Source organism: Ectopseudomonas guguanensis, assembly GCF_900104265.1.
In the GTDB taxonomy this organism is placed as follows: Bacteria; Pseudomonadota; Gammaproteobacteria; order Pseudomonadales; family Pseudomonadaceae; genus Aquipseudomonas; species Aquipseudomonas guguanensis.
Genome location: NZ_FNJJ01000008.1, coordinates 187,315 through 278,855 on the forward strand (window position 1 = coordinate 187,315; position 91,541 = coordinate 278,855).

Consider the following 91,541-nt stretch of genomic DNA (forward strand, 5'->3'; position numbering starts at 1 on the left):
GATGCCTACCTGCTCGACAAGGACACCCGCGACTTTATCCAGCAGCACAACCCCGGCGCGCTCAACGATATCCTCGAACGCCTGCTGGAAGCCCAGCAGCGCGGCCTGTGGGAGAATCCCGGCGAATATCGCGAAGCGCTGAAAAACCTGCTGCTCGATAGCGAGGAAAGCTGATGCGCGCGCTTTTTCTCCCCTCTCCCATTTATGGGAGAGGGGCCGGGGGAGAGGGTTCATCCGGCACCGCCGAGCCCCTAGGGTGGGTTAGCCGCCTGTCATGGTTGCTGGCCAATCCGCTGAAGCGGGTGCGGCGTAACCCACCATTGGCGCAACGCGTTCCATCGCCCGGTGGGTTACGCGGCGCGCCGAGTTTTTCTGCAGATACAAGGCCGGCGTTCTGCGCCGCTAACCCACCCTACGGGTGCACGCTGCCCGTAGCCCGGATGCAATCCGGGAAATGCGCGATCAAAGGCCCCGGATTGCATCCGGGCTACGTCCAACTCCACGGATCATGTCCATGACCGAACATCACTTCCCCCTCGCCGCCGTGGTCGGCGCCGATTCCCTGAAGCTGGCGCTGTGCCTGGCGGCCATCGATCCGGCTATCGGCGGCGTGCTGATCGAAGGCCCGCGCGGCATGGCCAAGTCGACCCTGGCCCGTGGCCTGGCCGATCTGCTGGAGGGCGGGCGCTTCGTCACCCTGCCGCTGGGGGCGAGCGAGGAGCGCATCGTCGGCACCCTGGATCTGGACGCGGCGCTGGGCGAAGGTCGGGCGCAGTTCTCTCCCGGGCTGCTGGCACGCGCCAACGGCGGCGTGCTCTATGTCGATGAGGTCAATCTGCTGCCAGATCATCTGGTCGACCTGCTGCTCGATGCCGCTGCCAGCGGGGTCAACCATGTCGAGCGTGACGGCATCTCCCATCGGCATGCTGCGCGCTTCGTGCTGATCGGCACCATGAACGCCGAGGAGGGTGAACTGCGCCCGCAACTGCTCGACCGCTTCGGCCTCAACCTGGCCCTCGATGGCCAGCCGCAACCGGCCGAGCGCGCCGAGATCGTCCGTCGCCGGCTGGCCTTCGATGCCGACCCTGCTGCCTTCCTGCAACGCTGGCAAACCGAGCAGGCTGCCCTGGCCGCCCGTTGCTTGAATGCACGTCGGCGCCTGGCCGATATCCCGTTGGATGACGCTGCGCTGGGTGAGATCAGCCAGCGTTGCTTCGCTGCCGGCGTCGATGGTCTGCGCGCCGACCTGGTCTGGCTGCGTGCCGCCCGTGCTCATGCGGCCTGGCGTGGCGCGGCGGCTATCGAGCCTGTGGATATCGATGCGGTGGAGGACTTCGTTCTGCGCCACCGTCGTCGTCAGCCACAACCGCCGGCTGCCATGCCGCCCGAGCAGAGCCAGGCGCCGCAACAGGCGCAGGAACAGAGCCAGGGCGAAGGTCAGTGGGGCGAGCTGCCGGCGCAGCCACAGGCCATGGGTGAGCGGCGGGTGCCGCCGCGCTGGCCAAAAAAGCCCTGAGCATCCGCCCGCGCACAGCCACTGGCGCGGATGCCCGCAACCGGCCCGGAAGACTCGGCGGCGGCCTGCATGGTGCCGCACGTAGCGGCGTGGCCGGTCGTATCGACTGGGCGGCGACTCTGCGCCAGGGCCGGCCGCAACGCCGCGAACAACTGGTTCTGCGCCCGCGAAGCCAGCAGGCCGAGGAGCTTTGGTTGGTGCTGGTCGATGCCTCCGCCTCGACCCGTCGACACGGCGCTCTGACTCGCGCCAAGGGCGTGCTCGCTGAAGTGTTCGACAGCGCCTATCGCCAGCGCGCTCGCCTGGCCGTGCTGCAGGCCGGTGGCCGCGAAGCACAGTGGCTGTGGCAGGGGCGCAAGGCCAGTGCCGAGCTGCACCACTGGTTGCAGGAGCTGGGCGCCGGTGGCGGCACGCCGCTGCTCGATGCGCTGCAACAGGCGGGTGATTGGCTGTTGCGTCGGCAGCGCGTGAAACCGCACGAACGCCAGCGCCTACTGATTCTCACCGACGGTCGCCTGCGCGACCTGCCAGCGCTGGCGCCGCTGCCATGCCCAACCCTGCTGCTCGACACCGAACGCGCGCCCATCCGCCTGGGCCTAGCCCGCCAGCTGGCGCAGGCGCTGCAGGCCGACTACCACCATATCGACGACCTGGCGCCCGGCGCGTCAGGCCGCACCTGGAGAACCCCATGAAAACCCTGCTGCTGGTCGGCATCGGCGCCGGCGACCCGGACTACATCACCTACCAGGCGATCAAGGCGCTGCGCCGCAGCGACGTGATCTTCCTGATGGACAAGGGTGCGGCCAAGCACAAGCTTAACGCCCTGCGTCGCGAGATCTGCGCGCGCTTTCTCGACGGCCACGCGCCGCGCTTCGCCGAAGGCCTGCAACCGGAGCGCGAGCGCGACGCCGCCGACTACCGCGCCAGCGTCGACGAACTCAATCGCGACAAACAGGCGGTGTTCGAGCAACTGATCGACGAGCAGATGGCCGATGGCGAGACGGCGGCATTCATGGTCTGGGGCGACCCCTCGCTGTACGACAGCAGCATCCGCATCATCGAGGCCATCGCCGCGCGCCGTAGCGATTTCGTCTATGACGTGATCCCCGGCATCACCAGCCTGCAGGCGCTGACCGCGCGCCATCGCATCCCGCTCAACAGCATCGGCCGCGCCGTGGAAATCACCACCGGCCGCCTGCTCGCCGAAGGCTGGCCGCAGGGCGTGGACAGCGTGGCGGTAATGCTCGACGCCAAGGACACCTACCGCCGCTTCGTCGGCCAGGGTCTGTATATCTACTGGGGCGCTTACGTCGGTACGGCCGATGAAATCCTGATCGCCGGGCCGCTGGATGAGGTGGCCGAAAATATCGCTATCACCCGCGCTGAGGCGCGTGAGCGTAATGGCTGGATCATGGATAGCTATCTATTGCGCAAGGAAGGGATCGAGCAGGGCTGAGAACAGACGCGGCGGACAAGAAGGGCGTTGTCCACGCTCCGCACTGAGCTGAGGGGCGGTGGACAAAAAGGGCGTCACACACCGTGCGCCGGGCATGGACACTTGCGCCTTGGTAGCAGCAGAACCTACAATTCTGCCTAAATGGACTGGGGGTTCCCGGTCGGCGTCATGGCCTCGGTGCGATCACCGGGGCCTTTCGCTTTCTAGGGGCGGGTGAATTTTTAGGCCCCATCCTTCGAAGCCAACACCTACCTGCATACGACCCCCGCTGCAGAAGAACTTCCGAGTTAGCAAATCGAAGGCTCGATTCGGTTGGCCAGGCTTGACTACTGATAACCCGATAGGCCGCGCAACGAGATCGGCCAATTGAAGGCCTGACGAGTTGGTTTTCTTGTCGGCGAATACGATCTCGAAGGGTAGCGCTCTGCCAAACCTGTTTTCGCCAGCACAAACGCGGCGAAATTCCAGCTCAAGCTCGTTATCTTCTCGCTTTCCTCGACACTCTACGACCACATGTGTGGTCGTGCCTTCCTGGCCTTTTTCTTCCACCAGTTCGTAGAGTGTTTCCAGACAAAATCCAAGTGCCAGATGGTATGGATTGCTGCTTCGCTCACGCAGCCTGTTCTTATCGATGATGCAACCAATCAGGATGAAATTGCTGGTTTCAATAATGCTGGTTAGCTCGTTGAGAAACTGCTCTTTGTGTTGCCGGCTGTCGAACCGGAATCGACCTTTCTCTTTGCGGATATCCGTTTCGTGCAGCACCACGAGATCATGGCCGAAATGCCTGAACTTGAATGACTCGATTGAGGGCACGACGCGTTGCGCATAGTGATTCTTGTGGAAGACGCAGAAGGCGAGGACGAAAACCGGGTAATTGGCATCGATACTCTCCAGGCCGTGATCGCCGCTTTCGTCTACATAAACGACATATTTGCTGAACTGCCTTTCAGGCAGTTCTCGTTCAGCCGGCACGCTTGGTGTATCCACTGAGCCAGGGAATAGCGGTAACTGTCCTGGCAATGGATAGGTTGATGCCTGATCGCTTTTTTCCGTCATCCTTGGCCTGCTCCTACGATGGTTAACTCGATAGTAGCAGTCGTCGGCTCAGCCCCTTACAACCAACTCCAGGAAACCCCGGTGTACACGCCGAAGCCTTCCCCCGGTGTGGAGCGCGCCGCGTCTGCGCCCTTGTCGTCATAGCCCGGTGTAACGGTGGCGGCGTAGCGTTTGTCGGTCAGGTTGCGCAGGTCGAGCCAGGCTTGCCAGTCGTCCTTCGGCGAGGCGTAGCCGAGGGTGGCGCCAAAGGTGGCGTAGGCGTCGGCATGGTAGGAGTTGGCGTAGTCCACTGCCACCTTCGAGGCGTACTGGGTATTCACGCCGGCATAGAAGCCGCTCGGGTGATCGTAGCGCAGCTCGGCCTGGTAATAGTGGCGCGGCAAGCCGGGCAGGCGATTGTCGCCGAAGGCGTCGTCGTCGCGGTAATGGAAGTCGCTGAAGGTGTAGGCCTGGCGCAGGCTCAGGGCGCCGGCCGCGCCGCCTTGCCACAGCGGGCTGGTCAGGCCGGCTTCGATGCCCTGGTGCACGGTGGGGCTGGCGTTGGATTCGGCGAAGACGTTGGGCTCGATCTCGACGGTGAGCAGTTCATGGCGCACCTGTGAGTAGTAGTAGGCGAGCTCCCACTGGCCCAGTGCGGAATCACCTCGGCCGCCAATCTCGAAGGTGGTGGCGCTCTGGTTGTCCAGGCTGACGGCAGCGCGCTGGCGCGCGGCATAGGGTTGGGTGGTGGTGCTGGAGAAGCGCAGCGGCGAGCCCCAGAGCATCGACCAGGCATGCGGCGGCTCCACCGAGCGGCTGATATTGCCGAATAGCTGCACATCCGGGTTGAGCTGGTAGCGCAGACCGATACGTGGGGCGTAGTCCCAGGTGCTTTCGTCGAGCTTGTCGTCGTTGGTCGGCCAGGTCACCTGCACTTCGCGGCGAGTATGGATCAGCGCCAGGCCGCTGGTCAGCCACAGGTCGGGCATCAGCTCCGTATCGTTGCTGAAGTGCAGCACATTGTCCGAACCCAGATGTTCATAGGCACGCATCAGGGTGCCGGCCGGATAGGGCGTGCCGTTGACGGTGATGGGCAGCGCCGCCGTCTCTTTCGCTTTGCTGCTCGGCAGGTTGCTGGTGCTGCGCCAGCCTATAGTGGTGCTGCTGTTGAGCCCGAACAGGGTGTGCCGACGGGTGTAGTTCAGAGTGCCGCTGATATCGCTGTAGTCCACACGGATGCGATAGGCGCCTCCGCGATAGGCGGTCTCGGTGATATCCATCGGATAGTGGTGATAGACCAGGCCGGCGACCAGGGTGGAGTCGTCGTCGATCTGCCAGGTGGTCTTGTTCGCCAGCCAGGTGCTGCCGGGTTGGTCGCGGTGGGCGTCGATGCTGCGATTGGACGCATTGGCCTGACGTGGATCGTCCTTGAGCTGGGCCTTGGTCAGGCGGCCAGGCGTTTCGTGTTCGGTTTCGCGATAGCGCAGGTAGAACCGCGTTTCCAGGTTCTCGTTGAGCCGGTAGCCGAAGTTTGCGGCGATGCCTTTGCCCTTGCCGGAGGCCTGATCCTGATAGCCGTCGGTGTGGCTGTCGGTCAGCGCCAGGTAGTAGTCGAAATCGCCCAGCACCTGCCCCGAGGCGATGTTGCGTTTCTGGTAGCCATGGCTGCCGGTTTCATAGCGCAGTTGCAGCTTGGGCGCGGTGTAGCCGGTGTGGCTGATGTAGTCGATGGCGCCGCCCAGAGCCAGGGAACCACGGTCGAAGCCATTGGCGCCGCGCAGCACTTCGGCGCGACTTATCCACAAGGGGTCCAGCAGTTCGTAGGGCGTGCCGCCGGAGCCGGTCAGTGGCAGGCCGTCGAGCAGGATATGGGTGCCGGAGGCGTGCGAGCCGGGGCCACGGTTGATACCCGAGCCACGCACGCTGATCTTCACGCCCTCGTTGCCGGGGGACTGCGCGTAAACGCCGGGCTGGTAGGCCAATACGTCGGCGACGCCGGCCACGCGGCCCTGCTCGACCTTGCCCATATCCACCAGATTGGTGGCGCCGGGCACCTGCTCGAGCGCCGCGCGCGCAGTCTCGGTTTCGCTGGTCGGCACACCGCTGACTTGCAGTGGGTCGAGCTGCACGGGCTCATCGGCGAAGGCGTTGTGAGCGCTCAGGCAGGCGAGGGCGAGCAGGGTGAGACGTGCAGGACGGCGGGAAAGCGGCAGGAGCAGCATGCAAGGGTTCCGTTGAGCGGGCGGCGAGTCTGTCTGATGAAGGCCGACGAGGATTCGTCACCGTAGGGGGCGCTGGTAAGGGAGCGCATCATGCCGGTTTTGCCGGTGCCGTGCAGTGGGGCGCTCAGGGAGAAGGGACCGTCAGGGCGGTCGTGCAAAGCCGACCGCATCCTGGGGATAAGCCTCAGGCCAGGTCGGCCTTATCCAGACCGAACTGCTTGTCGGCGGAACCCGGCACGGTGCGAAACGCCACGTTGAGGCGGTTCCAGCCGTTGATGGCGACCACCAGGAAGGTCAGGTCGGAAAGTTCCTGCTCGGAGAACTGCTCGCGCACACTGGCGTAGATGGCATCGGAGACGCCCTGCGGCGCCAGCTGAGTCAGCGCCTCGGTCCACTCCAGCGCGGCCCGTTCCCAATCGGAGAACAAGGCGGACTCGCGCCACACGGCGACATGATGCAGGCGCAGCTCGCGCTCGCCATGGATCTTCGCTTCCTTGACGTGCATGTCGACACAGAAGGCGCAGCCATTGATCTGCGAGGCGCGCAGCATCACCAGATGGGCCAGCGGCGCGAGAAAAGGGCTGCGGGTCAGCAGCATGGAGAACTCGGCGTACTTGCCGGAGGCTTTGGGGGAGAGGGTGAAGTAGTCGAGGTGCTGGCTCATGGTGATCATCCGTATCCGCTTTGGGGGAGCCGGGGCTTTCACGCCCTGGCCCGGTAGACGCGAATCTACGCAGCGGTGGCCCAGTCCCATAGAGCCAATTGTGCAGATTGTGACTGGTCCACTTCAGCACTGGCCGCGCGCGGGGCTGAGCCCTTCGCCAAGAGTTGTGGCGTTGCGATGAGCGACCCGGCTGGGCGAGTATCGCCTGCCCTTATCGATGCCCTGTTCGGAGCCGCTATGCCCCACATCTCGCCCCCGTCGACCTGGCCAAGGCCTACCGTCTGCTCAACCACGGACCCACCGTGCTGGTGTCGGCTCGTCATCAGGCTGTGGATAACGTCATGGCGGCAGCCTGGTGCTGCGCCCTGGATTTCGAGCCGCCGAAGCTGACCGTGGTGCTGGACAAGGCCACCCGCACCCGCGCGCTGATCGAGGGCAGCGGTCTGTTCGCCATCCAGGTGCCGACCGTGGCGCAACTGCAACTGACCCAGGCGGTGGGCAACGCCAGCCTGGCGGATGACCCGGCGAAGCTGTCCCATGCCGGCGTCGAGCTGTTCGCGATGGAAGGCCACGACCTGCCGCTGGTGGCGGGCTGCTCGGCCTGGCTGGTTTGCAGGCTGATCAGTGAGCCGCATAACCAGCAGGCCTACGACCTGTTCATCGGCGAGGTGATCGCGGCCTGGGCCGATCAGCGCGTGTTCCGCGATGGCCGCTGGCATTTCGAAACGGCCGACCCGAGCCTGCGCAGCCTGCATCACGTGGCCGGTGGGCACTACTACGCGATTGGCGAGGCGCTCAAGGCCTGATCACGGGCGTGCTCAGCGTGCCAGCGGCAACGCCACGCCGATCAGCACGAAGAGTACGCCGCAGCTGCGGTTGAAGGCGCGGCCGCCGCGCTGCAGCCAGGGCCGCACGCGGAAGGCCAGCAGCGCCAGCAGCAGCTCGACGAGGAACTCGACCACGGCGAAGGTGGCGGCCATCACCACGAACTGCACGGCCAGGCCGCGCTGCGGATCGACGAACTGCGGCAGGAAGGCGCCGTAGAACAGGATCACCTTGGGATTGGACAGCGCCGACAGCAGGCCCTGGCGAAACAGCCGGCTGGCGCTGGGGCGGGCGCCGCTATCGACCAACGTCAGGTTCATCGGCGGCGAGCGCCACAACTGCGCACCCAGCCAGATCAGGTAGGCACCGCCGATCCACTTGAGTGCCAGCAGTGCGTTGGGCGCGGTCTTGAGCAGGGCACTGAGGCCGAACATGGCCAGGGCGATCAGCGTGCTGAAGCCGACCACGCCGCCGAGGATGGTGGCCAGCGCCAGGCGCGCGCCGTACAGCCCGCCGTGGGTCAGCGCCAGCAGGCTGTTGGGGCCGGGCGTCAGCGCCAGGCCGAGGGTGGCCACGAAGTAGACGAGCCAGAGTTCGAGGGCCATGCGGGTCTCCTGTGAGGGCGGCCAGTCTAGTCAGCGGCAGTGTCGTGATTGAGGTAGATTCTGGTCATCTACCGGTTGATTATGGACTGTCATGGCCGAATGCCCCGATCTGCGTTTTCTTCTGCTGCCGCTGCCGGAGTTCGCCCTGCTGCCGTTCGGCGGTTTTATCGACAAGCTGCGCTTCAGCGCCGACGACGAGGACTACAGCCGCCAGCGCTACTGCGCCTGGACCATCCTCGGCCTGCAGCCGGGGCATGTGCTGTCCAGCAGTGGCGCGGCGCTGCGTATCGAGGCCACGCCGGACGAGCTGACGCTGGCCGACTACGACTACCTGGTGCTGTTCGGCGGGCGCAACGCGCAGGCCACCGCGGCGCTGGCGCCGGCCTACCAGCCGCTGCTGCGCCGCGCCGCGCGCGCCGGGGTCAAGCTGGTGGCGATCGACAATGCCAGCTTTCTGCTCGCTGCATGCGGCCTGCTCGATGGGCATCGGGTGGCGGTGCACTGGCGGCATGAGGCGGAATTTCGCGCCAGCTTTGCGCATGTGCGCCTCGCCCGCGAACGCCTGTATTGCCTCGATGGCGCGCGAATCTCCTGCGCCGGCGGCGCGGCGGCCATCGACCTGGCGGTGGAACTGCTGGCCCAGGGCAGTGGTCGGGCCCGCGCGCTCAAGGGCCTGGCCGATATGCTGGTGGACGAGACGCGCAGCGGCCAGCACGCGCTGCGTTCACTGCAGATGGCGTCCAGCGGCGAACGTCATGTCGATCGCGCCATCGCCCTGATGCGTCATGGTCTGGCCAGCGCCGACGGCATCGAGCAACTGGCGGCCAGCGTCGGCATCAGCCGGCGTCAGCTCGACCGGCTGTTCCACGCCAGCCAGGGCATGAGTGCCCGTGAGTACTGGAACGAGCTGCGTCTGCAGCACGTACGCTGGCGCCTGCTCAATTCCAGCCACAGCCTGGCGCAGCTTGCTGACGAGATCGGCGTCAGCGATGCCAGCCATCTGGGCAAGCTGTTTCGTCAGCGTTTCGGCGTGGCGCCCGGCACCTTTCGCCGTCAGGGCGGTGTGTTGTAGGAGCCGCGCCCCGCGGCGAATGCTGCGGATAAAGGCGGTATCGCGGCATCGCCGCTATCGCTTCGCGCCGGGGCGGCGCTCCTACAGGCTTGCCAGCAACGGCAGCCACACCGAGGCCAGCAGCAACAGGGCCATGCAGCGGTTGAACAGCAACAGCCGGGCCGGTTGCTGCAACAGCCGCGCGCCGCCGACGCCGAGCAGGCCCCAGGCCAGCAGGCAGGGCGTGGACACCAGCAGAAACAGCGTCGCGTAGCTCGCCACCGCGGCGAACGAGGCCTGTCCATCGAGGAAGATCGCAGTGACCGAGACGCTCATCAGCCAGGTCTTGGGGTTGATCAGTTGCAGGCCGGCGCCCTGGACGAAGCCCTGGCGCCGGTCGACGCTGCGTTGGTCCAGGCCGGCAGCTTCGGCACACATCAGCTTGCAGGCCATCCAGCTGATCCAGACCGCGCCGGCCCAGGCCATCGCCGTCTGCAACAGCGGTGCGCGGGCCAGCAGTTCGCCGAGGCCCAGGCCGACCATCAGCAGCATCAGGCTGGCGCTCAGGCTCGCCCCGACCGCGATGGCCAGGGCGATGGACAGGCCGAAGCGAGCGGCGCTGCCGAGGATCAGCAGGTTGGTCGGGCCGGGAGTGATCGAGGCCACCGAGGCGAACAGGATGAAGGGCAGCCACTGGTTCATGGCTGCGCTCGTTGAGCAGTGAAGGGCATCGGGCATCGCTCCATATCGGGGTATGGCGCGATTGTCCGGCTGGCTGATTCAGCGGTCTTGAAGCTTTGTGCAGAGGCTGCGGTAGGCGCCCGGGGTGAGGCCGTTGGCACGGCGGAACCAGCGGCCCAGGTGGCTCTGGTCGGCGAAGCCCAGGTCGCTGGCGACATCCGCCGGTGCCGTGCCGAGGGCCAGCAGGCGGCGTGCGCGCACCAGGCGCAGCTGGATCAGGTAGCCATGCGGGGCGATGCCGAAAGCCGCCTTGAACGCACGGCTGAGGCGGAAGCGATCGACGCCGCAGACGCGCGCCAGTTCGTCGAGACCGATGTTCTGGTGAAAGTGTGCATGCAGGTAGTCGCGGGCACGCAGGGCCACGCTGGGTATCTGCGGGTCGCCCGGCAGGCGCTGACGCCAGTGCAGGCTGCGCGAGATGCGCTCCAGCAGCGCATCCAGCGCGGCGTCGCGGACCATGCGCGGCTCGCCGTCGCGCAGCGCCTGCAGGGCGTTGACGATGCAGGGCAGCAGGCCCGGGTCGTCCGGCTGGGTGCGCGGCACGCCGGGCAGGCAGTCGACAGGCGCCTGTTCGAACAGTGCCGGCAGTGCCTTTTCCAGCCAGGCCGGTTCCAGGTAAAGGGTGGAATAGGTGAAGCCGCCCGGCGTCGGCGCGTGGCCGTCATGAATGTCGCCGGGTTCGAGGAAGAAGGTCTGCCCGGCGACGCTGCTGAGCAGTGCGCGCCGGCAGTGGAACTGCTGCACGCCCTGCTCGGTGAAGCCGATCAGGTAGCTGTCGTGCCAGTGCGGGTCGTAGGCGTGGCCCTCGAAATGCGCACGGATCACCTCGATGCCGGTGTCGGCATCCTGCTTGAGGTCGACCCACGATTGCGCATTCATCGCCTGCTGCCCGTCGTGCTGAGAACGCATGAGCTTACCGCGTTCACCGCACAAGCCTAGAAGGTTTGTGCAGATGCCTTTCGGTAGCGAGGGCCGCAAGGCGCGGATGCCGGATCGGCCTGAACCTGCGCTGGTGCGCACGGCCAGTAGGGTGCGCCGTGCGCACCAATGCCTATTCCTGTGGATAACTGCGCGGCGTATACACCCACTCGCCGCCATCGGCACGGGGGAAGCGGCGGGTCTGGCTGGAGCCGATGATCACCAGGGTACGCATGTCGACCATCTCCGGGGTCAGCTCGCCGAGGGTGAGGGTGCGCAGGGCTTCGGCCGGCCGGCCGATATCGCGGCCGAGCACCACCAGGGTCTGCGGTTCGCGATGCTGGCGCAGCAGCTCCAGGGCGCGGCCGAGCTGCCAGGGGCGGGCCTTGGATATCGGGTTGTAGAAGGCCATGGCCAGATCCGCTGCGGCGGCATGCTGCAGGCGCTTTTCGATCACCGACCAGGGCTTGAGGTTGTCGGACAGCGAGATCAGGCAGAAGTCATGGCCCAGCGGCGCGCCGGCCTTGGCGGCGGTGGCCAGGGCGGCGGAGACGCCCGGCAGCACCTCCAGCTCGACGCCGTGCCAGGCCTCGTTCTGTGGGCTTTCCAGCGCTTCCATCACGGCGGCAGCCATGGCGAACACGCCGGGGTCGCCCGAGGAGATCATCACCACGCGGCGGCCCGTGGCGGCCAGTTCGAAAGCGTGGGCGGCGCGCTGCAGCTCCTCGCGGTTGTCGCTGGGATGCAGGCATTGATCGGCGCGCAGCGGGCCGGCCATCTTCACGTAGGTGTCGTAGCCGAGCAGGTCTTCGGCTTCGTCCAGGGCGCGGCGCACGGCCGGGGTCATATGCTCGGCGGCGCCGGGGCCGAGGCCGACCACGCTGAGGCGGCCACGGCGCTGGCCGAGGCGTTCGATCTGCAGCGGCTGTTCGCCCAGCAGCAGGCGCAGGCCGTCGCCCCGGTGGCATTCGACAGGCAATTGGGAGTCGCTGTGGATAAAACGCAGCGGTAGTTTGAGCTGCCTTGCGGCCGTGTGTAGCTCGGCATTGGCCATCCAGCCTTTGTTCGCCAGCAGGCAGGCCAGTGCCTGCGGCGCCAGCCTGGCGGCGCTCAGCGCCTGCTGCAGGCGGGTGGCCAGGTCGGCGCCGGGGCGTTCGATCAGCGCGGCAGCGACGCGGGGGTGGATCAGCAGTTCGTCGGCCCTCGGTGGACGTTGCTCGGCGGTGATATGGATCACCCGCGACGCGGTCTGATCTACCGGCAGCTGCGCCGCCTCCAGCCAGGGCGCCTGGCCCTCGATGCGCACGCTCTCGCCGCCGAGCAGGTCGCTGACGAAGCGCTTGCCCTGCTGCAGGTCGGCCAGGGCATAGCCAGCCGGTGGCTCCAGCAGGCAGGTGCCGAAGCGCAGTTCGCCGCTGGTGGTGATGGCTGGCGTTACGCCCAGGTGCGCGGCGATCTCGCGGGCCAGGCGATTGACCCCGGCCAGGCCGCCGAGCAGCGGCACCACGGCGCTACCGTCTTCGGCCAGGGCCAGCACCGGCGGTTCGGCGCCCTTTTCCGCCAGTAGCGCGGCCAGGCTGCGGATGACGATACCGGCGGCGCATAGCACCACAAGCGGCTGGCCGGCGCGATACAGCGTGCGCAGGGTCTCGCCGAAGTCGTCGTAATGGCGCTCTGCGCCATCGGCGCGCCCGCGCAGGCCATGGATCACGGCCTGTGGATAAAGCGCCTTGAGGCGTTGTGCAGTGGTCAGCGCGCTGGCGCCGAGGATGACGATGTTCATGCGGTAAATCCTGTAGCCCGGATGCAAGCCGGGGAATGGGTTTCCCGGATTGCATCCGGGCTACGAGCTAAGTCCTGTGTGCTGAGGTAAATGAATTGCCTCGTTAGTGCACGGACTGCTCCCTCTCCCATTTATGGGAGAGGGTTGGGGAGAGGGTGGCTCAGGCGACTCGGAGTTGCCGGTTAGACCCTCTCCCCCGGCCCCTCTCCCGCAAGCGGGAGAGGGGAGACAAGCATATTGGGTGCCTCACCCCCGCCACTTCTGCCCGGGCACCAGAATCATCGAGAAGTACGGCGAATCCATCGGCTCCACCTCGTCCAGCGGCACGATCTTCTGGCTGGCCATGGTGGCGCGCTCGACGTAATGGGCGCGGCCATCCAGGCCCAGCTTGCGCAGCACGCGGCGTACCTTGTCGAAGTTGCGCCCGAGCTTCATCACCACGGCCGCTTCGGCGTCGCGCAGGCGCTGTTCCAGCTCGTCTTCCGCCAGCACGCCGGAGAGCACGCTCAAGCTCTGGTTGCGGTACACCAGCGGCGTGCCGAGCACCGAGGCGCAGCCGAGCATCGAGCACACGCCGGGCACCACTTCCACCTCGTAGCGGTCGGCCAGGCGGTCGTGCAGGTACATGTAGGAGCCGTAGAAGAACGGGTCGCCTTCGCAGATCACCGCCACGTCCTGGCCGGCGTCCAGTAGCCGGGCGATCTGCTCGGCGCAGGTGTCGTAGAAGTCGGCGATCACATCTTCGTAGGAGAGCGGCGGGGCGAGCTTCTCGGTGGTCACCGGGTAGACCAGCGGCAGGCGTTGCTGCGCCCCGGTGAGATGGGCCTCGATGATGCTGAAGGCATTCCCGCCATGACCGGCATTGTGCTTGGCCTTGGCCACGAAGTATGCCACCACCGGCGCCGACTGCAGCAGGCGCAGGGCCTTCAGGGTAAGCAGCTCGGGGTCGCCGGGGCCGACGCCCAGGCCAAGCAGACGACCAGCCATCATTCCACCTCCGAGGCCAGGGCGTTGACCGCGGCCACCGCCATGGCGCTGCCGCCACGGCGGCCACGGATGATCACGTAGGGCACGCCGCGGCTGTCTGCGGCCAGGGCATCCTTGGATTCTGCCGCACCGATGAAGCCCACCGGCATGCCGATGATCAGCGCCGGCTTGGGCGCGCCGGCATCGAGCATTTCCAGCAGGTAGAACAGTGCGGTGGGGGCATTGCCGATCACCACCACGCTGCCCTCCAGATGCTCGCGCCAGTGCTCCAGGGCCACCGCCGAGCGGGTGTTGCCGACTTCGCGGGCCAGCTCCGGCACGCCGGCATCGTGCAGGGTGCAGATCACCGGGTTATTGGCCGGCAGGCGCGGGCGGGTGATGCCCTCGGCAACCATGCGCGCATCGCAGAGGATCGGCGCGCCGGCCAGCAGCGCGGCGCGGCCAGCGGCGCCGGCACCGGCGGAGAAGCGCAGATCCTCCACCACGTCGACCATGCCGCAGGCGTGGATCACCCGTACGGCGAGTTTTTCCAGGTCGGCGGGGATGCCAGCCAGGTTGGCCTCGGCGCGGATGGTGGCGAAGGAGCGGCGGTAGATTTCCTGGCCGTCGCGGATGTAATCAAGCATCGGGTTTTCCTGCGGGATGTTGGCGGGCGAACCAGGCGCCTGCCTCGTCGATGGTCATGGCCGGCGCCAGCAGACGGCCGAAACCGGGCGCCGCGGGCTCGCGTTGGTAGAGCTGGTAGTGGTCGGGCGTGCTGGCCAGCAGGGTGTAGGGCTGCACCCGCGCGCTGGCGCAGCTGCGCGGGCAGGCGCTGAGGTGCACTTGCGGGCGGGTACCGCTTGCGCGCAGCAGCTCGGCCAGATGCAGGGCGTGGTGCTTGCTGTCGGCCAGGCCGCGCGCGCAGGCTGCCGAACCGGTGCAGGCGACCAGGCCGAGCAGCGGCTCGTCGGCCAGGGTCAGCAGGCCCAGCTGGTCCAGCTCGGCCAGCAGCTCGCGGGCGCGGGCTTCGGGGACGTTGCCCAGCAGCAGGCCCTGCCAGGGCGTCAGGCGCAGCTCGCCATCGCCATGGCGCTCGCTCAGCTCGGCCAGCGTGGTCAGTTGTTCGGCGTGCAACCGGCCCAGCTGGGCGCCAGCAGCGACCATGCACAGGCCGCTCTGCGCCTGTGGATAAATCCCCGCCGGCGCGCGCTCGACGGTGGCGGCGGGCTGCCACGTGGCCGGGGCCTGCTGCAGGGCAAAATCCAGGCGCGCCTGCAGGCGCTGCAGCAGTTCGTTGGCCGGGATCTGCGTCAGCAACTGGCGCATGCGCGACTGCTCGGGCGTGGCCAGTTCGAGGAACAGCAGCAGCAGTTGGCGAACCAGTTCGAGCGCCTGGCTCGCTTCGACGCGCGCGACGGGCGCATCGCCAGGGCAGCCGGCCAGGCCCAGCAGCAGATGCTGCTCGTCTTCAGCCGCCAGCCACAGGTCGTGGGGATGTTCGCGCATGGCCAGGGCTTCGCCGCCATCGAGTTGCAGGGCGAACTTGGGCGACAGGGCATGCAGCGCCGGGCTGTCCTGCAGCAGGTCGAGCAACTGGCCGGCCAGTGGGCGCACGTCCATCCGCATGTGCGGGTCCAGGCCGGCGGCGGGGCTGAGCAGCAGGTTGCGCACATCGTCGGCGGCGGCCACGCGCGGGCCTAGGCCGGCGCTCAGCAGCGCGTCGATCAGCGCGTTTTCCTGGCCGGGCAGCACGCCGCGAATCTGCAGGTTGCTGCGGTTGGTCAGCTCCAGCACTCCGCTGGCGCCATGCCGCGCCGCCTCGGCAATCGCCCGCGCCTGGGCGCTGCGCAGCACGCCGCCGGGCAGCTTGATACGGCAGATGCCACCGTCCAGCGCGGGGACGATGCGCAGCAGGCCGGGACAGGCGGAAGGGCGAATGGAGGTGTGCAAGCGGTCACCTGTGGCTAACGACGCGGCGACCGAACCAGCGAAATCCGCCCACAGGGGGATTCCATGGCATCGGTACACCCCGCCCGATGTTGGCACTCGCGACCAGCGTTCGTCGGCAGGTCTCCTGGCTGACAGGTCTTGATCCGCTGCGCCTTCCCGGTTACCCAGTGGCCGATTGCATTGGACTCGCTGTTTACAGTTGCGGGGGCAGCTCGGTCGCGATCAGAGATCGCTCCGGATTCCCTCTTAGGCCCGTTTTATAAGGGGCACCGACGAAGGCTGTATTATGCCCGCTTTGCCCGGCGTCGCGACACGCGCCCTGTCGGCTACTTGCGAGGAAGGTGGATGAAACCCTGGTTGACCCTGGTCGGCATCGGCGAAGACGGCTACCCCGGCCTGGGCAAGGCCGCGCGCCGCGCGCTGCTGGCGGCTACGCGCATCGTTGGCGCGCCGCGTCAGCTGGCCTTGCTGCCGCCGTGCATCGGTGGCGAACGGGAAACCTGGCCCAGCCCCTTCGACCTTGAGCCGCTGCTGGCGCGGCGTGGCGAGGCGGTATGCGTGCTGGCCAGCGGCGACCCGATGTTCTACGGCGTCGGTGCCAGCCTGGCGCGCCAGCTGCCGGCCGATGAGCTGCAGGTACTGCCGGCGCCGTCCTCGGTGTCGCTGGCGGCGGCGCGTCTGGGCTGGCCACTGCAGGAGATTGAGGTGGTTTCCTTGGTCGGCCGGCCGCTGGCCACGCTCAACGCCCGGCTGTTTCCCGGCATGCGCCTGCTGGTGCTGAGCGCCGATGGCGACACGCCCGCGCAGGTTGCCGCAACGCTGCACGCCCGTGGTTTCGGTGCCAGCCGCCTGACCCTGCTGGAGCATCTGGGCGGGCCGGAGGAGCGCCGACTCGATGGCCTGGCCGAAAGCTGGTGCCTGCCGCGCGGCGCCGACCTCAACCTGCTGGCCGTGGAATGCCTGGCCGACGCCGGTGCGCAACTGCTGCCGCCGACCTGTGGCCTGCCGGACGAGGCCTACCATCATGACGGCCAGCTGACCAAGCGTGACGTGCGTGCGGTGACCCTGGCGCGCCTGGCGCCGCTGCCCGGCGAGATGCTGTGGGACGTCGGCGCCGGCTGTGGCTCCATCGGCATTGAATGGATGCGCGCGCACCCGGCCTGCCGTGCCATCGCCATCGAAGCCAATGAGGGGCGTCAGGCCCATATCCGCCACAATCGAGATGCCCTCGGCGTCCCCGGCCTGCAACTGGTCGCCGGGCATGCGCCCGAGGCGCTGGCCGGGTTGCCGGCGCCGGATGCGGTCTTTATCGGCGGTGGCGTCACCGTGCCCGGCGTGCTGGATGATTGCTGGGCCGCGCTCAAGCCCGGCGGACGCCTGCTGGCCAATGCCGTGACCCTTCAGAGCGAGGCGGCGCTGGTGGCCTTCCGCGAACGGCAGGGTGGCGAGCTGCTGCGGCTCACGGTGGCCCAGGCGCAGCCGCTGGGCGGCTTCGACACCTGGCGCGCGGCGCTGCCGATCACCCTGCTGGCGGTGCGCAAGCCGTGAGCGCGCGCATCCTGTTGCTCGGTGGCACCACCGAGGCCCTGCGTCTGGCGCGTCGACTGGGGTCGGAAACCATCTACAGCCTGGCCGGCCTTGGTCGCGTGCCGGATGACCTGGCCTGCCGCGTGCGCGTCGGCGGCTTTGGCGGTGCCGAAGGCCTGGCAGCCTTTATCGACCGCGAAGGCATCGAGCTGCTGCTGGATCTGACCCACCCCTATGCGGCGCAGATCAGCCATAACGCCGCTCGCGCTGCCGAAATGGTAGGCGTGCCCTGCTGGGCCCTGCGTCGCCCCGGCTGGCAACCCGGCGCCGGTGATGACTGGCGCGAGGTGGACGGCTGGGATGAACTGACCCGTGCGCTGGCGCCGTTCAACAGACCCTTCTTCACCTCCGGGCGCGAGCCGCTGGCGCATCTGCACGAGATACCCGAGCACCAGCACTGGACGGTACGCTGCCTGCAGAGCGAACCGGCACCGCCGCGCGCCGAGATCATCGGCGCGCGCGGGCCGTTCTCCCTGGGCGAGGAGCGTGCGCTGTTTGCCCGTATCCGCTGCGATGTGCTGGTAAGCAAGAACAGCGGCAGCGCCTCCACCGAACCCAAGCTGCAGGTCGCCCGCGAGCTGGGCTTGCCGGTGCTGCTATTGCGCCGCCCGCGGCTGCCGGCGGTGACGCGCCAGTTCGAGGAGCTGGACGCTCTCTACGAGGCGCTGCCCTTGTAGGACGGGTGAAACCCGCCAATGCCGGCCTGGCGGGTTGCACCCGCCCTACGCTTGCTGCGCCTGCGCTGATTCCGTAGGGTGCGCCGTGCGCACCGGGCTTGCCTCCGTCCGTAAAACCTCCCCGGATTGCATCCGGGCTACGACTGACTGCTAGACTGCCGGCCCTTTCGGAGCCCGATGATGAGCCACGTCCCTTACGCCCGCATCCTGTTTATCGGCCCCGGCCTGGGTCGTGGGGCATCGGCCGAGCGTCTGCAGCAGCGCATCACCGCGTTGCTGGGCGAGGCGCACTTGCATGACACGGAGCAGGATGGCTTCTGGCAGGCCATCGCTGCGGCGCCGCGGCCGCTGCTGGTGGTGGACCTGGAGCCGCGCGCCGATGCTGCGCACCGCGACTGGCTGCGTGAACGCATCGCCGAGCGCGGCGATGGGGCGGGCGTGTTCGTGGTCTGCGCGGCGCTGGAGGACGCCTGGCTCGATGGCCTCGCTGCGCTGCTGGAGCGTTGTGAGGCGCACCTGCCCTGCAGCGATGTGCCGCCGGTGCCGGCGCACCATGCCTGGTCGCAGATCCCGCCGCATGCGCAGCGCCTGCTGCTGTGCAACGGCCCGCGCTGCACGCGCAAGGGCGCGCTGGGCCTGTGGAAAACCCTGCGTCAGCGGCTCAAGGCCGCGGGAAAGCTGGAGTGCGAAGGCGGCGTGCATATCACCCGCAGCCAGTGCCAGTTCCCCTGCGACCTGGGGCCGACCGCGAGCCTTTATCCACAGGGCGAGTGGTACGGCATCAGGGACGAGGCGGCGGTGATTCGCCTGGTCGATGAGCGCCTGGTGGCGGGCAGGGCGTTGCCGGAGTTGCGCATCGATGAGCCGGGCAACAATTAGCAACTCGGATTACGCCTACGGCCAATCCAGGCTACGAGCAATCGCCGCTAAAGCGCCTCCCACAATTACCCTCGCGCCTTGACTTGAGCGGGTGTGGGTGGTCATATCCGCCCCGCTTCAGGTGTCTCACGCCGCCGCGCGTGAGGTGAAACGGGAAGTCGGTTGAAGTCCGACGCTGCCCCCGCAACGGTAAGCGAGCGACCGCATCGATACGCCACTGTGCGCCACGCGCATGGGAAGGCGATGCGTTCATGACCCTCGCAAGCCCGGAGACCGGCCTGGAGTCATTTGTCTGGCAACCCGCGGTGGGCGGGCGTTGACTCCAGTAGGGCGCCGCCGTGCCCCTGTCTGCTGTTGCGCATTTCCATCGGATTGCCGTGCCTTCCCTCTACCGATGGAACCCCTATGGCGCGCCATTTCCGCTACAAGAACCTCTTTGCTTTGCGTCCGAACGAAGGGCTCGAGCCTACCAGCTGCTGCCTGCGTAAAGCGATAATGTTATGTTATAACAATAACATTATCGCCTCAGACCGTGCCGGCGAGGAGTCGAAGCTGAACGCTTGCAACTCGCCCGCACGTGGCCTGGAGCGACTCCACCAATCCCCTCGAAGCCCCGGAATCACTCACGTGCAGCACTTTCTTCGTCATTGCCCCCTGCCATTCGCGCTGCTGCTTGGCGGTGTGGCCATGGCCAGCGAATCTCCTGTCGATCTGCCCGATGTCACGGTCCAGGCGCAAGCCGTGGAGGAGGGCGAGAGCGATCTGCATACGCCCACCACGTCCGGCTCGCGCCTGGAGCTGTCGGCGCTGCAAACCCCGGCCAGCACCAGCAGCCTGAGCGGCGCCGAGGTACGCGGGCGCAACAACCTCACGGTGCAGGACGCCGTGACCCGCACACCGGGCATCAGCAGCATCGGCTCGCCCGGCAACGGCGGCACCGCGTTGTCGGCGCGCGGTTTTACCGGCCATGCGGCGACCATGCAGCTGTACGACGGTACCCGCCAGTACGTCGGTGCCGGCACCGTGACCTTCCCAGTGGACACCTGGTCGGTGGCGCGCATCGACGTGCTGCCCGGCCCGGCCTCGGTACTTTACGGCGAGGGTGCCACCGGCGCGGTGATCAATGTGGTGCCGAAGAAGCCCTTCGCCGGCGAGGTCCGCAACCAGCTGCGCCTCGGCTACGGCAGCGACGACCGCCGTCAGGCCGCGCTGGACAGCGGTGGTTCGCTGAGTGACGAACTGAGCTACCGCTTCAACGTCAACCAGCAGGCCAGCAATGGCTGGGTCGACCGGGGCGATTCGGACAGCGTCGCGCTCAGCGCCGCCCTGCGCTGGGACGCCCATGAGGACCTGAGCTTCACCCTGTCCCACGACCATGGCGACCAGAGCCCGATGCGTTACCTCGGCACGCCGCTGGTGGCCGGCAAGTACCGCGAAAGCATCCGCGAGCGCAATTACAACGTCGCCGACGCGGATATCCGCTACAACGACCAGATCACCCGCCTGGTGACGGACTGGCGCATCAACGACACGCTCAGCGCCAGCAACCAGCTCTACTACATCAAGACCCAGCGCTACTGGCGCAATGCCGAGGCCTATCGCTGGCAGCCGGGCGATACGGTCGAGCGCAGCGAGTTCTACCGGATCAAGCACACCCAGGAGCAGGTCGGCGACCGCCAGACCTTCACCCTCGATCACGCCCTGTTCGGCCTCGATAGCCGCACGGTGGTCGGGGTGGATTACAACCGCATCCACTTCGCCCGCCAGCACGATTTCTCCAGCAGTTTCAGCGACAGCGTACCGTTGGCCGGTTCCGGCGGCGGGCAGTACCAGAGCACCGATCCGCTCGGCTACGGCCCGCGCGAGCGCAACCTGGCGCGACAGTTCTCGCTGTTCGCCGAGAACCGCACCCAGCTCACCGAGCGCCTGTCGCTGGTCACCGGTGTGCGCCGCGATCAGGTGCATATCCAGCGCGACAACCTGGTGAATGGCAGCAGCACCGATCGCAGCCTGAGCGGCGACAACTGGCGCGCCGGCCTGGTCTTCGCGTTGACTCCCGAGCTGTCGCTGTACGGTCAGTACGCCACCAGCACCGAGGGGGTGAGCAACCTGCTGACGCTCAACCCGAGCCAGCAGCAGTTCGACCTGAGCGAAGCCAAACAGACCGAAATCGGCCTCAAGCAGATGTTCTGGGGCGGGCAGGGCGAGTGGACGCTGGCGGCTTATCACATCGTCAAGAAGAAGCTGCTCAGCCGTGAAACCCCGACCTCGCCCACCGAGCAGATCGGCCAGCAGTCGTCCGATGGCCTGGAAGCCACCCTGGAACTGGCGCTGGGTCAGGGCTGGCAGGTGTCGGCCAACGCCGCCCTGGTGCGCGCCGAGTACGACGATTTCATCGAAGGTGGCGGCGACCGCAGCGGCAATCGCCCGACCGACGTGCCCAGGCGCACCGCCAACCTGTGGCTGAACAAGGCGCTCGGTAGTGGCGTGGAGGCCGGCATCGGCGCGCGTTATGTCGATGCGCGCTACGCCGATAGCGCCAATACCGCCAAGGTGCCCGGCTACACCGTGGTCGACGCCAACATCGCCTGGCAGGCGTTGCCGGATGTGCGCCTGGGTCTGGAACTGAACAACCTGTTCGACCGCCAGTACGCCACCAGCGCCAGCAGCGACGGCGAGCAGTGGTACCTGGGCGCGCCGCGTTCGTTCTTCGTCACGGCGGCTTACAGCTTTTGAAGCGAGCGTGCCTGTGCAGGCGTGCCGCGCATGGAGACTTTGTGTGTCAGTGAATAGTGCCGCTGGCTGGCCTGCCAGTCTGTTCTCGCCGCCTGCGAGCCGCCGTACGGCGGCGCCTGAGCCGCGCCTGTGCATCCGTGACCTGGCCTGGTCGCCGGATGGCCAGCGCGTCTTGCTCGAGGCCATCGACCTGCAGATCGGCGATGGTGAGCTGCTCGGTCTGATCGGCCCCAACGGCAGTGGCAAGACCAGCCTGCTGCGCTGCGCCTATCGTTTTCAGCGGCCCAGCGGCGGCAGCGTCGAACTGGACGGTGAGGCGCTGTGGCAGCGCCCGCCGCGCTGGAGCGCACAGCGCGTGGCAGTGGTGCTGCAGGAGTTTCCGCAGGACTTCGGCCTGCGCGTGCACGAGGTGGCGGCCATGGGCCGTACGCCGCACAAGGGCCTGTTCGACGGCGACGATGCCGAGGACCAGCGCCTGGTAGATCAGGCGCTGGCCCGTGTCGGTCTGAGCGACCTGGGGCAGCAGCCCTTCGCCTGCCTCTCGGGCGGCGAGAAGCAGCGCGCCCTGCTCGCCCGTGCCCTGGTGCAGCAGCCGCAACTGCTGATCCTCGACGAGCCGACCAACCACCTCGACCCGCGTTACCAGCTCGAACTGCTTGGCCAGATCAAGGCACTGGGTCTGGCGACCCTGGCCAGCTTCCATGATCTGAACCTGGCGGCGGCCTTCTGCGACCGCCTCTGCGTGCTCGACCAGGGCCGTCTGGTGGCCGTCGGCACGCCCGCCGAAGTGCTCACCGCCGAGCTGCTGCAGCAGGTGTTCGGCCTGCAGGCGCTGGTCGATACCCATCCACTGGCGGGGCATCCGCGTATTACCTGGATTGTTTGATGAAGCGTTTACGCACGGCTGAACCTGTAGGAGCGAGCTCTGCTCGCGAATCCTGGGAAAAGACAAAAGCTTCGCGAGCAAAGCTCGCTCCTACACTCGTTGGCGCAATCCTGCTGGCGCTGGTCAGCCCCGCCTGGGCCGTCACCGTGACCAGTTGCGATCGTCAGGTGAGCGTCGCTCAGCCGCCGCAGCGGGCGGTCAGCCATGACGTCAACATGACCGCCATGCTCCTGGCCCTGGGCCTGGAGGAGCGCATGGTCGGCTACACCGGCATCAGCGGCTGGAAGACCCTCGATGCGAGCATGCGCGAGCAACTCGCCGGCCTGCCGGAACTGGCGGCGCGCTACCCGTCGCTGGAGAACCTGCTGGGTGCCGGCACCGACTTCGTCTTCGCCGGCTGGAACTACGGCATGCGCATCGGCGGCGAGGTCACCCCGGCCAGCCTGGCGCGCTTCGGCATCCCGGTGTACGAGCTGAGCGAGTCCTGCGCGCATGTGCTGCCCGGCCGCGTCGCCAGCCTCGAGGATGTCTACGATGACCTGCGCAACCTCGGCCGCATCTTCGCCGTCGAGCCGCGTGCCGATGCCCTGGTGCAAGGCATGCAGCGGCGCGTGGCGGCAGTGCAGGCGCGCCTGGGCGAGCAGCCGACGCGGCCGCGGGTGTTCGTCTACGACAGCGGTGAGGACCTGCCTTTCAGCGCCGGGCGCCAGGGCATGCCGCAGCCGCTGATCGAGGCGGCCGGTGGGCGCAACGTGATGGATGGTGTGGCCGGCAGCTGGATCAAGGTAGGTTGGGAGTCGGTGGTCGAGCAAGACCCCGAGGTCATCCTGATCGTCGACTACGGCGAGCGCACGGCGGCGCAGAAACGCGACTTCCTGCTGCAGCATCCGGCGCTGCAGGGGGTGACCGCGATCCGCGAAAAACGCTTCGTGGTGCTCTCCTACCTGGCGGTCACGCCCAGTCTGGACAACGCGCAGGCCATCGAAACCCTGGCCGCCGCGCTGCACCCCGAGGCCTTCGCCCAGTGAATCGCTATCGCCTGCTATTGCTAGGGCTGGCCGTGCTGCTGGCACTGTCCTGCGCCTGGTCGCTGGCCTTTGGCGCGGCGCAGGTGCCGCTCGAGCGCGTGTGGGCGATCATTGGCCAGCACCTGTTCGGCATCACGCCGCAGGTGCCGGTCAACAGCGGCCAGGACAGCATCGTCTGGCAGCTGCGCGCGCCGCGGGTGCTGCTCGGCGCGCTGGTCGGCGCCGGGCTGGCGCTGGTGGGCAGCGTGCTGCAGGCGGTGACGCGTAACCCGCTGGCCGATCCGCATCTGCTCGGCGTCAGCTCCGGCGCGGCCTTCGGCGCGGTGATCGTGGTGCTCTATCTGGGCGAGTTCGCCGGGCTGCTCAGCCTGCCGCTGGCGGCCTTCGTCGGGGCGCTGGCGAGCATGCTGCTGGTGCTGGCCATCGCCAGCCGCAGCGGCCGTCTGCACAGCGAGCGTCTGCTGCTGGCCGGGGTGGCGGTGTCCTTCGTGATGATGGCGGCGAGCAACCTGCTGCTGTACCTGGGCAACCCGCATGCAGCCAGCTCGGTGCTGTTCTGGATGCTCGGCGGCCTGGGCCTGGCGCGCTGGGAACTGCTTTGGCTGCCGGCGCTGTGCCTGGCGTTGGCCCTGGCGGTGCTGCTTGGCCTGGGCCGGGCGCTGAACGCGCTGATGGCCGGCGAGCAGAGCGCGGTGAGCCTGGGCCTGGAGCCACGCCGGGTGCGCCTGCTGGTATTCGTGGTGGCGTCGCTGCTGACCGGGGTGCTGGTGTCGCTGTCCGGCGCCATCGGCTTCGTCGGCCTGATGCTGCCGCACGTGGCGCGCTTTCTGGTCGGCGCCGAGCACCGTCGCCTGCTGCCGGTGGCGGCGCTGCTGGGGGCGCTGTTCCTGGTCTGGGTCGATGTCGCCGCGCGCACCTGGCTGGCGCCGCAGGATCTGCCCATCGGCATCGTCACCGCCGCCATCGGCGGGGTGTTCTTCGTGGCGCTGCTGCGCCGCCGCTAGTCGCGCGGATCGAACCCGGACGCGCCGCTCCGGTCATCTGCTCTAGGCTTCATTCATCTGGCCGGAGGAATGACCATGCTCGCGCAACTGCCCACCGCACTTCGTGATCTACGACTACCGCTGCGCCTCAAACTGTGGGACGGCAAGCAGATCGATCTGGGGCCGAAGCCGCGGGTGACGCTGGTGGTCAAGGACCCCAGCCTGGTCACCCAACTGGCCCACCCCAGCCTGGATGCGCTGGGCGCTGCCTATGTCGAGGGCCGGGTCGATCTGGAAGGCCCCATCGAGGAGGCCATCGAGGTTGGAGATGCGCTGAGCAGCGCACTGCTCGGTGACGAATCCGCACCCGTCGAGCCTTACGCCGCGCACGACAAGCGCAGCGATGCCGAGGCCATCAGCTATCACTACGACCTGTCCAACGAGTTCTACCGCCTGTGGCTGGACCGCGACATGGTCTATTCCTGCGCCTACTTCGAAACCGGCCAGGAGAACCTCGATCAGGCTCAGCAGGCCAAGCTGCGTCACCTGTGTCGCAAGTTGCGCCTGCAGCCGGGTGACAGGCTGCTTGACGTCGGTTGCGGCTGGGGCGGCCTGGCGCGCTTCGCCGCGCGTGAATTCGAGGCCGAGGTGTACGGCATCACCCTCAGCCAGGCGCAGCTGGAACTGGGCTTGCAGCGGGTTGCCGAAGAGGGCCTGGAAGATCGCGTGACCCTGGAGTTGCTGGATTACCGCGACCTGCCGCAGGACGGCCGCTTCGACAAGGTGGTCAGCGTCGGCATGTTCGAACATGTCGGCCATGCCAACCTGCCGCTGTATTGTCAGCGGCTGTTCGCTGCGGTCAGGGCCGGCGGCCTGGTTATGAATCACGGCATCACCTCGCGCTTCACCGATGGTCGCCCGGTCGCCCGTGGTGCCGGCGAGTTCATCGACCGCTACGTGTTCCCCCAGGGCGAGCTGCCGCACCTGGCGACCATGGCCAAGGCGATCAGCGAGGCCGGGTTGGAGATCGTCGATGTGGAGAGCCTGCGCCTGCACTATGCGCGCACCCTGCAGCTGTGGAGCCAGGGCCTGGAGCGACGACTGCAGAAAGCGGCGCAGTGGGTGCCGGAAAAATCCCTGCGCATCTGGCGTCTGTATCTGGCAGGCTGCGCCTACGGCTTCCAGCACGGCTGGATGAACCTGCACCAGATACTCGCGGTGAAGCCGCGCGACGATGGCGGCCACGATCTGCCCTGGACCCGCGCCGACCTCTACGCCTGATGGGGTACCATGCGCCTCGTACTGAACCCGCGAGCCGTCCATGCCCCTACCGCAACAGCATCGTTACCGCGTTCTTTTCACCGTGCTGGCGATTCTTGCCGGCCTGCTGGTGAGCCTGTGGCTGGGCGGCCGCTATGCCGAGCGCCGCGCCTGGGACGAGCGCAGCATCGAGGCGCGCGGCCAGCTGCAGCTCTACGCCCAATCCATTCGCACTCTGGTCGAGCGCTTCAGCTCGGTGCCCGAGGTGCTGGCGCTGGATAGCGACATCCGCAGCCTGCTGCGCGCGCCGCATGATCGCCAGCTGCGCCTGGCGCTGAACCTGCGCCTGGAGCGACTCAACGCGGCTGCCGGCTCCACCGTGCTGTACCTGCTCGATAACCATGGCGAGACCCTGGTGGCCAGCAACTGGCGTGACTGGAGCAGCTTCGTCGGCAACAACTACGCCTTCCGCCCCTATTTTCAGGATGCCGTGCGCAATGGTGGCGCGCGCTACTTCGCGGTGGGCGTGACCACCGGCATTCCCGGCTACTTCCTCTCCCACGTGGTGCGGGGCGATGACGGCGAGCTGCTTGGCGTGCTGGTGGTCAAGCTCGAGCTGGAAGACCTGCAGCGCGAATGGCTCGGCCAGCCCGGCGTGCTGCTGGTCGCCGACAGCTACCAGGTGGTGATCCTCAGCAACAAGCCGGCCTGGCGCTTCCGTGCCCTGCAGCCGCTCGACGAGCAGGCCCGTGCCGAACTGGTGGAGGTGCGCCGCTATGCCGAACAGGCGTTGCAGCCGCTGGCCCATCAGGTGCACCGGCAGATCGACGCCGACGCCGACTGGGCGCGCGTCGATGGCCCCGACGGCAATCGCGATTATCTCTGGCAACGTTTGCACATGCCCGAGGAAGGCTGGACCCTGCATCTGCTCAGCGAACCCTCCGGCCTGGCCGACAGCGTGCGCAGCTATCGCCTGGCCGCCGCCGGGATATGGATGACCCTGGCCTTCCTCCTGCTGTTCCTCGCCCAGCGGCGCAAGAACCAGCGCCTGCAGGCCGGCATCCGCGAGCGCCTGGAACGCGAAGTGGAGCTGCGCACCGCCGAGCTGCGCGAAGCCCAGGACGGCCTGGTGCATGCCGCCAAGATGGCCGCGCTGGGGCAGATGTCGGCGGCCCTGGCGCACGAGATCAACCAGCCGCTGACCGCCTTGCAGATGCAGCTCGGCAGCCTGCGCCTGCTGCTCGATAGCGACCGTCCCGAGGCGGTACGCGAGGGCCTGCAGCGCGTCGACAGCCTGCTGCAACGCATGGCGGCGCTGACCGGCCACCTCAAGACCTTCGCCCGCAAGACCCCGGCCGGCCTCAGCGAGCGCCTGTGTCTGGGCGACGTGCTGGAGCAGGCCCTGCAACTGCTGGCGCCGCGCATGCGCAGCGAGCAGGTGGAGTTGCGCACGCAGATCGACGACCACGCCGAAGTGCTCGGCGATGCCATTCGCATCGAACAGGTGATCCTCAACCTGCTGCACAACGCCCTCGATGCCATGGCTGATAGCGAGCCGCGCATCCTGCTGGTACGCATCGCCCGCGACGACGACAGCTGCCTGCTCAGCGTCGAGGACAGCGGTGGCGGCATCGCCGAAGAAACGCTCGGCCGGGTGTTCGAACCCTTCTTCACCACCAAGCCGGTGGGGCAGGGGTTGGGGCTTGGGCTGGCGGTGTCCTACGGTATCGTGCGCGACCTGGGCGGCAGCCTGCAGGCGAGCAATGGCGAGCGCGGGGCCGTCTTCACGATGCGATTGCCGGCGGCGCCGTAGGGCGGGTGGGAGGGCCTCAGTCGCGACAGTGTTTCGCTCGGTGCGCACGGCGCACCCTACGGGCGGGTGCCATGGCGGCTTACGTAGGGTGCGCCGCGCGCACCGGTCGTTCCCCCGGATCGCATTCGTCGGGCTACACTGCCCGCCGTTCTGAAGAGGAGGTGCCATGAGCGCTCAGGTCATAGTGGTCGACGACGAAGCGGCGATTCGCGAAGCGGTGCAGCAGTGGCTGCAGCTGTCCGGTTTCGAGGTGCGTACCTGCGCCAGCGCGGCCGAAGCCCTGGCTGCGGTGGACCGCGACTTCCCCGGCATCATCGTCAGCGATGTGCGCATGCCCGGCAGCGATGGCCTGCAGCTGCTCGAGCGGCTGGTCGAGCTGGACCGCGACCTGCCGGTGATCCTGGTCACCGGCCACGGCGACGTGCCCATGGCGGTGCAGGCGCTGCGCCAGGGCGCCTATGACTTCATCGAGAAACCCTTCACCCCCGAACGCCTGCTCGACAGCGTGCGCCGCGCGCTGGACAAGCGCCGTCTGGTCTGCGAGAACCGTCAGTTGCGCCGGCAGGTGGCCGACAAGGGCCGCATCGAAAGCCAGCTGATCGGCATCTCTCGACCCATGGAAAACCTGCGCCGGCAGATCCTCGAACTGGCCGGCACCTCGGTCAACGTACTGATTCGCGGCGAGACCGGCAGCGGCAAGGAGCGCGTGGCGCGTTGCCTGCACGACTTCAGCCCGCGCGCTGGCAAGGCTTTCGCCGCGCTCAACTGCGCGGCGATTCCCGAGACCATTTTCGAAAGCGAGCTGTTCGGCCACGAGAGTGGCGCCTTCACCGGTGCCCAGGCGCGGCGCATCGGCCGCATCGAGCATGCCGACGGTGGCACCCTGTTCCTCGATGAAGTGGAGAGCCTGCCGCTGGCGCAGCAGGTCAAGCTGCTGCGGGTGCTGCAGGAGAAGACCCTGGAGCGCCTCGGTTCGAACAAGAGCATCCAGGTCGATCTGCGGGTGATCAGCGCGGCCAAGCCGGACCTGCTCGACGAGGCAAGGGCGGGGCGCTTCCGCGAAGACCTGGTGTACCGCCTGAACGTCGCCACCCTGCACATTCCACCGCTGCGCGAGCGTCGCGAGGACATTCCGCTGCTGTTCGAGCATTTCGCCCGCAGTGCCGCCGAGCGTCACGGCCGCGAGGCGCCGCCGCTGGCGCCAAGCGAGCTGGCGCGCCTGCTCGGGCATGACTGGCCGGGCAATGTGCGCGAGCTGATCAACGCCGCCGAGCGTCATGCCCTGGGCCTATCCAGCCCGCCGCCGGCCGAGCGCTTCGCCGGCCAGGCGCTGGCGCAGCAGATGGAGGCCTTCGAAGCGCAGTGCCTGCACAACGCCCTGCTGCAATGCCAGGGCAACATCACCGCGGTGATGGAGATGCTGCAGCTACCGCGCCGCACCCTCAACGAGAAGATGCAGCGCCACGGCCTGGCGCGCGGTGACTACCTGCCCAGCGGCGAGGAATAAAGCACCGCCTGCCGGAGCCGGCTTGATCTGTGGGAGCCCCGCCCCGGGGCGAAGCTTTTATTTTGGGATGGCCGCCATTCGCCGCGAGGCGCGGCTCCTGCAGGGCGCATAACGCGATAAGCGGATTTTTGCCGACTCGGTCACAGATGTAGGCGATTTCCCGCTCAGTGACCCTTGGGTCTTGCAACAAGACCGCTCTAGATCGCGCCTTTCAGCCTCTGGCACGGCATCTGCTATGTCCGTTGTAGCCGCGCGGCAGCCTGCCGACGCGGCGACCATAACAACGACAAGAGGTCAGCCCCATGAACTGCCATGCCCCTCGCGCCATGCCGCACTCGCTGCTTTGCATGGGCCGTCTTCCTACCGCGTTCGCCGCGGCTCTTGTCCAACGCTGCACCCCGCGCTGCTGATCGCGCGACGCCGGCGTCGCCTCGGCGCGTCGAGTGAAACTCTGCATAAAGCCATAACAACGACGGAGATACTTCCATGCGACTGACCAAGAAAATCAGCCTGTTCGCCGCGGCTGCGGCCATCACTGCCAGCACCGCGGTGCTCGCTGCCCCAACCTTCATCAACGTGCTTACCGGTGGCACCAGCGGCGTGTACTACCCGATCGGCGTGGCCCTGTCGCAGCTGTACAGCAACGGCATCGACGGCGCCAAGACCTCGGTGCAGGCGACCAAGGCGTCGGTGGAAAACCTCAACCTGCTCGAAGCCGGCCGTGGCGAGCTGGCCTTCGCCCTCGGCGACTCGGTGGCCGATGCCTGGAACGGCGTGGAAGACGCCGGTTTCAAGGCGCCGCTGAAGAAGATCCGCGCCATCGCCGGCACCTACCCGAACTACATCCAGATCGTTGCCAACGCCGAATCCGGCATCAAGACCCTGGAAGACCTCAAGGGCAAGCGCATCTCCGTCGGCGCGCCGAAGTCCGGCACCGAGCTCAACGCCCGCGCCATCTTCGAAGCCGCCGGTCTGAGCTACAAGGACATGGGCAAGGTCGAGTTCCTGCCTTACGCCGAGTCCGTGGAGCTGATCAAGAACCGCCAGCTGGACGCCACCCTGCAGTCCTCCGGTCTGGGCATGGCCGCCATCCGTGACCTGGCCTCGACCATGAAGATCAGCTTCGTCGCCATCCCGGCCGAAGTGACCGCGAAGATCGACAACGCCGCCTACGAGGCCGCCACCATCCCGGCCGGCACCTACGACGGTCAGGACGCCGACGTGCCCACCGTGGCCATCAACAACATCCTGGTCACTCATGAAGGCGTCTCCGACGAGGTGGCCTACCAGATGACCAAGCTGATGTTCGACAACCTCGAGCGCCTGGGCACCGCCCACTCCGCGGCCAAGGACATCAAGCTGGAAAGCGCCACCAAGAACCTGCCGATCCCGCTGCACCCGGGTGCCGAGCGCTTCTACAAGGAAGCCGGCGCGCTCTGATGCCGTTTCAGGCCGCGACCTGAGTCGCGGCCCGATCGCTCTGCATCCACGCCAACCCTGCTCTTGTAGGAGCGGCTTCAGCCGCGATGTTCGCGAGCAAATCGCGGATAGGTCCGCTCCTTCAGCGCAAAGGCCGGAACGCACAGAGTCCGCAGAATCGCGAATAAAACCGGCGTTCACAGGCGGTAGGTTTTGTTGGCGACTCTGTCACCGCAATCGAAGTAGTCATGAGGTTTGCACTCCATGAGTGAGCAGAATCAGGGCATGGGCGCCAGCCCGTCCGACTGGCCGAAGGCGCTGTTCGCCGTCGCGCTGCTGTTTTCCATCTTCCAGATCGTCACCGCCGCCTTCCACCCGGTATCCACCCAGGTGCTGCGCGCGGTGCACGTCGGCTTCCTGCTGCTGCTGGTGTTCATCAGCTTCCCGGCCTTCGGTACCAGGCGCCCCTGGCAGCCGCTGGCCTGGCTGCTGGGCCTGGCCGGCATGGCCACGGCCATCTACCAGTGGTATTTCGAGGCGGACCTGATCCAGCGTTCCGGTGACATGACCACTGGCGACATGATCATCGGCATCACCCTCATCGTGCTGGTGTTCGAGGCCGCACGCCGGGTCATGGGCATCGCCCTGCCGATCATCTGCGCGCTGTTTCTTGCCTACGGCATGCTCGGCCAGTACCTGCCGGGCGACCTGATGCACCGCGGCTACGGCTTCGACCAGATCGTCAACCAGCTGGCCTTCGGCACCGAAGGTCTGTACGGCACGCCGACCTACGTCTCGGCTACCTACATCTTCCTGTTCATCCTGTTCGGCGCCTTCCTCGAGCAGGCCGGGATGATCAGGCTTTTCACCGACTTCGCCATGGGCCTGTTCGGCCACAAGGTCGGCGGCCCGGCCAAGGTGTCGGTGGTGTCCTCGGCGCTGATGGGCACCATCACCGGCTCCGGCGTGGCCAACGTGGTCACCACCGGGCAGTTCACCATTCCGCTGATGAAGCGTTTCGGCTACCGCCCGGCTTTCGCCGGCGGCGTCGAGGCGACCTCGTCGATGGGCAGCCAGATCATGCCGCCGATCATGGGCGCCGTGGCCTTCATCATGGCCGAGACCATCAACGTGCCGTTCTTCGAGGTGGCCAAGGCCGCGCTAATCCCGGCGCTGCTGTACTTCGGCTCGGTGTTCTGGATGGTCCATCTGGAAGCCAAGCGCGCCAACCTGCGCGGCCTGCCCAAGGACGAATGCCCGAACCCGTGGAAGGCCGTGCGTGAGAGCTGGTTCCTGCTGATCCCGCTGTTCATCCTCATCTACCTGCTGTTCTCCGGGCGTACGCCGCTGTTCTCCGGCACCGTCGGCCTGGCCCTGACCGCCATGGTCATCCTCGGCTCGGCGATCATCCTGCGGGTCTCGTCCAAGGTCATGCGCTTCGCCTTCTGGATCGCCCTGGGCGTGCTCTGCGCCGGATTCTTCCAGCTCGGTATCGGCGTGGTGTTCGGCGTCATCGCGGCGCTGGTGGCGGTGTGCTGGTTCGTCAAGGGCGGCCGTGAAACCCTGACCCTGTGCCTGCACGCGCTGGTCGAAGGTGCGCGCCATGCCGTACCGGTGGGTATCGCCTGTGCCCTGGTCGGCGTGATCATCGGTGTGGTGTCGCTGACCGGGGTGGCCTCCACCTTCGCCGGCTACATCCTCGCCATCGGCCAGGACAACCTGTTCCTGTCGCTGGTGCTGACCATGCTCACCTGCCTGGTGCTGGGCATGGGTATCCCGACCATCCCCAACTACATCATCACCAGCTCGATTGCCGCGCCGGCTTTGCTGGAACTGGGCGTGCCGCTGATCGTCTCGCACATGTTCGTCTTCTACTTCGGCATCATGGCCGACCTCACCCCGCCGGTAGCGCTGGCCTGCTTCGCCGCCGCGCCGATCGCCAAGGAGCGTGGTCTGAAGATCAGCTTCTGGGCGGTGCGCATCGCCATTGCCGGTTTCGTCGTGCCGTTCATGGCGGTGTATTCGCCGGCGCTGATGTTGCAGGGTGACAGCCTGCTGGCGACCTTCTATGTGCTGTTCAAGGCGGCACTGGCCATCGGCATCTGGGGCGTGGTGTTCACCGGCTTCCTGCAGGCCAGGCTGGCCTGGTGGGAGCGCATCCTGGGTCTGGCCGCCGGTGCCAGCCTGATCCTGGCCACGCCGATCAGTGACGAAATCGGCTTTGCCCTCAGCGCCATCTTCATCGCTCAGCACCTGTGGCGCGCCTGTCGCGCCGAGGCAGCGACCGCGTGATCGGCCTGTGCCTGGGGTTGGCCGGCGCGGTGTGGGCAGAGCTGCCCACGCCGGCCTTCACCCTGGCCTGGACCCACACCATAGAGAAGGTGCGCTGGGAAGAGGATTACCGCGTCACCGCCGAGGGCCTGGTGCTCGGCGAGGCGCGGGTCAAGGGTTCCGGCGCCGGAATGGAGATTCCCGACGGCGCCGAACTGCGCAATGGCAGCTGGCACTACCAGCGTCAGCTTCCGCCCTTGCAACCCCTGCGAGTCGGGCGTACGCCCGAAGCCGGGGATTACCAACTGTGTATCGACCAGCGTTGTCGCCCAATGAGCGACTGGCTCGGCCCGCCACAAGCGAGCCAGCCGGCGTTGGAACTCTGGAGCTGCGAGCTGAGCTCCCCCGCGGCCGACGCGGGCTAGGTTCGCCAGAGCGGACCCAGGCTTCCGGCGCCACAAGTGCCGGATCAAAAAAGAAGAGAACCCCCGTGTGGTGTGTGCCCATGGGGGTTTTGTTCATCTGCGGCCTGCTAGGCTTGGCCAACCACCTGCCAAGGAGATTCGCCATGCGCCCCACCTTTCGTTTCGCTCTTCCGCTCGCTCTCTGTCTGTCACCGCTAACGGCCAGCGCCCTGAATATCCAGCCCGGCGTCTGGGAGATCAGCTCGCAAGACATGCAGGTGGGCGGCCAGGCCATGCCCGGCATGCAGGAAATGCTGGCGCAGATGCAGAACCTGCCGCCCGAACAGCGACAGATGATGGAGAGCATGATGGCCGAGCAGGGCCTCAGCCTCGGCGCCGGTGGCGTGCAGATGTGCCTGACCGCCGAGCAGATCAAGGCTCAGGAAATCCCCCTGCACGACGACTCCGACTGCAGCAACGAGTTCCTCGAACGCAGCGCGACGCTGTGGAAGTTCCGCTTCAACTGCCCGGACGCTCAGGGCGAAGGGGAGACGCGCTTCATCAGCGACAAGGAGTTCACTACCCAGGTCAAAGGCACCTACAACGGCCAGCCAAGCAGCATGGAAACCCGTGCACGCTGGGTCGGGTCCGATTGTGGCGCACTGGGAAGGAACTGAGCAGATAACGAGTATGTAAATAATTCGCATTGACTGGGCCGTTCTTCTGCTGCGAGAATTTTGTCGCTAATTATTTGCATTTGCGATTCGCAGATGCCTGCCAGTGAGGCCAACAGCTGCGAAGGGACTATCGGCGGCTATCGACAGCGCATCAGGAGAATGTCCCTTGTTCAGCAGAAAAACCCGCCTGGCCGTGGCGATCGCGGCCGCCTGCAGTTTCCATCATGCCGCGGCCGCCGAGCAGCAGCTCGAACTGGATGCCCAGACCGTCGTTGGCAGCACTGCAGCGAACGAGGTCGACAGTTACAAATCCACGCCCAGCAGCGCTGCGACCAAGCTCGACCTGACCCCAAGGCAGACTCCGCAGGCGATTTCCACCCTGAGCGGCGCCCAGCTGCGCGACTTCAAGCTCACCAGCGTCAACGATGCGCTCAAGGCCGTGCCGGGCGTGCAGGTGCAGGAGGTCGAAACCGATCGCACCTACTACACCGCCCGCGGCTTCGACATCACCAACTTCCAGTACGACGGCATCGCCGTGCCCTTCGTCTATGGCAACGTCGAGGGTGATCTGGATACCGCCATGTACGAGCGCGTGGAGGTGATTCGCGGCGCCAACGGCCTGATGTCGGGCACCGGCAACCCCTCGGCGACCGTCAACTTCGTGCGCAAGCGGCCAACCCTGGCACCGCAGGCGCGCGTCGACCTGACCGCCGGTTCATGGGACAAGCGCCGTATCGACACCGACGTATCCGGCGCGCTGACCGATGCCGGCAACATCCGCGGCCGCGTGGTGTACGCCAACGAAAACAAGAACTCCTACCTCGACCGCTACTCGCGCGAGAAGAACGTCTTCCACGGGGTGCTGGAGTTCGATCTGGACGACCGCACCCTCTTCACCCTCGGCCACACCCTGCAGACCAGTGATGCCAACTCGCCGATGTGGGGTGCGCTGCCGCTGAACTACAGCGACGGTTCGAAGACCGACTATTCCCGCTCGACCAGCACGTCCTCCGATTGGGCCTATTGGGACGTCAAGGAAAACCGCACCTTTGCCGAGCTGGCGCACACCTTCGACAACGGTTGGCAAGCCAAGACCGTACTGACGCGAGTGGAAAAGAAGGGCGATGGCTCGTTGTTCTATATGTACGGTACGCCGGATCGCAATACCGGCCTCGGCCTGTTCAGCTATCCCTCCGAGTACAAGGACGAGAACAAGCAGCTGATCATCGATGTGCAGGCCAGCGGCCCGTTCAGCCTGGCGGGCCGTCAGCATGAAGCCGCGCTGGGGGCCAGTTGGTCGCGCTCGGAGCTGAACGATATCTCCTATTACGACTCCACCACTGGCACTGCCCTGCCGCCGCTGGAGCAGTGGCATGGCAACATCGGCAAACCGCTGAACGACCGGCCTACCAACGGCAGCGATTTCACCGACCGCATGAAGAGCATGTACGGCGCCGCGCGCTGGAGCTTGACCGACAAGCTGAGCCTGATCACCGGCACGCGTGTCGTCGACGTGAAAAGTGACGGTACCAATTACGGTGTCGCGAAGACCTCGAAGAACAGCGGCAAGGTGGTGCCCTATGCGGGCGTGGTCTACGACATCACCGATCAGTATTCGGTCTACGCCAGCTATACCGAGATCTTCGATCCGCAGACCAAAACCAATGCTGCAGGCTCGCGCCTGGCGCCGGTAGAGGGCGTGAACTACGAAGTGGGCATCAAGGGCGAACTGTTCGACGACAAGGTCAACGTGGCGCTGGCGGTATTCCGCACCGAGCAGGACAACTTCGCCGAACAGGCAGGCAGCATCGGTGGCCGCGCCTATTACCGCGCGGTCGAGGGGCTGACCAGCGAAGGCTACGAAATCGAGATTTCCGGCCAGCCCATTCAGGGGCTGGAGCTGAATGCGGGCTACACCTTCGTCGACATCACCAATGCCGACGGCTCGCATGGGGTCACCTACTCGCCCAAGCACATGGTCAAGACCGCCGCGACCTATCGGATTCCGGCACTGGACAAGCTCAAGGTTGGCGCCGCCGTACGTTGGCAGGACGATATCCACAACGGCATCGCCGAGCAGGACGCCTACGCCGTGGTCGACCTGATGGCCAGCTACGACATCGACCCCAACTGGAGCGTGTCGGCCAACCTCAACAACCTCACCGACGAGAAGTACCTGAACAGCCTGTACTGGACACAGGCCTATTACGGTGCCCCACGTAACGTCAGCGCCACCCTGACCTGGAAATACTGACTGCCTGGGCCGCCCGCACGGGCGGCCTCGACGAGAGAATTCGATGCGTCCGATTCTGGTTTTGCTGCACCGCTGGTGCGGCCTGTTCATCGCCCTGTTCCTGTTCACCGCCGGCTTGACCGGCGCTGTCATTTCCTGGGATCACGAACTGGACGAATGGCTCAACCCGCACCTGTTCGATGCGCAAACCGAAGGGCAGGCGCAGGACCCGCTGCAACTGGTGGACGCCCTGGAAGCGCGCGATCCGCGCCTGCAGGTGAGCTTCATGTCGCTGGCGCTGGAACCCGGCCATGCGCTGGGCATCTTCGTCGATCCGCGTATCGATCCAGCCACCGGCAAGGCCTTCGAGCTCGGCTTCAACCAGCTCGGCATCGACCCGGTCACTGGCGACATCCAGGGCCAGCGCGAATGGGGGGCTATCTCCCTGAGCCGGGCGAACCTGCTGCCGTTTCTCTACAAGCTGCACTACAGCCTGCATATCCCGGACGGCTTCGGTATCGAGCTGGGCGTGCTGTTTTTCGGCATCGTCGCCATCGTCTGGTGCCTCGATTGCCTGGTGGCGCTGTGGCTGTCGTTTCCCAACTTGCGCAGCTGGCGCAAGTCGTTCGCCTTTCGCTGGAGCCAGGGCGGCTACAAGCTGAATTTCGACCTGCATCGCTCAGGTGGCGTGTGGATCTGGCTGTTGCTGCTGGTGCTGGCCGTGACCTCGGTGTCGATGAACCTCGAACGCCAGGTGGTGCGCCCGCTGGTGGAGCTGTTCTCGCCGCTGACACCCAGTCCCTTCGCCAGCCGCACGCCGGTGACCCTGGATAAGCAGATCGTGCCGCTGATCGACCGCCGCCAGGCCATCGCCGTGGCCGATGCCGAGGCGCGGCGGCTGGGCTGGGACGCGCCTCCTGGCGGGCTGTTCCATTCGGCCGAGTTCGGCGTGTATGGCGTCGGCTTCTACGAGCCGGGCGACGATCACGGCGATGCCGGGCTGGGCAACCCCTGGATCTACGTCGACAGTCAGACCGGCGAACTAGCCGGCGCGCATGTGCCGGGCACCGGCAGTGCCGGGGATATCTTCCTGCAGGCACAGTTCCCGCTGCACTCGGGGCGCATCATCGGCCTGCCGGGACGTATCCTGGTGTCGTTGCTCGGTTTGGCCGTTGCGGGCCTGTCCGTGACGGGTGTGGTGATCTGGGCGAAGAAGCGCCGTTCGCGCCTGCTCGCCGAGCAGCGCCTGCGCGGCGTTTCACAGGCCATGACGTAAACGAAGCGTCGTGACCAGCTCGGCGCGCTGTTCGAGGAAACGGTCGAAGGCCTCGATCAGCTCGGGATGGCGGATGCTCGACAGGTAGTAGTGATCCTCGACGTGCGCGAGCTGCGGGTCGAACACTAGGGCGTCCGGCGCCAGGCGCATCTGGCGCAGCTGATGGGTGACCACGCGGGGGTTGAGGTACACCGCATCGACCCGGTCGCTGGCGGCCATCATCAGCAGTGATTCGATCTGGTTGGCCTGGATCAGCTTGATGTGCCCGGCCTGGATCTCTGCCAGATATGGCCAGGGGGTGAAGCCGTTCTGCGTGCCGAGCAAGGCGATGCGCTGCTTGCCCTGGCCGAGATACTGCGGCTTGACCAGCACGCCATCGATGTAGGGGGCTGCCGGCCGGCTGTAGCGCACCGCATGGCCGGCCTTCTGATCAGCGTTCCACTGAGGGTGGTCGGGAAACTTCAGATCGACCCGGCCAGCGAGAAAATCACTGAGCAGGCGCCTGACCGGCAGCGGCGTATAGACGAACTGGTAGCCGTATTCGGCGGCGAAGGCATCCAGCAGCTCGCGGGCGTAGCCGCGGTACTCGCCGCCCTGTACATCCGAGTAAGGCTGATAGGGCTGTAGTTCGACGCCGACGCGAATCTCTTCCTGCGCCACGGCGGGCAGAACGAACAGGCACAGACTGAGCAGCAGGGCAGGGCGTGTTTTCATGTCAGGCAGGGTCTCGCTGACGGCTAACAGCGGCTCGCTTCGGTAACCATAGCCGTGCCTTCGGGCCCGTTCAAAGTTTTCCGTGCGGACCCGGGGCAGGCTAAACCAGGCGCCGTGCGTGACATCAGAGAATCGGCGAGATCAGCCGTGCCACGCGCATGCCCAGTTGCTGCAGGCGATGCAGGTTGTGCCGGTCGGCATTGGCCAGTTCGCGCGAGCGGCTGAAGTCCTCTTCCAGCATGTTCGCCACCTGGGCGTTGAAGGACTCGTCGAAGGTCAGCAGGCTGGCCTCGAAATTCAGGCGGAAGGAGCGGTTGTCCAGGTTGGCGCTGCCCAGCAGGCAGGCGTCGTGATCGATCAGCAGGGCCTTCTGGTGGAGGAAGCCCGGCTGGTAGCGGAAGATGCGCACGCCGGCGCGCAGCGCCTCGAAGGCATACAGGCTGGAGGCGGCGTAGACGATGCGGTGGTCGGGGCGCGCCGGTAGCAGCAGGCGCACGTCCACGCCGCGCATCACCGCCAGGCGCAGGGCGGCGAACAGTGCCTCGTCGGGCACGAAGTAGGGGCTGCTCAGCCAGACCCGTTCGCGCGCCGCGTGAATCGCTTCGACGAACAGCAGCGAGCAGGTTTCCTGCGGGTCCGCCGGGCCGCTGGCGATCACCTGGCAGAGTAGGCCGGGGTCGTCCTGTTTGCTCGGCATCAGCAGCGGCGGCAGCTTGCGGCAGGCCCAGTACCAGTCTTCGGCGAAGGCTTCCTGCAGGCTTGCCACCACCGGCCCGCGTACTTCCACATGGGTGTCGCGCCAGGGCGCCAGGGGTGGCTTCTGGCCGAGGTATTCGACGCCGACGTTGAGCCCGCCGAGAAAGCCGATTTCGCCGTCGACCACGACGATCTTGCGGTGGTTGCGGAAATTCAGCTGGAAGCGATTGAACAGTCCGGCGCGCGTGGGGAAGGCGTGCACCTGCGCGCCGCCGCGGCGCAGGCTGTCGATATAGGCGCGCGGCAGCGCATGACTGCCGACGCCGTCATACAGCACGTGTACCTGCACGCCTGCGGCGGCGCGCTCCAGCAGCACGTCGCGCAGGCGCCGGCCGAGGGCGTCGTCACGGATGATGAAGAACTGCAGCAGGATCACCTGCTGCGCGCTGGCCAGGGCTTTGAGGATCGCCTCGAAGGTGGCCTCGCCGTCGATCAGCAGATCGACGCGGTTGCCGGTCACGCCCGGCAGGTGCGACAGGCGCGGCAGCGCCCGCAGGCGATCGTAAGCCGGTGATAGATGCGCGGCCTTGGCTTCCTCGACCCAGGGGCGCCAGTCCTGTGCGGCCATGGCGTGGCGCATTTCCCTGTCGGCCTGGCGCCGCGCCCTGACGTAGGCATCGAAACGGCTGCGGCCGAATACCAGGTAGGGCAGCAGCGTCAGGTAGGGCATGAAGAACAGCGACAGACCCCAGGCCAGCGCGCCCTGGGCCGTGCGCACGGTGAGCACGGCGTGGATCGCCGCCAGTACGCCGAGGGCGTGAACGGTGGCGATCAGGTAGGCGAACAGGTGGGGAATGCCGAAGTCCGCGGGCATGCAGGGTCTTCCTTTGCACTGGTTGTGTGCAGCTGACCGTGGGTGTTGCGCAGCGTTCGCCGCCATCCTGCCACGGCCATGCCGCGAATGGCAGTGCCGGGCAAATTGCCAGCTGTCAGGGAATTATTCGGGGCTTTCACGTGTCTTGGTTTCCGAATGAACGGAATTCATGTGTTAGCCTTTCCGGTTCGACCCCTGTCCGGTCGATCTCAATTGGAGGAGGGCAACCGTCCTGTTCACGCTCGTTCAGCGAGTCAAACGCATCAAGGAGAACGCCAACCATGGGAAACGTCCCTTCGCATGACACGACACCGCCATCCGCAGCGGAAACCAACGAAGGCATCCCGGCACCGACCGGCGAGGCCAACCTGATCGATACCGATTACGTCATCGGCCAGGACAACATTCAGGGCAAGTTCATCTTCGCCCTCGACATTCACGGCAAGGTCTTCACCATTTCCGCGCTGGTCGCGGTGATCTTCGTAGTACTCGCCCTGGCGCTGCAGAACCAGATCGAGCCGCTGTTCAGCGGCCTGCGCGACTGGCTCACCCATCACATGGCCTGGTTCTTCATCGGCGCCGCCAACGTCTTCGTTCTGCTCTGCCTCGGGCTGATCGTTTCGCCGCTGGGCAAGGTGCGCATCGGCGGGATGGAGGCCACGCCCGATTACACCTACCTGGGCTGGTTCTCCATGCTGTTCGCCGCCGGCATGGGGATCGGCCTGATGTTCTACGGCGTGTCCGAGCCGATGTCGCACTACAGCGCGGCGCTGGGCGGCATCAGTGTCGGTGAGGACGGCGTACGCACCGACTGGGCGCCGCTCGGCGGCGCCGCCGGCAACACCGAGGAGGCAGTGCGCCTGGGCATGGCGGCGACCATCTTCCACTGGGGCCTGCACCCCTGGGCGATCTACGCCATCGTCGCCCTGGCGCTGGCGCTGTTCTCCTTCAACAAGGGCCTGCCGCTGTCGATCCGCTCGATCTTCTATCCGATTCTCGGTGAGCGCGTATGGGGCTGGCCGGGTCATGTGGTCGACATTCTTGCGGTGTTCGCCACCCTGTTCGGCCTGGTCACCTCGCTGGGCCTCGGCGCCGAGCAGGCGGCCGCGGGTGTGGAATATCTGTTCGGCATCCCCGCCACGGATACCACCAAGGTACTGCTGATCGTCGCCATCACGCTGATCGCCCTGGCTTCGGTAGTGGCCGGTCTCGACAAGGGGGTCAAGCGTCTATCGGAGATCAACATGGGCCTGGCCATGGCCCTGCTGCTGTTCGTCATCATCGCCGGGCCGACCCTGGCCATCTTTACCGGCTTCTTCAAGAACCTCGGCGCCTACCTGCAGTACCTGCCGGCACTGGCCAACCCGGTCGGGCGCGAGGACACCAACTTCAGCCAGGGCTGGACCGCCTTCTACTGGGCCTGGTGGATCAGCTGGTCGCCGTTCGTGGGCATGTTCATCGCCCGCGTCAGCCGTGGCCGCAGCGTGCGCGAATTCCTCATCGCCGTGCTGCTGGTGCCGTCGCTGGTCTCGGTGCTGTGGATGACCGCCTTCGGTGGTACCGCCATCAACCAGCTGCTGGTGGATGGCTTCACCGGGGCGCAGGATGCCGGCCTGGAGCTGAAGCTGTTCAGCATGCTCGGCGAGATGCCGCTGACGGCCATCACCTCGTTCATCGGCATCGTGCTGGTGGTGGTGTTCTTCATCACCTCGTCGGACTCCGGCTCGCTGGTGATCGACACCATCACCGCCGGCGGCAAGGTCAACGCGCCGGTACCGCAGCGCATGTTCTGGGCCAGCATCGAAGGCGTGATCGCCATCGCCCTGCTGCTCGGCGGCGGCCTGGTGGCGCTGCAGGCGATGGCCGTGTCCACCGGTCTGCCGTTCACCATCGTGCTGCTGGTGGGCTGCATCGCCATCGTCAAGGGGCTGATGAGCGAGCCGCGCTGACTCACCCGGTTCGCCACTGACGAGAGCGCGCCCGTGGGCGCGCTTTTGCATTTCTGGGGCAGTCGTTAATGGGAAAGCCTGCGGCGTTTGCGCAGAGCAGGCCCGATTTTCCTTCTGATAGCGTCAGCTCCGCGTATGGCAGCGGTCGTCGCCGCATTGCTCGCGAATAGAAAAAGAAGGAGCAGCCCCTTGAGCCAAGGCCCCGTATCCCGCAAGAACGATTCATCAGCAGACGGTATTCCCGCGCCCAGCGGCGCGGTCAATCTCATCGACACCGACTATGTGGTTGGCCAGGACAACATCCGTGGCCGTTATCTGGTCAATCTCGATATCCACGGCGTGGTCTTCCTGATATCGGCCGCAACCGCCTTCATTTTTGTCGCGCTGGCGCTGGCCATGCACGATCAGGTGGAACCGCTGTTCAAGGCCGTGCGCGACTGGCTGACCGTGCACCTGTCCTGGTTCTTCATCGGTTCGGCCAACATCTTCGTACTGCTTTGCCTCGGCCTGATCGTCTCGCCGCTGGGCAAGGTGCGTCTCGGCGGCACCCTGGCCCGCCCCGATTATTCCTACTTCTCCTGGTTCGCCATGCTGTTCGCCGCAGGCATGGGCATCGGCCTGATGTTCTACGGCGTCGCCGAACCCATGTCGCACTACGGCACCGCACTGGGCGGTACGGCGGTGGATGCCAACGGCCTGCGTACCGACTGGGCGCCACTGGGCGGCGCCGCCGGCGACTCTGCCGAAGCCGCTCGCCTGAGCATGGCCACCACCATCTTCCACTGGGGCCTGCACCCCTGGGCGATCTACGCCATCGTCGCCCTGGCGCTGGGCCTGTTCGCCTTCAACAAGGGTCTGCCGCTGTCGTTCCGCTCGATCTTCTTCCCGCTGCTCGGTGAGCGCGTGTGGGGCTGGCCGGGCCACATCATCGACATCCTGGCGGTATTCGCCACCCTGTTCGGTCTGGTCACCTCGCTGGGCCTGGGCGCCGAGCAGGCCACTGCCGGCCTGAATGCGCTGTTCGGCCTGCCGGCCGACACCACCACCAAGGTGCTGCTGATCACCGTGATCACCCTGATCGCGCTGTGCTCGGTCCTGACCGGCGTGGACAAGGGGGTGAAGATCCTTTCCGAAGTGAACATGGGCCTGGCCCTCGCGCTGTTGCTGTTCGTGCTGCTCGCCGGTCCCACTGCGCTGCTGCTGACCGGTGTGCTGGACAACCTCGGCGCCTACCTGCAATACCTGCCGGCCCTGGCCAACCCGGTGGGCCGTGAAGATGCCAACTTCAGCCAGGGCTGGACCGCCTTCTACTGGGCCTGGTGGATCAGCTGGTCGCCGTTCGTGGGCATGTTCATCGCTCGTGTCAGCCGCGGCCGTACCGTGCGTGAATTCCTCACCGCCGTGCTGCTGGTGCCCTCGCTGGTCTCGGTAATCTGGATGAGCACCTTTGGCGGCACCGCGCTGCACCAGGCTCTGGGTGGTCTGACCGAACTGAGCCAGGCCGCGCTGGAACTGAAGATGTTCGTCATGCTCGACCAGCTGCCGATCAGCGCCATCAGCTCCTTCGCCGCCATCGTGCTGGTGGTGCTGTTCTTCATCACCTCGTCGGACTCCGGCTCGCTGGTGATCGACACCATCACCGCAGGCGGCAAGATCAACTCGCCGGTTTCGCAGAAGGTGTTCTGGGTGGTCATGGAAGGCGCGCTGGCCGTGGCCCTGCTGCTGGGCGGCGGCCTGGTGGCGTTGCAGGCCATGGCGGTGTCCACCGGCCTGCCATTCACCATCGTGCTGCTGGTTGGCTGCATTGCCATCGTCAAGGGCCTGTGCAGCGAGCCGCGCTGAACCTGACGCCAGCTGTCCAGAGGAACGTTCAGCCCCTGTAGGCACCAGGCGGTCCCTGAACACGAAGCCCCTATCAGTCGATAGGGGCTTCGTTGTTTATGGCTGAGGCAAATGCAATTGATCGGCGCAGCAGAGACCGATTTCCGCCATTCAGGTTTGGGTTGGTCCCGATCTGCCTCGACGCTAATGCCAGTCGGTTAAGGCTGTACGCGTTTAGCTCCCCCTCTCCCGTTTACGGGAAAGGGGGCTGGGGAGAGGGCCGAAATACCTCTAAAAGCGTCATACCCCTCTCTGAACGTGGCCTGCCCTGACCAGAGAGGGGACTGATCGTAGCCAGTCGGCGCTTAGCTGATCGGCATTAGCCCCTTCGCCCCTTTTTGAAAAGTTGAGGTGGGCCGGCTTTTGATCCCGGTAAGTTTCAACTGCCCGCCTTCACAGGGCATGAGGAAAAACAGGCGTCTACGCGACCTGTGTGGCCACCGATTCAGGCCGTGAGTTGCTCTTGGCGACAGGCGTGCGCCTGTACAAACGAAAACGCCCCGGATCGACCGGGGCGTTTTCAGGGCAGGCCGGGCATCAGCACTCGATGATGTTCACCGCCAGGCCACCGCGTGCGGTTTCCTTGTACTTGGTCAGCATGTCGGCGCCGGTCTCGCGCATGGTCTTGATCACCTTGTCCAGGCTCACGTAGTGCGCGCCATCGCCGTACAGCGCCATGCGCGCGGCGTTGATGGCCTTGACCGAGGCGATGGCGTTGCGCTCGATGCAGGGGATCTGCACCAGGCCGCCGACCGGGTCGCAGGTCAGGCCCAGGTGATGCTCCATGCCGATCTCGGCGGCGTTCTCGACCTGCTCCGGGGTGCCGCCGAGTACCGCGCACAGCGCACCGGCGGCCATCGAGCAGGCCACGCCGACCTCGCCCTGGCAGCCCACTTCGGCGCCGCTGATCGAGGCGTTTTCCTTGTACAGGATGCCGATGGCACCGGCGGTGAGCAGGAAGTCGATCACGCCGCGCTCGCTGGCGCCGGAAATGGCGTTGGCGTAGTAATGCAGCACGGCCGGGATGATGCCGGCGGCGCCGTTGGTCGGTGCGGTGACCACGCGACCACCGGCAGCGTTCTCCTCGTTCACCGCCAGCGCCCAGAGGTTGACCCAGTCGAGCATGCGCAGCGGGTCATCGAGGTAGCTGCGCTGGAAGCCGCCCAGCTTGCGCGCCAGGATCGCCGCGCGACGGCGCACCTTGAAGCCGCCGGGCAGGATGCCTTCGGTGCGGCAGCCGCGCTCGACGCAGGCCTGCATCACCTTCCAGATTTCCAGCAGCCCGGTATCGGTCTCTTCGTCGCTGCGCCAGTGGCGCTCGTTGCGACGCATCACCTCGGCGATGCCGATACCGTGCTCGCGGGTCAGCTTGAGCAGATCGGCACCGCTGCGAAATGGCAACGGCAGGGACGTCGCATCCGGGGCGATGATCTTCTGCTTGCTGCCATCGGCCAGCACCGCCTCGCTGACCACGAAGCCGCCGCCGACCGAGTAGTAGGTGGCCTCGTGCACCTGGATGCCGGCGGCATCGAAGGCGGCGAAGCGCAGGCCGTTGGCGTGCAGCGGCAGCGCCTTGCGGAACATCTTCAGGTCGGTCTTCTCGTCGAAGGCGACGGCGTGCTTGCCGGCCAGGACGATGCGCTTCTCGCGCCGAATGGTCTCGATGTAGACCGGCACCTGATCGACGTTGACGGTATCCGGCTCATGGCCGCTGAGGCCGAGCAGCACGGCCTTGTCACTGCCATGGCCCTTGCCGGTGGCGCCCAGCGAGCCATACAGCTCGGCGGCGACGCGGGTCACCTGCGGCATGTGGCCGTGGTTCTCCAGGGCGTGGGTGAACAGCGCGGCCGCGCGCATCGGGCCGACGGTATGGGAACTGGAGGGGCCTATGCCGACTTTGAACAGATCGAAAACGCTGATAGCCATGACGGAGTTCTTCTGGTCGATTGAGTGGACACGCGCCCGGTTACGCGCGTGTGGATGTCCCTATCTAAGAACGGTCATATCATTATGTATACTGATTTATTTTTAATGTATTCATTAGCGACCCTTAACTATTGAGATCGCGCCATGGACCTCACCCGCCTGCGCACCCTGCGTGAACTGGCTCGCTGCCGCACCATGGCGGCGGCTGCCGAGTCGCTGCACCTGACGCCCTCGGCCGTATCGCAGCAGGTCGCCCAGCTCGAACGCGAAGTCGACGTGGCGCTGATCGAGCGACGCGGGCGCGGCGTGGTGCTGACCCCGGCGGGCGAGCGCCTGGTGGCACATGCCGAGCGCATCCTCATGGTGCTCGACGAGGCGCGCTCGGAACTGGCGCTGCTGCGCGGGGAAATCGCCGGCGAGCTGCGTGTGGCCGCCTTCCCCTCGATCGCCGTGGCGCTGATCGCGGAAACCGTGCGCGCCCTGCGCAGCGCCTACCCGCGGCTGAACGTGGTGGTGCTGGACCTGGAACCGCAGGAAAGCCTCAGCGCCCTGGGCGCCTGGCAGATCGACGTGGCGGTGATCGACGACCTGGCCGTGACCCCGGACGAGAACCGCGAGCACTACGCCCTGATTCCCCTGACCCAGGACCTGCTGCACGTGCTGCTGCCCGTCGACCATGCCCTGGCCAGGCGCGACAGCCTGACCGTCGCCGACCTGCGCGACGAAGCCTGGGCGCTGGATTCCAGCGGCAGCTCCTTCGGCGAATTCATCACCAACCTGTGCCGCCGCTCGGGCTTTGCACCGCGCATCAACGCCCACTGCGCCGGCTTCGAGATGGTCGCGGCCATGGTCGCCTCGGGCAACTCCATCTCCATCGTCTCCGGCCTGCGCCTGGTGCGCCCGCTGCCCGGCGTCACCGCCGTGCCATTGCGACCGGATATCCAGCGCGGCGTGTTCCTCGCCTACCGCAAGGGCGAGCGCGATCATCCGGCGGTCAACGTGTTTCTCGACGAGGCGATCTATACGGCAGACAGGGTGCTGGGTTAGCCCGCTCATGTGGGAGGGGCTTTAGCCGCGATGCTCTTGGCGTTTCGATGCTGCCCACGCTCATCGTGGGCATCATCCGTCTATCCGACTTTTACTCCACGGGCGCGAGAGGCTCTTGAGCCGCTTCAGCCTCCAGCTTCGCCCTGTCCGCTTTGCTGATGTACTTGGGTTTGTTGCTTTTGGGCGCAAGCTTGGCGTTGGCCTTCTTGGCGTGGGCTTCGAGCAGTTGCTTGATCTTTTTGCGGCGATTCATGGTTGTGAGTCTGCTTTGTCCTGAATTGATGATCCTCACGCGGCGCCCGCAGGATGGGTACCGCTATGCTCAACCACCCCCCTCGTTACTTAATGCCCGGCTTGCAACGCGGCATTGGAAAGCAAAAGCTTCGCGGCTAAAGCCGCTCCTACAACGTGGGCGGTTGGTTTCAGCTCCACAGCGCCCCAACCGGTGTATGCGCCGGGTAGTGCGTCGCCGCCTGTGCCTGCAGCAGTTCACCACAAGCCAGGGCGTCGGTCAGCGCATGGTGCGCGGAGTAGATCGGCAGGCCGTAGCGCTGGCGGCTGTCGGCCAGGCGGATGGATAACGGGCGGCGGCCGCGCAGGCGGTCCCACCAGCTGATGCCGCGCTTGGGATGCAGGCGCGCTTCCAGCTCCATGGTGTCGATGATCGGGAAGCTCAGCCCTTCACCCAGGTGCTGGCGCAGCGCCTGGTCGAGGAAGTTGCGTTCGATCTTGCGGTAGTGCGCCACCACCACCTTGCCGGCCAGGGCTTCGAGCAGTTCATCCAGTACATGGGCCAGGCGCGGGGCGTGGCGGATGTCGGAGTGGGTGATGTGGTGGAAGGTGACCGATTCGGCGCTCAGCTCGCTGGTGGGTTTGACCACCCAGTAGCGCGCTTCGCTGCAGCGGATGCGCTGCAGGTTCAGCGGCACCAGGCCGAGGCTGACGATGGCATGTTGGCGCGGGTCGAGGCCGGTGGTTTCCACATCCAGCGCCACCAGCGGCACCTCCGCCAGCGGCGTATCGGCAGCGATGCAGCCGGCGCCGTAATAGGCGCGCAGGCGCGGGTCACGGCTGCTGGCCGCCAGCTCGGCGAACAGTCGTGGCCAGTCGCGCAGCTGATGGTCGCTCATTGCGGACGAGCCATCGGCTGCGCCGGATAGCGAAAGCGCAGGAATTTCTGGGCGTTGCTCACCACCTGAAAGGCTTCCTTGAGGTGGTGACGTTCGCTGGAGCTGAACTTCTCCGGCTCGACGTAGTTGTCCGGCGGGTTGCCGGCCTCGACCTCACGGGCCTGGTGGCGGATGCGCACCAGGCTGAGGAACTCGAAGGCATAGCGCAGGTGTTCCAGCGCCTCCTTGGGCAGCAGCTTGGTGGCGGCGATGGCGTCGAGGCGCTCCAGCGAGTTCTGCGCCTTGGAGCCGCAGGCCAGGGCATGCACACGGATCAGGTCGGTGAGTGGCGCAGTGCCGCGGCCCTTGAGGTTGATGATGTTCTTCTGGCGGCCGTCGGTCTCCATGACGAAGGTACGGAAGAAACCCAGCGGCGGCGTTCGATTAAGTGCGTTGCGTGCCAGCGCCGCGAGGAAGGCCGGGGTGGCGCTGGCCTTTTCCGCCAGCAGCTCCTTGAGGTTTTCCACCAGGGCGGTATTGCCGTATACGCCATCGAGGTCGAAGAAGATGCTGCTGTTGAGCAGCGTCTCCGGGTTCGGCTGCTCGATCCACTGGCTGAAGTAGCCGCGCCAGACTTTCAGCGGCTGGCGCCATTTCGGGTTGCTGGCCATGATGCCGCCCTTGCAGTAGGCATAGCCGCAGGCCGACAGGCCGTTGCTGACGAACTGCGCCAGTTCGGCAAAGTAGGCATCGTGCCGGTCGGGGTCGAAGCTGTCGTCCAGTACCAGGGCATTGTCCTGGTCGGTGAGCAGCAGTTGCTCGTCACGTGCCATCGAGCCGGCGATCATGAAGCAGTAGGGCACCGGCGGGGGGCCGAGCTTTTCCTCGGCGAGTACCAGCAGGCGGCGGGTGAAGGCGCGGCCGATGCTGCTCATGGCACGGCCGACCATGTGTGCGCTGGCATCGTCGGCGACCATGCGTACGAAGGTCGCGTGCAGGTCCGGCAGCAGGCTCTTGAGGCCTTCCACCGAGTTCTGGTTGAAGATGCTGTTGACCAGGTACAGGCTGCTGCGCGACTCGTAGCGAATCACGTCGGCCAGCGAGATCATGCCGACCGGGCGCCGCCGCTGCAGCACGGGCAGGTGGTGAATGTTGTTGCGCAGCATGCACAGCATGGCCTCGAACACCGACTCGTCGGCCTGCACGGTGACCGGGCCGGGGGTCATCACCTGGCTGACCGGCGTATCGCCTGGCAAGCCTTCGGCCAGCACGCGGGTGCGCAGGTCGCGATCGGTAAGGATGCCGGCCATCACCTGGTTCTGCTGATCGGCCACCTGCACCTGCGCCGGATTGGGCCAGCGCCGCTCGGGGTTGACGATGATCACCGACGATACGCTCTGCTCGCTCATCACCTTCGCCACCTGCTGCACGGGCATGTCCAGCGGGACGCTGACCGGCGAGCGGCTGATCAGCTTGCGCACCCTGATCTTCATCAGCTCGCTGGCTTTGCCGTGGCTGTCTTCCAGGGCCGACTTGAGCCGCGACTGGCCTTCGGCCTCGACGAAGTCGGCGAAGCTGTCGAACTGGTCGCACAGTTGTTGAAACAGCGGGCCGGGGATGAAGTAGATCAGGCTGTCTTCCAGCGCCCTGGCGCCCAGGCGTACCTTGTTGCCACGCAGCAGGCCGGCCTGGCCGAAGATATCGCCTTCGGTCAGGCGGTTGTGCAGCTCGCCTCCGCGGCGGTGGATTTCCACCGCGCCGCTGCGCACGTAGTGCAGTTCGTGGATCGGCGCGCCGGAGGCGAGTATCTCGCTGCCGGCCTTGAAGTAGCCGACCTGCACCTGGCGGGCAATCTCGTCGAGTGTCTGTTCCGGGAGGTTGTCGAAGGGGGCGAAGCGATTCAGGTGATCGCGGATCTCGATCAGCTCGATCTGCATGGGGGGCCTCGCTGGCAGGCTGGCACTAGAGGATACGGGCATAACCACGGGATGTCCCCCGGGGCGTCGCGATGAGGACAGTGGGGGTCACAACTGGCCAAACAAGCGGCGCTTGGCCCCCGGGCCTAGGCAGCCGGCTTCGGCTGACCTGTCATGACTCGAAGGCGTGGACAGCCAGGGATCAGCTCCAGTTCCAGCGGCTTTCGGCCACCGCGTCGTGGGCGTGCAGGCTTTCCGCGTGTACCACCCTGAGGCAGAAGGCGCTGGCCTGTGGCAGCTGGCGCAGGGCGCGGTGCAGGCGGCGGGCGGCGTCCTCGCAGAACATCAGATTCTGCCCGTTGGCCAGGGCGAAGGCCTGTTCGTCTGCGCGTTTCACCGCGGTTTGCACCGGCGTGCCGAGCGCGCGTTCGGCGCTGTCGATCAGCGCCAGCAGCGGCAGCTCGGCGCAGTCGGGGGCCAGGCGTAGCCGCAGGGTCGCCGTGCTGCGCTGGCTGTGCGGCGTGGCGACTATGCCCTGGGTCGAGCCGAGCCAGTCGAGCACCTCCAGATAGTCCAGCGACTCCTGCGCAAAGGTCTCGGCGAAGCGCTGCTGAATCAACTGGCGGGCCAGCGCTGCCGAGCAGGGGCAGGTCGAGGAGTAGTCCAGTTCCACCTGCAGTTCCGTATGCAGGCCGCGGCCATCCTGGCGGGCGTGAATCTCGAAGGGGTAGTGCTTCCAGCCGCTCAACTGGCTGACCAGTGCCGGGCGCTGCAGCGGCAGCGCGCCGCGCACCGTCAGCGAGGCGCTGTCGGACAGCTCGTGGTGACTGCTCAGGCAGCCGTCCAGCAGATGCTGCAGCGCAGCGAGGGTCAGCGGCTTGCCCGCCAAATGCTGCAGGGCCAGATACAGGCGCGACATGTGAATGCCGCGCGCACCGGCATCGTCGAGGCTGACGCCGATATCGACGCTGGCGGTCACGGCCGCGCCCGCCAGGCGAATGGGCAGAGCGATACCGGCCATGCCGACCCACTGCAGTGGCAGATCGTGGTGAGTGGCTTGAGCGGCAATATCCGGCAGAGGCTGTTCGTTCATCGCAAATCCGTGGGTTGCTGTCGGAAATAAATGTTATGTTATAACAATTGAAACAAGCCAGCCGATTTGCCATGACCCTGACCATGCCCACCGAAGCCGAACTGCTGGCCCAGCCAGCCGACGACTACATGAACGATGCCCAGCAGCGGTTCTTCCGCGAATTACTGCTGGCCCAGCGAGCCGAATTGCAGGCGCGCATCGACGAGGAATTCACCGAGCTGCGTCAGCCCGATACCAGCAGCGACGTTGCCGATATCGGTGCCGCCGAGGAGCAGCGCCAGTGGCAGCTGCGCCTGCTGGAGCGGGAAAAGAAGCTGCTGGACAAGATCGACCAGGCGCTCGAACGCCTGGCGCGTGGCGAATACGGCTGGTGCGCCGAGACCGGCGAACCCATCGGCCTGAAACGCCTACTGCTGCGTCCGACCGCGACCCTGTGCATCGAAGCCAAGGAGCGGCAGGAGCAGCGCGAAAAACATCAGCGTGACCGTGACTGAACGAGGAACACCCCCATGAATCAGCGTCTACCCGTTACCGTGCTGTCCGGCTTTCTCGGCGCCGGCAAGAGCACCCTGCTCAACCATGTGCTGAAGAATCGCGAAGGCCGCAAGGTCGCGGTGATCGTCAACGACATGAGCGAAATCAACATCGACGGTGCCACCGTCCAGCAGGACGTCAGCCTCAACCGTGCCGAAGAGAAGCTGGTTGAAATGAGCAACGGCTGCATCTGCTGCACCTTGCGCGAAGACCTGCTCGACGAGGTCAGCCGCCTGGCCAGCGAAGGCCGCTTCGACTACCTGCTGATCGAGTCCACCGGCATCAGCGAGCCGCTGCCGGTGGCCGAGACCTTCACCTTCCGCGACGAGCAGGGGCGCAGCCTGTCCGACCTGGCGCGGCTGGACACCATGGTCACGGTGGTCGACGGGGTGAACTTCCTGCGCGATTTCCATGAGGCCGACAGCCTGGCCAGCCGTGGCGAAACCCTGGGCGAGGAGGACGAACGCTCGATCACCGACCTGCTGATCGAGCAGGTGGAGTTCGCCGACGTGATCCTCATCAGCAAGATCGACCTGATCAGCCAGGCCGAGCGCGAGGAGTTGATGGCCATCCTGCGCGGGCTCAACACCCACGCGGACATCCAGGCCATGAGCATGGGGCAGATCGCCCTGGACAAGATCCTCGACACCGGCCGCTTCGATTTCGACCGCGCCTCGCAAGCACCGGGCTGGCTCAAGGAACTGCGCGGCGAGCACGTGCCGGAAACCGAGGAATACGGCATCGCCTCCAGCGCCTACCGCGCGCGTCGGCCCTTCCATCCGCAGCGCTTCTTCGACTTCCTCTCGCAGGAATGGACGAATGGCCGCCTGCTGCGCTCCAAGGGCTTCTTCTGGCTGGCCAGCAAGTATCAGGAGGCCGGCAGCTGGTCGCAGGCCGGCGGCCTGATGCGTCACGGCCTGGCCGGACGCTGGTGGCGCTTCGTGTCCAGGCAACACTGGCCGCAGGACGAGGAAGGCCTGCAGGCGATCATGAAGCACTGGAGCGCAGAGGTCGGTGATTGCCGCCAGGAGCTGGTGTTCATCGGCCAGAACATCGACTTCGCCCGCCTGACCGCCGAGCTGGACGCCTGCCTGCTCACCGATGAGGAAATGGCCGGCGGCCCGGAAGCCTGGCGTCTGCTCGCCGACCCGTTCGGCGCCTGGCAGCAGGAGGCCGCCTGATGTTCGCCCTGCAGTTGCCGAAAGTGTCCCGGCAGGTGCTGGGAGCGGATATTCAGGTGCTCGGCGAGGTGCTGCACGACGGCGTCAACCTGGCCGTCTGGCAGCGCCGCCTGCCGGCGCAGATCGCCGACTTCGCCGATGCGCTGCTGGCCCAGGGCGAGCCCCTGGCGCATTCCATGACCCTGGAACTGCCGCGTGCCGACAGCGAGCCGAACCTGAGCGGCCTGGTCGCGCAGTATGCCGACCTGCCGGGCCAGGCCGCCTTCCTCGCCGACGTGGCCTGGCTGGTGCGCGCCTACGCCTGCCTGCTCGATGCCCAGCGCATAGGGCTGCGCCTGCGCGCGCTGGACAAGGCCATGTGCCCGCGCTTTCACGTCGACCATGTACCGCTGCGGCTGATCACCAGCTACGCCGGAGTTGGCAGCGAGTGGCTGGAAGAGGGCGCGATGCCGCGCAGCAGGCTCGGTCAGCCGGATGCAGAGCCTACGGATGAGGCGGTGATCCAGCGTCTGGATACCGGGCATGTGGCGCTGGCCAAGGGCGAGAAGTGGCAGGGTAACGAAGGCCGTGGGCTGATCCATCGCTCACCGCAGCCGCCGGCCGGTCAGCGGCGCCTGCTGCTGACACTGGATTGGCTGGCCTGAACGAAACTGTCGGCATGGCAAAAAAATAGGCCGGAGCGACTGCCCCGGCCTCAAGCACCAAGAGATCATGTCGACGCGTGACTCGACATGAGGGTCATGTGAGGTACCCATCGTCATTAGGCGCTTGTTGGATGACGCTTTGATGTCAGGGCTTGATCCACTTGCCCTGATACTGCGTCTTGCAGGCCGGCTCCAGATACAGCGCATCGCTGGCCACGCCGTAGTAGTGGATGTCCTGCAGGTACATACCGCTGCCGGCGCGCGCGTTCTGGCAAATGCCATAGGCACCCTGCGGGCACTGCTCGACGAACTCCACCTCGACCGTCTGCCCCTGCAGCTGCGGCTGGCAGAAGCCCTCGCGAAACAGCGTGGCGGGAATGTTGCGATTCTCCTGGCAGACCTTCACATCCAGACGCTCGGCCTGGCTATGCACCACACAGGCTTCGGCCAGGGCCAGGCCCGGCAGCAGAGAGAACAGCAACAGCCATGCACGCATCGTTTCGACTCCCGAAAAACTGCCGGCGAATCTAACATGCCGCTTCCTTGCAGTCTGTGCTGGCACTTGCCCGGCGAACCACCGACCATAGATTCATGCTCAGTCAAATCCCTACCCACCTCATCGCCGGCCCGCTGGGTGCCGGCAAGACCAGCCTGATCCGCCACCTGCTGGCGCAGAAACCGGCGGGCGAGCGCTGGGCGGTGCTGATCAACGAATTCGGCCAGATCGGCCTGGATGCGGCCTTGCTGGAGCAAGGTGACGATGGCATCGCCCTGGCCGAAGTGGCTGGTGGCTGTGTGTGCTGCGTCAACGGCGCGCCCTTCCAGATCGGCCTCGGCCGCCTGCTGCGCAAGGCCAGGCCTGATCGCCTGTTGGTCGAACCATCCGGTCTGGGGCATCCGGCGCAGTTGCTGGCGCAGTTGCGCCAGCCGCCCTGGCTCGGCGTACTGGCCGTGCAGCCGGCGTTGCTGGTGCTGGACGCCGCCGCCCTGGCGGCCGGTCAGCCGCTGCCGCAGGTGCAGCGTCAGGCGCTGGATGAGGCTGGCCTGCTGCTATTGAACAAGAGTGAGCATCTGAGCGCCGCGGACCGCACTCGCATCGTCGCGGCATTGCCGTCATTGCCGCTGCACTGGACCACCCAGGGCCGCCTCGACCTGGCCGCGCTGCCAGGTTTCGGCGCGCGCGCAGCTGAGGCCGAGACGGCCGAGCTTCCCGCCGCCACCGCTTCTCTGACGCAGCTTTGGCGTGCGCCGGACGAACCCATCTGCCTGATCCAGGACCAGCCCGAGGGCTGGAGTATCGGCTGGCGCTGGCACCCGAGCCAGTGCTTCGACCTCGAGCAGGTCAGCCGCTGGCTGCAGAGCCTGGGTTGGCGCAGGGCCAAGGCCGTGCTGCATGGCGCCGAGGGCTGGCGTTCGCTCAATGCCGTGCAGGGGCAAGTGCCGCAGCCCTGGAGCCCGAGCGAATGGCGCAAGGACTCGCGGCTGGAGTTGATCTTCGAGCAGGCGCAGGGCGCCGACGCACTGACCGCTGCGTTCGCCGCCTGCCGAATCCCTGCGGCCGGCTGATACACTCGCCGCGCTTTTTCTGCTGTGGATAACCCTTATGCACCTGCTGCCCTGGTCCCATGACACCTCTGCCGGTTTCACCCTGCGCGGCTGGCATACGCCGCCGTCGGGCAAACCGCTGCTGCATTTCCTGCACGGCAACGGTTATTGCGGGCGGGTCTACACGCCGATGCTGGCGCTGCTGGCCGAGGATTTCGACCTCTGGCTGTGCGACGTGCAGGGCCATGGTGACAGCGATCACGGTGGTCGTTTCCACGGCTGGAACCGCAGCGCCGAGCTGGCGGTGGAGGCCTTCGAGGCCCTGCGCGCGCCGTTCGGCGAGGTGCCGCGCTTCGCTCTGGGGCACAGCTTTGGCGGTGTGCTCACCAGTCTGATCCTGGCGCGCCATCCCGAATTGTTCCGGCGCGCCGTGCTGCTCGACCCGGTGCTGTTCAGCCCGGCGATGATCGGCGTGATGGCGCTGTCCGACGTGGTCGGCCTGGCGCAGCGCACCGGCCTGGCGAAGAAGGCCCAGAAGCGTCGCCGGCAATGGCCCGATCGCGCCAGCGCACATGCCGCGCTGCACGGCCGCGGCATGTTCCGCGGCTGGGACGAAGCGGCGTTCGACGCTTATATCGAGCATGCGCTGAAGGATGTCGAGGGCGGCGTCGAACTCAAGTGTAGGCCCAGCCGCGAGGCGGAGATCTTCGGCTCCTACCCGCGGCGCTTGTGGCCGTCGCTGGCCAGGGTGACGACGCCGACCGAAGTGATCCACGGCGCGCACACCTATCCCTTCGTTGCCCGATCGGTGGCGCGTTGGTGCGCGAGCAACGCCCATGTGCGCAGCCAGGTGGTGCCGGGCGGGCATTGCTTCATGCAGGAGCAACCGGTCGACAGCGCAGCGCGGGTCGCGGACTTCCTGTTGCAGCGCAGCTGAGCGAGTAGGGCGGGTGCAACCCGCCACCCTCGCGGGTTATGCCTTGCGTCGCCAGTCTTCGAGGCGGATCACGTTGTCACGAGTCTGCACCGACACCGGTTCGGGCTGCGGTTCCAGCACCGGGTGCGGCTCCAGTTCGATGCGTCCGAGGTGCGCGCCGAACATGCTGATATGCCCGCGCAGACGCTGCTCACCGGTGACGGTGAACTCGAAGTCATACAGCCGCGCCAGGCGCCGGTGCCCCCTGGCATCACGCTGGATGGCCAGGCGGCGTAGCGCCACGGCGCCGTCGAGCAGCTCCACGTCGAGCTTGGCGCAGTGCTGCTTGGCCAGCGCCAGCGCGCGCTCGCGAATGCCGTGGCCGCGCCACAGCCAGGCGCAGACGGCGGCGAACAGCATCAGCAGGAAGACATCGAACAGGTTGATCATGACGACTCCGGAGCAGGGAAACAGAGCTTAGCCTATCTGTCGCCCAGTTCTCAGCATCCCGCTTGCCCTTGCGTCGGCTGTGCATTAGCGTTCGCGCACTTCACACGAAAAGGACGTCATCATGCATTGCCCCGCCTGCCGTACCAGTCGCCTGCAACCGACAAAATTCGACGATGGCCTGCTCGGCCATGGCTGCCCGCAATGCGCTGGTACGCTGGTCAGCCTGCTGCATTATCGTGACTGGGCCGAGCGCCGGCCCGCGCAGGAAACCTCGACAGCCCTTGCCGCCGAAGCCGAAGTGGGTGAAACCAGCCATGCGCTGAGCTGCCCCAAGTGCGCCAAGCTGATGAGCAAGTACCAGATCAGCGGCACCCGCGCCAACCGTCTGGACCTGTGCGGCAGCTGCGACGAAGCCTGGCTGGACAGCGGTGAATGGCAGCTGCTCAAGGCCCTGGAGCTGAGCCAGCGCATGCCGGCGATCTTCACCGACGCCTGGCAGCGCCAGGTGCGTCAGGAGGCCAGCGAACAGGCGCGGCGTGAGCGCTTCGGCCGTATCGCCGGCGCGGATGCCATCGCCCGCGCCGACGAGATTCGCGCCTGGCTCAAGGATCATCCGCAGCGCCGCGAGCTGCTGTTCTACATCGGCCACGACTAGGCGCGAGCTGCTGCCTGCGGCGGGTTGCACCCGCCCTACGCGTCGCTGTTCTTCTCCTCGCTCAGCGCCTGGTAGCGCTGCTGCAGCTCATCGCGAATCTGCCGGCGCTGCTTGGCCTGGCGCTGGCGCCGCAGGCCGTCGGGGGTATCGGGCTGCAGTTCGGGCACTGCCACCGGGCGCCCCTGACCGTCCACCGCGACCATGGTGAAGAAGCAGCTGTTGGTGTGGCGCACCGAGCGCTCGCGGATGTTCTCGGTGATCACCTTGATGCCGATCTCCATCGAGGTGCGCCCGGTGTGGTTGACCGAGGCGAGGAAGGTCACCAGCTCGCCGACATGCACCGGCTCGCGGAAGATCACCTGATCCACCGACAGGGTCACCACGTAGCAGCCGGCATAGCGGCTGGCGCAGGCATAGGCGACTTCGTCGAGGTACTTGAGCAGCGTGCCGCCGTGCACGTTACCGGAGAAGTTGGCCATGTCCGGGGTCATCAGTACGGTCATCGTCAGTTGCGCGGTTCCGGCTTCCATCGTCGCTCCGAGTACGTGTGGGGCTTATGAGAGTAAGGCCTGCTGATTACGGGGATGCAAGATACACACTCACTACTGCAAGGATGTTCATTCATGCTGATTCGCCAGAAATTGCCGCTTCTAGCGCTGCTGCTGGGGCTGGCCGGTACCGTGCAGGCGACCGAGGAATGCGCCACAGCGGTGCAGTGCAACCAGGTCGGCAGCGCCGCCTATCAGGACGGCCGCTTCGAGCAGGCCATCGAAGCGTTCGAACGTCAGTTACGACGGGTCGAGGAGGGTGACACGGCACAGTTGGAGCTGGCGCTGAACAATCTCATCCTGGCCAACCTGCGCGCTGGCAATACGGGCATGGCGCGCGCCTGGCTGGGCGTGGCGCTGCATAACAACCTCAGCGGTTCCTCGACCCGCCTGCACCTGCGCAAGGTGGCCGAAGCACTGGATTACCAAGCACTGGCTGCCAGTCCGGCAGGACGCTACCTGCGCTACGCTGGCCAGGCGGTTTGGAGCGAGCTGCTGATCAGCGAGGATGGCAATGGCGGCTATCACGCCAGTTTCTCGCCCGTGCGTGCCGGTGCTCGGGTGGAGGAGTACGGCCCGGCAGCGCTTGGCGAACTGGAGGGCAAGCTGGTCGGCGACGCTGTGCAGATGCACCTGGAGGATGCCGGCCTGGGCGCCGATTGTGCAGTGCAGCTGCTGCGCGAAGGCATCACCGTGCAGGTGCTGGAAGTGTTCGCCGATGGCTGCCAGGACTACGGTGGCATGGGCATCAGCGTGGCCGGCGACTACATCAAGGTCGCTGCCCGGCCGCGCTGACAAAGCCGTGTAGGCAGGCTGCCCGTCCTGCTGCTCAGGCGTGATTGAGGTACCAGCGCCAGTCCTGCTCGCCCACTTCACCCATGAACTGGCGGTACTCGGCCCACTTGATCGCCAGGAACACCTTGAGAAAGTCCTCGCCCAGCGCTTCGCGCGCCCAGCTCGAATTCTCCAGATTGCGCAGCGCGGTGAGCCAGTCGGTGGGCAGGGTTTCGCGAGCCTGCTCGTAACCGTTGCCGACGATGGCCTGACCCGGGTCGATCTGCTCGCGAATGCCCTTGTGAATGCCGGCGAGGATCGCCGCCGCGGCCAGGTAGGGGTTGGCGTCGGCGCCGCAGATGCGGTGCTCGACATGACGGCTGCCCGCCGGCCCGCCGGGAACGCGGAAGGACACGGTGCGGTTGTTCACCCCCCAGCTCTTGGCCAGCGGCGCGTAGCTGTTGGCCTGGAAGCGGCGGAAGGAGTTAGCGTTGGGGCAGAAGATCGCCAGCGCGTCGTCGAGCGTGGCCATCATGCCGCCAATGGCATGGCGCAGCAGCGGCGTGCCCTGTGGGTCGTCCGAGGCCATCAGGTTATTGCCGTTCTCGTCCGCCAGGCTGACGTGCATATGCAGGCCGCTGCCGGCCTGGTCGCCGAACGGCTTGGCCATGAAGCAGGCCTGCAGCCCGTGCCTGTTCGCCACACCCTTGACCAGGCGCTTGTAGCGCACGCCTTCGTCCACAGCCTGCAGCGCATCGAAGCGGTGTTCCAGGGTCAGTTCGAGCTGGCCGGGGGCGTATTCGGAAATCGCCGTGCGCACGGGCAAACCCTGTACCTCGCAGGCGGCGTAGAGATCGTCGAGAAACGGCTGCATCTGCTCCAGCTCGTACACGCCGTAGACCTGCGGCGCCTGCGGGCGCATGCCATTCATCTGCACGGCGGGCTGCGGGCGGCCATTGGCATCGCGGGCCTTGTCCAGCAGATAGAATTCCAGCTCCACCGCCATCACCGGGTGATAACCGTCGGCCTTGAGCGCGTCGATGGTACGCGCCAGCACGTGGCGCGGATCGCCCGGCGTGGCCGGCAGGCCCTGGGTCGGGTGCATGCTCACCTGCACCTGGCCGGTGGGCACCGCGCGCCAGGGCTGCAGGCACAGCGAGCCGGGCAGGGGATAGGTCCAGCAGTCGGCGTCGGCGACTTCCCAGACCAGGCCGCTTTCCTCGACGTCCTCGCCCTGGATGGTCAGCGAGAGGATGGAGCTGGGCAGCGGCCGGCCGTTCTCGTACATGGCCAGCAGCTCGTCGCGATGCAGCAGCTTGCCGCGCGGGATGCCGCCCGCGTCGATCAGCATCAGCTCGATGCTGCGCACCTCGGGGTGCTTGGCGAGGAAGTCGCGGACTTCCTGGGGATTGGCGAATTGCATGATGGTTCTCGCGTAGGGTGCGCCGTGCGCACCACTGGGTTAACGGTGCGCACGGCGCACCCTAGGGTTTGGCGTGTGTTTACTCGCGGGCGCCGGGGATGGCCAGCAGCTCGGTCAGGGCCTGGTCCAGGGTGGCGATCAATCGGTCCACATCGGCTGCGGTGGTGCTCGGGCAGCACAGGGTCATGTTGTGGAAGGGCGTGATCAGGATGCCGCGGTTGATCAGGTACAGGTGCAGGGCCATCTGCAGCTCGTCGTGAAAGGCTGCCTCGGCCTCGGCGCCGGTACGCGGCGGCGTGGCGCAGAACTGGAATTCGCAGCGTGCGCCCAGTTCGGTTACCGACCAATTCAGCTCGTGCTTGCCGATCAACTGACGGAAGCCTTCGGCCAGTCGTGCCGCCAGCGGCAGCATGTGATCGTAGGCGGCCTGGGTCATCACCTGTTCCAGGTTGGCGCGCATGCAATGCATGGCCAGGGCGTTGGCCGACAGGGTGGTGCCCATGCCGCTGTGGCCGTGGCCGTGGCTTTCCTCGCTGGCGCGCTGGCGGGCCCGGGTCATGGCCGTGGCCATCTCTGCGCTGCAGCCGAAGATGCCGCAAGGTACGCCGCCGGCGATGGGTTTGCCGACCACGAAGAAGTCAGGCTCCAGGCCCCACAGCCGCGTGCAGCCGCCAATGTCGGTGGAGATGGTGTGGGTTTCGTCAATGATCAACAGCGAACCGTATTTACGCGTGAGTTCCCGGCATTTCTGCATGAAGCCTGGATCGGGCAGCACCATGCCGATATTGGTCATCGCCGGTTCGCAGAGCAGGGCGCAGACGTCGCCCTGAGCCAGCGCCGCCTCCAGCGCCTCGACGTCGTTGAAGGGAATGGCGCGGCTGTGCTCGGTCAGGTCATAGGCCTGGCCGACCAGGCCGGAGCGGTGCACGGTCTGGCCATCGCGATGGCGCACCATCACGTCGTCGACGGTGCCGTGGTAGCAGCCGTCGAACACCAGTAGGGTCTTGCGCTGCGTGATGGCGCGAGCCCAGCGCAGCACGTAGCGGTTGGAATCGGTTGCCGTGGCGGTCACTTGCCAGTAGGGCAGGCCGAAGCGCTGGGCCAGCAGCTCGCCGCAGACCACCGCGTCCTCGCCGGGCAGCATGGTGGTCAGGCCGTTGCCCGCCTGCTCGGCGAGGGCGCGGGCCACCGGGTCCGGCGAGTGGCCGAACATGGTGCCGGTGTCGCCCAGGCAGAAGTCGACGTACTCGTGACCGTCCACATCGAAGAAGCGCGCGCCCTTGGCCCGCTCGACGAACAGCGGCACCGGCGTCGACCAGTCGGCCATCCAGTGCATCGGCACGCCGCCGTACAGCGAGTGGCGGGCGCGCTCGGCCAGGGCCACGGATTTCGGATTGCAGGACAGGAAGCGTTCGCGCTCGGCAGCGACGAAACGGTCTACGGCGACTTGGCTGATGCCACTGGCGGTGGTCATGGGTCATACCTCGTTTGGATGCTGCCGGCATGATATTTTGTGATCACAAAATAGTAAACTGGCACTCGATATTCGGCCTAAACCTATTTTTATATTAATCTGTGATCACAAAATATTTTCGCTGCGTGGATTTTCATACAAAATCGCGCACTGACGTAGACTCGACGCATTCTTGACTGGAGCCTTCCATGCGTGACTGTAGCCTGACCCTTGCCCAACTGCCGGCGCCTCCGATGGAGGTGGTGCATGGCTGACAACCTGCAGGAACAGCTGTACCAGAACATCCGCTCGGGCCTTCTGGCTGGGCGCTTCCAGCCAGGGCAACGGCTGAAGATCCGCGACCTGGCGGCCGAATGGGGCACCAGCCCGATGCCGGTGCGCGCAGCGCTGCAGCGGCTGGTGGCCGAGGGCGCGCTGGAGGGCGAGCAGCAGCGCTCGGTACGAGTGCCCTCGATGACCCGCGAACGCTACGAACACATTTTCCAGGTGCGTCTGGCGCTGGAAGGCCTGGCGGTGGAGCTCGCCACGCCGCGTCTGCACGGCGACGACCTGGCCCGGCTGCGTGACTGCGTGCAGCGCATGGATGTGGCCATCGAGCAGCGCCAGGTGCAGGACTATCTCAACGCCAACAGCCAGTTCCACCTGCACCTGTACGGCGCCTGCGGCAACCCGGTGCTGGTGCGTTCGATCGAGTCGCTGTGGCTGCAGATCGGGCCCTTCTTCAACCGCCTGTTCACCGGCGCCGACCTGTCGCTCCGGCTCAACGATTTCCACGAAGACGCCTTCGCCGCCATCGAGGCCGGCGACGCCAAGGCCGCGCGCCAGGCCATGGAGCAGGACCTGATCTACTTCGCACGTTTTCTGCTCAACCTGCTGGCGCTGGAGCAGGGCGAGGGCTGAGACGGTGCGCCGTAGCCTGGGTACAAGCCGGCGCAGAAGGACGGTAGATGACGTACCGGGCACCCACGACGGGTGCGCGGTGCCCTGGCCCTGCGCAACGCCGTAGGGTGCGCCGCGCGCACCGCGCATGCTGCTGGATTGCGCGAGGCGGGTGCGCATGGCGCACCCTACGGCGAAGGCGGGCTCAGCTCTCCAGCCAGACGTCGCGGCACCAGTGCCAGACCGAGTCCCAGCTCTCGTCGGTGAGTTCGCCTTCGTCGCCGTCCCACAGCCACACCTGGCCCTCGACGTCCACCGCGTAGTAATCGCGGCCATCCTGACACAGAGGCACCAGGTCGCGTGGCAGGCCCAGGCTCCAGGCTTCGGCGGCGACTTCCGGCAGGTAGGTGTGCGAATGCGGGTCGCTGGCGGTCACCGGCTCCAGGCGGCCATAAACCACGTCGCTGACCTTGAGCAGGAACTCGCGCAGCTCGAAGGGCAGGTGGATGAGGATCTGCTCCTGAATCTCCACCAGGGTTTCCTCGTCCGGCAGCTCCAGCGGTACCGGTACCGGCTCGTTGAGTTCGCGCAGCTGTTCGATGACTTCTTCCACGGCGTCGGCTCCTCATCATGGGGGATCGGCTTTATACAGTAGCCGGCAGGCAGAATGAAAACCTGTCGCCGTCATCCCATAATGGTGCTTTTGCGGAGTTCTCCCATGTCGTCCGTCACCTGGCACTGTCTGCACCACAGCGAACTCGATACCGCCACCCTCTATGAACTGCTGGCGCTGCGTACCCAGGTGTTCGTGGTGGAGCAGAATTGCCCCTATCTGGAAACCGATGGCCAGGACCTGATCGGCGATACCTGCCACCTGCTGGCGCGTGAGGGGAATGCGCTGGTGGGCTATCTGCGCCTGCTCGACCCGCAGCGCATGGATGGCGAGGTGGTCATCGGCCGGGTGGTGATCGCTGAGCAGGCGCGCGGCAGCGGCCTGGGCCATAGGCTGATGGAGCAGGCCCTGGCCGAGTGCAGCCGGCGTTGGCCGGGGGTGGCGGTGTACCTGTCGGCGCAGGCGCACCTGCAGGGCTATTACGGGCGGTATGGCTTCGCGGCGGTGACCGAGGTCTACCTGGAGGACGACATCCCGCATATCGGCATGCGCCGGACGGCTACCGATCTGTCGTGATGGGGCCGTCGCCGCTGAAGCGCCTCCCACGGGGCGGATCGTAGGAGCGGCTTTAGCCGCGATGACGGGTGAAACGAAAAACCCCGGGCAAGCCCGGGGTTTTTCATGCGTCGCTCAGATCAGTTCTGGCGAATGCCGGCGATCAGCCAGGGCTGGTTGTCGCCCTGGGCGCGCTCCAGGCGCCAGCTTTCGCTGAACGGCTCGCCCTGGTCGAAGCGCGAGGTCTTCGACACACCGCTGAAGGTCAGGGTGGCGATGGTCTTCTCGGCGTTGTCGTCGACGCCATCGAGCTGGATCTGCAGGTCGTCGATGTAGGTGGACTGGAAGCCGTCACCCAGCTCGGCACGCTCGCGCTTGAGGAATTCCAGCAGTTGCGGGGTGACGAACTCGGCGATTTTGTCCATCTCGTTCGCGTCCCAGTGCTGCTGCAGGTTCATGAAGTGCTCGCGACCGGCGGCGATGAAGCTCTGCTCGTTGAACCAGGCCGGGGCGTTGATCACCGGAGCGGCCGAGGCCAGACGAGCGCCGAAGATGTTGCTGCCGGCTGCCGGAGCGTTGCCGGTGTTCGGCATTTCGCGCTGGTACGGCGCGCCGGCAGTGGCTGCTTGCGGCTGCTGCTGGGCGCGACGGGCGGCGAGGAAGCGGAAGATCAGGAAGGCGATTAGGCCGAAGATCAGGAAGTCCATGATCTGCAGGCCTTCGAAGCCGTCACCCATGAACATCGAGGCCAGCAGGCCACCGGCAGCCAGACCGGCCAGCGGGCCGAGCCAGCGTGAAGCGCCGCTGGCGGCAGCGGCCGGTTGCTGACGACCCGGAGCCTGGGCGGCGGGCTGTGCAGGCGGAGTGGCCTGGCGGGTCTGGTGGCTGGGGGCGGAGCCGAAGGATTTGCCACCGCCAAAACGCTTGGCGTGCGCTTCGAAGCTGAAGGTCAGCGCCAGGCACAGGACCATGGCGATACTGAGGAAACGCTGCATCAGGGTCTTCTCTCTGAGGAAAGTGCGTGGGCCGCATCTTGCCCGCCGTAGCCGGCGATGGCCAGTGACAGAATGTTTCCGGCTTTTGCCCGCCGAGCGCGGAGGCTAGGGTGCGCCGTGCGCACCGATGGCCCGTGACATGAAAAGCTGGTGCGCACGGCGCACCCTACGGCATGGCCGCGTAGCCCGGATGCAATCCGGGGGCGAGGGGCGCGGTTTTCCCGGATCACGGGCGCCGCAGCAGCATGGTCAGCGGGCCGCAGCGCAGCTGGCGGCGCAGGAAGGCGCGAAACTCGGCCGCGTCTTCCTCGGGATGGCGCAGCCAGTGCACGAAGCTGCGCAGGTAGGCGCCGGTGAGCAGGCTTTCCTCGGCGATGCGGCACAGGTGCTGGGTTTGTCGCCCGGCCGCTTCGCGCCACCACTGCACGGTGCGGCTGATGCGCATCAGGCCCAGCACCTGCAGATGAATATGTCCGGGTTCGAGCTTGTACAGCAGCATCTGCCCGGTGACCGAGCGGTGCGCCGCCAGGCTGCCGAGCCAGGCCAGCAGGCAGCTTTCCAGGCGCTGCTCGGCGTTCAGATGGTGCAGATCGGGATTGCGGGCGTGGCCGAGCATGGCCTGATCGGCGCGGTCGAACCAGGCTTCCACCAGCTCGTCCTTGTCGCGGTAATGGCGGGCGATATCGTCCAGGCCAATGTCGAGCGCGGCGGCCACCTCGAACAGGTGCAGGCGCTCCCAGCCGCAGACGTCGGCCAGTTGCAGGGCGGTATCGAGAATCTGGGCGGGGTCGGTCGGCTTCTTTTTCATCCGTGAAGTATGGCCGCCGGTGCATGAGCTGGCGTCTGGAACGACAAACGGAGTCCGCCAGGTCAGGTGTGGCCGCGCCGCATGGGTGGGAGCGGCGCCCTGCCGCGAAGCTTAGGTAATAAAAGCTTCGCCCCGGGGCGGGGCTCCCACAAAGGTAAGGGCTATAACCCTCAGCGGCTCAGCGCCAGTCGTACAGTTCCTTTTCCGACAGCGCATGCATCGAGGTCGCCAGCGCCTGGAAGGCCTGCATCGAGGCCCAGATGCGGCCGTTGAGCTCGCTCTGCGCGGCCAGCTCGCCGAGCACCTGCTCGCTCTCGCGCTGCATGGCCTGAAGCACCTCGTCGGGGAAGCGCTTGAGCAGCGTGCCGCTCTTCTTCAGCTCGTCCAGCGCCAGGGCGTTGTGGAACACGTAGTCGTCCATCATGTCCTGGGTCGCCGCCCGTGCCGCTTCGGTGACGATGGCCTGCAGATCGGCCGGCAGCGCATCGAAGGCCTTCTGGTTGATCAGCAGTTCGAGCACCGACTGCGGCTCCTGCCAGCCCGGGTAGTAGTAATACTTGGCCGCCTTGTGCAGGCCGAAGGCCAGGTCGTTGTAGGGGCTGACCCAGTCGGTGGCATCGATCGCGCCGGTCTGCAGCGCGGTGAAAATCTCGCCGCCGGGCATCACCACGGTAGTGGCGCCGAGGCGGCTCCACACTTCGCTGCCGAGGCCCGGCATGCGGATCTTCAGGCCCTTGATGTCGGCCAGGCTGTTGATTTCCCTGTTGAACCAGCCGCCCATCTGCATGGTGCTGTTGCCGGCGGTCAGCGGCTTGAGGCCGAACGGCGCGTAGGCTTCGTCCCACAGTGCCTGGCCGCCGCCCTTGTTCAGCCAGGCGTTCATCTCCTGGGTGGACAGGCCGAAGGGCACCGCACCGAAGAACTGCGCGGCCGGCACCTTGCCCTTCCAGTAATAGGGCGTGCCGTGGCCGAGTTCGGCCGTGCCGCGAGACACCGCATCGAACACTTCCAGCGCCGGCACCAGCTCGCCGGCGGCATAGACCTTGATGGTCAGGCGCCCGGCGCTCATGGCGTTGACGCGTTCGGCCAGGCGTTCGGCCGCGGTGCCGGTGCCGGGCGCGTTCTTCGGCCAGGTGGTGACCATCTTCCAGTGGAAGGTCTGGGCGGGCGCTGCGGCCTGGTCGGCCGGGGTGGAATCGTCCTTGCAGCCGATCAGGCCGAAGGTGAGCAAGGGCAGGAGAAGCAGAGAGCGAAGACGCATCGGCAGTTATCCCTAAGAAAAACGCGCCAGAACCCAATGATCTTCGATGCAGATTCGTCTGGCCGCGTTGTAGAGAGGAGGGGCCAACGCGCTCGCGCTGTCTTGCCCTCTCCCCCAGCCCCTCTCCCCTGAATGGGAGAGGGGAGCAGATGGCTCAACGCCAGTTGTACAGCTCTTTCTCGGTCAGCGCCTGCATGGCGCTGGCCTCTTCGAGGAAGGCCTTCTGCGAGGCCCAGATGCGGCCGTTGAGGTCGTTCTCGGCGGCCAGGGACTCGAGCACCAGGTTGGATTGCTCGCGCATGGCCTGCAGCACCTCGTCCGGCAGGCGCTTGAACTGCACGCCTTCGCTCTTCAGGCTTTGCAGCGCCTTGGCGTTGTTGAACACGTAGTCGTTCATCATGTCCAGGGTGGCGGCGCGCGCGGCCTCGACGACGATGGCCTGCAGGTCGGCCGGCAGCGCGTCGAAGGCCTTCTGGTTGACCATCGACTCGACAACCGCCTGCGGCTCCTGCCAGCCCGGGAAGTAGTAGTACTTGGCCGCCTTGTGCAGGCCGAAGGCCAGGTCGTTGTAGGGGCCGACCCAGTCGGTGGCATCGATGGCGCCGGTCTGCAGGGAGGTGAAGATCTCGCCGCCGGGCAGGTTGACGGTGATCGCGCCGAGCTTGCTCCAGACTTCGCCGCCAAGGCCCGGCATGCGGATCTTCAGGCCCTTGATATCATCCAGGCTGTTGATTTCCTTGTTGAACCAGCCGCCCATCTGCATGGTGGTGTTGCCCGCCGACAATGGCTTCACGCCGTAGGGGGCATAGGTTTCGTCCCACAGCGCCTGACCGCCGCCGTGGCTGAGCCAGGCATTCATTTCCAGGGTCGAGAGACCGAACGGCACGCTGCTGAAGAACTGCGCAGCCGGCACCTTGCCCTTCCAGTAGTACGGGGTGCCGTGGCCCATCTCGGCGGTGCCGCGCGATACCGCGTCGAACACTTCCAATGCAGGTACCAGCTCACCGGCGGCGTAGACCTTGACGGTCAGGCGCCCGGCGCTCATGGCGTTGATGCGCTCGGCCAGGCGCTCGGCAGCGGTGCCCAGGCCTGGGAAGTTCTTCGGCCAGGAAGTGACCATCTTCCAGTGGAAGGTTTCTGCCGGCTTGGCGGCGGCTTGCTCGCTGGCGGCCTTGTCGTCCTTGCAGCCAACCAGGCCGATGGCGGCGATCAGCGCCAGAGCGGCGCCGAACAGATTGCGGCGATTCATCGATTCTCTCCAGATACGGTGTGCTAACAGGCTTCCAGCTTGGCGTACGCCAGCATCAGCCACTTGCTGCCTTCGTTTTCAAAATTCACCTGCACCCGTGCCTGGGCGCCGGCACCCTCGAAGTTGAGGATGGTGCCCTCGCCGAACAGGCTGTGGCGTACGCGCTGGCCCAGGTTGAAGGGCGTCTGCGGCACGGCGCTGCCGGCGAACAGGCTGCCACCGCTCATCGAGCTGGTGCTTACCGGACGGCTGACGCTGTTGCTCAGACGCACTTCCTGAATCAGCGGTGCGGGGATTTCGCGGACGAAGCGCGACACCTTGTTGTAGGTCTCGCTACCGTAGAGACGCCGGGTTTCGGCGTAGCTGATCACCAGCTTCTGCATGGCACGGGTAATGCCGACATAGGCCAGGCGGCGTTCTTCTTCCAGTCGGCCCGGTTCTTCCAGGCTCATCTTGTGCGGGAACAGACCCTCCTCCATGCCAACCAGGAACACCAGCGGGAATTCCAGGCCCTTGGCGCTGTGCAGGGTCATCAGCTGAATGCTGTCCTCGTTCTCGGCGGCCTGGGTATCCCCGGCCTCCAGCGAGGCGTGGGTGAGGAAGGCCTGCAGCGGGGTCAGCTCGTCGTCTTCGTCATTCTCGAAGGCGCGCGCGGCGCTGACCAGTTCCTCCAGGTTCTCCACCCGGGCCTGGCCCTTCTCGCCCTTTTCCGCTTCATGGTAGGCGAGCAGGCCGCTCTGCTCGATGACCACCTGGGTCATCTGGTGCAGGGGCATGGCCATGACCTTCTCGGCCAGGCCTTCGATCAGCTCGATAAAGCCGCCCAGCGCGCCGGCGGCCCGGCCCGGCAGGGCCTTGTTGGCCAGCATCAGGCGGATCGCCTCCCACATGTGTACGTCGTGGGCGCGGGCGTACTCGCGGATGCTCTCGATGGTCTTCTCGCCGATACCGCGCGCCGGCACGTTGACGATGCGCTCCAGCGCCGCGTCATTGCCGCGCCCGTCGAGCAGGCGCAGATAGGCCATGGCGTTCTTGATCTCGGCGCGCTCGAAGAAGCGCTGACCGCCGTAGATGCGGTAGGGGATGCGCTCGCGCAGCAGCGCCTCTTCCAGCACCCGCGACTGGGCGTTGGAGCGATACAGAATGGCGATCTCGCTGCGCTTGAGGCCGTCCTTGCGCAGGGCGTCCTCGATGGTTTCGACCACGTAGCGCGCTTCGTCGTGTTCGTTGAAGGCGGCGTACAGGGCCAGGGGCTCGCCGTCGCCGCCGTCGGTCCACAGCTCCTTGCCCAGGCGCCCGTTGTTGTTGGCGATCAGCGCGTTGGCAGCTTTCAGGATGCCGGCGGTGGAGCGGTAGTTCTGCTCCAGGCGGATCACCTGGGTATCGGGGAAGTCGCTGGAGAACTGCTGGATGTTCTCGATGCGCGCGCCGCGCCAGCCGTAGATCGACTGGTCGTCGTCGCCCACCACCATCAGGCTGTCGCCGCCCTTGGCCAGCAGGCGCAGCCAGGCGTACTGCACGGCGTTGGTGTCCTGGAACTCGTCCACCAGGATATGGCGGAAACGCCGCTGGTAATGCTCGAGCAGGCCCGGCTTGTCGCGCCACAGGTCGAGCGCACGCAGCAGCAGCTCGGAGAAGTCGATCACCCCGGTGCGTGCGCAGGCCGCCTCGTAGGCCTCGTAGATGCCGCGCATGGTGGCCAGGAACAGGTCGCCGCCGGCCTGGATGTGCTGCGGGCGGAAGCCCTCATCTTTCTGTCCGTTGATGAACCACTGCGCCTGCTTGGCCGGCCAGCGCTGTTCGTCCAGGCCCAGCTCGCGAATCACCCGCTTGATCAGGCGCTGCTGATCGTCGGAGTCGAGAATCTGGAAGTTCTCGGCCAGCCCGGCCTCCTGCCAGTGCGCGCGTAGCAGGCGGTGGGCCAGGCCGTGGAAGGTGCCGACCCACATGCCGGCCGGGTTGTGGCCAAGCATCTGCTCGATGCGGTGGCGCATCTCGGCGGCGGCCTTGTTGGTAAAGGTCACCGACAGGATCGAATGAGGCGAGGCGCCCATCGCCTGGATCAAAAAGGCGATGCGGTGCACCAGCACGCGGGTCTTGCCCGAGCCGGCGCCGGCCAGCACCAGCTGGCGGCCGAGCGGGGCGGCCACGGCCTGGACCTGGGCGTCGTTGAGCGAAGCGAGGAGGAGTTCGGGGTCGTTTTGCATCGCGGCATTCTAGGGGGCACGGCAGGGGAGGGCAAACCGTCGGCCGGGTGAAGGGAAATGGGCCGGGCGCAACCGACGACCGGCGGGTCGAGGCGCAGATGGGCGTGCGCAGGCGGCCAAGGGCCAGCATGGCTGGCGAGCGCCCGCCGAAAGTTGGGCGCGAAACTGTGAAATTGCCCACATCTTTGTTGGGCACAGCGTCTGTCTCGGGTATTCTCCGGCGACGTCAGGGCTGGGGGCGTCGATATCCACCCCCGCAGACCCTTAGGCAACCATTACAAGAACATCGCCTATGACCGTCACGACTAGCGCCGTAATTCAAGAGGTGACGCTGGACCCGCGTCAGGCCGAACGTCAGTTCGCCACGGATATCGCCGTCGAGCGTACCCGTCTGCTGTTTCAGGGCTCGCGTCTGCCCACCATGCTCATGCTGCTGGTCGGCCTGGCCTGCAGCCTGTTGCTATGGAGCCAGCAGAGCGCGCCGTTGCTCGCCGCGTGGCTGGGCTGGGTGGTGTTGCTGGTGCTGCTGCGCCTGACCCAGGTGAATGCCTTCAACGCGGCGCTGCCCAGTCGTCAGGCCGAACCCTACTGGCGGCGCATCTTCCTCTTCGGCGCCGGCGCTTCCGGGCTGACCCTGGCCTTCGTGGTCATCGTGCTGGTGCCGCCGGACGTGTTCTATCAGCAGGCGCTGGTCTATGGCCTGATCGCCGCGGCGATTCTCTCGGCCAGCGTCGCCTATGCCGTCAGCCTGTCGGCCTTTCTCACCTTCGCCCTGCCGTGCCTGGTGCCCTCGGCAGCCTTTCTGCTGCTCAGTGACAACAGCCTGCAGCGCGGCTGGGGGCTGCTCAGTGTCATCCTCTTTCTCGCCCTGCTGGTGGTGGCCTGGCAGGTCAATCGCCTGGTGCAGCGCAGCCTGCTGCAGCGCTTTCACAACCTGGCGCTGATCAGCAACCTGGAGCATGCCAAGCAGCGCGCCGAGGGGCTCAACGAAGAGCTGGCGCGCGAGGTGGAGCAGCGCCGCCGCGCCGAACGCGAGCTGCGCGGCGCCCATGGCGAACTGGAAATGCGCGTGGCCGAGCGCACCCTGGAGCTGGACGAGGCGACTCACGCCCTGGGCAAGAGCCAGGCGCGCCTGGCCCTGGCCCTGGAGGCCAGCGAGCTGGGCCTGTGGGACTGGGACCTGGAGAGCGACCAGGTGCACCATTCGCACCTGCGCGAACTGTTCGGCCTGGAGCCGGAGCAGGTCCAGGTGATGCTGCGCGACCTGACCCCGCGTCTGCACCCGGATGATCTGCCGCGGCTGCGCCGGGCGCTGGTCCAGCATCTCAAGGGACGCAGCGAGGATTATCAGATCGAGTACCGCGTGCGTCATGTCGACGGCCACTGGGTGTGGGTCGAAGACCGTGGCCGCGCGGTCGAGCGCGACGCTGCCGGCCGCGTGCGGCGCATGCTCGGCACGCGACGTGACGTCAGCGCGCGGCGTCAGCAGGAGCAGCAGCAACGCCTGGCCGCGACGGTGTTCGAGGCGGCCAGCGAGGGCATCTTCATTCTCGACCCCGATTACCGCGTGCTGGCGGTCAACCGCGCGTTCAGCTCGGTGACCGGCTACAGCAGCGACGAAGTGGTCGGGCGCACCGTGACCAGCCTGATCGGCAGCCGCGAGATGCGCAGGCAGTACCAGATGATCCGTCAGGAGCTGGACAGCTGCGGCACCTGGCAGGGCGAACTGATCGAGACGCGCAAGAGCGGCGAGCTCTACCCGCAATGGTTGCAGCTCAACCTGGTGCGAGACACCAGCGGGCGGCCCAGCCATATCGTCGGCTTCTTCGCCGACCTGACCGCGCGGCGCGAGGCCGAGGAGCGCCTGCGCTACCTGTCGCACTACGACGAGCTGACCGGCCTGGCCAACCGCAGCCTGTTCAAGGCGCGCCTGCACGAGGCCGGCCAGCGCGCGCGGCAGAGCGGGCGCAGCATCGCCCTGGTGCACATCGACCTGGATCGCTTCAAGCTGCTCAACGACAGCCTCGGCCATGAGGTGGCCGACCAGTTGCTGCGCCAGATGAGCCGCCGCCTGACCCAGGCCGTGCCGGAGGCCGACTGCATCGCGCGGCTGTCGGGCGACGAATTCGCCGTCATCCTCGACGCCTACGGCAGCCTCTCCAGCCTGGCGCGGGTGGCCAGCCGGCTGCTGGCCAAGCTGCGCGTACCGATGACCGTGGGCGGCCACGAGCTGGTGGTCAGTGCCTCGCTGGGGATCAGCCTGCTGCCGGACTATGCACGCGAGATCAGCGCGCTGATCAGCCAGGCCAACATGGCCGTGCAACACGCCAAGCACCTGGGCGGCAATACCTTCCAGTTCTTCACCGACAACCTGCAGGCCTGCACCCTGGAGCGCCTGCAGCTGGAGAACCAGCTGCGCAAGGCCATCGACGAAGGCCAGCTGGAGGTGTTCTACCAGCCCAAGCTGAACCTCGCCGACGACCAGCTCAACGCCGCCGAAGCGCTGGTGCGCTGGCGCCATCCGCAGCAGGGCATGGTGGCTCCGGGCGAGTTCATCGGCCTGGCCGAAGAGACCGGGTTGATCGCGCCGATTGGCGAATTCGTGTTGCGCCAGGCGTGCCGTCAGGCCTGCCAATGGCAGCGCCAGGGACTGGCGGAAATCCGCGTGTCGGTGAACATCTCGGTGCATCAGCTGCGCCAGGGCAACCTCACCAGCCTGGTCCGTCAGGTGCTGGAGGAAACCGGCCTGGCGCCGCAGTACCTGGAGCTGGAGCTGACCGAAAGCCAGCTGCTGGACAACGTCGACAGCGTCATCGTCACCTTCCGCCAGCTGCGCGAACTGGGGGTGAAGCTGGCCATCGACGATTTCGGCACCGGCTACAGCTCGCTCAGCTACCTCAAGCGTTTCCCGGTGCACTACGTGAAGATCGACCAGACCTTCATCCGCGACCTGTCGCCGGGTGGCGAGGATGCGGCGATCACCCGCGCGATCATCGCCATGGCCCATAGTCTGGAGCTGAAGGTGGTCGCCGAGGGCGTGGAAACCCAGGCGCAGATGGATTTTCTCAAGAGCCAGAACTGCGACGAGATCCAGGGTTTCCTGATCAGCCGGCCGGTGGAGGCTGCGGCCTTTGCCGAGTTGTTGCGCGCGCAGCGCGACCACCCGCTGGATTGAGCGGCGTTTCCTCTCTACCCAGTCGCTGACGGTGGCTGGGGGCGCGACCGGCGCAAAGATGGCTGCGCCATCAGCCGTGCTACGGGATGCTGCAGGCCTCGGTCACGACAAGGAGTACCCGATGGCCAAAGCCCCCTCCCTGAGCATGGCCCAGCGCCTGCTGCTGGCCTCGCAGAGCATGGCGCCGGTGGCGGTGAAGGCGGCGCTGGTGCAGAAGCTCGGGCCCGAGCAGGCCGCGCAGCTGTCGCCGCACATGGCGCCTGCGCAACTACGCGAGCTGATTCTCGAGCTGCCCATCGACTTTCTCGCCCAGGTCACCACTCACCTCGATCCGCAGCTGATCCTGCCAACCTACCTGGCCTTGCCGGACGAGCTGCATCTGCAGGTGGCACGCCAGCTGTGCGCGATCGGTGCCTTCGCCACCGCTGCGCGCTATGCCGAATGCCTGTCGCCCAGGCAGGTGAAGATGCTGATCTACGGCATCAATGATGCCGATCACGTGCTGCAGATCGCCCGGCATATCGTCGATATCGAGCTGATCGTGCAGAGCCTGCGCAGCTTCTCCACCGGTTATCTGTGCAAGCTCACCGAGGCGGCCGCGGCCGATGACAACGTCGCGATTTCCGCACGTGTGCTGGCCGGCCTGCCGCTGCCGCGCCAGGCCGATGTCTGTGCCCATCTTGAGCCTGCACTGCTGGGCGAGCTGCTGCCGCTGCTGCTGCAGGCCAACGACGCGCTGCGCGAGCTGCTACCCGAACGACTGTTCGAGGCCCCTGCGGTTTAGCACTGCCGCGCGCTCATTTGGCGAACAGCTGGCCAATGTCCTTGAACGCCTTGAACTCCAGGGCGTTGCCGCAGGGGTCGAGAAGGAACATGGTCGCCTGTTCGCCGACCTGGCCCTTGAAGCGCACGTAGGGCTCGATGACGAACTGCGTGTCGCGGCTGCGCAGGCGCTCGGCCAGCGCTTCCCAGTCGGCCCAGCCGAGCACCACACCGAAGTGCGGCACCGGCACGTCGTGGCCATCCACCGGGTTGCTCACGGCCGCTTCCTGATAGGCCAACTTCGGCGCCTGGTGGATGACCAGCTGATGGCCGAAGAAATCGAAATCCACCCAGTGCTCGCTGCTGCGCCCTTCGGCGCAACCGAACACCTCGCCATAGAAATGCCGCGCCGCGGCCAGGTCATGAACGGGGATCGCCAGGTGAAAGGGAGCAAGGGCCATCGCGCAGTACCTTGGGTTGTCTGTGTGGGGCGGGTGCAACCCGCCATGGATATTCGCTGCGTCAGCCTATCAACAAAAAAATTGTCGAAAAACGAATATTCTTTCTCGCAAGCTGAAATATTTCTGATCAATCGAGACTTCGATGCTGCGCGAGCTGAAAACCTTCATCACCGTCGCTCGTCTGGGTACCTTCGCTGCCGCTGGCCAGCAGGTGGGACTGACCCAATCGGCGGTCAGCGCGCAGATGCGCGTACTCGAGCAGCACCTCGGCGTGCGCCTGTTCGACCGCAGCGGCCGCGCCGCCGTACTCAACGCGGCGGGCCGCCACGCGCTGCCATTGGCCGAGCAGATGCTCGCGCTCTATGCGCAGATGGCGCTGCCGCAGGCTGCCGAGCAGTGGCAGGGCGAGCTGCGCGTCGGTGCCATCGCCACCCTGCAGACCGGCCTGCTGGCCGAGGCGCTGCCGCGCTTTCGTCAGCTGGCGCCGCGGGTCGAGCTGAAGCTGGTACCGGGGGTGTCGCTGCAGCTGTTCAGTCAGCTGGATGCGGGTGAGCTGGATCTGGCGCTGCTGATCAGGCCGCCGTTTCCGCTGCCCAAGGAGTTGCTGGAGGTGCCGCTGGCGCGCGAGCCCTTCGTGCTCATCGCCCCGCTGGAGGTGGCCGGCGACGATCCGCTGCAACTGCTTGCCGAGCAACCTTTCGTGCGTTACGACCGTGCCTCGTTCGGTGGCCGTCAGGTCAGTCGATTCCTCCGCGAGCAGCGGCTGAGCGTGCGCGAGGCGCTGGAGCTGGATGAACTGGAAGCCATCGTGCGCCTGGTGGAGAACGGCATGGGCGTGGCGCTGGTGCCGCGTGCCGGCCTGTGGCTGCAGCGGCCGACCCGGCTGCGGGTGATCGAGCTGGGCGAGCTGGTCTTTCACCGCGAGCTGGTGGCGCTGCTGCGGCGGGCGCAGCGCCAGCCGGCGCTGGATTGCTTGTTGCAGTGCCTGAGCGCGTAGGGCGTCCCGGTACGTTCTGCTTGCTGGCGAGGTTGGGCCTGGTGCGCACGGCGCACCCTACGGATCACCGACGCATTTCACCCATAAAAATGCCGCGCGGCTTTGCAGCGGCGCGGCATCGGGTACAGCGTCAGCGGCGATCAGAACGCCGGTACGACGGCGCCCTGGTACTTCTCTTCGATGAACTGCTTGACCTCGGCGCTGTGCAGGGCCTTGACCAGCTTCTGCACGGCGTCGCTGTCCTTGTTGTCGGCACGGGTCACCAGGGTGTTGACGTACGGCGAGTCGCTGCCTTCGATGGCCAGGGCGTCCTTGGTCGGGTTCAGCTTGGCTTCCAGCGCGTAGTTGGTGTTGATCAGGGCGAGGTCGACCTGGCTCAGCACGCGCGGCAGGGTAGCCGCCTCCAGTTCACGCACCTTGATCGCCTTGGGGTTCTCGACGATGTCCTTGGGCGTGGCGAGGATGCCGGCTTCCGGCTTGAGCTTGATCACGCCGGCCTTCTGCAGCAGCAGCAGGGCGCGGCCGCCGTTGGTGGCGTCGTTGGGGATGGCCACGGTGGCGCCTTGTGGCAGCTCGCTCAGGTTCTTGATCTTGCTCGAGTAGGCGCCGAAGGGCTCGACATGCACACCGGCGACGCTGACCAGCTCGGTCTTGCGGCTGGCGTTGAACTCGTCCAGGTAGGGCTGGTGCTGGAAGAAGTTGGCGTCGAGGTTCTTCTGCTGCACCTGCAGGTTGGGCTGCACGTAGTCGGTGAACACGCGCACCTTCAGCTCCACGCCCTCTTTGGCCAGGGCCGGTTTGACGAACTCGAGGATCTCCGCGTGCGGCACCGGGGTGGCGGCGACGTTGAGGGTTTCGGCCTGGGCCGAGAAGGCCGCGCAGGCGGCCAGGGCAGTCAGCAGCTTCTTCATATCAAGGTTCCTTTTGGGAAGGTTGGTGCGGGTCTCGCGGGTGGCGAGTCGCCGCTTGTTGGGGTTACTTGCGGGAAAAATGTATGACCAGGCGATCACCGACCATCTGCAGCACCTGCACCAGAACCAGCAGCAGGACCACGGTCACGGCCATCACGTCCGGCTGGTAGCGCTGGTAGCCGTAGCGCACGGCCAGGTCGCCGAGGCCGCCGCCGCCGATCAGGCCGCTCATGGCGGTGTAGGACACCAGGGTAATCGCGGTGACCGTGGTGGCCGCGAGCAGGCCGGGCAGGGCCTCGGGCAGTAGCGCGCGGGTGATGATCTGCCAGGTGCTGGCGCCCATGGCCTGGGTCGCCTCGATGATGCCGCGCTCGACTTCGCGCAGGGCGGTCTCCACCAGCCGGCCGAAGAACGGCGTGGCCCCCACCACCAGCGGCGGGATGGCGCCGGCGACGCCCAGCGAGGTGCCGACCAGCAGTTCGGTGAAGGGGATCATCAGGATCAAGAGGATGACGAAGGGCACCGAGCGCAGGATGTTCACCACCAGCGACAGCGCGCCGTACAGCACCGACTGTTCGAACAGCTGGCGCGGGCCGGTAAGGAACAGCAGCACGCCGAGCGGCAGGCCGAGCAGCACGGTGAACAGCATCGAGCCGAGCAGCATGTTCAGGGTGTCGAGGCTGGCCTGCCAGATTTCCGGCCAGAACACGTTGGGGAGCAGTTGTTCGAGCATCAGCGCAGTACCTCCAGATGCACGTCGGCGGCGCCGAAGCGCGCCAGCGCGGCGTCGATGTCGCCACCGGTCAGGGCCAGGGTGAGCTGGCCGTAGGGGGTGTCCTTGATGCGGTCGATGCGCCCGGCGAGGATGCTGTAGTCGACCCCGGTCTCGCGGGCCACGGTGCCCAGCAGCGGCGCGTAGGTGGCCTCGCCCTGGAAGGTCAGGCGCAGGATGCGCCCCGACACATGGGCAAAGTCGTCGCGCTGCTCGTCCTCGTCGACGTGCTCGGACTCCAGCACGAAGCGCCGCGTGGTCGGGTGCTGCGGGTGCAGGAAGACCTCGGCCACCGGGCCTTCTTCGACGATCACGCCGGCATCCATCACCGCCACGCGGTCGCAGACGCGGCGGATCACGTCCATCTCATGGGTGATCAGCACGATGGTCAGGCCCAGTTCGCGGTTGATCTCGGCCAGCAGCTGCAGCACGGCGGTGGTGGTCTGCGGGTCGAGGGCACTGGTGGCCTCGTCGCACAGCAGGATCTTCGGCCGGGTGCTCAGCGCCCGGGCGATGCCGACGCGCTGCTTCTGCCCGCCGGAGAGCTGCGCCGGGTACTTGTTGGCATGATCCTGCAGGCCGACGCGCCCCAGCAGCTCGGCGACGCGGGCGTCGATCTCGGCACGGCTCAGCTCGCCGGCCAGGCGCAGCGGCATGGCGATGTTGTCGGCGACGGTCTTCGACGACAGCAGGTTGAAGTGCTGGAAGATCATCCCGACCTGCTGGCGGAAGCGGCGCAGGCCGGTGGCATCGAGGGCGGTGACGTCGACGCCGTCGATCTCGATGCGGCCGCCGGAAGGCTCTTCCAGGCGGTTGATCAGGCGCAGCAGGGTGCTCTTGCCGGCGCCGGAGTGGCCAATGATGCCGAACACCTGACCGCTGCCGATCTGCAGCGTGGTGGGCTGCAGCGCCGGAATCTCGCGGCCGGCGACGCGGTAGGCCTTGTGGACGGATTGAAACTGGATCACGCGAACGACCTTTTGGGTGTGTTCAGGGGCGGGCCTCTGTGTGCAAGGGGCCGGGCGCCGGGTGGGCGCAAAAGGGCGCTAGTTTACCCGGCAGTGTTTAGGCCGAGAAAATCTTTGTTGGCCTATGGTTATTACAAAACGGCATTACCGACGCGCGGTGGACGGTGCTTGCCTCATGGGCGCTGCGGGCTCAGCAGCAGGCGCGGCGTCTGCTGGGGCACGATCTTCTGGCTCAGTTGCGGGCGGAAGCTCGGGTCGAGCTTCTTGATGCGCGCCGACAGCAGCGCCGCGACCCAGGGATAGTCCTTGGCCTCGCGCACTTCGATGCGCACGGCGCAGCGAAAGGTCACGACATCCGCTGCCACGCTGTCGAGCAGGCGGCGCAGGTTCTCGTTGTCCTGATTGTCCAGCATCGGCATGGCGATGACGCTGGTTGCCGCGCTCGGGTCGATCAGGCGCGCCTTGGGCTGGCTGCTGGGCGCCGCTGTCGGCTGGCCTGCAGGGGGTGTCGCTTGGGTCGCCTTGGCCTGGCGCTCGCTGGCCTGGCGCTGCTGGCGCAGTTGCTCCTGGCGCTCTGCGTCGAGCCTGGCGGCCGCCTCGCGCGCCTGCTGCTCGGCGGCGGCCTGGCGAGCGGCGCGTGCGCTGTCGATGGCCTGGTTGAGGTCGTGGCTCAGGGCAGGCGCCTGCGGCATCAGGCTGCGGGCCTGGCCCAGCGCCTGCGCGGCGCGATCCAGGTCGCCCTGCTGCAGCGCTTCGCGGCCCTGCTCCATGTAGGCTTCGGCCAGCTGGCGTTGATACTGCTCCAGGCGGGTATCGCGGCTGGCACGCTGCTGCAGCTCAGCGAGCTGGCTGCGCGCGTCGTCGAGCCGTTCTTCGGCCAGGCTCAGGTCGAGCTGGCGGAAGGCAACGACCAGATCGTCGACCGGCGGCAGGCTGTTCTGTTGACTGCTCTGGCAGCCGGCCAGCAGAACCAGAAAAAGAGGAAGACCACGGAAAACGAACGACTTCATCAAAACGAGTCTCGAATTGTGCAAAAAACGCGCAATCATACAGAGTTGCGGCAGCGATTTCACGTTGATCGCTAGCGCCATGGTTCTATGCCGCGCGGGGCCTGGCGAGGTATCGGCCAGGGCGCGGATCCGTAGGGGGGGTTAGCGCCGTCAACCGCTGCGCCTGGGCAAGGCAAAGCTGGCCAGGAACAGCGCCGCGGCGCTGACCACGATGGACGGCCCGGCAGGCGTGTCCTGATACCAGGACATGGCCAGACCCGCGCACACCGCCAGCAGCCCGAGCAGGCTGGCGCCCACGGCCATCTGCTCCGGCGTGCGCGCGTGGCGCTGGGCCGCGGCAGCAGGAATGATCAGCAAGGAGGTGATCAGCAGCACGCCGACGATCTTCATCGCCACGGCGATCACCACCGCGATCAGCAGCATCAGCGCCAGGCGAATCGCTGCCACCGGCAGGCCTTCGACCCGCGCCAGTTCCTCGTGCACGGTGATTGCCAGCAGCGGTCGCCACAGCCAGGCCAGCAGCGCCAGCACCAGTGCACTGCCGCCAATGATCCAGGCCAGATCGGTCGCGCTGACGGCGAGCAGGTCGCCGAACAGGTAGCTCATCAGGTCGATGCGCACGTCATGCATGAAGCTCAGCGCCACCAGGCCCAGCGACAGGGTGCTGTGGGCGAGGATGCCCAGCAGGGTGTCGGAGGCCAGCGGCTGACGCTGCTGCAGGGTCACCAGCAGCACGGCGAGCAGCACGCAGCCGACCGTCACGGTGAGGGTCGGGCTGACGTCCAGCAGCAGGCCCAGGGCCACGCCGAGCAGGGCGGCGTGGGACAGGGTGTCGCCGAAATAGGCCATGCGTCGCCATACCACGAAGGAGCCGAGCGGGCCGGCCACCAGGGCCAGCGCCAGGCCGGCAAGCAGGGCGTTGAGGAGAAAGTCGGGCATCAGTGTTTGCAGTCCGGGCCGTGAACATGAGCCGGGCCGTGGATGGTCAGGCCGGGCTTGACCACGCCGCCATGCAGGTCATGAGCGTGGTCGTGATGGTGGTGATAGACGGCCAGGCTCTTGGCGTCCTGGCCGAACAGTTCGATGAAGGCCGGATCTTCGCTGACCTGTTCCGGATGGCCGGAGCAGCACACATGGCGGTTGAGGCAGACCACCTGATCGGTGGCGCTCATCACCAGGTGCAGGTCGTGCGAGACCATCAGCACGCCGCAGCCGTGGCGCTCGCGCAGCCGCGAGATCAGCCGGTACAGCTCGGCCTGGCCGGCGACGTCGACGCCCTGCACCGGTTCGTCGAGCACCAGCAGCTGCGGCTCGCGCAACAGTGCGCGGGCCAGCAGCACGCGCTGCATCTCGCCGCCGGAAATGCTCTGCAGCGGGCTGTCGATCACCTGCTCGGCGCCGACTTCGGCCAGCGCCGCCAGCGCGCGCTTGCGATCCACTCCCGGCACCAGGCGCAGGAAACGCAGCACCGACAGCGGCAGGGTGGCATCGACATGCAGTTTCTGCGGCATGTAGCCGATACGCAGGCGCGGTGCGCGGCGCACGTTGCCACGCTGCGGCTGCAGCAGGCCGAGCACCACGCGCACCAGGGTGGTCTTGCCGGCACCGTTGGGGCCGATCAGGGTGACGATCTCGCCAGGCTGCACGCTCAGCTGCACCTCGTCCAGCACGGCCTGGCCGTTGAAGCTGACCGCGACCCCGTCGAGACGGATCAGCGCCTCGCTCATGGCTTGTCCTTGCAGCCCGCGCACAGCCCGACCACTTCCACGGTCTGGCTTTCCACGGCGAAACCAACGCCGGCCGCACCGTCGACGATGGCCTGGCTGATGGCCGGCTGTTCCAGTTCGGTGGCGGCGTGGCAGCTGCGGCAGATCAGGAACTGCCCCTGGTGCGCATGCTCCGGGTGGCTGCAGCCGACGAAGGCGTTGAGCGAGGCGATGCGGTGCACCAGGCCGTTTTCCAGGAGGAAATCCAGCGCGCGATAGACGGTCGGCGGCGCCGCGCGGCGGCCGTCTTCGTCGCTCAGCACGCCGAGGATGTCGTAGGCGCCGAGCGGCTTGTGGCTGGCCCACACCAGTTCCAGCACCCGCTTGCGCAGCGCGGTCAGGCGCAGACCCTGGCGCGCGCAGATGGTTTCGGCCTCGGCCAGGGCATGGCTGACGCAGCGGGAATGGTCGTGAGGGCGTGCAGACAGGGGGGTGTCGGTCATGGGCAAGGACGGCGCAGGTGAGAGACGTTATTATATTACCCGTTCAATCCCGCCCGAGTATGCCCCGTGTCGCGTCTTTTCTGCCTCATTACCTTGCTGTTCGTCGCCAATGCCCAGGCCGAGGTGCGCCTGCTCACCAGCATCAAGCCGCTGCAACTGATCGCCGCGGCGGTGCAGGACGGCGTCGGTTCGCCCGATGTACTGCTGCCCCCGGGCGCCTCGCCGCACCATTACGCACTGCGTCCGTCGGACGTGCGCCGGGTACGCGACGCCGACCTGCTGTACTGGATCGGCCCGGACATGGAAGGCTTCCTGCCGCGGGTACTGGAGGGGCGCAGCCAACCGGACGTGGCGGTGCAGGCGCTACCCGGCATGACCCTGCGCCACTTCGGCGACAGTCATGGGGAGCACGACCACGACGATCACGATCATGCTCATGAGCACGCCAGTGACGGCCTGGGCCACGATCACGACCACCGCCCCGGCAGCCTGGATGCCCACCTGTGGCTGGCCGCCGACAATGCCAGGATCATCGCGGCACGCATGGCCGCCGACCTGGCCAGGCTGGACGCCGCCAACGCCGCGCGCTACGCCGCCAACCTGCAGGCCTTCGAGGAGCGCCTGGATGCGCTCGACGGCCGCATTCGCCCGCAACTGGCCGCCCTGCAGGGCAAGCCGTATTTCGTCTTCCACGAGGCCTACGACTACTTCGAAGCCGCCTATGGCCTCAAGCATGCCGGCGTGTTCAGCGTGCTGACCGAAGTACAGCCTGGCGCCCGTCACGTCGCCGCCATGCGCAAGGCGCTGCAGCAGGCCGGGCCCAGCTGCGTGTTCAGCGAGCCGCCTCTGCGCCCGCGTCTGGCCGAAACCCTGACCGCCGGCCTGCCGGTCAAGCTGGCCGAGCTCGACGCCCTGGGAGGCGACCTGCCGGTCGCCGCCAGCGGTTACGAGCAACTGCTAGAAAACCTGGCGGGCGGTCTGAGCGAGTGCCTGGGTAGCCTGTAGGACTGTAGGGTGGAACGCCCTTTATCGTTCCACCCGGGATTCGCCAGTCGAGGATTTCTGGTGGATGAATACGCAGCGCGCTGGGTAGCCTAAAGGGCCTTTGGGGTCACATGCAGGGCCTTCGCGTAGCCCGGATGCAATCCGGGAGCGATGGTGCTGGCCCCGGATTGCATCCGGGCTACAGGTAATCGAACTCCCATGCCGTGGGAGGGGTTTCAGCCGCGACGAGCCTGCCTACGAACTGTAACCACCCTCGCATTGCCGCTGACCGGAACAAACCACTAGGCTTGCGCTTTTACTGCGAGCGCCCGCCATGTCGCCAACCGCACCTCGCCCATCCAACGCCACGCTGGTGCTGCTGGCCTCGCTCTATTGCGCGCAAGGCCTGCCGTCCGGGCTGATCGCCCATTCGCTGCCGGTGCTGCTGCGTCAGCACGGTGTCGACCTGGCGCTGATCGGCCTGCTCAAACTGCTGGCCTTGCCCTGGCTGCTCAAGGTGCTCTGGGCGCCGTGGATCGACCGTCTGGCCTCGCAGCGTCTAGGTCATCACCGTGGCTGGATCCTGCCGCTGCAGACGGGCGTGATCCTTTGTGTGGCCGTGCTGGCGATGCTGGCGCCGCAGACCCTGTTCGGCTCCGGCCTGTGGTTGCTGCTTGGCCTGCTGCTGCTGATCAATCTGCTGGCGTCGACCCAGGACATTGCCACCGATGGCCTTACCGTGCGCCTGCTGCCCGAGCGCTGGCGCGGCCTCGGCAACAGCCTGCAGGTCGGCGGCTACAAGGTCGGCATGATCGTCAGCGGCAGCGGCCTGCTGCTGGTGATCGACCCGCTGGGCTGGAACCTGGCTGTGGGGCTGGTGGCCGGCCTGATCCTGTTGATGACCGTGCCGAGCTGGTTGTTTCCCGAGCACCGGGTCCTGCCCTTCCAACCCGCCCTGGCCGAAACCGCGATCGGCCCGCGCCTACTGCTGAACCACTATCGCGGCCTGCTGGCGCAGCCCGGCATGCTCCTGTGGCTGGCGGTGGTGCTCACCTTCAAGCTGGGCGACTCGCTGGGTTCGCCGATGATCAAGCCGATGCTGGTGGACCAGGGCTGGAGCAGTGCAGCGCTCGGCCAACTGACCCTGATCAGCAGCCTGGCCGGCATCGCTGGCGCGGTGCTCGGCGGCCTGCTCTACGCCCGCATCGGCGTACTGCGCGCACTGATCCTGTTCGGCACCCTGCAGGCCATCGGCATCGCCGCCCTGGCGCTGCTGGTAGGGCAAGGGGGCAATGTCGGGCTGGTCTATGCCGTCACCCTGTTCGAGCAGGTGGCCGACGGCATGTCCACCGTCGCCCTGTTCGCCGCCATGATGCGCATGTGCCGCCCCGAACACGAAGGCGCCGACTTCACCCTGCAGGCCTCGGCACAGTTGCTGTTGTCCGGCTTCGTCGGTGCCAGCAGTGGGGTGCTGGCCAAGGCGTTGGGGTATGAGGGCTTGTTCGTCGGGGCGGGGGTGTTGGGGTTGCTGGTGTTGGTGGTCGTGCTGATGCACGCGCGCCGTACTCAAGGCTGAGAACGGCGCGGCATGACCAAGGAGCAGTCCAGCGAGGAATGCTCAGGAACCAGTCTCAGGCGTTAGTCGGCGCAGGCTCGCTCAGACCTTGAAGCGATTTCTTCGCGCCGAGAATACCGATGACGCCGACGGGGACGAAGGGCACGCAGCCGATGATGAACAGGATGGCGCCCAGCTTGGTCTTGTCGAGCATGACCAGCAGCATGCCAACCAGGTTCAACGCCAAAAACGGCAGCATCCAGACGAATAGGCCTTCATAGCGGGGCTCCACGCTGATCCAGATCACCGCAAGCAGGTGAATGACGGCGCCCAGCGGCATTTTGAAATCCATTTTGTTCATGCGTTCTTTCCTTGAGTGTGTTGTTGGAGGTTGAGGTTGGTTGTCTGCAATCAATCGGCATAACGCACATGGCGAGTCATTAGGTTGAGGCGGCCAGTGATGTCATAGGCGTTGACGCGGGCCAGGTTCTGCGTCAGTTGTGCTTCCCAGGTGTCATCGCCCATATCGCGCCAGTAGCGCTCGGGGCGGCCCGTGCAGCGGTCATGTGCCGCTGTGATCGGTTCGTTTGCGCGGTGCTGCTCTGAGAAGGGAATTATTTATTGATTTTGTCGTTGCGGCACAGATTATGACGGATCGGTCTGCGGCGCGTTGCTTGGGCCCCCGCTGATAAGTGCGCCCGCTTCAGCCAGGAAAGTATCCGTCAGGGATACGTTGCTCAAAAAGAAGCGCTGGTTATTTCCCTTCATGTCAATTGTCAGTGACTTGAAGAATGGATTGCGTCGAACGCGGATATTCTTGATATCACTGGCACGAAGCAGTTCGTTACGACGGTAGGACTCGGATTCGTCAGTGTATCGAATTCCCTCGGCTGTCAAAGAGACGCTTACATATTGGTCGCGTCGTGCGAGTGAAGAGGCAATGAATAGAATGACATTCACGGTAATGGATAACCCGAGGGGCCAGCCAACTAGATAAGCTCCCAAATTAGTAAAGGGAAAGAAGATAAGCGCGAGTAGGATGCTCGTTATCGTTGTGCTGAACATAGCCCAGGACATGACGCTGAGGTATTGTGCAGGGTTCCAAGTTGCTTGTGACATGATTCTTCCTTGTGATGATCTATTGGTTGGGGAAATTAATTTGTGTGTCTACTTGGAGTGCTTCTGTAGTTGGGAGAGTTTGCTCCACTTTCGCGCGCATGTGGCACCTGCAAGGGGAGCGGCCAAATGTTCTGTGAAAATGGCGCCATATCGGTACTGGATTTCGATTGATTTTTAGAATTGTAAAACTTCTACTTTTTCGTGTGTGTGGGGAGTGTCTGTGTTTTTTGAAAGTATGATTTCAGCAGTGGTTTCAAAATCTCTTTTGTGGCAGAAAATATATGTCCACCACGGCAGTGTCTTGTTGATATTCTCGTTGAGCCATTCATATTCCAAGCTGACAAGGTGGCGTGATTTGTCTATGTAAATATGATTTATTTCATTCCAGGTAAATACATTGTGCCTGTAGAGGCTGTGCATTTCTTGGAATTGCTTTGAGTTAGCCAGTCCTAGATAAAGCAAGCCCATGCCGCCAGGCCCAGCGAGCGCTACCCAAAAGGCCGATGGGTCAAGTGCAACAACGAATATAACGGCGATAGCGGCGATAACTGTCAGCCATTTCAACGCGATCATCCAACCTTTACTTGGTGCTTTCCACTCGCAGACTTCTATGCCTGTTTCGGTCAGGCGATAAGCGAATTTTGTTTTTTGATGGGTTGTGCCATATAGAGCTAAAAAGAAAACAGAAAGAAATATTGCGCTCCAGGACAGTTTTTCAATTAAAGGAGAGTTATCGTTCTTGAAAAACATCAAATAGCAGGCGCCCAAGGCTACGCTCATCATGAACCAAAACATACCATTGGCAACTGTCGTGTTATAAGGCCTTGCCTTGATTTCCCATTCCAACAGTGCGTTTTGATTGGCGCACTTCCAGTTGTGGTGGTCTGGAAGTTCGATGGACTGGTTCCAGGGTAGAGCCTGTAGGAATCTGTTCAAGGTACTGCTCATAAGCAATCATTCACTCGTATGTGGCATCTGCAGGGTGGCGTAAGCACGTATTTTGTGAAGAGAGCAAAATAGTAGGGTTGGGCTTGGCGGCTAGAATTGCAGTACTGAGACGCTCTCTTCTTTTAGGGGGAGTTCTTTTAGCTGCTCACGGATGAGGGAAACGTGTTTGTCGAAGTTGCGTTTGTCCGAGAAAATGTAGAACGGCCAATCCACATATTCATTCGAGTGCGGGCTAAGCCAAGGTGTCTCAAGGCAAATTATCTTCTTAGATCGATCCAATGTGATATTTTTGAACTCGCTCCATTGATATTCATACGTATGGTAGCTTGTATGTAATTCTTGGAATTGCTTTGAGTTAGCCAGGCCTAGATAAAGCAAGCCCATGCCGCCAGGCCCGGCGAGTGCTATCCAAAAGGCCGATGGGTCAAGTGCAATAACGAATAGAACGGCGATAGCGGCAATAACCGTCAGCCATTTCAAAGCGATCATCCAGCCTTTACTTGGCGCTTTCCACTCGCAGACCTCTATGCTTGTTTCGGTCAGGCGATAAGCGAATTTTGTTTTTTGATGAGTTGTGCCGTAAATGGCCGTCATGGTTAATATATAAAAAGGTATTCCTATTGCTATGGATTTTGAAGAGTTAGGGTTAAATATCTCGCCCATCCACCCAAAAAATATAGTGGTGAATAGGAAGAGGCAAATAAACATGCCATTGGCAACTGTTGTATTATAAGGCCTTGCCTTGATTTTCCACTCTAGGAACGCATGTTGATTGGCGTGCTTCCACTGATGTTGCTCTGGAAGTTCGATGGACTGGTTCCAGGGAAGAGCCTGGATAAGTTTGTTCAAGGTACTGCCCATAAGTAATTATTCACTCGTATGTGGCACCTGTAAGGAGAGCAGGCGGGTGCTTTGTGAAGAGAGCACCATATCGTTATTGGGTTCCTTGCTGAACGCATCGCTTTTCAGATCCGCCTCGGAGGACGAGGTGCCTATATCCACGCGGAACATGTAGCCCTGGCCGTTGGCGCTTTCCAGAATTTGCTCCGGGTAGCGAACTTCCAGTTCCAGCACGGGGGGGCGCTGGTAGGCGATCCAGGTTTGCCAAAGGCGGTGCTGTGTGCCCTCGGGGTAGAGGGTGTCACCAGGCAGCGGCCCGTTCGGGCGCTGTGCGGGGGGCTGGCCAAATTGTTCGATGGGCGCCCAGTGGCCTTCGAGGAACTGGTCGTAGAACTTGTCTGCCATGCCTTGCATCAGGCTGTCGGAGAACCAGCCACTGTCCACCATGGCCGGTTGCAGTTTTACGGCTGTTCCCTCCAGCTTGGATGGTAGCAAGAGCTGTAGCCAGAACCCGGTATAGATACGCGGGCCTCGCCCGTAGTAAGGCAAGGTGGAGGCGCGAGCCGCCAGGCTGGGGCGCAGGCTGATTTCCATCAGGGTGCGCAGTTCCTTCTTGTGATCTTCGTCACTGTGCGTCCACTCAGGAGATTTGCCCCAACTGCTGCGATACAGCCAGAGCCGCAGACCCTCACGTTTGTATTGGTTGGCGACCATGCTGGCGATCAGGTAGATCACGCCGAGTAGCGCGATGATGATGGTCACCGGATTGGACATGACCCAGGCAAAACCGAACCAGAAGCCCAAGGCGCTACCTACTAGTTGCACGCCGGCAACCGCCGTCATTCCCATCAAGGCGTACATTTTTACGTTCAATGCAGTTTCTTCGGCTTTGCTAGTGGCCTTATCCACATCCTTTGAAACCTGCCAAGCTTCCACCCCCGCCGCGATAGCGCCGAATGCGGCCATACCCATGGTGCGCAAAACCAACTGCCGGGCCAAGACTGAAAACTCTGCGCTTCCAGCTTTCAGCCAAGTGCTGACCCCTGCTTTTGCTAGCTGTGTTGTTCGTGTTCTGAGGGTTCCCTGCATATTCGCCCATTTGTTCCACGCCGGCACCGTCCAGAGCGCCATCAGTGCGTTGGCGGTATAGGCGGCATTGGCGCCGACCGTGCGCAGCTCATCCTCACTGAAAATGCCGTCATTGCGTGCCTTGTCCAGGCTATTGATGAAGTTCCAGATATTCAGCCCGGCGACCAGCACGGGCAAACTGCCGCCAAGCTCCTGATTCATCCACTGACGGCTGCGGGCTGCATAGCCTGCCGAATTTTTTGCTTTGAGCTGCAACTGATCGAGCAGTTCTGATTGGCCCAGTGTCGCGAGCCACATGTTCACTTGGCGGGTTTGTACCTTGGTTATCTTGGATTCGGTGACGACATTACCGATTACCTCGTTAGGCCTTTGCAGGTACAGCGTCTCGCGCTTTTGTTCCAGGCCGAGCAACTGTATGCGCGCCGAGCGTTTGTCGGGGCCTTTACCGGGTAGAGAAAGAGTACGCTGCAGGCCTTTGATGTTCTTCTCGAGCTGGGCAACCTGCATTTGCCATTTACGGTTCTTCTTCGCGAACTCGGGGTCAAGAATCAAGCGGGTTTGCGTCGATATTTCCGTAGACACCAAAACCTGGGTGACGCTGAAGGCAAAGATTCGAACCGTGGGTACGAATTTCTCGCTCAAGGCAGGTAGCAAAACAAAAGCCATCAGGTTCCAGCTGTCCTTGGCTTTTTGTCCCACTACGTTGCGCAGGGTCTCGAAGGCACGCTTGCCTGGCTCGGAAAGGCTCTTGTACAGGTTGCTAGCCTGTACGCTCGGCAGGTCAAGTACCGATTTCACCTCGTTGGCTCGGCTGACTTCACTGGTGGTGTCGGAGAGTCCGCCGTGGGCTTGCCCACTACCGTCGCTCTGCCGCCCCAGGTTGTCGATGGTGCCGTAGGTGGTGAAGTTCGTAGAGATTTGCTCAATCAGCGTGGAAAGCTCCGTGCTGAAATTGAACAGCGCCAGGCCTGCCAGCGTGGAGGGGTTGCCGTACTGCTTACAGAGCCATTGCTGACCCGTGTCGCTCGCGCCCAACTGCTCATATAGATTGGCCATGGTGTCCAGCAGATCTGTCGATTGCTGCGGATGGCAGGGGTCATAGAAAACCTCTTCTGCTTTCGGGCTGAGGTTCTTAAGCCAGTCGAGCAGGTCGCTTTCGCTGCGTTGGATGTGGGTATTCAAGCGATCCTTTTCATTGGCTCGCTCCTGGAGGTAAGTCCAGACCTCATCGAAGCGAACATCCTCGCGCCAGATCTTTTTCTGCTGCCATTCTTCTACCAGCGCGCGCCATTCCGGCCCCGACGGTGAGGTGCCCCAGTTTGTGCGGAACTGCTTTTGGGCCTGCTGTACTTGAAGGGATTTGAGAGTCAGGGTCGCGTCACTGCCGCTGTGATTGAGTAGCTGAGCTTCGCTATCGAGCAGGCTATGAGCCTCCTTGATGAAAGCTTGTTTGCGGCTTGGGTTGGCTGACACCGACTTGGGGATAAAAGGATCTAGGTTGACACCGCAAAGGCGTTGAACGTTCTCGGCGCTATTGAGCTTGTTGGCATGCTGTTTTTCTGCTGCTGCCAGCTCCAGCCAGCGGCCCTGTAAATTCATGGCCAGGTCGTCGACGATGGCCATAGGGTCGTCCAGGGCAACGAAGAGGGCGCTGTCCTGATCGGGTACGCTGCCGAGTATTAGGGCCTGGTCGATCGACTGTTTGCAGGGGCGGGACGAATCGTCTTTGTTCGTCGCTACCAGGCAGCTCTTGAAGGTCGGGGCTGTTCCTCCGGCCAGGATATCGGCGACCGCACTGCCTATTTCACGGATAGGTGCGGCATGTGCTGCCTGCATCTGGGTGCAGTATTGCGGCAGGTTAAGCGCGCGCATCCAGCGCTTTTGCTCTTGTGGGTTGCTGCGCATTTTTTCGCACAGGCGCCAGGTCCACTGCACGGGGGAGTAAGCGAGGAGCAGGCGGCTGCGTTTCGGGTATAGCAGGTAGGATTTGCTGTCACCGGGGTTGTTTCGCTCATCCTTGCCCAATTGGGCATTACCCCATTTATGGCGGATGAATTGGTGACCCTTGACCTGATACTCGTGAAGCGTGCGGTCCGTTTCATCCCACACGTACAGCCAGCCGTCGCGCAGTTGGCGCAGGGTGTAGCTGCGCGTCTTGAGCTTTGGTAGATGGCCGGCGTTCCAGCCCTTGGGTAACGGGTTTGGACCTTGGGCACTGCCGCGAGCCGGTGACTCGTCTATCGCATAGCGTACGGGGTGGATGGCAATTTCACCTGCTTTCAGCGGGCATTGACCATTTGCAGTGGCCGGCTTGTTTTCAAAAGCCTGGTTGCGTTTGGCTTGTTGCAAGGTTTTGTCGGAAGTTGTCGTGCTCATGGAGATCCGTTCCTTTAGCCGGCAAGGCAGTCTTCATCCAGGGCCTGGATACGTTGTTCTGGCGCTAGTTTCTGGGCGTCTGGTGTCCTGGCTAGCCAGGCCTGGTAGGGGCTGTCGGGGCGCGTAGCGAAGTCGTTGCCCCAGCAGGCACAGCGCTCGAGCCAGATCGCAATGCTCCGCTCGTTGACCAGCCCCCAGGCCTCGGCGTCGAGCAGGCGTTGTTCCAGCCACTGCCCTCGTTCCTGTTCGCCAAGGCCTGAGAGGCTTTGTGGGTAATCTGCGATCAGCCAGTCGTATAGCCGTTCCTTGAAGCTGCGCCGGTAGGCCTGTTCCAGTGCCTGAACCTGATCATCGGCGAGATGGTTGAGCTTGCCTTCCAATCGTGGGCTGTTGGGATGCGGGCGATAGGACTGCCATTCGACTGCCTGCGAGGGAGCCCAGTTGGGTGGGGGCAAGGGCACTAACCATTCGCTTATGGGGCCCAGGAGGCCTTGATAAGCGGATGAGGGGTAACTGTTCAGCCAGTAAGCAGTCACCAGTGGATCTGCGAAGCGAAAGAGGCTGTAGCTACCCAGGTTGTCGGTGATAGTGATGAACTGACTCAGGTGATCGGCGACATCGTTCAGCGTTGCTGAACTTTGTAGTTTGCTGGCCTGCCTCTGAAGGTGAGGGTTGCCTTGCCATTCACCCAGCAAGAACGAATGGCTGTCCAGACCAACCAGAATTGGGCCGAGTTCTTTGACGCCGTCCCAGCGGGTGCCGTTGTAGAGTGGAATGACCTCGATAGGTTCGCCTGTCCCATAAAGCCATTGCAGGGCGTCCTGACGAAGTACGCCATCCACGAGCAGGAAGTCTCGGTTCATGCTTTGGCGTCCTGTTTGGCTCGCTCGCAGATTTCACACCTTGGTGTGGCGCGTAACAGCGCCTGTCGCTGAGCAGGTACAAGCAGTTCTCCCGCCTTATCCGCGTCCGCAGGCTTCGCCGCTCCCGGCAATACCGGCGCTGCCCCCGAACCACTGCCCGGCGCGCCGCCGGAGTTGATCTTGATCACCGGCCCGACCAGGGTCACGCCGCCGCCGTCGAGTTTGATAAAGCTGCCGCCGCCCTTGAGGGTCAGTTCGCTGCCGGCTTCGAGCACGACTTTCAGGCCGCTGGAGAGGTGGATTTCCTGGCCGGCCTGGATGAACTGGCCGTTGCCCAGCTTGATGTGCTGGCTGTCGCCCACCGTGAGGTGGTCGTTGGCCTTGATCTCGGCCTTGCGGTCGGCGTGAGTGGTGCGGTGTTCTTCGGCCTTGAAGTGGCTGTAGGCGTTGGCCTCGACGGTGTCGTGGCGCTCAAAGCCGACGCGGATCTTCTGGTCGTGCTCGATGTTCTCGTCCCAGTCGCGCTGGGCGTGGATGTAGATCTGCTCGGCGCCCTTGCGGTCCTCGATGCGCAGCTCGTTGTAACCACCACCGCCAGGGCTGCTGAGGGTCTTGAACACGCTGCGGGTCTTGTTCGCCGGCAGGTCGTAGGGCACCACGTGTTCGGCGTGGTACAGGCAGCCGGTGATCAGCGGCTGGTCGGGGTCGCCTTCGAGGAAGGTGACCAGCACTTCCATGCCGATGCGCGGGATGGCGATGGCGCCGTAGCGATCGCCCGCCCAGCTGGAGCTGACCCGTAGCCAGCAGCTGGTTTTTTCATCTGCCTGACCTTCGCGATCCCAGAAGAACTGCACCTTGACCCGACCATATTGGTCGCAGTGGATTTCCTCACCGGCAGGGCCTGTGACCACGGCGCTCTGGCTGCCGAGGATGCGCGGTTTGGGGTGGGCCAACTGGGGGCGGAAGGGCACGTCCCAGGGCGTGGCGGTAAAGCGGTTGCGGTAGCCTTGGTGGAAGTCGGTGTTGTCAGCTTTACCCTCTCCCCCGGCCCCTCTCCCGGGGGGAGAGGGGAGGTTCAACACCGACTCTTCCAGCACCTGCGGCTGCTTGCCTTCGTGCAGCACTTCGGTCAGCAGCCAGAGCTGGTTCCAGGCCTCGCGCGGGTGCTCGGTCAGGTCGAGGAAGTGGCCGCTGACCAGGGTCGGCGAATCG

82 protein-coding genes and 2 riboswitches (1 of these 84 running past the window's edge) are annotated in these 91,541 nt (G+C 65.5%); of the genes, 39 read left to right on the forward strand and 43 right to left on the reverse strand.

The window, feature by feature from the left end:
* The 4 genes from cobN to cobF all read left to right on the forward strand — a co-directional run.
* Positions 1-174, forward strand: partial view of a cobaltochelatase subunit CobN gene (cobN, locus tag BLS61_RS13615; RefSeq protein ID WP_090431667.1) — the end only. 3,573 nt of this gene lie to the left of the window's left edge; the window shows 174 of its 3,747 coding nt (coding positions 3,574-3,747); the start codon falls outside the window, past its left edge; its stop codon occupies positions 172-174.
* Between the two features lie 340 nt (positions 175-514).
* Positions 515-1,516: a magnesium chelatase ATPase subunit I gene (locus BLS61_RS13620; protein ID WP_090431669.1), complete on the forward strand. Its 1,002-nt coding sequence runs from the start codon at positions 515-517 to the stop codon at positions 1,514-1,516.
* The gene (locus BLS61_RS13625; RefSeq protein ID WP_090431671.1) at positions 1,498-2,208 is read left to right on the forward strand and encodes a vWA domain-containing protein; all 711 of its coding nucleotides are present in this window, start codon (positions 1,498-1,500) and stop codon (positions 2,206-2,208) included. Before BLS61_RS13620 ends, BLS61_RS13625 begins: the two co-directional genes overlap by 19 nt.
* Entirely contained in the window at positions 2,205-2,972 is a 768-nt protein-coding gene (gene cobF, locus BLS61_RS13630) for a precorrin-6A synthase (deacetylating) (protein ID WP_090431673.1), read from the forward strand. Before BLS61_RS13625 ends, cobF begins: the two co-directional genes overlap by 4 nt.
* Before the next feature lie 183 nt (positions 2,973-3,155).
* On the opposite strand, the gene BLS61_RS13635 is transcribed toward cobF, so the two are convergent.
* The 3 genes from BLS61_RS13635 to BLS61_RS13645 form a co-directional block, all read right to left on the reverse strand.
* Complete coding sequence (locus tag BLS61_RS13635; protein WP_090431675.1) at positions 3,156-4,031, reverse strand: DUF3800 domain-containing protein; 876 nt, start codon at positions 4,029-4,031, stop codon at positions 3,156-3,158.
* 56 nt (positions 4,032-4,087) lie between these two features.
* Positions 4,088-6,232, reverse strand: a complete 2,145-nt coding sequence (locus tag BLS61_RS13640) for a TonB-dependent receptor family protein (protein ID WP_090431677.1) — start codon at positions 6,230-6,232, stop codon at positions 4,088-4,090.
* Positions 6,233-6,416: 184 nt separating this feature from the next.
* Positions 6,417-6,905, reverse strand: coding sequence for a carboxymuconolactone decarboxylase family protein (locus BLS61_RS13645; protein WP_090431679.1), 489 nt, complete (start codon positions 6,903-6,905; stop codon positions 6,417-6,419).
* 191 nt (positions 6,906-7,096) lie between these two features.
* Between BLS61_RS13645 and BLS61_RS13650 the strand changes: the two genes are divergently transcribed.
* The gene (locus BLS61_RS13650) at positions 7,097-7,702 is read left to right on the forward strand and encodes a flavin reductase family protein (protein WP_090431829.1); all 606 of its coding nucleotides are present in this window, start codon (positions 7,097-7,099) and stop codon (positions 7,700-7,702) included.
* A gap of 12 nt (positions 7,703-7,714) precedes the next feature.
* Here the strand turns inward: BLS61_RS13650 and BLS61_RS13655 are convergent, their stop codons facing one another.
* Positions 7,715-8,326 (reverse strand): LysE family translocator, encoded by a 612-nt coding sequence (locus BLS61_RS13655; RefSeq protein ID WP_090431681.1) that lies wholly within the window; start codon positions 8,324-8,326, stop codon positions 7,715-7,717.
* A 91-nt stretch (positions 8,327-8,417) separates the two neighbouring features.
* On the opposite strand from BLS61_RS13655, the gene BLS61_RS13660 reads away from it, so the two are divergent.
* Positions 8,418-9,398 (forward strand): GlxA family transcriptional regulator, encoded by a 981-nt coding sequence (locus BLS61_RS13660; protein ID WP_090431682.1) that lies wholly within the window; start codon positions 8,418-8,420, stop codon positions 9,396-9,398.
* 81 nt (positions 9,399-9,479) lie between these two features.
* Here BLS61_RS13660 and BLS61_RS13665 read toward each other — a convergent pair whose 3' ends face one another.
* The 6 genes from BLS61_RS13665 to cobG form a co-directional block, all read right to left on the reverse strand.
* Positions 9,480-10,079, reverse strand: a complete 600-nt coding sequence (locus BLS61_RS13665) for a LysE family translocator (protein ID WP_167358730.1) — start codon at positions 10,077-10,079, stop codon at positions 9,480-9,482.
* A 78-nt stretch (positions 10,080-10,157) separates the two neighbouring features.
* Complete coding sequence (locus BLS61_RS13670) at positions 10,158-10,997, reverse strand: AraC family transcriptional regulator (RefSeq protein WP_090431831.1); 840 nt, start codon at positions 10,995-10,997, stop codon at positions 10,158-10,160.
* A 172-nt stretch (positions 10,998-11,169) separates the two neighbouring features.
* Complete coding sequence (cobJ, locus tag BLS61_RS13675; protein ID WP_090431686.1) at positions 11,170-12,819, reverse strand: precorrin-3B C(17)-methyltransferase; 1,650 nt, start codon at positions 12,817-12,819, stop codon at positions 11,170-11,172.
* Positions 12,820-13,065: 246 nt separating this feature from the next.
* Positions 13,066-13,806, reverse strand: a complete 741-nt coding sequence (locus BLS61_RS13680; RefSeq protein WP_090431688.1) for a precorrin-2 C(20)-methyltransferase — start codon at positions 13,804-13,806, stop codon at positions 13,066-13,068.
* Positions 13,806-14,432: a precorrin-8X methylmutase gene (locus tag BLS61_RS13685; RefSeq protein WP_090431690.1), complete on the reverse strand. Its 627-nt coding sequence runs from the start codon at positions 14,430-14,432 to the stop codon at positions 13,806-13,808. Before BLS61_RS13685 ends, BLS61_RS13680 begins: the two co-directional genes overlap by 1 nt.
* Positions 14,425-15,738, reverse strand: a complete 1,314-nt coding sequence (cobG, locus tag BLS61_RS13690; protein ID WP_090431692.1) for a precorrin-3B synthase — start codon at positions 15,736-15,738, stop codon at positions 14,425-14,427. Before cobG ends, BLS61_RS13685 begins: the two co-directional genes overlap by 8 nt.
* Before the next feature lie 97 nt (positions 15,739-15,835).
* Positions 15,836-16,027, reverse strand: a riboswitch (cobalamin riboswitch).
* Positions 16,028-16,083: 56 nt separating this feature from the next.
* On the opposite strand from cobG, the gene cbiE reads away from it, so the two are divergent.
* The 16 genes from cbiE to BLS61_RS13770 all read left to right on the forward strand — a co-directional run bounded on the left by cbiE (position 16,084) and on the right by BLS61_RS13770 (position 37,374).
* Positions 16,084-17,286, forward strand: coding sequence for a precorrin-6y C5,15-methyltransferase (decarboxylating) subunit CbiE (cbiE, locus tag BLS61_RS13695; RefSeq protein ID WP_090431696.1), 1,203 nt, complete (start codon positions 16,084-16,086; stop codon positions 17,284-17,286).
* Entirely contained in the window at positions 17,283-18,002 is a 720-nt protein-coding gene (locus BLS61_RS13700) for a cobalt-precorrin-6A reductase (RefSeq protein ID WP_090431698.1), read from the forward strand. The genes cbiE and BLS61_RS13700 overlap by 4 nt, the downstream gene beginning before the upstream one ends.
* Before the next feature lie 180 nt (positions 18,003-18,182).
* Complete coding sequence (locus BLS61_RS13705) at positions 18,183-18,881, forward strand: (2Fe-2S) ferredoxin domain-containing protein (protein WP_090431700.1); 699 nt, start codon at positions 18,183-18,185, stop codon at positions 18,879-18,881.
* Positions 18,882-18,983: 102 nt separating this feature from the next.
* Positions 18,984-19,177: riboswitch (cobalamin riboswitch) on the forward strand.
* A gap of 331 nt (positions 19,178-19,508) precedes the next feature.
* Complete coding sequence (locus BLS61_RS13710; RefSeq protein WP_090431702.1) at positions 19,509-21,617, forward strand: TonB-dependent receptor; 2,109 nt, start codon at positions 19,509-19,511, stop codon at positions 21,615-21,617.
* A 127-nt stretch (positions 21,618-21,744) separates the two neighbouring features.
* Positions 21,745-22,503 carry an ABC transporter ATP-binding protein gene (locus BLS61_RS13715; protein ID WP_394328145.1) on the forward strand — a complete coding sequence of 253 codons (759 nt, stop codon included), beginning with the start codon at positions 21,745-21,747 and terminating at the stop codon, positions 22,501-22,503.
* Positions 22,503-23,531, forward strand: coding sequence for an ABC transporter substrate-binding protein (locus BLS61_RS13720; RefSeq protein WP_090431704.1), 1,029 nt, complete (start codon positions 22,503-22,505; stop codon positions 23,529-23,531). The genes BLS61_RS13715 and BLS61_RS13720 overlap by 1 nt, the downstream gene beginning before the upstream one ends.
* Entirely contained in the window at positions 23,528-24,535 is a 1,008-nt protein-coding gene (locus BLS61_RS13725; RefSeq protein WP_090431706.1) for a FecCD family ABC transporter permease, read from the forward strand. The genes BLS61_RS13720 and BLS61_RS13725 overlap by 4 nt, the downstream gene beginning before the upstream one ends.
* 75 nt (positions 24,536-24,610) lie before the next feature.
* Entirely contained in the window at positions 24,611-25,795 is a 1,185-nt protein-coding gene (cfaB, locus tag BLS61_RS13730; RefSeq protein WP_090431708.1) for a C17 cyclopropane fatty acid synthase CfaB, read from the forward strand.
* Between the two features lie 40 nt (positions 25,796-25,835).
* Positions 25,836-27,587, forward strand: coding sequence for a sensor histidine kinase (locus BLS61_RS13735; protein ID WP_090431710.1), 1,752 nt, complete (start codon positions 25,836-25,838; stop codon positions 27,585-27,587).
* 166 nt (positions 27,588-27,753) lie between these two features.
* Positions 27,754-29,094: a sigma-54-dependent transcriptional regulator gene (locus tag BLS61_RS13740; RefSeq protein ID WP_090431712.1), complete on the forward strand. Its 1,341-nt coding sequence runs from the start codon at positions 27,754-27,756 to the stop codon at positions 29,092-29,094.
* Between the two features lie 486 nt (positions 29,095-29,580).
* Positions 29,581-30,534 carry a TAXI family TRAP transporter solute-binding subunit gene (locus tag BLS61_RS13745; protein ID WP_090431714.1) on the forward strand — a complete coding sequence of 318 codons (954 nt, stop codon included), beginning with the start codon at positions 29,581-29,583 and terminating at the stop codon, positions 30,532-30,534.
* Between the two features lie 243 nt (positions 30,535-30,777).
* Positions 30,778-32,805 (forward strand): TRAP transporter permease, encoded by a 2,028-nt coding sequence (locus BLS61_RS13750; RefSeq protein ID WP_090431716.1) that lies wholly within the window; start codon positions 30,778-30,780, stop codon positions 32,803-32,805.
* Positions 32,802-33,209 carry a DUF1850 domain-containing protein gene (locus tag BLS61_RS13755; RefSeq protein WP_090431835.1) on the forward strand — a complete coding sequence of 136 codons (408 nt, stop codon included), beginning with the start codon at positions 32,802-32,804 and terminating at the stop codon, positions 33,207-33,209. The genes BLS61_RS13750 and BLS61_RS13755 overlap by 4 nt, the downstream gene beginning before the upstream one ends.
* A 143-nt stretch (positions 33,210-33,352) precedes the next feature.
* Complete coding sequence (locus BLS61_RS13760) at positions 33,353-33,865, forward strand: DUF3617 domain-containing protein (protein WP_090431718.1); 513 nt, start codon at positions 33,353-33,355, stop codon at positions 33,863-33,865.
* A 166-nt stretch (positions 33,866-34,031) separates the two neighbouring features.
* Positions 34,032-36,119 carry a TonB-dependent siderophore receptor gene (locus BLS61_RS13765; protein WP_090431720.1) on the forward strand — a complete coding sequence of 696 codons (2,088 nt, stop codon included), beginning with the start codon at positions 34,032-34,034 and terminating at the stop codon, positions 36,117-36,119.
* A gap of 43 nt (positions 36,120-36,162) precedes the next feature.
* The gene (locus BLS61_RS13770; RefSeq protein ID WP_090431722.1) at positions 36,163-37,374 is read left to right on the forward strand and encodes a PepSY-associated TM helix domain-containing protein; all 1,212 of its coding nucleotides are present in this window, start codon (positions 36,163-36,165) and stop codon (positions 37,372-37,374) included.
* On the opposite strand, the gene BLS61_RS13775 is transcribed toward BLS61_RS13770, so the two are convergent.
* Together BLS61_RS13775 and cls are read right to left on the reverse strand one after the other, a co-directional pair.
* On the reverse strand, positions 37,357-38,088 hold the full coding sequence (locus BLS61_RS13775) for a substrate-binding periplasmic protein (protein ID WP_090431724.1): 732 nt from the start codon (positions 38,086-38,088) through the stop codon (positions 37,357-37,359). The two genes, BLS61_RS13770 and BLS61_RS13775, sit on opposite strands and share 18 nt — an antisense overlap.
* Positions 38,089-38,212: 124 nt before the next feature.
* Positions 38,213-39,658, reverse strand: a complete 1,446-nt coding sequence (gene cls / locus BLS61_RS13780) for a cardiolipin synthase (protein WP_090431726.1) — start codon at positions 39,656-39,658, stop codon at positions 38,213-38,215.
* 281 nt (positions 39,659-39,939) lie between these two features.
* Between cls and BLS61_RS13785 the strand changes: the two genes are divergently transcribed.
* Together BLS61_RS13785 and BLS61_RS13790 are read left to right on the forward strand one after the other, a co-directional pair.
* Positions 39,940-41,607, forward strand: coding sequence for a BCCT family transporter (locus tag BLS61_RS13785; protein WP_090431728.1), 1,668 nt, complete (start codon positions 39,940-39,942; stop codon positions 41,605-41,607).
* A gap of 189 nt (positions 41,608-41,796) precedes the next feature.
* The gene (locus tag BLS61_RS13790) at positions 41,797-43,449 is read left to right on the forward strand and encodes a BCCT family transporter (protein WP_090431730.1); all 1,653 of its coding nucleotides are present in this window, start codon (positions 41,797-41,799) and stop codon (positions 43,447-43,449) included.
* 576 nt (positions 43,450-44,025) lie between these two features.
* On the opposite strand, the gene BLS61_RS13795 is transcribed toward BLS61_RS13790, so the two are convergent.
* Entirely contained in the window at positions 44,026-45,414 is a 1,389-nt protein-coding gene (locus tag BLS61_RS13795) for an L-serine ammonia-lyase (RefSeq protein WP_090431732.1), read from the reverse strand.
* 144 nt (positions 45,415-45,558) lie between these two features.
* Between BLS61_RS13795 and BLS61_RS13800 the strand changes: the two genes are divergently transcribed.
* On the forward strand, positions 45,559-46,461 hold the full coding sequence (locus BLS61_RS13800) for a LysR family transcriptional regulator (protein WP_090431734.1): 903 nt from the start codon (positions 45,559-45,561) through the stop codon (positions 46,459-46,461).
* 91 nt (positions 46,462-46,552) lie between these two features.
* Here the strand turns inward: BLS61_RS13800 and BLS61_RS13805 are convergent, their stop codons facing one another.
* The 4 genes from BLS61_RS13805 to folE2 all read right to left on the reverse strand — a co-directional run bounded on the left by BLS61_RS13805 (position 46,553) and on the right by folE2 (position 50,579).
* Positions 46,553-46,714: a DUF2986 domain-containing protein gene (locus BLS61_RS13805; protein WP_090431736.1), complete on the reverse strand. Its 162-nt coding sequence runs from the start codon at positions 46,712-46,714 to the stop codon at positions 46,553-46,555.
* A 169-nt stretch (positions 46,715-46,883) separates the two neighbouring features.
* Complete coding sequence (locus BLS61_RS13810) at positions 46,884-47,591, reverse strand: 3'-5' exonuclease (protein WP_090431738.1); 708 nt, start codon at positions 47,589-47,591, stop codon at positions 46,884-46,886.
* Complete coding sequence (locus BLS61_RS13815; RefSeq protein WP_090431740.1) at positions 47,588-49,507, reverse strand: DUF294 nucleotidyltransferase-like domain-containing protein; 1,920 nt, start codon at positions 49,505-49,507, stop codon at positions 47,588-47,590. Before BLS61_RS13815 ends, BLS61_RS13810 begins: the two co-directional genes overlap by 4 nt.
* Positions 49,508-49,688: 181 nt before the next feature.
* Positions 49,689-50,579, reverse strand: coding sequence for a GTP cyclohydrolase FolE2 (gene folE2 / locus BLS61_RS13820; RefSeq protein ID WP_090431742.1), 891 nt, complete (start codon positions 50,577-50,579; stop codon positions 49,689-49,691).
* A gap of 71 nt (positions 50,580-50,650) precedes the next feature.
* On the opposite strand from folE2, the gene dksA reads away from it, so the two are divergent.
* Genes dksA through BLS61_RS13835 form a run of 3 tightly spaced genes read left to right on the forward strand, consistent with a single transcriptional unit; the run spans position 50,651 to position 52,938 of the window.
* On the forward strand, positions 50,651-51,073 hold the full coding sequence (dksA, locus tag BLS61_RS13825; protein WP_090431744.1) for an RNA polymerase-binding protein DksA: 423 nt from the start codon (positions 50,651-50,653) through the stop codon (positions 51,071-51,073).
* Between the two features lie 15 nt (positions 51,074-51,088).
* On the forward strand, positions 51,089-52,294 hold the full coding sequence (gene zigA, locus BLS61_RS13830; protein WP_090431746.1) for a zinc metallochaperone GTPase ZigA: 1,206 nt from the start codon (positions 51,089-51,091) through the stop codon (positions 52,292-52,294).
* Positions 52,294-52,938: a DUF1826 domain-containing protein gene (locus BLS61_RS13835; protein WP_090431748.1), complete on the forward strand. Its 645-nt coding sequence runs from the start codon at positions 52,294-52,296 to the stop codon at positions 52,936-52,938. Before zigA ends, BLS61_RS13835 begins: the two co-directional genes overlap by 1 nt.
* Before the next feature lie 145 nt (positions 52,939-53,083).
* Here the strand turns inward: BLS61_RS13835 and BLS61_RS13840 are convergent, their stop codons facing one another.
* A complete protein-coding gene (locus BLS61_RS13840) occupies positions 53,084-53,434 on the reverse strand; it encodes an NADH:ubiquinone oxidoreductase (protein ID WP_090431750.1) in 351 nt (116 codons plus the stop codon).
* Positions 53,435-53,529: 95 nt separating this feature from the next.
* Between BLS61_RS13840 and BLS61_RS13845 the strand changes: the two genes are divergently transcribed.
* Together BLS61_RS13845 and BLS61_RS13850 are read left to right on the forward strand one after the other, a co-directional pair.
* Positions 53,530-54,504 carry a CobW family GTP-binding protein gene (locus BLS61_RS13845; protein ID WP_090431752.1) on the forward strand — a complete coding sequence of 325 codons (975 nt, stop codon included), beginning with the start codon at positions 53,530-53,532 and terminating at the stop codon, positions 54,502-54,504.
* Between the two features lie 37 nt (positions 54,505-54,541).
* Positions 54,542-55,420: an alpha/beta fold hydrolase gene (locus BLS61_RS13850; RefSeq protein ID WP_090431754.1), complete on the forward strand. Its 879-nt coding sequence runs from the start codon at positions 54,542-54,544 to the stop codon at positions 55,418-55,420.
* Positions 55,421-55,456: 36 nt separating this feature from the next.
* Here BLS61_RS13850 and BLS61_RS13855 read toward each other — a convergent pair whose 3' ends face one another.
* Entirely contained in the window at positions 55,457-55,849 is a 393-nt protein-coding gene (locus BLS61_RS13855) for a DUF3301 domain-containing protein (protein WP_090431756.1), read from the reverse strand.
* Positions 55,850-55,970: 121 nt separating this feature from the next.
* On the opposite strand from BLS61_RS13855, the gene BLS61_RS13860 reads away from it, so the two are divergent.
* Complete coding sequence (locus BLS61_RS13860) at positions 55,971-56,504, forward strand: TFIIB-type zinc ribbon-containing protein (RefSeq protein WP_090431758.1); 534 nt, start codon at positions 55,971-55,973, stop codon at positions 56,502-56,504.
* Positions 56,505-56,539: 35 nt separating this feature from the next.
* On the opposite strand, the gene BLS61_RS13865 is transcribed toward BLS61_RS13860, so the two are convergent.
* Positions 56,540-57,034: an acyl-CoA thioesterase gene (locus BLS61_RS13865; protein WP_090431760.1), complete on the reverse strand. Its 495-nt coding sequence runs from the start codon at positions 57,032-57,034 to the stop codon at positions 56,540-56,542.
* A gap of 93 nt (positions 57,035-57,127) precedes the next feature.
* Between BLS61_RS13865 and BLS61_RS13870 the strand changes: the two genes are divergently transcribed.
* The gene (locus BLS61_RS13870) at positions 57,128-57,847 is read left to right on the forward strand and encodes a hypothetical protein (RefSeq protein ID WP_090431762.1); all 720 of its coding nucleotides are present in this window, start codon (positions 57,128-57,130) and stop codon (positions 57,845-57,847) included.
* A 34-nt stretch (positions 57,848-57,881) separates the two neighbouring features.
* Here BLS61_RS13870 and BLS61_RS13875 read toward each other — a convergent pair whose 3' ends face one another.
* The gene (locus tag BLS61_RS13875; RefSeq protein WP_090431764.1) at positions 57,882-59,249 is read right to left on the reverse strand and encodes a glutamine synthetase family protein; all 1,368 of its coding nucleotides are present in this window, start codon (positions 59,247-59,249) and stop codon (positions 57,882-57,884) included.
* Between the two features lie 79 nt (positions 59,250-59,328).
* Entirely contained in the window at positions 59,329-60,723 is a 1,395-nt protein-coding gene (locus BLS61_RS13880) for an aspartate aminotransferase family protein (protein ID WP_090431766.1), read from the reverse strand.
* Between the two features lie 246 nt (positions 60,724-60,969).
* Here BLS61_RS13880 and BLS61_RS13885 point away from each other — a divergent pair, with 246 nt between their 5' ends.
* Positions 60,970-61,623, forward strand: coding sequence for a GntR family transcriptional regulator (locus BLS61_RS13885; protein ID WP_090431768.1), 654 nt, complete (start codon positions 60,970-60,972; stop codon positions 61,621-61,623).
* Positions 61,624-61,807: 184 nt separating this feature from the next.
* Here the strand turns inward: BLS61_RS13885 and BLS61_RS13890 are convergent, their stop codons facing one another.
* Entirely contained in the window at positions 61,808-62,215 is a 408-nt protein-coding gene (locus BLS61_RS13890; RefSeq protein WP_003241226.1) for an SMI1/KNR4 family protein, read from the reverse strand.
* A 105-nt stretch (positions 62,216-62,320) separates the two neighbouring features.
* On the opposite strand from BLS61_RS13890, the gene BLS61_RS13895 reads away from it, so the two are divergent.
* The gene (locus BLS61_RS13895) at positions 62,321-62,791 is read left to right on the forward strand and encodes a GNAT family N-acetyltransferase (RefSeq protein ID WP_090431769.1); all 471 of its coding nucleotides are present in this window, start codon (positions 62,321-62,323) and stop codon (positions 62,789-62,791) included.
* Between the two features lie 119 nt (positions 62,792-62,910).
* Here BLS61_RS13895 and BLS61_RS13900 read toward each other — a convergent pair whose 3' ends face one another.
* The 5 genes from BLS61_RS13900 to uvrD all read right to left on the reverse strand — a co-directional run bounded on the left by BLS61_RS13900 (position 62,911) and on the right by uvrD (position 69,290).
* The gene (locus BLS61_RS13900) at positions 62,911-63,765 is read right to left on the reverse strand and encodes a Tim44 domain-containing protein (RefSeq protein WP_090431771.1); all 855 of its coding nucleotides are present in this window, start codon (positions 63,763-63,765) and stop codon (positions 62,911-62,913) included.
* A gap of 226 nt (positions 63,766-63,991) precedes the next feature.
* Positions 63,992-64,573: a TetR family transcriptional regulator gene (locus tag BLS61_RS13905; protein WP_090431773.1), complete on the reverse strand. Its 582-nt coding sequence runs from the start codon at positions 64,571-64,573 to the stop codon at positions 63,992-63,994.
* Positions 64,574-64,751: 178 nt separating this feature from the next.
* Positions 64,752-65,834, reverse strand: a complete 1,083-nt coding sequence (locus tag BLS61_RS13910; RefSeq protein WP_090431775.1) for a TRAP transporter substrate-binding protein — start codon at positions 65,832-65,834, stop codon at positions 64,752-64,754.
* Between the two features lie 154 nt (positions 65,835-65,988).
* A complete protein-coding gene (locus tag BLS61_RS13915; protein ID WP_090431777.1) occupies positions 65,989-67,083 on the reverse strand; it encodes a TRAP transporter substrate-binding protein in 1,095 nt (364 codons plus the stop codon).
* A gap of 23 nt (positions 67,084-67,106) precedes the next feature.
* Positions 67,107-69,290: a DNA helicase II gene (gene uvrD, locus BLS61_RS13920; RefSeq protein ID WP_090431778.1), complete on the reverse strand. Its 2,184-nt coding sequence runs from the start codon at positions 69,288-69,290 to the stop codon at positions 67,107-67,109.
* 292 nt (positions 69,291-69,582) lie between these two features.
* Here uvrD and BLS61_RS13925 point away from each other — a divergent pair, with 292 nt between their 5' ends.
* Positions 69,583-72,465: an EAL domain-containing protein gene (locus tag BLS61_RS13925; protein WP_090431780.1), complete on the forward strand. Its 2,883-nt coding sequence runs from the start codon at positions 69,583-69,585 to the stop codon at positions 72,463-72,465.
* A 121-nt stretch (positions 72,466-72,586) separates the two neighbouring features.
* Positions 72,587-73,249 carry a hypothetical protein gene (locus BLS61_RS13930; RefSeq protein WP_090431781.1) on the forward strand — a complete coding sequence of 221 codons (663 nt, stop codon included), beginning with the start codon at positions 72,587-72,589 and terminating at the stop codon, positions 73,247-73,249.
* A 13-nt stretch (positions 73,250-73,262) separates the two neighbouring features.
* On the opposite strand, the gene BLS61_RS13935 is transcribed toward BLS61_RS13930, so the two are convergent.
* Positions 73,263-73,688, reverse strand: coding sequence for a VOC family protein (locus tag BLS61_RS13935; protein ID WP_090431782.1), 426 nt, complete (start codon positions 73,686-73,688; stop codon positions 73,263-73,265).
* A gap of 142 nt (positions 73,689-73,830) precedes the next feature.
* Here BLS61_RS13935 and BLS61_RS13940 point away from each other — a divergent pair, with 142 nt between their 5' ends.
* Positions 73,831-74,685 (forward strand): LysR family transcriptional regulator, encoded by an 855-nt coding sequence (locus BLS61_RS13940; protein ID WP_090431785.1) that lies wholly within the window; start codon positions 73,831-73,833, stop codon positions 74,683-74,685.
* Positions 74,686-74,825: 140 nt separating this feature from the next.
* Here the strand turns inward: BLS61_RS13940 and BLS61_RS13945 are convergent, their stop codons facing one another.
* The 7 genes from BLS61_RS13945 to zur all read right to left on the reverse strand — a co-directional run bounded on the left by BLS61_RS13945 (position 74,826) and on the right by zur (position 80,555).
* Positions 74,826-75,596, reverse strand: coding sequence for a MetQ/NlpA family ABC transporter substrate-binding protein (locus BLS61_RS13945; RefSeq protein ID WP_090431787.1), 771 nt, complete (start codon positions 75,594-75,596; stop codon positions 74,826-74,828).
* Between the two features lie 64 nt (positions 75,597-75,660).
* Positions 75,661-76,329 carry a methionine ABC transporter permease gene (locus tag BLS61_RS13950; RefSeq protein WP_090431789.1) on the reverse strand — a complete coding sequence of 223 codons (669 nt, stop codon included), beginning with the start codon at positions 76,327-76,329 and terminating at the stop codon, positions 75,661-75,663.
* Entirely contained in the window at positions 76,329-77,336 is a 1,008-nt protein-coding gene (locus BLS61_RS13955; RefSeq protein WP_090431791.1) for a methionine ABC transporter ATP-binding protein, read from the reverse strand. Before BLS61_RS13955 ends, BLS61_RS13950 begins: the two co-directional genes overlap by 1 nt.
* Positions 77,337-77,509: 173 nt before the next feature.
* Positions 77,510-78,346: a PA5502 family lipoprotein gene (locus tag BLS61_RS13960; RefSeq protein ID WP_090431793.1), complete on the reverse strand. Its 837-nt coding sequence runs from the start codon at positions 78,344-78,346 to the stop codon at positions 77,510-77,512.
* A gap of 150 nt (positions 78,347-78,496) precedes the next feature.
* Complete coding sequence (gene znuB, locus BLS61_RS13965) at positions 78,497-79,285, reverse strand: zinc ABC transporter permease subunit ZnuB (protein WP_090431795.1); 789 nt, start codon at positions 79,283-79,285, stop codon at positions 78,497-78,499.
* Positions 79,285-80,073 (reverse strand): zinc ABC transporter ATP-binding protein ZnuC, encoded by a 789-nt coding sequence (znuC, locus tag BLS61_RS13970; RefSeq protein WP_090431797.1) that lies wholly within the window; start codon positions 80,071-80,073, stop codon positions 79,285-79,287. Before znuC ends, znuB begins: the two co-directional genes overlap by 1 nt.
* Positions 80,070-80,555, reverse strand: coding sequence for a zinc uptake transcriptional repressor Zur (gene zur / locus BLS61_RS13975; protein WP_090431799.1), 486 nt, complete (start codon positions 80,553-80,555; stop codon positions 80,070-80,072). The genes znuC and zur overlap by 4 nt, the downstream gene beginning before the upstream one ends.
* 66 nt (positions 80,556-80,621) lie before the next feature.
* Here zur and znuA point away from each other — a divergent pair, with 66 nt between their 5' ends.
* Both znuA and BLS61_RS13985 read left to right on the forward strand, forming a co-directional pair.
* Positions 80,622-81,560, forward strand: coding sequence for a zinc ABC transporter substrate-binding protein ZnuA (gene znuA / locus BLS61_RS13980; RefSeq protein ID WP_090431802.1), 939 nt, complete (start codon positions 80,622-80,624; stop codon positions 81,558-81,560).
* 313 nt (positions 81,561-81,873) lie between these two features.
* Entirely contained in the window at positions 81,874-83,115 is a 1,242-nt protein-coding gene (locus BLS61_RS13985) for an MFS transporter (protein WP_090431804.1), read from the forward strand.
* 55 nt (positions 83,116-83,170) lie between these two features.
* On the opposite strand, the gene BLS61_RS13990 is transcribed toward BLS61_RS13985, so the two are convergent.
* The 7 genes from BLS61_RS13990 to tssI form a co-directional block, all read right to left on the reverse strand.
* Positions 83,171-83,455 (reverse strand): hypothetical protein, encoded by a 285-nt coding sequence (locus tag BLS61_RS13990; protein ID WP_090431805.1) that lies wholly within the window; start codon positions 83,453-83,455, stop codon positions 83,171-83,173.
* A gap of 284 nt (positions 83,456-83,739) precedes the next feature.
* On the reverse strand, positions 83,740-84,213 hold the full coding sequence (locus BLS61_RS14000) for a hypothetical protein (protein ID WP_090431806.1): 474 nt from the start codon (positions 84,211-84,213) through the stop codon (positions 83,740-83,742).
* Between the two features lie 174 nt (positions 84,214-84,387).
* Positions 84,388-85,161 (reverse strand): hypothetical protein, encoded by a 774-nt coding sequence (locus BLS61_RS14005; protein ID WP_090431808.1) that lies wholly within the window; start codon positions 85,159-85,161, stop codon positions 84,388-84,390.
* 90 nt (positions 85,162-85,251) lie between these two features.
* Positions 85,252-86,010: a hypothetical protein gene (locus BLS61_RS14010; protein ID WP_244157953.1), complete on the reverse strand. Its 759-nt coding sequence runs from the start codon at positions 86,008-86,010 to the stop codon at positions 85,252-85,254.
* An 18-nt stretch (positions 86,011-86,028) separates the two neighbouring features.
* Positions 86,029-89,466, reverse strand: coding sequence for a T6SS effector BTH_I2691 family protein (locus tag BLS61_RS14015; RefSeq protein ID WP_090431812.1), 3,438 nt, complete (start codon positions 89,464-89,466; stop codon positions 86,029-86,031).
* A gap of 14 nt (positions 89,467-89,480) precedes the next feature.
* Positions 89,481-90,329: a DUF4123 domain-containing protein gene (locus BLS61_RS14020; RefSeq protein ID WP_090431814.1), complete on the reverse strand. Its 849-nt coding sequence runs from the start codon at positions 90,327-90,329 to the stop codon at positions 89,481-89,483.
* A partial coding sequence (tssI, locus tag BLS61_RS14025) for a type VI secretion system tip protein TssI/VgrG (protein ID WP_139205560.1) occupies positions 90,326-91,541 on the reverse strand: 1,216 nt, incomplete at its 5' end. The genes tssI and BLS61_RS14020, both read right to left, overlap by 4 nt.

Excerpts from the sequence above, each read along its gene's own strand:
- BLS61_RS13620 (WP_090431669.1), top strand. The coding sequence starts at position 515 with ATGACCGAACATCACTTCCCCCTCGCCGCCGTGGTCGGCGCCGATTCC.
- cobF (WP_090431673.1), top strand. The coding sequence starts at position 2,205 with ATGAAAACCCTGCTGCTGGTCGGCATCGGCGCCGGCGACCCGGACTAC.
- BLS61_RS13635 (WP_090431675.1), bottom strand. The coding sequence starts at position 4,031 with ATGACGGAAAAAAGCGATCAGGCATCAACCTATCCATTGCCAGGACAG.
- BLS61_RS13640 (WP_090431677.1), bottom strand. The coding sequence starts at position 6,232 with ATGCTGCTCCTGCCGCTTTCCCGCCGTCCTGCACGTCTCACCCTGCTC.
- BLS61_RS13645 (WP_090431679.1), bottom strand. The coding sequence starts at position 6,905 with ATGATCACCATGAGCCAGCACCTCGACTACTTCACCCTCTCCCCCAAA.
- BLS61_RS13655 (WP_090431681.1), bottom strand. The coding sequence starts at position 8,326 with ATGGCCCTCGAACTCTGGCTCGTCTACTTCGTGGCCACCCTCGGCCTG.
- BLS61_RS13660 (WP_090431682.1), top strand. The coding sequence starts at position 8,418 with ATGGCCGAATGCCCCGATCTGCGTTTTCTTCTGCTGCCGCTGCCGGAG.
- BLS61_RS13665 (WP_167358730.1), bottom strand. The coding sequence starts at position 10,079 with ATGAACCAGTGGCTGCCCTTCATCCTGTTCGCCTCGGTGGCCTCGATC.
- BLS61_RS13670 (WP_090431831.1), bottom strand. The coding sequence starts at position 10,997 with ATGAATGCGCAATCGTGGGTCGACCTCAAGCAGGATGCCGACACCGGC.
- cobJ (WP_090431686.1), bottom strand. The coding sequence starts at position 12,819 with ATGAACATCGTCATCCTCGGCGCCAGCGCGCTGACCACTGCACAACGC.
- BLS61_RS13680 (WP_090431688.1), bottom strand. The coding sequence starts at position 13,806 with ATGGCTGGTCGTCTGCTTGGCCTGGGCGTCGGCCCCGGCGACCCCGAG.
- BLS61_RS13685 (WP_090431690.1), bottom strand. The coding sequence starts at position 14,432 with ATGCTTGATTACATCCGCGACGGCCAGGAAATCTACCGCCGCTCCTTC.
- cbiE (WP_090431696.1), top strand. The coding sequence starts at position 16,084 with ATGAAACCCTGGTTGACCCTGGTCGGCATCGGCGAAGACGGCTACCCC.
- BLS61_RS13705 (WP_090431700.1), top strand. The coding sequence starts at position 18,183 with ATGAGCCACGTCCCTTACGCCCGCATCCTGTTTATCGGCCCCGGCCTG.
- BLS61_RS13720 (WP_090431704.1), top strand. The coding sequence starts at position 22,503 with ATGAAGCGTTTACGCACGGCTGAACCTGTAGGAGCGAGCTCTGCTCGC.
- cfaB (WP_090431708.1), top strand. The coding sequence starts at position 24,611 with ATGCTCGCGCAACTGCCCACCGCACTTCGTGATCTACGACTACCGCTG.
- BLS61_RS13735 (WP_090431710.1), top strand. The coding sequence starts at position 25,836 with ATGCCCCTACCGCAACAGCATCGTTACCGCGTTCTTTTCACCGTGCTG.
- BLS61_RS13740 (WP_090431712.1), top strand. The coding sequence starts at position 27,754 with ATGAGCGCTCAGGTCATAGTGGTCGACGACGAAGCGGCGATTCGCGAA.
- BLS61_RS13745 (WP_090431714.1), top strand. The coding sequence starts at position 29,581 with ATGCGACTGACCAAGAAAATCAGCCTGTTCGCCGCGGCTGCGGCCATC.
- BLS61_RS13750 (WP_090431716.1), top strand. The coding sequence starts at position 30,778 with ATGAGTGAGCAGAATCAGGGCATGGGCGCCAGCCCGTCCGACTGGCCG.
- BLS61_RS13760 (WP_090431718.1), top strand. The coding sequence starts at position 33,353 with ATGCGCCCCACCTTTCGTTTCGCTCTTCCGCTCGCTCTCTGTCTGTCA.
- BLS61_RS13770 (WP_090431722.1), top strand. The coding sequence starts at position 36,163 with ATGCGTCCGATTCTGGTTTTGCTGCACCGCTGGTGCGGCCTGTTCATC.
- BLS61_RS13775 (WP_090431724.1), bottom strand. The coding sequence starts at position 38,088 with ATGAAAACACGCCCTGCCCTGCTGCTCAGTCTGTGCCTGTTCGTTCTG.
- cls (WP_090431726.1), bottom strand. The coding sequence starts at position 39,658 with ATGCCCGCGGACTTCGGCATTCCCCACCTGTTCGCCTACCTGATCGCC.
- BLS61_RS13785 (WP_090431728.1), top strand. The coding sequence starts at position 39,940 with ATGGGAAACGTCCCTTCGCATGACACGACACCGCCATCCGCAGCGGAA.
- BLS61_RS13795 (WP_090431732.1), bottom strand. The coding sequence starts at position 45,414 with ATGGCTATCAGCGTTTTCGATCTGTTCAAAGTCGGCATAGGCCCCTCC.
- BLS61_RS13800 (WP_090431734.1), top strand. The coding sequence starts at position 45,559 with ATGGACCTCACCCGCCTGCGCACCCTGCGTGAACTGGCTCGCTGCCGC.
- BLS61_RS13805 (WP_090431736.1), bottom strand. The coding sequence starts at position 46,714 with ATGAATCGCCGCAAAAAGATCAAGCAACTGCTCGAAGCCCACGCCAAG.
- BLS61_RS13810 (WP_090431738.1), bottom strand. The coding sequence starts at position 47,591 with ATGAGCGACCATCAGCTGCGCGACTGGCCACGACTGTTCGCCGAGCTG.
- BLS61_RS13815 (WP_090431740.1), bottom strand. The coding sequence starts at position 49,507 with ATGCAGATCGAGCTGATCGAGATCCGCGATCACCTGAATCGCTTCGCC.
- folE2 (WP_090431742.1), bottom strand. The coding sequence starts at position 50,579 with ATGAACGAACAGCCTCTGCCGGATATTGCCGCTCAAGCCACTCACCAC.
- dksA (WP_090431744.1), top strand. The coding sequence starts at position 50,651 with ATGACCCTGACCATGCCCACCGAAGCCGAACTGCTGGCCCAGCCAGCC.
- zigA (WP_090431746.1), top strand. The coding sequence starts at position 51,089 with ATGAATCAGCGTCTACCCGTTACCGTGCTGTCCGGCTTTCTCGGCGCC.
- BLS61_RS13835 (WP_090431748.1), top strand. The coding sequence starts at position 52,294 with ATGTTCGCCCTGCAGTTGCCGAAAGTGTCCCGGCAGGTGCTGGGAGCG.
- BLS61_RS13840 (WP_090431750.1), bottom strand. The coding sequence starts at position 53,434 with ATGCGTGCATGGCTGTTGCTGTTCTCTCTGCTGCCGGGCCTGGCCCTG.
- BLS61_RS13845 (WP_090431752.1), top strand. The coding sequence starts at position 53,530 with ATGCTCAGTCAAATCCCTACCCACCTCATCGCCGGCCCGCTGGGTGCC.
- BLS61_RS13850 (WP_090431754.1), top strand. The coding sequence starts at position 54,542 with ATGCACCTGCTGCCCTGGTCCCATGACACCTCTGCCGGTTTCACCCTG.
- BLS61_RS13855 (WP_090431756.1), bottom strand. The coding sequence starts at position 55,849 with ATGATCAACCTGTTCGATGTCTTCCTGCTGATGCTGTTCGCCGCCGTC.
- BLS61_RS13860 (WP_090431758.1), top strand. The coding sequence starts at position 55,971 with ATGCATTGCCCCGCCTGCCGTACCAGTCGCCTGCAACCGACAAAATTC.
- BLS61_RS13865 (WP_090431760.1), bottom strand. The coding sequence starts at position 57,034 with ATGGAAGCCGGAACCGCGCAACTGACGATGACCGTACTGATGACCCCG.
- BLS61_RS13870 (WP_090431762.1), top strand. The coding sequence starts at position 57,128 with ATGCTGATTCGCCAGAAATTGCCGCTTCTAGCGCTGCTGCTGGGGCTG.
- BLS61_RS13875 (WP_090431764.1), bottom strand. The coding sequence starts at position 59,249 with ATGCAATTCGCCAATCCCCAGGAAGTCCGCGACTTCCTCGCCAAGCAC.
- BLS61_RS13880 (WP_090431766.1), bottom strand. The coding sequence starts at position 60,723 with ATGACCACCGCCAGTGGCATCAGCCAAGTCGCCGTAGACCGTTTCGTC.
- BLS61_RS13885 (WP_090431768.1), top strand. The coding sequence starts at position 60,970 with ATGGCTGACAACCTGCAGGAACAGCTGTACCAGAACATCCGCTCGGGC.
- BLS61_RS13895 (WP_090431769.1), top strand. The coding sequence starts at position 62,321 with ATGTCGTCCGTCACCTGGCACTGTCTGCACCACAGCGAACTCGATACC.
- BLS61_RS13900 (WP_090431771.1), bottom strand. The coding sequence starts at position 63,765 with ATGCAGCGTTTCCTCAGTATCGCCATGGTCCTGTGCCTGGCGCTGACC.
- BLS61_RS13905 (WP_090431773.1), bottom strand. The coding sequence starts at position 64,573 with ATGAAAAAGAAGCCGACCGACCCCGCCCAGATTCTCGATACCGCCCTG.
- BLS61_RS13910 (WP_090431775.1), bottom strand. The coding sequence starts at position 65,834 with ATGCGTCTTCGCTCTCTGCTTCTCCTGCCCTTGCTCACCTTCGGCCTG.
- BLS61_RS13915 (WP_090431777.1), bottom strand. The coding sequence starts at position 67,083 with ATGAATCGCCGCAATCTGTTCGGCGCCGCTCTGGCGCTGATCGCCGCC.
- uvrD (WP_090431778.1), bottom strand. The coding sequence starts at position 69,290 with ATGCAAAACGACCCCGAACTCCTCCTCGCTTCGCTCAACGACGCCCAG.
- BLS61_RS13925 (WP_090431780.1), top strand. The coding sequence starts at position 69,583 with ATGACCGTCACGACTAGCGCCGTAATTCAAGAGGTGACGCTGGACCCG.
- BLS61_RS13930 (WP_090431781.1), top strand. The coding sequence starts at position 72,587 with ATGGCCAAAGCCCCCTCCCTGAGCATGGCCCAGCGCCTGCTGCTGGCC.
- BLS61_RS13935 (WP_090431782.1), bottom strand. The coding sequence starts at position 73,688 with ATGGCCCTTGCTCCCTTTCACCTGGCGATCCCCGTTCATGACCTGGCC.
- BLS61_RS13940 (WP_090431785.1), top strand. The coding sequence starts at position 73,831 with ATGCTGCGCGAGCTGAAAACCTTCATCACCGTCGCTCGTCTGGGTACC.
- BLS61_RS13945 (WP_090431787.1), bottom strand. The coding sequence starts at position 75,596 with ATGAAGAAGCTGCTGACTGCCCTGGCCGCCTGCGCGGCCTTCTCGGCC.
- BLS61_RS13950 (WP_090431789.1), bottom strand. The coding sequence starts at position 76,329 with ATGCTCGAACAACTGCTCCCCAACGTGTTCTGGCCGGAAATCTGGCAG.
- BLS61_RS13960 (WP_090431793.1), bottom strand. The coding sequence starts at position 78,346 with ATGAAGTCGTTCGTTTTCCGTGGTCTTCCTCTTTTTCTGGTTCTGCTG.
- znuB (WP_090431795.1), bottom strand. The coding sequence starts at position 79,285 with ATGCCCGACTTTCTCCTCAACGCCCTGCTTGCCGGCCTGGCGCTGGCC.
- znuC (WP_090431797.1), bottom strand. The coding sequence starts at position 80,073 with ATGAGCGAGGCGCTGATCCGTCTCGACGGGGTCGCGGTCAGCTTCAAC.
- zur (WP_090431799.1), bottom strand. The coding sequence starts at position 80,555 with ATGACCGACACCCCCCTGTCTGCACGCCCTCACGACCATTCCCGCTGC.
- BLS61_RS13985 (WP_090431804.1), top strand. The coding sequence starts at position 81,874 with ATGTCGCCAACCGCACCTCGCCCATCCAACGCCACGCTGGTGCTGCTG.
- BLS61_RS13990 (WP_090431805.1), bottom strand. The coding sequence starts at position 83,455 with ATGAACAAAATGGATTTCAAAATGCCGCTGGGCGCCGTCATTCACCTG.
- BLS61_RS14000 (WP_090431806.1), bottom strand. The coding sequence starts at position 84,213 with ATGTCACAAGCAACTTGGAACCCTGCACAATACCTCAGCGTCATGTCC.
- BLS61_RS14005 (WP_090431808.1), bottom strand. The coding sequence starts at position 85,161 with ATGAGCAGTACCTTGAACAGATTCCTACAGGCTCTACCCTGGAACCAG.
- BLS61_RS14015 (WP_090431812.1), bottom strand. The coding sequence starts at position 89,466 with ATGAGCACGACAACTTCCGACAAAACCTTGCAACAAGCCAAACGCAAC.
- BLS61_RS14020 (WP_090431814.1), bottom strand. The coding sequence starts at position 90,329 with ATGAACCGAGACTTCCTGCTCGTGGATGGCGTACTTCGTCAGGACGCC.